At 47.8% G+C, this 115,343-nt stretch carries 100 protein-coding genes, 3 rRNA genes, 1 pseudogene, 3 riboswitches and 1 other annotated feature (2 of these 108 running past the window's edge); of the genes and pseudogenes, 76 read left to right on the top strand and 28 right to left on the bottom strand.

Going from position 1 to position 115,343, the window contains the following annotated elements:
* The 3 genes from RS891_RS03300 to RS891_RS03310 form a co-directional block, all read left to right on the top strand.
* Positions 1–8: the 3' portion of a universal stress protein gene (locus RS891_RS03300; protein WP_315794415.1), read on the top strand. Its footprint begins 415 nt before the window's first position; only the last 8 of its 423 coding nucleotides appear in the window; its start codon lies beyond the left edge, outside the window; it ends in the stop codon at positions 6–8.
* A gap of 91 nt (positions 9–99) precedes the next feature.
* On the top strand, positions 100–1,524 hold the full coding sequence (locus tag RS891_RS03305) for an aldehyde dehydrogenase family protein (RefSeq protein WP_315794416.1): 1,425 nt from the start codon (positions 100–102) through the stop codon (positions 1,522–1,524).
* A 369-nt stretch (positions 1,525–1,893) separates the two neighbouring features.
* The gene (locus tag RS891_RS03310; protein WP_315794417.1) at positions 1,894–2,709 is read left to right on the top strand and encodes a MerR family transcriptional regulator; all 816 of its coding nucleotides are present in this window, start codon (positions 1,894–1,896) and stop codon (positions 2,707–2,709) included.
* Between the two features lie 151 nt (positions 2,710–2,860).
* Here the strand turns inward: RS891_RS03310 and RS891_RS03315 are convergent, their stop codons facing one another.
* Positions 2,861–3,349 carry a GAF domain-containing protein gene (locus RS891_RS03315; protein WP_315794418.1) on the bottom strand — a complete coding sequence of 163 codons (489 nt, stop codon included), beginning with the start codon at positions 3,347–3,349 and terminating at the stop codon, positions 2,861–2,863.
* Positions 3,350–3,535: 186 nt separating this feature from the next.
* Here RS891_RS03315 and RS891_RS03320 point away from each other — a divergent pair, with 186 nt between their 5' ends.
* From RS891_RS03320 to RS891_RS03340, 5 genes are all read left to right on the top strand, one after another.
* Positions 3,536–3,832: a hypothetical protein gene (locus tag RS891_RS03320; protein WP_063567811.1), complete on the top strand. Its 297-nt coding sequence runs from the start codon at positions 3,536–3,538 to the stop codon at positions 3,830–3,832.
* A 196-nt stretch (positions 3,833–4,028) separates the two neighbouring features.
* The gene (locus tag RS891_RS03325) at positions 4,029–4,601 is read left to right on the top strand and encodes a GNAT family N-acetyltransferase (RefSeq protein ID WP_315794419.1); all 573 of its coding nucleotides are present in this window, start codon (positions 4,029–4,031) and stop codon (positions 4,599–4,601) included.
* A 129-nt stretch (positions 4,602–4,730) separates the two neighbouring features.
* Positions 4,731–6,239, top strand: a complete 1,509-nt coding sequence (locus tag RS891_RS03330) for an MDR family MFS transporter (RefSeq protein WP_315796149.1) — start codon at positions 4,731–4,733, stop codon at positions 6,237–6,239.
* Between the two features lie 118 nt (positions 6,240–6,357).
* Positions 6,358–6,621 carry a hypothetical protein gene (locus tag RS891_RS03335; protein WP_113055013.1) on the top strand — a complete coding sequence of 88 codons (264 nt, stop codon included), beginning with the start codon at positions 6,358–6,360 and terminating at the stop codon, positions 6,619–6,621.
* 68 nt (positions 6,622–6,689) lie between these two features.
* Positions 6,690–6,875: a hypothetical protein gene (locus RS891_RS03340; RefSeq protein WP_315794420.1), complete on the top strand. Its 186-nt coding sequence runs from the start codon at positions 6,690–6,692 to the stop codon at positions 6,873–6,875.
* A 90-nt stretch (positions 6,876–6,965) separates the two neighbouring features.
* Here RS891_RS03340 and RS891_RS03345 read toward each other — a convergent pair whose 3' ends face one another.
* Positions 6,966–7,427 carry a MarR family winged helix-turn-helix transcriptional regulator gene (locus RS891_RS03345; protein ID WP_062326256.1) on the bottom strand — a complete coding sequence of 154 codons (462 nt, stop codon included), beginning with the start codon at positions 7,425–7,427 and terminating at the stop codon, positions 6,966–6,968.
* Between the two features lie 367 nt (positions 7,428–7,794).
* On the opposite strand from RS891_RS03345, the gene RS891_RS03350 reads away from it, so the two are divergent.
* The 6 genes from RS891_RS03350 (at position 7,795) to RS891_RS03375 (ending at position 14,848) form a co-directional block, all read left to right on the top strand.
* The gene (locus RS891_RS03350) at positions 7,795–9,126 is read left to right on the top strand and encodes an MFS transporter (RefSeq protein WP_315794421.1); all 1,332 of its coding nucleotides are present in this window, start codon (positions 7,795–7,797) and stop codon (positions 9,124–9,126) included.
* A 216-nt stretch (positions 9,127–9,342) separates the two neighbouring features.
* Complete coding sequence (locus RS891_RS03355; protein WP_315794422.1) at positions 9,343–10,692, top strand: hypothetical protein; 1,350 nt, start codon at positions 9,343–9,345, stop codon at positions 10,690–10,692.
* Positions 10,693–10,726: 34 nt separating this feature from the next.
* Positions 10,727–12,052, top strand: a complete 1,326-nt coding sequence (locus tag RS891_RS03360) for a hypothetical protein (RefSeq protein WP_315794423.1) — start codon at positions 10,727–10,729, stop codon at positions 12,050–12,052.
* Positions 12,053–12,355: 303 nt separating this feature from the next.
* Entirely contained in the window at positions 12,356–13,081 is a 726-nt protein-coding gene (locus RS891_RS03365; protein WP_113052182.1) for an ABC transporter ATP-binding protein, read from the top strand.
* Between the two features lie 18 nt (positions 13,082–13,099).
* On the top strand, positions 13,100–14,350 hold the full coding sequence (locus RS891_RS03370; RefSeq protein WP_315794424.1) for an ABC transporter permease: 1,251 nt from the start codon (positions 13,100–13,102) through the stop codon (positions 14,348–14,350).
* A 114-nt stretch (positions 14,351–14,464) separates the two neighbouring features.
* Complete coding sequence (locus RS891_RS03375) at positions 14,465–14,848, top strand: hypothetical protein (protein WP_113052184.1); 384 nt, start codon at positions 14,465–14,467, stop codon at positions 14,846–14,848.
* 175 nt (positions 14,849–15,023) lie between these two features.
* On the opposite strand, the gene RS891_RS03380 is transcribed toward RS891_RS03375, so the two are convergent.
* Positions 15,024–16,292: a BaiN/RdsA family NAD(P)/FAD-dependent oxidoreductase gene (locus RS891_RS03380; protein WP_113052185.1), complete on the bottom strand. Its 1,269-nt coding sequence runs from the start codon at positions 16,290–16,292 to the stop codon at positions 15,024–15,026.
* 197 nt (positions 16,293–16,489) lie between these two features.
* On the opposite strand from RS891_RS03380, the gene RS891_RS03385 reads away from it, so the two are divergent.
* The 3 genes from RS891_RS03385 to nadE all read left to right on the top strand — a co-directional run bounded on the left by RS891_RS03385 (position 16,490) and on the right by nadE (position 19,734).
* Positions 16,490–18,184 carry a two-component system sensor histidine kinase NtrB gene (locus tag RS891_RS03385; protein WP_181586489.1) on the top strand — a complete coding sequence of 565 codons (1,695 nt, stop codon included), beginning with the start codon at positions 16,490–16,492 and terminating at the stop codon, positions 18,182–18,184.
* Positions 18,185–18,352: 168 nt separating this feature from the next.
* Complete coding sequence (locus tag RS891_RS03390) at positions 18,353–18,787, top strand: BrxA/BrxB family bacilliredoxin (RefSeq protein WP_053779648.1); 435 nt, start codon at positions 18,353–18,355, stop codon at positions 18,785–18,787.
* Between the two features lie 137 nt (positions 18,788–18,924).
* On the top strand, positions 18,925–19,734 hold the full coding sequence (gene nadE, locus RS891_RS03395) for an ammonia-dependent NAD(+) synthetase (RefSeq protein WP_315794425.1): 810 nt from the start codon (positions 18,925–18,927) through the stop codon (positions 19,732–19,734).
* A gap of 143 nt (positions 19,735–19,877) precedes the next feature.
* Here nadE and RS891_RS03400 read toward each other — a convergent pair whose 3' ends face one another.
* Complete coding sequence (locus tag RS891_RS03400) at positions 19,878–20,693, bottom strand: alpha/beta hydrolase family protein (protein ID WP_315794426.1); 816 nt, start codon at positions 20,691–20,693, stop codon at positions 19,878–19,880.
* A 186-nt stretch (positions 20,694–20,879) separates the two neighbouring features.
* Here RS891_RS03400 and acpS point away from each other — a divergent pair, with 186 nt between their 5' ends.
* Complete coding sequence (gene acpS / locus RS891_RS03405; RefSeq protein ID WP_113052188.1) at positions 20,880–21,296, top strand: holo-ACP synthase; 417 nt, start codon at positions 20,880–20,882, stop codon at positions 21,294–21,296.
* Between the two features lie 58 nt (positions 21,297–21,354).
* Positions 21,355–22,713, top strand: a complete 1,359-nt coding sequence (gene mutY / locus RS891_RS03410) for an A/G-specific adenine glycosylase (RefSeq protein WP_315796151.1) — start codon at positions 21,355–21,357, stop codon at positions 22,711–22,713.
* 116 nt (positions 22,714–22,829) lie between these two features.
* On the opposite strand, the gene RS891_RS03415 is transcribed toward mutY, so the two are convergent.
* The gene (locus RS891_RS03415) at positions 22,830–23,441 is read right to left on the bottom strand and encodes a superoxide dismutase (protein WP_024632995.1); all 612 of its coding nucleotides are present in this window, start codon (positions 23,439–23,441) and stop codon (positions 22,830–22,832) included.
* Between the two features lie 538 nt (positions 23,442–23,979).
* Between RS891_RS03415 and RS891_RS03420 the strand changes: the two genes are divergently transcribed.
* The 8 genes from RS891_RS03420 (at position 23,980) to RS891_RS03455 (ending at position 31,037) form a co-directional block, all read left to right on the top strand.
* The gene (locus RS891_RS03420; protein ID WP_024632996.1) at positions 23,980–24,405 is read left to right on the top strand and encodes a GNAT family N-acetyltransferase; all 426 of its coding nucleotides are present in this window, start codon (positions 23,980–23,982) and stop codon (positions 24,403–24,405) included.
* A 422-nt stretch (positions 24,406–24,827) separates the two neighbouring features.
* A complete protein-coding gene (lepB, locus tag RS891_RS03425) occupies positions 24,828–25,433 on the top strand; it encodes a signal peptidase I (protein WP_315794427.1) in 606 nt (201 codons plus the stop codon).
* Positions 25,434–25,610: 177 nt separating this feature from the next.
* A complete protein-coding gene (queG, locus tag RS891_RS03430) occupies positions 25,611–27,452 on the top strand; it encodes a tRNA epoxyqueuosine(34) reductase QueG (RefSeq protein ID WP_315794428.1) in 1,842 nt (613 codons plus the stop codon).
* Positions 27,453–27,467: 15 nt separating this feature from the next.
* Positions 27,468–28,499, top strand: a complete 1,032-nt coding sequence (locus RS891_RS03435; protein ID WP_113052192.1) for an HD-GYP domain-containing protein — start codon at positions 27,468–27,470, stop codon at positions 28,497–28,499.
* A 222-nt stretch (positions 28,500–28,721) separates the two neighbouring features.
* Positions 28,722–28,985 carry a YneF family protein gene (locus RS891_RS03440; protein WP_113052193.1) on the top strand — a complete coding sequence of 88 codons (264 nt, stop codon included), beginning with the start codon at positions 28,722–28,724 and terminating at the stop codon, positions 28,983–28,985.
* Positions 28,986–29,064: 79 nt separating this feature from the next.
* Positions 29,065–29,658, top strand: coding sequence for a GTP cyclohydrolase I FolE (gene folE, locus RS891_RS03445; protein ID WP_079695742.1), 594 nt, complete (start codon positions 29,065–29,067; stop codon positions 29,656–29,658).
* Between the two features lie 229 nt (positions 29,659–29,887).
* Entirely contained in the window at positions 29,888–30,742 is an 855-nt protein-coding gene (locus tag RS891_RS03450; RefSeq protein ID WP_315794429.1) for a lipoate--protein ligase family protein, read from the top strand.
* Between the two features lie 70 nt (positions 30,743–30,812).
* Complete coding sequence (locus RS891_RS03455; RefSeq protein WP_053779639.1) at positions 30,813–31,037, top strand: hypothetical protein; 225 nt, start codon at positions 30,813–30,815, stop codon at positions 31,035–31,037.
* A gap of 137 nt (positions 31,038–31,174) precedes the next feature.
* Here the strand turns inward: RS891_RS03455 and RS891_RS03460 are convergent, their stop codons facing one another.
* Together RS891_RS03460 and RS891_RS03465 are read right to left on the bottom strand one after the other, a co-directional pair.
* Complete coding sequence (locus RS891_RS03460; protein WP_315794430.1) at positions 31,175–32,494, bottom strand: Fe-Mn family superoxide dismutase; 1,320 nt, start codon at positions 32,492–32,494, stop codon at positions 31,175–31,177.
* A 200-nt stretch (positions 32,495–32,694) separates the two neighbouring features.
* Positions 32,695–33,723 carry an alpha/beta hydrolase gene (locus RS891_RS03465; protein WP_113052196.1) on the bottom strand — a complete coding sequence of 343 codons (1,029 nt, stop codon included), beginning with the start codon at positions 33,721–33,723 and terminating at the stop codon, positions 32,695–32,697.
* A gap of 358 nt (positions 33,724–34,081) precedes the next feature.
* Here RS891_RS03465 and RS891_RS03470 point away from each other — a divergent pair, with 358 nt between their 5' ends.
* Both RS891_RS03470 and thiC read left to right on the top strand, forming a co-directional pair.
* Positions 34,082–34,825 carry an IclR family transcriptional regulator gene (locus RS891_RS03470; protein WP_063568040.1) on the top strand — a complete coding sequence of 248 codons (744 nt, stop codon included), beginning with the start codon at positions 34,082–34,084 and terminating at the stop codon, positions 34,823–34,825.
* A gap of 119 nt (positions 34,826–34,944) precedes the next feature.
* Positions 34,945–35,058: riboswitch (TPP riboswitch) on the top strand.
* Between the two features lie 374 nt (positions 35,059–35,432).
* Positions 35,433–37,217 carry a phosphomethylpyrimidine synthase ThiC gene (gene thiC, locus RS891_RS03475; RefSeq protein WP_315796153.1) on the top strand — a complete coding sequence of 595 codons (1,785 nt, stop codon included), beginning with the start codon at positions 35,433–35,435 and terminating at the stop codon, positions 37,215–37,217.
* 119 nt (positions 37,218–37,336) lie between these two features.
* Here thiC and RS891_RS03480 read toward each other — a convergent pair whose 3' ends face one another.
* The 5 genes from RS891_RS03480 to RS891_RS03500 all read right to left on the bottom strand — a co-directional run bounded on the left by RS891_RS03480 (position 37,337) and on the right by RS891_RS03500 (position 41,014).
* On the bottom strand, positions 37,337–37,504 hold the full coding sequence (locus tag RS891_RS03480) for a hypothetical protein (protein WP_181586490.1): 168 nt from the start codon (positions 37,502–37,504) through the stop codon (positions 37,337–37,339).
* Between the two features lie 64 nt (positions 37,505–37,568).
* Positions 37,569–38,261: an aspartate/glutamate racemase family protein gene (locus RS891_RS03485; RefSeq protein ID WP_315794431.1), complete on the bottom strand. Its 693-nt coding sequence runs from the start codon at positions 38,259–38,261 to the stop codon at positions 37,569–37,571.
* Positions 38,262–38,463: 202 nt separating this feature from the next.
* Complete coding sequence (locus tag RS891_RS03490; protein WP_161490662.1) at positions 38,464–38,631, bottom strand: hypothetical protein; 168 nt, start codon at positions 38,629–38,631, stop codon at positions 38,464–38,466.
* Between the two features lie 541 nt (positions 38,632–39,172).
* The gene (locus tag RS891_RS03495; protein ID WP_113052198.1) at positions 39,173–39,994 is read right to left on the bottom strand and encodes a zinc ribbon domain-containing protein; all 822 of its coding nucleotides are present in this window, start codon (positions 39,992–39,994) and stop codon (positions 39,173–39,175) included.
* A 69-nt stretch (positions 39,995–40,063) separates the two neighbouring features.
* Entirely contained in the window at positions 40,064–41,014 is a 951-nt protein-coding gene (locus tag RS891_RS03500) for a helix-turn-helix transcriptional regulator (RefSeq protein ID WP_315794432.1), read from the bottom strand.
* An 83-nt stretch (positions 41,015–41,097) separates the two neighbouring features.
* Here RS891_RS03500 and RS891_RS03505 point away from each other — a divergent pair, with 83 nt between their 5' ends.
* From RS891_RS03505 to RS891_RS03530, 6 genes and pseudogenes are all read left to right on the top strand, one after another.
* Positions 41,098–41,793, top strand: a complete 696-nt coding sequence (locus RS891_RS03505; RefSeq protein ID WP_113052200.1) for a response regulator transcription factor — start codon at positions 41,098–41,100, stop codon at positions 41,791–41,793.
* Positions 41,786–42,874: a HAMP domain-containing sensor histidine kinase gene (locus tag RS891_RS03510; protein WP_315794433.1), complete on the top strand. Its 1,089-nt coding sequence runs from the start codon at positions 41,786–41,788 to the stop codon at positions 42,872–42,874. Before RS891_RS03505 ends, RS891_RS03510 begins: the two co-directional genes overlap by 8 nt.
* A gap of 431 nt (positions 42,875–43,305) precedes the next feature.
* Positions 43,306–43,633 (top strand): annotated as a pseudogene (locus RS891_RS31625) (M15 family metallopeptidase); the annotation flags it as partial.
* Between the two features lie 231 nt (positions 43,634–43,864).
* Complete coding sequence (locus RS891_RS03520) at positions 43,865–44,416, top strand: VanZ family protein (RefSeq protein WP_315794435.1); 552 nt, start codon at positions 43,865–43,867, stop codon at positions 44,414–44,416.
* Positions 44,417–44,684: 268 nt separating this feature from the next.
* Positions 44,685–45,083 carry a hypothetical protein gene (locus RS891_RS03525; RefSeq protein WP_315794436.1) on the top strand — a complete coding sequence of 133 codons (399 nt, stop codon included), beginning with the start codon at positions 44,685–44,687 and terminating at the stop codon, positions 45,081–45,083.
* A 34-nt stretch (positions 45,084–45,117) separates the two neighbouring features.
* Complete coding sequence (locus RS891_RS03530; RefSeq protein ID WP_113052205.1) at positions 45,118–45,432, top strand: hypothetical protein; 315 nt, start codon at positions 45,118–45,120, stop codon at positions 45,430–45,432.
* Between the two features lie 112 nt (positions 45,433–45,544).
* On the opposite strand, the gene acnA is transcribed toward RS891_RS03530, so the two are convergent.
* On the bottom strand, positions 45,545–48,259 hold the full coding sequence (acnA, locus tag RS891_RS03535; RefSeq protein ID WP_113052206.1) for an aconitate hydratase AcnA: 2,715 nt from the start codon (positions 48,257–48,259) through the stop codon (positions 45,545–45,547).
* Positions 48,260–48,619: 360 nt separating this feature from the next.
* On the opposite strand from acnA, the gene RS891_RS03540 reads away from it, so the two are divergent.
* The 15 genes from RS891_RS03540 (at position 48,620) to RS891_RS03610 (ending at position 64,576) form a co-directional block, all read left to right on the top strand.
* A complete protein-coding gene (locus RS891_RS03540) occupies positions 48,620–49,639 on the top strand; it encodes an amidase domain-containing protein (protein WP_315794437.1) in 1,020 nt (339 codons plus the stop codon).
* A gap of 133 nt (positions 49,640–49,772) precedes the next feature.
* The gene (locus RS891_RS03545) at positions 49,773–50,873 is read left to right on the top strand and encodes a D-alanine--D-alanine ligase (protein WP_315794438.1); all 1,101 of its coding nucleotides are present in this window, start codon (positions 49,773–49,775) and stop codon (positions 50,871–50,873) included.
* 31 nt (positions 50,874–50,904) lie between these two features.
* Positions 50,905–51,228, top strand: a complete 324-nt coding sequence (locus RS891_RS03550; RefSeq protein ID WP_053779624.1) for a hypothetical protein — start codon at positions 50,905–50,907, stop codon at positions 51,226–51,228.
* Between the two features lie 158 nt (positions 51,229–51,386).
* Positions 51,387–52,388, top strand: a complete 1,002-nt coding sequence (uvsE, locus tag RS891_RS03555) for a UV DNA damage repair endonuclease UvsE (RefSeq protein WP_113052209.1) — start codon at positions 51,387–51,389, stop codon at positions 52,386–52,388.
* Between the two features lie 107 nt (positions 52,389–52,495).
* Positions 52,496–53,359: an inositol monophosphatase family protein gene (locus RS891_RS03560; protein ID WP_397386887.1), complete on the top strand. Its 864-nt coding sequence runs from the start codon at positions 52,496–52,498 to the stop codon at positions 53,357–53,359.
* Between the two features lie 25 nt (positions 53,360–53,384).
* Positions 53,385–53,675, top strand: coding sequence for a hypothetical protein (locus tag RS891_RS03565; protein WP_315794440.1), 291 nt, complete (start codon positions 53,385–53,387; stop codon positions 53,673–53,675).
* A gap of 206 nt (positions 53,676–53,881) precedes the next feature.
* Complete coding sequence (locus RS891_RS03570; protein WP_315794441.1) at positions 53,882–55,198, top strand: SGNH/GDSL hydrolase family protein; 1,317 nt, start codon at positions 53,882–53,884, stop codon at positions 55,196–55,198.
* A gap of 255 nt (positions 55,199–55,453) precedes the next feature.
* Complete coding sequence (locus RS891_RS03575) at positions 55,454–57,241, top strand: sensor histidine kinase (RefSeq protein ID WP_315794442.1); 1,788 nt, start codon at positions 55,454–55,456, stop codon at positions 57,239–57,241.
* A complete protein-coding gene (locus RS891_RS03580) occupies positions 57,216–58,769 on the top strand; it encodes a response regulator transcription factor (protein ID WP_113052214.1) in 1,554 nt (517 codons plus the stop codon). The genes RS891_RS03575 and RS891_RS03580 overlap by 26 nt, the downstream gene beginning before the upstream one ends.
* Before the next feature lie 221 nt (positions 58,770–58,990).
* Entirely contained in the window at positions 58,991–60,271 is a 1,281-nt protein-coding gene (locus RS891_RS03585) for an ABC transporter substrate-binding protein (protein WP_315794443.1), read from the top strand.
* Between the two features lie 141 nt (positions 60,272–60,412).
* Positions 60,413–61,315, top strand: coding sequence for a carbohydrate ABC transporter permease (locus tag RS891_RS03590; RefSeq protein ID WP_024633027.1), 903 nt, complete (start codon positions 60,413–60,415; stop codon positions 61,313–61,315).
* A 2-nt stretch (positions 61,316–61,317) separates the two neighbouring features.
* Positions 61,318–62,157: a carbohydrate ABC transporter permease gene (locus RS891_RS03595; RefSeq protein ID WP_113052216.1), complete on the top strand. Its 840-nt coding sequence runs from the start codon at positions 61,318–61,320 to the stop codon at positions 62,155–62,157.
* Between the two features lie 185 nt (positions 62,158–62,342).
* On the top strand, positions 62,343–63,455 hold the full coding sequence (locus tag RS891_RS03600) for a rhamnogalacturonan acetylesterase (protein WP_397386932.1): 1,113 nt from the start codon (positions 62,343–62,345) through the stop codon (positions 63,453–63,455).
* 78 nt (positions 63,456–63,533) lie between these two features.
* Positions 63,534–63,899 carry a hypothetical protein gene (locus tag RS891_RS03605; RefSeq protein ID WP_315794445.1) on the top strand — a complete coding sequence of 122 codons (366 nt, stop codon included), beginning with the start codon at positions 63,534–63,536 and terminating at the stop codon, positions 63,897–63,899.
* 266 nt (positions 63,900–64,165) lie between these two features.
* Positions 64,166–64,576 carry a sensory rhodopsin transducer gene (locus RS891_RS03610; protein ID WP_113055330.1) on the top strand — a complete coding sequence of 137 codons (411 nt, stop codon included), beginning with the start codon at positions 64,166–64,168 and terminating at the stop codon, positions 64,574–64,576.
* Positions 64,577–64,649: 73 nt separating this feature from the next.
* On the opposite strand, the gene RS891_RS03615 is transcribed toward RS891_RS03610, so the two are convergent.
* The 5 genes from RS891_RS03615 to RS891_RS03635 form a co-directional block, all read right to left on the bottom strand.
* Entirely contained in the window at positions 64,650–65,807 is a 1,158-nt protein-coding gene (locus RS891_RS03615) for a Ger(x)C family spore germination protein (protein WP_181586715.1), read from the bottom strand.
* Complete coding sequence (locus tag RS891_RS03620) at positions 65,804–67,273, bottom strand: spore germination protein (protein ID WP_315794446.1); 1,470 nt, start codon at positions 67,271–67,273, stop codon at positions 65,804–65,806. The genes RS891_RS03615 and RS891_RS03620 overlap by 4 nt, the downstream gene beginning before the upstream one ends.
* Positions 67,254–68,360: a GerAB/ArcD/ProY family transporter gene (locus RS891_RS03625; RefSeq protein ID WP_113055333.1), complete on the bottom strand. Its 1,107-nt coding sequence runs from the start codon at positions 68,358–68,360 to the stop codon at positions 67,254–67,256. The genes RS891_RS03620 and RS891_RS03625 overlap by 20 nt, the downstream gene beginning before the upstream one ends.
* A 69-nt stretch (positions 68,361–68,429) precedes the next feature.
* Positions 68,430–69,422 carry a tryptophan--tRNA ligase gene (trpS, locus tag RS891_RS03630; protein WP_315794447.1) on the bottom strand — a complete coding sequence of 331 codons (993 nt, stop codon included), beginning with the start codon at positions 69,420–69,422 and terminating at the stop codon, positions 68,430–68,432.
* Between the two features lie 163 nt (positions 69,423–69,585).
* Positions 69,586–69,891: a binding site (T-box leader), on the bottom strand.
* A gap of 27 nt (positions 69,892–69,918) precedes the next feature.
* Positions 69,919–70,854 carry a DMT family transporter gene (locus RS891_RS03635; protein ID WP_315794448.1) on the bottom strand — a complete coding sequence of 312 codons (936 nt, stop codon included), beginning with the start codon at positions 70,852–70,854 and terminating at the stop codon, positions 69,919–69,921.
* 176 nt (positions 70,855–71,030) lie between these two features.
* On the opposite strand from RS891_RS03635, the gene RS891_RS03640 reads away from it, so the two are divergent.
* Positions 71,031–72,425 (top strand): aminotransferase-like domain-containing protein, encoded by a 1,395-nt coding sequence (locus tag RS891_RS03640; protein ID WP_315794449.1) that lies wholly within the window; start codon positions 71,031–71,033, stop codon positions 72,423–72,425.
* An 82-nt stretch (positions 72,426–72,507) separates the two neighbouring features.
* On the opposite strand, the gene RS891_RS03645 is transcribed toward RS891_RS03640, so the two are convergent.
* Both RS891_RS03645 and RS891_RS03650 read right to left on the bottom strand, forming a co-directional pair.
* Entirely contained in the window at positions 72,508–73,827 is a 1,320-nt protein-coding gene (locus tag RS891_RS03645) for a glutamate-1-semialdehyde 2,1-aminomutase (protein WP_315794450.1), read from the bottom strand.
* A gap of 80 nt (positions 73,828–73,907) precedes the next feature.
* Complete coding sequence (locus RS891_RS03650) at positions 73,908–74,951, bottom strand: LCP family protein (protein ID WP_315794451.1); 1,044 nt, start codon at positions 74,949–74,951, stop codon at positions 73,908–73,910.
* Between the two features lie 205 nt (positions 74,952–75,156).
* Here RS891_RS03650 and RS891_RS03655 point away from each other — a divergent pair, with 205 nt between their 5' ends.
* The 4 genes from RS891_RS03655 to bcp are packed head-to-tail and all read left to right on the top strand — an operon-like array spanning position 75,157 to position 78,302.
* Positions 75,157–76,203 carry an ABC transporter ATP-binding protein gene (locus tag RS891_RS03655; protein WP_063568167.1) on the top strand — a complete coding sequence of 349 codons (1,047 nt, stop codon included), beginning with the start codon at positions 75,157–75,159 and terminating at the stop codon, positions 76,201–76,203.
* Position 76,204: 1 nt separating this feature from the next.
* Positions 76,205–76,999: an ABC transporter permease gene (locus RS891_RS03660; protein ID WP_053779604.1), complete on the top strand. Its 795-nt coding sequence runs from the start codon at positions 76,205–76,207 to the stop codon at positions 76,997–76,999.
* 13 nt (positions 77,000–77,012) lie between these two features.
* Entirely contained in the window at positions 77,013–77,789 is a 777-nt protein-coding gene (locus RS891_RS03665; RefSeq protein WP_181586716.1) for an ABC transporter permease, read from the top strand.
* A 48-nt stretch (positions 77,790–77,837) separates the two neighbouring features.
* A complete protein-coding gene (gene bcp, locus RS891_RS03670) occupies positions 77,838–78,302 on the top strand; it encodes a thioredoxin-dependent thiol peroxidase (protein ID WP_315794452.1) in 465 nt (154 codons plus the stop codon).
* 94 nt (positions 78,303–78,396) lie between these two features.
* Here bcp and RS891_RS03675 read toward each other — a convergent pair whose 3' ends face one another.
* From RS891_RS03675 to RS891_RS03695, 5 genes are read right to left on the bottom strand one after another with little or no spacing between them, the layout of a single operon-like run.
* Positions 78,397–79,524 (bottom strand): GerAB/ArcD/ProY family transporter, encoded by a 1,128-nt coding sequence (locus RS891_RS03675; RefSeq protein WP_315794453.1) that lies wholly within the window; start codon positions 79,522–79,524, stop codon positions 78,397–78,399.
* Positions 79,525–79,568: 44 nt separating this feature from the next.
* Entirely contained in the window at positions 79,569–80,675 is a 1,107-nt protein-coding gene (locus RS891_RS03680; protein ID WP_315794454.1) for a GerAB/ArcD/ProY family transporter, read from the bottom strand.
* Positions 80,676–80,694: 19 nt separating this feature from the next.
* Entirely contained in the window at positions 80,695–80,931 is a 237-nt protein-coding gene (locus tag RS891_RS03685; RefSeq protein ID WP_315794455.1) for a hypothetical protein, read from the bottom strand.
* A 6-nt stretch (positions 80,932–80,937) separates the two neighbouring features.
* Positions 80,938–82,140 (bottom strand): Ger(x)C family spore germination protein, encoded by a 1,203-nt coding sequence (locus RS891_RS03690; RefSeq protein ID WP_315794456.1) that lies wholly within the window; start codon positions 82,138–82,140, stop codon positions 80,938–80,940.
* Positions 82,141–82,159: 19 nt separating this feature from the next.
* Entirely contained in the window at positions 82,160–83,671 is a 1,512-nt protein-coding gene (locus RS891_RS03695) for a spore germination protein (protein WP_315794457.1), read from the bottom strand.
* Positions 83,672–83,852: 181 nt separating this feature from the next.
* Between RS891_RS03695 and RS891_RS03700 the strand changes: the two genes are divergently transcribed.
* Positions 83,853–85,166: an MFS transporter gene (locus tag RS891_RS03700; protein WP_315794458.1), complete on the top strand. Its 1,314-nt coding sequence runs from the start codon at positions 83,853–83,855 to the stop codon at positions 85,164–85,166.
* Positions 85,167–85,315: 149 nt separating this feature from the next.
* Here RS891_RS03700 and RS891_RS03705 read toward each other — a convergent pair whose 3' ends face one another.
* Entirely contained in the window at positions 85,316–85,960 is a 645-nt protein-coding gene (locus tag RS891_RS03705; protein WP_315794459.1) for a DedA family protein, read from the bottom strand.
* A 245-nt stretch (positions 85,961–86,205) separates the two neighbouring features.
* Here RS891_RS03705 and RS891_RS03710 point away from each other — a divergent pair, with 245 nt between their 5' ends.
* The 12 genes from RS891_RS03710 (at position 86,206) to rrf (ending at position 103,936) form a co-directional block, all read left to right on the top strand.
* Positions 86,206–87,474: a polysaccharide deacetylase family protein gene (locus tag RS891_RS03710; RefSeq protein ID WP_315794460.1), complete on the top strand. Its 1,269-nt coding sequence runs from the start codon at positions 86,206–86,208 to the stop codon at positions 87,472–87,474.
* Positions 87,475–87,576: 102 nt separating this feature from the next.
* Complete coding sequence (locus tag RS891_RS03715) at positions 87,577–88,566, top strand: AAA family ATPase (RefSeq protein ID WP_113055351.1); 990 nt, start codon at positions 87,577–87,579, stop codon at positions 88,564–88,566.
* On the top strand, positions 88,563–89,789 hold the full coding sequence (locus RS891_RS03720) for a DUF58 domain-containing protein (RefSeq protein ID WP_315794461.1): 1,227 nt from the start codon (positions 88,563–88,565) through the stop codon (positions 89,787–89,789). Before RS891_RS03715 ends, RS891_RS03720 begins: the two co-directional genes overlap by 4 nt.
* Entirely contained in the window at positions 89,776–92,139 is a 2,364-nt protein-coding gene (locus tag RS891_RS03725) for a DUF4129 domain-containing transglutaminase family protein (RefSeq protein ID WP_315794462.1), read from the top strand. The genes RS891_RS03720 and RS891_RS03725 overlap by 14 nt, the downstream gene beginning before the upstream one ends.
* Positions 92,140–92,455: 316 nt before the next feature.
* A complete protein-coding gene (guaA, locus tag RS891_RS03730; RefSeq protein ID WP_113055354.1) occupies positions 92,456–93,994 on the top strand; it encodes a glutamine-hydrolyzing GMP synthase in 1,539 nt (512 codons plus the stop codon).
* 180 nt (positions 93,995–94,174) lie between these two features.
* Positions 94,175–95,215, top strand: coding sequence for a leucine-rich repeat domain-containing protein (locus tag RS891_RS03735; protein ID WP_315794463.1), 1,041 nt, complete (start codon positions 94,175–94,177; stop codon positions 95,213–95,215).
* Between the two features lie 96 nt (positions 95,216–95,311).
* Positions 95,312–95,563: a hypothetical protein gene (locus tag RS891_RS03740; protein ID WP_113055356.1), complete on the top strand. Its 252-nt coding sequence runs from the start codon at positions 95,312–95,314 to the stop codon at positions 95,561–95,563.
* Positions 95,564–95,941: 378 nt separating this feature from the next.
* A riboswitch (purine riboswitch) is annotated at positions 95,942–96,042 on the top strand.
* A 190-nt stretch (positions 96,043–96,232) separates the two neighbouring features.
* Positions 96,233–97,609, top strand: coding sequence for an NCS2 family permease (locus RS891_RS03745; RefSeq protein WP_113055357.1), 1,377 nt, complete (start codon positions 96,233–96,235; stop codon positions 97,607–97,609).
* Positions 97,610–97,844: 235 nt separating this feature from the next.
* Positions 97,845–98,234 carry a hypothetical protein gene (locus RS891_RS03750; RefSeq protein ID WP_315794464.1) on the top strand — a complete coding sequence of 130 codons (390 nt, stop codon included), beginning with the start codon at positions 97,845–97,847 and terminating at the stop codon, positions 98,232–98,234.
* Positions 98,235–98,890: 656 nt separating this feature from the next.
* A 16S ribosomal RNA gene (locus tag RS891_RS03755) occupies positions 98,891–100,442 on the top strand.
* 308 nt (positions 100,443–100,750) lie between these two features.
* Positions 100,751–103,676 (top strand): 23S ribosomal RNA (locus tag RS891_RS03760).
* Positions 103,677–103,819: 143 nt separating this feature from the next.
* A 5S ribosomal RNA gene (gene rrf / locus RS891_RS03765) occupies positions 103,820–103,936 on the top strand.
* The 16S, 23S and 5S rRNA genes sit together here, the layout of an rRNA operon.
* A 197-nt stretch (positions 103,937–104,133) precedes the next feature.
* Here rrf and RS891_RS03770 read toward each other — a convergent pair.
* On the bottom strand, positions 104,134–104,688 hold the full coding sequence (locus RS891_RS03770) for an NADPH-dependent FMN reductase (protein ID WP_113055569.1): 555 nt from the start codon (positions 104,686–104,688) through the stop codon (positions 104,134–104,136).
* A gap of 301 nt (positions 104,689–104,989) precedes the next feature.
* Between RS891_RS03770 and RS891_RS03775 the strand changes: the two genes are divergently transcribed.
* Entirely contained in the window at positions 104,990–105,985 is a 996-nt protein-coding gene (locus RS891_RS03775; RefSeq protein ID WP_315794465.1) for a ketoacyl-ACP synthase III, read from the top strand.
* Between the two features lie 248 nt (positions 105,986–106,233).
* On the opposite strand, the gene RS891_RS03780 is transcribed toward RS891_RS03775, so the two are convergent.
* Complete coding sequence (locus RS891_RS03780) at positions 106,234–108,168, bottom strand: amidase family protein (protein WP_315794466.1); 1,935 nt, start codon at positions 108,166–108,168, stop codon at positions 106,234–106,236.
* A 385-nt stretch (positions 108,169–108,553) separates the two neighbouring features.
* Here RS891_RS03780 and RS891_RS03785 point away from each other — a divergent pair, with 385 nt between their 5' ends.
* The 7 genes from RS891_RS03785 to purB form a co-directional block, all read left to right on the top strand.
* The gene (locus RS891_RS03785; protein ID WP_315794467.1) at positions 108,554–110,683 is read left to right on the top strand and encodes a DNA topoisomerase III; all 2,130 of its coding nucleotides are present in this window, start codon (positions 108,554–108,556) and stop codon (positions 110,681–110,683) included.
* Positions 110,684–110,741: 58 nt separating this feature from the next.
* On the top strand, positions 110,742–110,879 hold the full coding sequence (locus RS891_RS03790; RefSeq protein WP_181586730.1) for a hypothetical protein: 138 nt from the start codon (positions 110,742–110,744) through the stop codon (positions 110,877–110,879).
* A 129-nt stretch (positions 110,880–111,008) separates the two neighbouring features.
* The gene (locus RS891_RS03795; protein ID WP_315794468.1) at positions 111,009–111,272 is read left to right on the top strand and encodes a DUF1294 domain-containing protein; all 264 of its coding nucleotides are present in this window, start codon (positions 111,009–111,011) and stop codon (positions 111,270–111,272) included.
* Positions 111,273–111,459: 187 nt separating this feature from the next.
* Positions 111,460–111,894, top strand: coding sequence for a universal stress protein (locus RS891_RS03800; RefSeq protein ID WP_024633549.1), 435 nt, complete (start codon positions 111,460–111,462; stop codon positions 111,892–111,894).
* A gap of 270 nt (positions 111,895–112,164) precedes the next feature.
* Positions 112,165–112,266: riboswitch (purine riboswitch) on the top strand.
* A gap of 187 nt (positions 112,267–112,453) precedes the next feature.
* A complete protein-coding gene (gene purE / locus RS891_RS03805) occupies positions 112,454–112,939 on the top strand; it encodes a 5-(carboxyamino)imidazole ribonucleotide mutase (protein WP_315796156.1) in 486 nt (161 codons plus the stop codon).
* The gene (gene purK / locus RS891_RS03810) at positions 112,936–114,138 is read left to right on the top strand and encodes a 5-(carboxyamino)imidazole ribonucleotide synthase (RefSeq protein ID WP_315794469.1); all 1,203 of its coding nucleotides are present in this window, start codon (positions 112,936–112,938) and stop codon (positions 114,136–114,138) included. Before purE ends, purK begins: the two co-directional genes overlap by 4 nt.
* A protein-coding gene (gene purB, locus RS891_RS03815) for an adenylosuccinate lyase (RefSeq protein ID WP_113055575.1) crosses the window boundary here: on the top strand, positions 114,135–115,343 show its 5' portion. 90 nt of this gene lie beyond the right edge of the window; only the first 1,209 of its 1,299 coding nucleotides appear in the window; it begins with the start codon at positions 114,135–114,137; the stop codon falls past the right edge of the window. Before purK ends, purB begins: the two co-directional genes overlap by 4 nt.

Genomic DNA, 115,343 nt, shown 5'->3' on the forward strand with positions numbered 1-115,343 from the left:
TCAAATAGCGGTATGACTTTCATGTGTTGATGATGCTAAAGTGGTGTATAAATAGGTATGGGATAACGCTGCGTTAAAAAATGAATGGAGGATACAACAATGAAAAAACAACATCTGTTCATCGGGGGCAAGCCTACCGAATCAGTAGACTATATAGCACTTCAGGCACCGTACTCCAAAGAAACACTCGCAGACGTATCCTCGGCGTCAGCTGAGGAAGTCGAAGCAGCGATTGCCGCCGCAGTTCAGGCGGGCAAAGAGATGCGCAGAATGCCTGCCCATCAGCGTGCAGACATCCTTTACAAGCTCTCCGCCCTGCTGGAAGAACGGAAAGAAGAAGCAGCACGAATAATTGCGCTGGAGGCAGCGAAGCCGATCACCGCAGCGCTCGCGGAGGTTGACCGTACAGTGGAAACGTATCGTTTCGCCGCAGAGGAAGCCAAACGGCTTACCGGAGAGACGGTTCCCATGGATGCAGCCAAAGGCGGCGAAGGACGCGTAGGCTACACCATGCGCCAGCCTTTGGGCGTTATTGGAGCGATTACACCGTTTAATTTTCCGATGAACCTGGTGGCTCACAAAGTAGGACCGGCATTGGCAGCAGGCAATACGATTGTGTTGAAACCTGCGGAGCAGACACCGTTGTCTTCGTATTATATTGCCAATTTGCTACAGGAAGCGGGATTACCGGATGGCGCATTGAATGTGGTGAGCGGTGACGGCAAAACGATTGGTGATGTGCTTGTAGAGCATCCGGACGTGGCCCATATTACGTTTACAGGCAGCCCTGCTGTAGGTACCAGCATTCGCAGCAAAGCCGGACTGAAACGCGTAACATTGGAGCTGGGGTCCAATGCAGCCGTCATTATAGACGCAGATGCCAATTTGGACAAGGTTGTACCAAGATGTGTGACAGGAGCTTTTACTTACCAAGGTCAGGTATGTATCTCTCTGCAGCGGATCTATGTGCATAGCACGATCGCGGATGAGTTTGTTCGTCGTTTTGCTGAAGCAGCCCAAAAAGTCGTGGTTGGAGACCCGTTGAATCCGGACACCGTTGTCTCTGCGCTCATCACATCCAAAGATGTACAGCGTACGCTGGATTGGATCGAGGAAGCGAAGCAGGCAGGCGCTGAGGTGGCAACAGGCGGCGAAGCCGTGGAAGGCGCATTGCGTCCAACCGTGCTTGTTAACGTTCCGCGGGATGCCAAGGTGTCTTGCCAAGAGGTCTTTGCGCCCATCGTTGTCATTAATACGGTGGATTCGGTTGAAGAAGGCATTGAGCATGTAAATGATTCCATCTATGGGCTTCAGGCGGGTGTATTTACCAATGATATTCATACAGCATTGCATGCAGCGGACCACATCGAAGCAGGCGGCGTGATGATTAACGATATTCCCACTTTCCGTGTGGATCATATGCCTTATGGTGGTGTGAAGCAGAGCGGGATGGGACGTGAAGGTGTTAAATATGCCGTAGAGGAAATGACAGAATTGAAGTTTGTCATGTTTAACAAGAACTAATTATTCACTCCTAAGACGAGCGGATATTCGAGATAAAATAGAACAAGATGATCCTGTGCCCAAGTAAGGGAGTACAGGATTTTTTTCTTTTTTACATTCAGCCCTTACCGTAAAAAAATACATGGCCTTTCTTTATTAACCCCGGGTTCACATCTGATGAGAAGGGTATAAATACTTATCATACCGCAAATCTACCAATTAGATGCCGTTCATATCACCGAAGCATTGTGTATCCATCCAGAGAAATGAACGGATAATTGGGGTACAGAATTGATGGAAGTCTTATAATATCTCACTTAAATTTAAATAAAATGCAGTATGAACAAGCCTGAACCTTGGAGTTACAGGCCAGACAGGAGGTGTATTCAAATGGCATATTCCATGGTTGATGTATCCGGGATGTCCGGTGTAAGTCTGAGTGAATTGGGACAGTACGCAGAGACAGGTCTGCTGAATCCAGCCTTCGTAGGTCAAGATGAGGATATCTACTACGAGAAGCCAGAGCTGCTGAGACTACAACAGATTCTGTTCTGTAAAGAAGTAGGCATGGAGGAGGAAGAGATCGGCCCCATGCTCAGGGATACTCCCCGGGACATGATTCGTATTATGCAGCAGCATCGGATCGAGATGCTGGAGAAGGCACTTCATCTGCACGGAATGATTCAGACACTGGACAAAACCATCTCCTACTTACGTGGTGAGCAGGAACTGGATGAGTATGAACTTTACGCCGGGTTTTCCAATAAGGGGCTTCACCAGCTTCTGAATGAACCGACTTCTGACCATGTGTCAAAGAATGACTATTCTGAACAGCTGAAGACAGAGGACAGTCAGAAGTACAACGCCAATTCACCGGAGCAATCTACAATGCCTGACGGCCAGGCGATGAAGTCAAAGGAAGATTTTCTTGATTCACAGGCGAAGATTGACCGGATTCACTTGGACTTGCAGGGCGCTATTGAGGAAGGGTTAGAACCAGGCAGCTCGGAAGTACAGCAGATTATTGGCAGACATCTCGATTGGATCAAGGATTATTACACTCCAACGGCAGAGATTTACCGGGATTTGGGCAATCTGTACGTCGAGCACAAAAATTTTCGCCAGATGTATGATGGCTACCACCCCAAGCTGGCCGAGTTTTTGCGAGACGGGATGATGATTAAGGCGGAACAGGATTTATCCTAGATGCATAAAGTATCTTGGGCGAGCAGAACATGGGTGTGAAGAAAAATAATCATAACAAAGAGCGCAGATCCTCTAGGAGGAGTGCGCTCTTTGTTATTGCATATCATTGTAAGACCGATGAACTCTGCATCGGCTTAAGACCTTCAGGCAGTTAGGATAATTCCAGCTGCTCTGTAATCAGATGTACCGCTTTTTCCAGGAAAATGCGGTCTTCATCGTCAAAACGGTTTTTGAGCGGGCTATCGATGTCGAGAACCCCGTACAATTCGCCGTTTTTGATAATAGGGACAACGATTTCACTGTTCGATGCGGCATCACAGGCGATATGGCCTGGAAAGGCATGAACATCTTCAACGACCATCGTACGTCGTTCCGCAGCAGAAGTGCCGCATACACCGCGTCCAAGTGGAATACGGATGCAGGCAGGCAGTCCCTGGAATGGGCCGAGTACAAGTTCTTTTCCATCATACAGATAGAATCCGACCCAATTGGTGTCGGTCATAAATACATTGAGCAACGCCGCAGCGTTTGCCAGATTGGCAATAGCGCTAGGTTCATCGCGGATCAGAGCACTTAACTGTCCCAGGACGGCGGTTTGCTGCTCGCTTCGTGTTCCTTCATAAGAAACAGCTTGAAACATGATGAATCACCCTCCCGAGCAAAAATGGTACTTATTTTCAAGATAGTGCAGAGCATGCGGTTAGTCAAGCGGAGGATTTCGGAAAGGGCAGGTCAGGCATGAATATTCCTCCTGTTTCTCATCTTCCTGCGTGGGGTAATTACTTAGCAACCACGGCGGGCTACAACCCGGGAAGGAGCTTGGCTTATGCATGCAGAGGTACAGAACCTTTTTGTACGAATTCATCTTCTATATTTGGCCCAAAATCAGGATTTAACCGTTAGCGACGCATTGCCTCTATTGGAAGAACGGGGGTATCGCGTTGGAGAACGGGAGATTAAGCAGGAGCTTGAGCATCTGACACAGGAAAACTTTCTGACCGCCCATGGAGATCAATGGAGCCTTACCGGGACTGGCATTGAGGAATTCAAGGAAATCATAGCCGTATTTGGCCGGGTTAGTGAGGAATTGCTGGGGACGGGTAAAAAGACGTCTACGGCCTAAACTTAAAGTGGATAAGGTATCCCAAAATAGGATGCAAACTTGAGTTGATTCATATGTACAACAAGACCGGGAGCGGAAGTGGCCCGGTTTTTTGACGTGATAATGATGACTGAACAGTTGCCATTCGGTGCAGGTTATGGTTAGATGGCTATTGAATATGAGGTCTGTGGGATAGATCGGATCGGAGTGTCTTTTCATGTATAAATGCAAAGGGAGAATTCCCGAACTAGAGACAGGGCGGTTGCGTCTGCGCAAATTGCGCCGCCGGGATGCGGCCCAGATGTTCGATTGCTGGTCTGACCGGGAAGTGACCCGTTATATGAATTTGGCGCCCATGATCGGGACAAGTGAGGCCGCGGATATGATTGGGCTGCTGAACCATATGGCAGGAGAAGAGGAGGCGATTCGCTGGGGTATTGAACTTAAGGAAACGGGCCGGCTCATCGGAAGTTGCGGTTATAATACTTGGCAGCTTGAAGGCGCATTCCGTGGGGAGATCGGTTATGAACTGGGGCGCGACTACTGGCGTCACGGTTATATGACGGAAGCATTTTCGGTTATGCTGCCGTTTGGGTATGAGACGATGGGTCTCAATCGGATTGAGGCGCTGGTTGATCCGCGTAATCTCGCTTCGGGTGAGTTTCTGACGAACCGCGGCTTCACGCGGGAAGGCCTGCTGCGTCAGGTACAACATACGTCTACCGGGTACAAGGATATGGTGATGTATTCCCTGTTGTACGATGAGTTTTTGCGTCAGAGAGATAAATAAAAGATGAAAAAAATCCGGGGATAACAGCGATAGAAAGATTGTTCTGGTTCGTAGCGGGCTGGGTAAATCAATGTTCCAAATATATAGAGAATTGAAGAGAGAAGGGTTTGTGTGAATACAACCGGAGGTTTGAACCGCAGTTTCATTCTGGCGGGATTGCTGCTCGCGACTTTTTTATCTGCAATTGAAGGTACAGTCATTGGTCCAGCAGGGCCAACCATTGTCAGTGAGCTGGGAAGTGTGCAGCTGTTGAGCTGGATTTTCACTGCGTATCTGTTAACGATGGCTGTGAGCACGCCGATTTTTGGCAAAATCAGTGATATATACGGACGAAAACCTGTATTCCTGATTGGCTGTGCCTTATTCTTATTAGGCTCGCTTCTGTGCTGCCTTTCGCAGAATATGGAGCAACTGATTATTTTTCGTGCGATTCAAGGGATTGGCGCAGGTGCGGTTGTACCTGTTACGTTTACGATTATTGGTGACATCTACCGCCTTGAAGAACGGGGCAAAATACAGGGCTGGATCAGCTCCGTGTGGGGCATTTCATCTCTGGCAGGACCGCTGCTTGGCGGGTATTTCGTAGACAATCTGGGCTGGCAGTGGATCTTTGGGTTCAATTTGCCGTTCGGATTGCTGGCGATGTGGTTTGTGTTCCGTTATTTGAAGGAAGAAATGTCTCCGCGTACCGCGAAAATTGACTATATGGGTGCGTTGACTTTTACCGTCGGTATCACAGCATTGCTCTTTGTATTGTCCGCGGGTGGACAGTATTATGCCTGGAGTTCTCCTATTATTGTGGGACTGAGTATCGTGGCTATTTTGTTTATGATTTTATTTTTTGTGGTGGAAAAAAGAGCCCAGGCCCCGATGGTACCTCTTCATCTATTCCGTATCCGGGACATCCGGGTGGCGAATATCGCCGGACTACTGACCAGTACCCTGATGATTGGCCTAACCAGTTATTTGCCACTATGGGTACAGGGGGTTCGAGGCGGTAACGCGACCGAATCAGGGTTGCTGCTTGCACCGATGTCTGTTGGCTGGCTGATCGGTAGTGTACTTGCAGGGCGTCTGCTAATGAAAGTTGGATCACGCTTAACAGCGGTGATTGGCTTAACCGGGATTGCCATTGGATCGGGTGGACTCTTCTTGGTTGGTGGAACATCACCTCAAGCCGTACTGTTTATTTTGACCTTTATTTACGGACTCGGCTTCGGATTTGCTTTTACAATCTTCACGATTATTTCACAGTCGTCTGTTGGGTATAAAGAACGTGGATCTTCCACGGCGCTACATACCTTTATGCGTACGCTCGGACAAACCATAGGTGCAGCAGCCTTCGGCACATGGTTAAATTACCGGATATCAACATTGTCGAGCGAACAGCATCTGGCAGAGGCGGGGATCTCGGATGGGGACCTGAATCAACTGCTTGCTCCGCATACGGAAGCTGCTCTGTCGGATGACAAATGGGCGCTACTGCGGAATGTGCTGGAAGGAAGTCTGCATTCCTTGTTTGTCATCATGTTTGTCATTGCCATTATCTCATGGGTGACGACACTGGCCTTGCGCAAACGGCTAATCGTTCCCGAAGATGCAGATGCTCCGCCGCAAGCACAAGCTTCAGGGAATTAAACGAAGTGAAAAGAATACTCATTGGATGAAGGCAGCTGTTTCTCGGCTGCTTTTTTGTTTATTATTTTCTAGAAGGGATTTTCTGTGACTTATATAATAGAATGGGAGGTGAGTTAAGATGAGCAAGCAATCGCTGCAAGCGTTCAAGTTTGTATACGTTCCAATCAAGTTGCTGGCAGTACTTGCGACCTGCATTTCGTTTTCCATCGTTGTCGGACTCATGAAATATGTTCCCTTGGCAGAACGAGCAGAACATACATATTACTTTCCCTTCTGGTATACATTGATCATAAGCATTCTTATAAACTTGGCTCTTCTTCTGTTTCTGGTCTTGCCTTTGTTTTTTACTGTGGCAATCAGGTCTGGGATGGATCTTAAATAAATTCCGTAAGCAGAAGCAACAGACCCGCGCAGGATAATATAGATATCTCATTTGGAGTAGGGGTGAGGATGATGTTTCCCAATAATCTGAATTCGTCCAAGGAAGATGAAGCCAAAAGAAAGTACGAAGAGACTCAGAGGGAGATCGAGGGTCACAGCCGCTCAGGTCTGTCCAGTTACATTGTCGATTTGCTGATTGCAGGTGGACTGGTTGTTGCTGTCCTCACGGTGTTGATGTGGATTCTGTACTTTTGACTAGATTAATAAAGAAATACGAATAACCGGTACCGCCTATTTAGGCGAACCGGTTATTTTTAATTTGGATCAGGTGATACGGGAATGGCCTTAACCGTTTGCGGATAAACGATCCGCACCGAGTGCAAGCCTTTCCAACAGCTCAGAGAGCAACGTCTTATCATCTTCGCTCAGACCGCTGACAGCACGATCTATTTTGTGAGCGTAGCCTGGATAGATGTCATCCATCGTACGCTGGCCTTCCTCGGTTAATTCCACGAAAATGATGCGTCTGTCTTGCGGACAGTGTTTTCGATGTAAAAGTCCCTTTTGCTCCAGCTTGTCAATGACATAAGTGACATTTCCGCTTTGCAGCAGAAGCTGTGCACCGACTTGTTGAATAGGCTGTGCTCCTTTCATATATAGCACTTCGAGCACCCCGTAAGCGGTGGGGTTGAAGCCATGCACTTTGCTTCCGGATACAGCGTGTTCATTCACGCTCTTAAATGTCTGGGCCAAGGTGCGGTACAGATGAAGAGAACGTTCGGTTCCGATTTCCTGTAATTCCAGCATACTGATCCCGCCTTTTCAGATTTATTGGAGTTGATGAATTTACATTTGACGATTCAAAGGTTCGCCATATTTATATTGTAAGCATCTGTTTGCACGAAAAACATGCGATATGTCACAAGATTTGCATTTTTAGCAATTAAAATTTAATCATTTTTCGTCTATATAAATTTTCAGAAAGCTTTTAGCTCCACTTCTTCAGGTTATTTCTGTCCTCTCCGTTCTCGTGTAAATGTTGAGTTCAATATGTGCTGGAAAAATCATCCTGAAGGCTTCGCGTCTTCTCCGTCTCTGGCAGGAGGTGGGGGCACAGCCTGCTCTCTATAATAAATTCATATCATGAATGGGTTGAGGGCGGAGGAGAAGAAGGATGACAAGTGGAGTAACGATGCAGGAACGAAGACCCTTGAAGCATAATCGATCTTTTATCACTTTGATGGCTGCGCAGGCTATCTCCAATTTGGGAGACTGGCTGCACCTGCTGGCGATTCTTACGCTGGTGGGCATTCGCTGGAATGCTACGCCGTGGGAGATTACGTTCACCACACTGTGTGCAGCATTGCCTGTATTGCTTACTGGGCCATTTGCAGGGGCACTGGCGGACCGGGTCAATCGGAAGTGGCTGATGATCGGTGCAGACGGTGCGCGAATTGTGATCGTTGGAGGGCTTATTTTTGCGGATCAAATGTGGCATGTATATGTATTGCTTATTCTCAAGTCGTTATTCGATGTGGTGTTCTCACCGGCCAAGAACGGCAAGCTTAAGGAGATTGTGCCGCAGGAGCAATTGGGGCAGGCGGTGTCCATCAGTTCGGTGATTGAACAGATGTCCAAAATCATCGGTCCGGCCCTCGGCGGGCTGTTGGTGGCTGCTTTTGGAATCACCTGGTGTTTCGTGTTGGATTCAGCGTCTTTTTTGATTTCCGGCATTATTTTGCTATGGATTCCTGGAGATCGGGTGATCCAATCTGCGAATCAGCACGTAGAACAAGTAAGGGAAGAGACAGCAGGTGTTGCTCATTCAGGTGAAAAAACTACGTTTTTGAAAGATACCATGGAGGGCGTCCGCATGCTTGCATCTCTTCCTCATGTGGGTACTTCTCTAATCCTGCTTGCGTCGGCCCTCCTGTTTCTGCAATTTGCGGATTCACAGACCGTAGTCCTGTTCAGGCAGCTTCCCGGTATTTCAAGTGATCTGCTCGGATGGTGCGTCGCGGCTAGCGGTGTTGGAACGTTAATTGCAGCGATGAGTGTTCAGAAGTGGAAAAGGGCAGGTCATGTGATCAAGATGGGGCTTGGAACATCATTAATGGGTCTTGTCATTGGTGGTGTAGGAATGATCGTAGGAGTATGGCCTCATGCCGGGCTTGGCGCCAATTTGCTGCTGATATCGTTATTTGCTCTGGCGGGTGTGGGGGTTGGCTTTGCCATTGTTCCGTTCCAAATCCTACTGCAGGAACAAACACCTGAATCCATGACGGGGCGTGTGTTTGGAACGGTTGGCAGCATCATGACAGCCAGTAACATCATGGGTCCGGTGGTAGGTGGATTTTTGGTAACCTCATTCGGAGTTATTCCGGCCTTTATCAGTTCAGGCATTTTGCTAACGCTGCTTGGTGTGATTTATGTAGTGATTCGCAGGCAAAAAAAGAACGATATGGACCAGAGTTTTCCCGCTAAATCCGTGATTACAGGTAAGTGAAACGATTGTGCAAATGATCTGGTTTCAGAGGTGGAAATAGGGAAATTTTTAGTATGATTTTCATTAAAATTTTAACTTTTTAAATGAAAAGCGTTTGAGTAAACGCCTTCACGTTTAATGAGGAACAGGCAGAAATCCCTGTATTCTAATTATTCCTAGGGGAAAACTCATATGTCTTGTCCCACCAACGCAGTAGCGGAAAGGGGGTGAAGCAACTTGAATGTAAAGTTACCAAAATCGATTGTTCGACTTGGCAGCATACCACTGGCTTTACTTGCATGGACGCTGATTTTTGGACTGGGATCGTCGCATGTATATGCGGATAATGCTCAGACATCTTCAGCTAACAAGTCCAGTGGCTTATCGCTGAATTTGTTTTCACAAGATTCGGATGGCGGGTTGAACCTGACTCCGTCAGTATCTGTATCCACACCATTGCTGGATGTTGAAGTTCCGTCGATCAAAGCGAATGAATCGACAGGCAAGCTGAGTGTATCGGAACTAAAGGTAGATACGCCGCTTGGATCGGCAGGAACATCAGAGATCGGTATTGATGCGAAGCAAGGGAGCGTTGAACTTCCGTCTGTAAAGGCGGATACACCGATTTTAAAAGCGGATGTATCGAGCAGCGAGGTAAACCTGAACGAAGGGACAGCTTCCTTGCCTGGTGTTACCGCAGAGGTACCCGAGGTCATCAAGGCAGAGACATCTGCTGTGAATACAAATCTTCGGCAAGGTAAGGTTGAATTACCTTCCGTTAAGGTGGATGTACCTGAAGTTACTTCGATCAATGTCTCCTCATCAAGTGTGGATCTGACTGAAGGTGAAGTTCAGCTTCCTTCGGTGGAAGCGAATATTCCTGTAGTGAATGTTTCCGCAGGTATTACTCCGGAAAAGGGAACGGTAGAAATACCTAGTGTGAATCCCGAACAGCCTTCGGTCGTTAAAACACCGAGTGCTGAAAAGCCTGAAATCGGCGAAACGGAGCCAGTAGATCAGGTTTCACCGCAGGATAATGAAGACGGACAACATGCTGTACAGGTTACGGGTGAAGTGATTGACGTCTCTCCAGAATCTGCAGTACGTCCACAACAACCTGCTACTTCGCAGGCAGTGCCTGTAGAAGAATCGAATCAGGAGAAGGATTCTGATTCAGATGCAGTATTGGCAGTTGAGAAGCAATTCCTGTTGGATGAGCCAACTGTTGAACCTTCTGTTACCAATCAAGAGCAGAATAACGAAGATGTTAATTTGCAAAAGGATGATTCCCATAATGCGTTACCATTGCAGCCGCGTACAGAACGATCTCATGATTGGCCTGTCATGGCAACATCTTCAGGGGCAGCCAATGCTGCCGCAGTTGGAAGCTCTGGTACTTCCGGTGTATCGGGTGGGGGAGCAACCGCTCCCGCTGTTGCCCTTTCAGGAACAACAACCGGACTGGTGACGCCAGATTACGATTATGCTTTCAGGATGGAACGATTGGATGGTTTCAGTCAATGGTCTCAAGCGCCGCCAGGGCGGCCGCCGCAATATACCTCTTTCTCTCAAACACAATGGAGTTAATTCAAACCAAAATGGAGAAGGAGTGTATATTATCATGAAAAAAGTGAATCGTTGGGTGAAATTGTCGGTATTGTCGGGTACGTTGGTCGCTGGATTGTTGGGAGCTTCGCAAGCAACTTACGCGGATAGCTACAGCAATAACAGCAGCGGAAATCTGGATCTGAATGCAGGTTTGCGACTGGAGCTGGGATCTCTTCTGTCAGGACACCGTGACGCAGATTACGGCAGCAATGGCAGCTACGGAAGCTCGTCCAGTGCATCTGGAGCATTGAATCTGGATGTTGGTTTGAATGCCGGCCTATCCTCTGAGAATACGAACAAAAACCGTTACAATGATCGTTCTTCCGATTATACTGCTGAACACAGCAGTTCTGGTAACCTGGGCCTTGGGCTCAATGCCAATGTATCGGGAGAAGGTACAACGATGAGCGACTATTCACGAAGCGGTGAGCATCGTAACAACAGCAGCAACTATGCGAGCGAAAGCCGCGGCGCGCTGGATCTGGGCCTGAATGTTAAAGCCGAAGGTGAGAGTGCAACAATGGCTCAAACTGAACGCAACAACAGCGTGAAAGGTGATCGTGATCGTAACAACAGCAGCAGCTATGCGAGCGAAAGCCGCGGCGCGCTGGATCTGGGCCTGAACGCTAAAGCGGAAGGTGAGAGTGCTGCAATGGCTCAAACCGAACGCAACAACAGCGTGAAGGGTGATCGTGATCGTACCGAGAGCAGCAGCTATGCAAGTGAAAGCCGTGGCGCGCTGGACCTGAGTCTGAACGCGAAGGCCGAAGGTGAGAGCGCCACATGGGCTCAAACTGAACGCAACAATAGCGTGAAAGGTGATCGTGATCGAAACGAAAACAGCAGCTATGCAAGTGAAAGCCGCGGCGCGCTTGACCTGGGCCTGAATGCTAAAGCCGAAGGTGAGAGTGCAACAATGGCTCAAACTGAACGCAACAACAGCGTGAAGGGTGATCGTAATCGTACCGAGAGCAGCAGCTATGCGAGCGAAAGCCGCGGCGCGCTGGATCTGGGTCTGAACGCGAAAGCGGAAGGTGAGAGTGCAACAATGGCTCAAACTGAACGCAACAACAGCGTGAAGGGCGATCGTGATCGAACCGATAGCAGCAGCTATGGGAGCGAAAGCCGTGGCGCGCTGGTTCTGGGTCTGAACGCGAAAGCGGAAGGTGAGAGTGCGACAATGGCTCAAACTGAACGCAACAATAGCATGAAAGGTGATCGTGATCGTACCGAAAGCAGCAGCTATGCGAGCGAAAGCCGCGGGGCACTGGATCTGGGTCTGAATGTAAATGCAGATGCAGAAAGCGAAACTTCAACTGTGGTGGAGTCAAATCGGTAGTATGAGATTTTCACTGTAACATAAAGAAGCAGGGGTTCCGGAACCCCTGCTTTTTTCATTTTACTGGAACAAGCAACATAAATTTTTCAAATTTCGAATTTATGTAGAGAGGATAAAGTGTTAGTATAGCTATGCCTTTATCCTTGGATTTTCTTCTTTGAAAAAGAGAATGAAAAAAATCTGGAGATAACAGCAATCGGAAGATTGTTCTGGCATTAAAATGATCAAACAATTCCTCACGAACTCGATTACAATATCATTAAAGATCCGAACAAGCACCTGACAGGACAGGGAGTGAATGATATGGAAAACGAAGATACATCCGCACAGGAGTCCATATTGGACGTACATATTACGGAAGCAGGATATGAGGCGGGGCAATCCACGATTAGGAACATCCGATTACAGGTGGCGCCGGGGGAACTGGTGGGTATTATCGGACCGAATGGTGCTGGCAAAAGCACTACTATCAAAACATTACTTGGTCTGCTTGAACATGCAAAGTATGAAGTAACCATTGGGGGAGACGGACGTTATGCCTATATCCCGGAACAACCTGTTTTTTACGAATATATGACCCTGTGGGAACATCTCGATCTGGCAGCTGCCGCCTATGAAATGGAGGAAGAGGTCTTTGTTGCCAGGGCGGAGGAGATGTTGGTTCGTTTCGGCATGGACCACGTTCGTAATGATCTTCCGGCCAGTTTCTCCAAGGGAATGCGGCAGAAAATGATGCTGATGATCGGCTTCCTGTCCTCGCCGGATGTATATATTGTGGACGAGCCTTTCATCGGGCTGGACCCGAGAGCAACCAAGGATTTTCTAAAGTTGCTGGACGATGAGCGCCGCCGTGGTGCGGGTGTTCTTATGTCAACGCATGTACTGGATACCGCTGAGCGAATCTGTGATCGGTTTATACTCATCCATTCCGGGCGCTCAGCTGCTGAAGGAACACTGGACGAAATACGAGCAGCCGCAGATTTGCCGGATGCCTCGTTGTTTGATTGTTTTGACACTCTGACATCCTAATCGGGAAGGGGGGGAAAGATGGAGACCTCTCGAGCATCCAAGCCACTTGGTTTATATAGACGCAGACGCAAGGAGCACTTCAATGAACAATTGAAAAACCTGAAACTGGTAGTAGACTGGACGGTATGGGTATATCTCCTTATTCCGGGTGTGCTGTATTTCAGCGGATGGTACGTGACTTTATGGTCCAAACCACTGCCAACATGGGCGACCGGATTAACGCTGCCTACACTGACAGGACTGATCGACATCATTATGCTTACAGGTGGAATTCTTATATTTGTAGAGGAAGCGGATGTGCTGTTCCTGAAATCAAGGTCGCTGTGGATGCGTACATTGATGAGACAGGGGATCTACCGGGCTTGCTTGATGCATCTGGGCAAAATGATTGCAATTACGGCGTTGACCTCACCACTATGGTCTCGTGTGTATGACATGTCGTTTATCCATATCGCACTAATAGCGATTTGGTTTGGCGCAGTAGCTTCATTCCAGGTCATTATTCTACATATGACGAAAGTACGTTATACCGGATGGAGACGCTGGATTCGCATGATCCCTTTAGCAGTTGTAATGGGCACTATCACGATTGGGGTAACATCATGGATGCATGAACACATCTGGACACTGCTTGCAGGTATTGTGGCCGCAATCCTTCTTCTAATTACGGTTGGCCGAATGAGGCTGGAGATGAAGGGAACCTTTGAGGGTGATGTACGTGAAGATTTACGAGAAAGGCTCAAGTTCACAGCCCTTTTACTGAGTCGATCTGTGAACAAGCCGAAAGCGCCGCGCACCCGGACGGTCATATTCCGCAAGCAGCGCAAGTTGCTGCGTCATCGAACCATCTCTAATCGGACAGCTGAGACGGCATTCAAAGCATTCTTTCGTAACTCCTCGACCATGAAATTGTACTTGCAGCTTGGCGGCCTTTCGATCGTTGCCGTTGCTTTACCACCTTTCCCGGTCAATGTAATCGTGTGTGGCTTGTTGGTCATCATGTTGAGTGTACTTTTTTATCGCTCCTGGGAGGTATTTGCAACCTCGGAGTACGTTCAGCTCGTATCCTATGATTCGGAGGCGTTAAATCGTGCAGGTCTGACCATGGTACGGATGTTGTTTGTTCCGTTGGGGATTTTAATGGGGTTTTCACTGGGAGCAGCTTGGCTAGGCTGGCTGGAAGGTATCGTCACGGCTGCGGCTGTCGTGGCATTCGGACTGTTCGTCCTGTCAATAACGGGCTGGATTCGGTACTTCCGATCCGCTTAGTTGATATTCTTCCTTGTACAGTAGCATATCAGATGAAGTAACTGACCATGCTATAGGAGACGGATCTTATGATTTTGAAGGTAAGGGATCAGCTCTCGCAAGGAGGAAAAAATCATGATGGACGATAGTGAACTTCAGGTGCACTTCGCAGACAATGCAGCACTGCTGGCGGCGCAGGCAACACTGGAGGAACTGGGGTATAAGCCATACCAGTCAGGACCGCTTGAATTGTACATTCCTACAGATCGCCAGGATACGCAATCTGCTGTGGAAATCGTACAGTCACACGGAGGAAGTGCGGTATTTCTCTCCGAAACAGATGGATTGGATCAGTTTCAGAATATATCCATTCCGGCTCATCTCGTAAATGAAGATTGGAATGAAGGTTATGCGAGCGGAATTCAGGAGAGCAATCCTGAACAGGAGATGTCTAACCGGGATGAAGATCCGACATTTGATGATTCAGTGGATGGTTTCTCGGGCAGTGTGAAGGCGTAAATACAACAGGGGCAACGATGCTGCTTGCCTAGTTGGTGACATTGATTCTGTATTGCATACATCTCAAAAAAACCTCGACACCCCCGCTATAGCGGGATGTCGAGGTTTTTTCATGCTTTTAATAACCTTACGTGATACTGAACGTGAATTGATCCATGAACAACCTATGTTCAAGTCATGAGCGAGCGTTTTTATACTCTGCTGCATGCATGCCAGCCGTGTACCCTGTAGAGAAGGCAGCGGTAATATTATAGCCTCCCGTGTAGCCGTGAATATCCAACACTTCACCGCAAAAGAATAGTCCTGGCAGCAGCTTGGATTCCATTGTTTTGGGGTATATTTCCTTTAAGTGGATTCCCCCGCCAGTAACAAAAGCTTCTTTGAGAGAACGAGTTCCATCTACGCGGAAGGTAAAGTCCTTCATTAACCCCACTAATGTATTTAACATACCTTTGGGGAAATGGTGGAAAGTGAGATCTTCGCTGATCTCTGCACGCTTCATCATCAATGGAATCATACGCTCAGGAACCCATGTTTTGAGTATGTTTTTGACAGCCTTTCGGGATTCTTGCTCCAGCACCTGCTGTACCTGGGCTTCCAAAGCACCGGGGGACAGATCAGGAAACAGATCAATACTCATCGTGACCTGAGGGTTCCCAGATTTCATTTGCACCTTGCGAATGAACTGGCTGCAACGAAGCGCGATCGGTCCTGATACACCGAAATGGGTGAAGATCATATCTCCACGATGGGAGATAACCGTTTTGCCTTTGGCATCTAGCACAGATAACCCGACATCCCGCAAGGACAAGCCTTGCAGTTCTTTGGATTGAATCCAGCTCTCACCAGACACAATGGGCACTTCCGTCGGATATAGCTCTGTAATCGTATGTCCAGCCGCTTCAGCCCAAGGGTAGCCATCTCCGGTTGATCCGGTTTGAGGGACTGACTTGCCCCCGGTGGCGATAATAACAGAGCGTGCAAGTACTGTTGTGCCAGAAGCTAACTTCACACCCTGCACGTGTTGACCGTTCTGAATTAATTCTTTAACCGGCTGTTTGGTGCGAATCTCTACCCCAAGGGAAACAATTTTGCCTACCAACGCATCAACGACCGTTTTGGCTTTATCGGTTACCGGGAACATTCTCCCGTTATCCTCCTCTTTCAGGGCAATACCGAGATTTTCAAAAAAACGCATAATTCCCTGATTGTCCAGATTCTGAAATGAACTATATAAAAAGCGTCCATTGCCCGGGATATGCCGGATTAGTTCATCCGTCTCCTTGGCATTGGTCACATTGCAGCGACCGCCGCCAGAGATCCCGAGTTTACGGCCGAGTTGGTCTCCTTTATCCAGCAGAAGCACTGAGGCTCCATGCTCGGCAGCGGCAACACAGGCCATGAGGCCCGCAGACCCACCACCAATTACAATGACATCATACATGCGTTATTACCCTCTTTTTTCATTGATTTTGTCTGTTTTCCGAAAACCCTGTCTACTCCTGCCTGTTTATGAAACAATACAAATGTATTAGCAGTTCTATTATGCTGTCTTAAGGGATATATTGTAATATACTGTCGCCTATGTTTTAATCAGAAATACATGAGGGAATGTGCAGGGCAGAGGAGGGAGATGGCATTGTGGTTGCTTTAAAGGACATTCTTTTACAAATACTGCTTGCAGGAGCTGCGGTATTTCTGATTCCATTATTGCATTTGGGGCTCTCCAGGCAAGCAGTCGCCAAGGCAGGATATCATAGGATGGTACAGACCAGTTTTGCCGCGACCAGTGTGGCGAGCATGTTGTTATGTCTGCTTTTTGCCCACTATGGGAACCCGGTATCAGTCCCTATCTCCTTGGGCATTGTGCCCCTGACGCTCGTCATATTGTATTGCAGGCCTCGCATAGGCCTAACGCTGTCTCTTCTCCAGATACTCTTCTATTTTCTCTTTGCGCATCCCTATAATCTGTACGAATTTCTACTTCAAACGGGCATCCTTCTCTATCCTATTGTATGGTTGTCAGCCAAACGATTCAAGCATTATACACGTTCACGCAAAATGGGAACAGTTACCGCCTTAATAACGGCCGAGCTGGTTGTGTCCAATGTATTGTATATTCCATTGATGGAAAGCCAACCAACATTCTCAATAGTAGAGTGGGTATTACTAGCGCTGGGATATACAATCGGTGCAGTTCTTGCTGGAAGTCTTAGTATGCTCTGGATTGAACAGATACAACATCACCGGGGGCTTGAGCAACATTTGTCAGAAGTTCATCACAGATACATAGCCGAAACGGAAAAGCTTAACCAAATTCTGAATGCTGTTCCTTTATCCATCGCAACCGTAGATAAAGAGGGGACCGTGCAGTTCGTCAACGATACGATGGAGCAAACGGCGCGGGATCAACTGCCTTGCACTACAACACCGGATTTGATTGGGCAACCTGCGAGTCAGTTTGTCGAACAAGCTCAGGCAGACAAGATGGAGAGCAGTATACGTAAAGCCATTGTTCATGGAGAAGTAAGTGGACTAACGGTGCGTTACGGTTCAAACGTATTTCAATCCAGGACCGTTCCCATCTACGCGTACTCAGCAGAACTGCCAAGAGAAGCTATCGGAGCCATGTTAATCATTCAGGATATTACTGAGCTTGAACTGCTGCGAAGTGAGCTCGATAATGTGGATCGCCTTAGTCTTGTAGGGCAAATGGCCGCAAGTATTACCCATGAGGTCAGAAACCCGATGGCGGTTGTGCGTGGTTTTCTTCAATTAATGCAGGAAAAGAGTCCGGAGTCCCTGGATCACTATTACCGGATCGTTCTGGAGGAGCTTGATCGGGCGAACAGCATTATTAATGATTTTCTGTCATTGGCTCAGAATCGAATTGCCGAGAAGGAAGAATCCCAGCTGCATGATATCATCCATGAACTAAGTCCTTTGTTATGGGCTGATGCCAATCTGCGAGGTCAGAGTATTGAATTTATGCTGGCTCACAATGTGCCGAAGCTTCATCTGAATTCAAAGGAAATTAAACAAGTGGTACTTAATCTGGCTCGTAATGGGATGGAAGCCATGAATGAAAAAGGGGTACTTACACTTGAGACTCGGTTGGTGGATGACACTGTAGAGCTGTGTGTGCGAGATACAGGCCCGGGAATACCTAGAGTGAAGCAGGAGAAGCTGTTCGAACCTTTTTTTACGACCAAGGCCAAAGGAACCGGACTGGGGTTATCCATGTGTCTGAGCATTGTCGAACGGCATAACGGAACTATTACCATCGAATCAGAGGAAGGGCAGGGTACAACTTTCAAGGTTGCATTTCAACGGTGAACTTCAAGCATGTTTTGCCAAGGAATGAGACATAATATTGAAGGAGAAGCCTTTCCGCAGGCGGTGTTTGAACCTTGCTTTCATTGATTAGGGATGTATAATAGGAATAGCACAAAAGCATTTAATTTTTTAAATAATAGAACTCACATGTTTAAGGAGTGAAACCGAATGTCTATGTCATTTGATCAATACATGAAAGATATGGTTCAACCGATGCGGGATGATCTGACTCGTTTGGGAATTCAGGAGTTGCGTACTCCAGAAGAAGTTGAAGCAAGTTTGCCGGATGCCAAAGGTACCGCTCTGGTTGTTATTAACTCGGTCTGCGGATGTGCCGCAGGTCAATGCCGCCCAGGTGTATCCCAAGCACTTCAGCATGATATTACACCAGACCACCTGTACACGGTATTTGCTGGTCAGGACAAAGAAGCTACAGCAAAAGCACGTGAATACTTTGCACCGTATCCACCATCTTCACCTTCCATCGCTCTGATGAAAGACGGAGAACTCGTTCACTTTATTGAGCGTCATCAAGTGGAAGATCGTTCTGCGGAGGAAATTGCGGCTGAGCTCACAAGTGTGTTTGACCGTTACTGCCGTTAATTAGCTCAAGCAACGCCCCGCCTTTCGGATGACCGATGCCGGGGCGTTTCATTTTGAGCAAATAGGGTTATTGAACCATTCGGACCTTTCAAAATGGACATCAAATTTCATTAATTTAGAAACGGGGTGTGTGAACGATGAGTTTGCAACAACAGATCATCGCTGAATTGAAGGTTAAACCAAGCATTAATGAAGAAGAGGAAGTGCGCAAGCGCGTAGACTTTCTCAAAACCTATGTGAAAAATGCCAATTCCAAAGGATTGCTAATCGCAATCAGTGGCGGAATTGACAGTGCTGTAGCTACGGCGCTTTGCAAAAAAGCAACGGACGAGCTTACAGTTGAAGAGAATAAGGAATACAAAACGCTGGGCGTATTCCAACCTTACGGTGAGCAATCGGACATCGACCATAGCTATGCTGTGGCCAAAGCCTATGACCTGAAGCATGTTGTGGAAACCAACATCGAAGATGCAGTTAACGAGATTGCACTGGAAGTGGAGCAAGGTTTCAAATCCATGGGCAGCCCGCGTCATATGACTCACCAAGGCAAAGGGAACGTAAAAGCGAGAACCCGTATGGTGATGCAATACGCTCTTTCCTTTGAGGAGAACCTGTTGGTTGTCGGAACAGACCATGCTTCTGAAGCCATCACGGGCTTTTACACTAAGTGGGGCGACGGCGCCGTGGACATTACACCACTGAGCAGCCTGAACAAACGTCAAGTGCGTCAGCTGGCTGCGTATTTGAACGTGCCACAGGCCATTTTGGACAAGGCTCCATCTGCAGGACTCTGGGAAGGTCAGACCGATGAAGATGAGCTGGGCATTTCGTATGAAGCGAACAGTGACTATTTGGAAGGCAAACAGATTGATCCGGCTGCACAGGAACGCCTTGAAGCATTCTACACGCGTACCCATCACAAACGTAATGCCATTCCTGGCATCTAATATGGATCGCAAGCATGCCATGATATGGACAATGCAAGCATCTGAACAGCAAAGAGTCACTGCATCAGGCAGCGACTCTTTTTGTTATGCTGATTATTTTATTTGTAGTAAGAACAAGAGAGCTAGTCGAGAAGAAGACGGGACTAGATATTCCAAATATCGATCTGGCGCAGTGTTTCGGTAATCGCCTGCTCGAGCTGCGGCGTCGATTCCTTGAATGGATGCACAGTATTAAAGGTATGATTTCCTCCAGGAATCTGGTGCCAGGGGATATCCGGGCGAACCTGAACCAGTGCGGCCGAGCCGTCCCGCAGCCGTGTGCCGTCCTCTGTTCCCTGAATAATTGCCACACGCAGAGGGGAAGAAGCCAAGCGATCAATGATGGCGTAACGATCCTTATGCTTGTCCAGGTCTTCCAGAATGGAAACGTCCAGAGGCATCTGCTGGCCGGTTCGCCCGTTCGTGACATGGCTGCGGCCATGTGTACGCATTTCTTCTTTTTGCTCAGAGGTAAAGAGATCCAAGTTGGTTACGCCGTTCCAGGAGAGTACGCCTGCAATCTGTTCGGGATGATCCAGTGCGTACACGAGGCTTACGCCTGCACCGCGGCTATGTCCAAGTAGGAATACCGGCAGTTGGTTAAGTTCTGGCTGTATGGACACATAATCAAACAACGTTGCCAAGTCGGCAAGCTCCCGGCTGTACGTATTGACTGCAAACTTTTCAAGTTCAGAAAATTGCTCCAGATCTTCTCCAACTCCGTTGTGAGAGAAATTGAAGGTCAGGACGTGATAGTTCTCGCTTAGCTGGGATGCAGCGTAGGGGAACATGCCCCAGTCTTTGAAGCCTTTGTAACCGTGAGCCAGGATAATGATTCCTTGAGCGGGTTGCCGTGCAGTAAATATATTTCCGCGAATGACGGCATCTTCGCTTGCAGGCAGTTCAAATGCTGTGGACATATCTTATTCCTCCTAAAGTTTCATCTATTGCTGATTCATATTTTAACATAATTGGTAATGAGGACGATGGTACTCGCATCCGTGCGCGCCTCCTGCTACAATAGAATACGTGTTCGGATAAGTTACGGATCAGTTGACCGAATGGAGATCGTTTACAGCATAAAAGGTTAAGCGGGTGAAGCGTTGATGATATATGGCATTGGAAACGACGTACTGGAGATTGGGCGTATGCGCAGGCTGTTGTCAGGTCAACACGCCGAAGCGTTTATGAAGCGGATTTTAACGCATGCAGAGCGAGAGATTGCGGATCATCGGGGAAAACGGATGGTCGAGTTTGTATCCGGCCGATTCGCAGCGAAGGAAGCGGTGTCCAAGGCGTTTGGCTGCGGCATTGGAAGCATGATGAGTTTTACCGACATTGAAGTGCTGCCTGATGCGAAAGGACGCCCCGTTGCCACACTTTCTGATGAAGCATGGGAACGACTGCAACTGCCATATGGCAAACAGTATGATATTCATTTGAGCATTACGCACCAGACGGAGCTGGCTGCGGCCTTTGCTATTGTAGAGCAGATGGGGAAGGCATTGCCTGAATCTGAATAGTAACAATGTGGGAGAACGTGTGAAGAACGTAAGCTTGGCAATAGGAGAGGACGGAAATATGGGTTTAATGGAACAGAAACGACATTTCAGCGTGAATTTGCTGGATTGGTATATGATCAACCGACGGGATTTGCCGTGGCGTCGCCATAACAATCCTTATTTCACATGGGTATCGGAAATTATGCTGCAACAGACTCGGGTGGATACGGTGATTCCGTATTTCAACCGTTTTATCGGGAATTTTCCGACTGTACAGGCTCTGGCTGAAGCACCGGAAGAAGAGGTCTTGAAAAATTGGGAGGGACTCGGATATTATTCGCGTGCCCGCAATCTTCAGGCAGCTGCCAGACAAGTCATGGAGCTGCACGGTGGGGAGATGCCGCAGGACAAGCAGGCAGTCTTTGCGTTAAAAGGGGTGGGCCCGTATACAGCCGGGGCCATTCTCAGCATTGCCTTCAACCAGCCGCAGCCAGCGGTGGATGGCAATGTGATGCGGGTCCTGTCCCGATACTTCCTCATTGATGAGGACATTATGAAGGGCAGCACCCGGGTGTTGATGGAAGAGCTCGCGGGAGAGCTCATTCCGGAAGGGCGTGCGCGTGATTTCAATCAGGCGCTGATGGAACTTGGCGCGCTGGTATGCACACCCAAAGCGCCGCACTGCCTGACTTGCCCGGTCATGGAGCAATGTTCCGGCCGCATCGCCGGACGGGAGCTCACACTGCCGGTCAAGACCAAGGCGAAGCCGCCGCGCCCTGAGCAGCGGCTGGTCGCCATTGTGGAGGGCCGCGGTGCTCATCGCGGCCGTGTGCTTGTGCGGCAGCGCCCAGCTACGGGCCTGTTGGCCCGCATGTGGGAGCTGCCGCATGTGCTGGCGGCGCCCGCCACAGCCGGCAAGAAGGCGGGGCCGCTGGCAGATGAGCCAGCCATGGCTTTGCTGGCCGGCAGTCTGTGGGCGGAAGGCTTCGCTGCCCGCCCGGAAGGGCTGGCTACCCATGCGGAGCATGTGTTCAGCCACATTGTCTGGAGCCTGCAGGTGTACAAGTGCACCGAGCAGGACCAGAGTAACGAGCTTCCGCTGATCGCTGCGGAAGCCAGAGCCGCCTACGATGCACAGGCGGCTGCCAAGGAAACCCCTGCGCCAGCCGCATCCGGTTCTCCCGCGGCACAAACACAAGCATCGGAGCCAGGCATCACCGATGCAGCCAATATCTCAGGCTCGCTTGAAGAGCAGGCCGAGCCGTTGTCAGCATTTGCCGCAAGTAACCCGGCGCATGATGTAATGAGTGGCAAAGGCGATGGCCTGATCTATCGCTGGATTGGTCCAGAAGATATGGACACCATGGCATTTCCGAATATATTCCTGAAGCTCATCAGCAGTTATTTTGCAGGGGTATATGACGATGTTAGTGAGTAATGGGCCCTTGCCATACCAATATTAAATCAACCAACGTGCAGCAAGCAAAAGCACACTAAAAAGAGCCTGATCCGGTCGCGTTGACCGAATCAGGCTCTTCAATTATGCTGGCAGTCTTATTTCGCTGCAGCGTAACGTTTGTTTACTTCGTCCCAGTTGATTACATTCCAGAAAGCACCGATGTAGTCAGGGCGTTTGTTTTGATATTTCAGGTAGTAAGCGTGCTCCCATACATCCAGACCCAGAACCGGAGTCAGACCTTCGAAGAGAGGGCTGTCTTGGTTAGGTGTGCTAGTGATGGACAATTTGCCATCTTTACCAACGACGAGCCAAGCCCAACCGGAACCGAAACGAGTTGTAGCTGCTTTTGCAAAATCTTCTTTGAATTTGTCAAAGCCACCCAGTTCGCTATCGATTGCTGCTGCGATGTCACCAGTAGGAGCGCCGCCGCCGTTAGGTCCGATGATTTCCCAGAACAGGCTGTGGTTAGCGTGTCCGCCGCCATTGTTGCGAACCGCTGTGCGGATACCTTCAGGTACGCTGTCAAGGTTAGCAATCAGATCTTCCAAGCTTTTACCTTGCAGTTCAGGAGCGCTTTCCAGAGCTGCGTTCAAGTTCGTTACGTAAGTATTGTGATGGCGATCGTGGTGGATTTCCATCGTTTGCGCATCAATATGTGGTTCCAGTGCGTCGTTAGCGTAAGGAAGTGCTGGTAATTGAAAAGTCATAGTGAAATACCTCCTGAGATTTTTGAATTTTTGTTAAGGTCAGCATTTTGCATAATTCATTTCGAATCGCTTCCGGGACAAGTTCTAGACGAATAGGTTCACTTCGATCTATATCTTGCTGAGTGAAAGACGCTCACAGGATTTATGCAAATTGCCCAGGTACCTATGTAATAATACCCTTGTCACTAATATTAAACCGCATTCGGGCTAATTAAGCAACATTTTTGTTTATTAAGTCCCCCCCAGACGTTAATCCATTCATGGGTCAGAGATAACAAACATATTTTACCCATTATGAAACTATTTATGTGATTTTAAGTGTTTAAATAGAGGAAAAGTTTAATATTCGGATGTAAACGGTTACAATTAAGCGCTTTCAAAAGAAAATGCGTGTTTTATGGCGTAAAGTATGGTTTAATTGACGAAGAAGCGGTATTTTCTCGTTTTTTGTCATTATATGAACATTGGGTTTTTGGTAAAAAGGGGAGCCCCTTTTTGTAAAACCTCATCTAAGCTAACGAAAAGGGAGATTTAAGACATGCACGTTCGTTCCTTTCAGTTGAGTGATGCAAGCCAGATGACAGAGCTTCTTCAGGTTGCACTATCGGAAGAGTGTTATGAGAACACGATGGGCCCGTTTGCCCGTCAATTGTCATGGGATTCTGACCTGATCATGGTTGCGGAAGAAGAGGGAGACCTCGTCGGCGCTTTGATCGGTACGATTGACCACAACCAGGGATGCATCTATCGTATTGCGGTCCATCCAGACTATCGTCGCCGCGGAGTCGGCAAAAAACTTGTCGAGGCCATGGAACAAAGGTTCCAGCAGCGTAAAGTCAGTCAAATATGGGTGGCGGGTGATGAGCACAACAAAGTAGCCATGCCTCTATATGAAGCAATGGGTTACGGTGCCAATCAGATTATGAGCGCTTTCCAGAAACTCAGTATCTTGTCCAAAGCTTAGTTTGTATGGTTAAAAAAGAAATATAACAGATTTTCATTTCATATTAGGCGTATCTTTCAGCGTGTAACAACGTGATGGATACGCCTTTCTATTTATATGGGTGTCATTCACCAATTATTCCCCTTTTTTCGCCACTTCTGAACCCCATTATATTTAACTAAATCCCTATTTTGACTGTTTTAATCTCGTTGTTATTCACCCTTTTAGTTGTGCTGGTGCTCATAACCAATTGTTTCACCTTTGCAAATGAAGTAGAATTAAAAGGATTATGATCATTCGATATTGGTAATATCAGAACATATAAACGTAGAACGCCAGCTTCCTGATATTTTAAGAAAAACGGTCACTATACGCGTTCTGTCTTCCTTGAAAGTACGTCGATTTACGTTTTTCTTCACAAAATGGATAAATGAGGTGTCTCTTTGAACTCCAATAATCTTTCAACGGAGCATGTGGCTTCCAAGGAACGAAATGGTCCGGGAGTGCCTGATCAACCGGGGAAATCCTGGGGTGCAGAGCTTTGGGACTGGGTGAAAACGATAGTGATTGCATTTGTAATCATGATGCTGTTGAACCTGTTTGTATTTAATCTTTCAATGGTCAAAGGTCAATCGATGCAGCCTACGCTGGTTGAGCGAGATCGTCTGTTTGTAAATAAAATTGTATATGATTTTGGAACGCCATCCCGATCAGATGTTATTGTGCTTCGTGATCCAAGCGAAGGTGTTGAGAAAAAAGATTTTCTGGTCAAACGGATTGTTGGGCTTCCCGGTGATACGGTTGAGGTACGTGATCATCATCTGTTCGTGAATGGGGAGCAGCAAGCGGAAACGTACACGGATACGGAGGTTCAGGACCCTGATTTTGGACCAATTACGCTGGAAGCGGATCATTACTTTGTGATGGGAGATAACCGTCATGAAGGCAAAAGCAAGGATAGCCGTGTGTTTGGCAGCGTTACATCCAGTGAAATTGTAGGTAGAGCGGAGTTTATTTTTTGGCCGTTCTCAGAAATTAAAAAACTGTAAAATGTTAGCAGGACAAGGACAACAACTTCACGCTGCATTTTGCGTTAAACGATATAGACTCGGTTTCTTTTTGCTCCGGTATGTCCGACTTGTATATCGAAATCAGCGCCTGTCCTCCCACCTGAGGCGGGCGTTCACTATTTGCGGAATTAGCGTGGAAGAAAAGAGGGAATAGATATGACGAGTGTACAGACCGGAGCAGCAAAGGCAGCAGCTGTATGGGAGAAGTTAAAACAAGAGATTAAGGCAGCTGCTCCCGAGATGGGTATTGATGATATAGGATTTGCTTCGGCAGAACCATTCGTGACATTGAAATCCATTCTGGAGCAGCATCGGGCGAAAGGGTTCGAATCCGGATTTGAGGAGCCTGATATTGAGAAAAGGATACGTCCAGAGTTGAAAGATGGCGAGCCTGCTTCGCTCATTGCCATTGCCGTGGCTTATCCATCGAAGATGGTCAATCCGCCGAAGTCGGAGCCTGGTGCATACCGTGGTATTCTGGCTCGTTCCGCCTGGGGGCAGGATTATCACCAGGTCCTGCGTGCAGCAATGGACAAGCTGGTTCATTTTATACGTGAGCGCGTACCTGAAGCCATGATCGAAAGTATGGTAGATACGGGGGCATTGGTGGACCGTGCTGTTTCCCAGCGAGCGGGGATTGGATTCAGTGCCAAGAACTGTGCCATTATATCGCCCAAATTCGGTTCATGGATCTTTCTCGGCGAATTGGTCACGAATATCCCGTTTCAGCCAGATAACCCGGTGACCGAGGATTGTGGTGAATGTACGAAGTGTATTGATGCCTGTCCAACAGGAGCACTGGTCGGGCCGGGACAACTGAATGCACAGCGCTGCATTTCGTTTGTGACCCAGACGAAAGGCTTCGTGGATGAAGAGTTTATGCTGAAAATCGGCAATCGTCTGTACGGTTGTGATACCTGTCAAATTGTCTGTCCGAAGAATCGGGGTAAAAACTGGGACCACCATCCCGAGTTTCATCCTGATCCGGAGATTGTAAAACCTTTGCTGATACCGCTGCTTGACATCGGTAACCGTGAATTCAAAGAGCGCTTTGGCCAAAGCTCTGCCGCTTGGCGGGGCAAAAAGCCAATCCAGCGCAACGCCGTAATTGCCCTCGGCAATTTCAAAGACAAAACCGCTGTACCGAAACTAACGGAGGTACTGAAGCGTGATCCGCGTCCCGAACTGCGGGGAACTGCAGCTTGGGCGCTGAGCAGAATTGGAGGAGAAGACGCAATGAGAGCCATTGGGGAAGCTGCCGCTAACGAACAAGATGGGAACGTGCTAAGCATGCTGCAGAAGGCCAAGGAACGACTGAGTTCGTCCCAGACCTTACCCGATAAGCCTCAGGCAGAGCCGAATAGCAACAATAAGCCTGAGGAACAGAAGGAACTGAATATGACATCCGAACAGGAAAATGGGCAGAAGACAGAGCCAACCAAGCCGGAAGCTGCAGCATGGAAACCGTCAGCCGTAACAGGCCTGAGTGGTACACCGGTATATTACGATGAGGTGCTGACACCGATCGGTACACTTACGCTCTGTGCCACGGATAAGGGCTTGTGTCACATTGATTTTGGTGCATTCCATGTGCGCGAGGCGCATCTGCAACAATGGGCCCGTACATGGATCGGCGAATATCGATATGAGAAAAATGAAGAGAAGCTGAGCGAAGCTGCACAGCAGATAAAGCAGTATTTTGCGGGAGAACGAAAAGCGTTTGAACTGAAGCTTGATTTGTTTGGAACACCATTCCAGCTACAAGTATGGCAAGTCCTGTCCGATATATCTTATGGAGAGGCCTCAACACACCAACAGGTTGCGGAAATCATCGGCAGGCCCAAAGCTGTTCGAGCAGTTCTGGATGCCATTAGTAAAAATCCGATTCCGATTATTATTCCCTGTCACCGCATCAGCGGTAAAGACGGAACCCTGGTGGGTTATGTAGGCGGGCTGCAAACCAAAGAGCAATTACTCACATTGGAGCAGCAATCGTAAGAGCGGGGGACGTTCATGAAGTATGTTAACGTGGAGAGCGTGGAGGCGGGGGAGCTTCTGGGTAAAACCATATATTCCGGCAACGGCACGGTATTGTTGTCTGCCGGAGTCCAGCTCACCGTATTTATGGTTAATACGCTCAAGCGTATTGGTGTGACCATGCTGTACATCCAGGATGAAGCTTATAAAGATGTGGATACAGAAGACATTCTGGATGAAGCCACGAAAAAGGCAGTCATTAATGAAATGAGTGTTACACTCGATTCTATCCGTTCCGGGAAAGACTGGAGCCCGAAGAAGGTTGCCATCAGCATAGATAAATTGTTGAACGATGTTCTGAACGGGCGTGAACTGCTTGTCCAGCTCACAGATATTCGGACCAAAGATAACGCACAGTATGTTCATGCCATGAATGTATGTTTGCTGTCTTCTGTCATTGGTCTGAATCTGGGGCTTAACTATGTACAGCTCAAGGATCTGGCCGTCGGAGCTCTATTGCATGACATCGGCAAAGTGGGGGAGCCACCGGGGAGCGGTTCAGCAGCAAACTCTTCCTTGCATCACACGTGGAGAGGGTTCGAGTTGATCAAGTCCAAACGAGAGTTCAATCTGCTTGTGGCGCATACGGCTCTACAGCATCATGAGCATGTGGATGGTACGGGACTGCCGAGGGGCATCAAGGGAAAAGACATTCATCTGTTCGCTAAAATCGTCAGTGCAGCTAACACGTATGATAATCTGATTAATGGCCTTTCTGGTAGAATTATGCTGCCACACGAAGCCTGTGAAGAGATGATGGCGATGTCTGGCACGAAGCTGGATCGTGACATTCTGATCGAATTCAACCGAAGTGTGTCCGTGTATCCAAATGGAACAGCAGTTCGTTTGTCTACCAAAGAGACCGGAGTCATTGTACGTCAGCATCGGGGTTTGCCCGGCAGGCCTGTCATTCGGGTGGCGCGTGGCAGTACACGTTATGATCTGGATGTGATTGAAGTGGATCTGGCTCAACATACAACCGTTTTCATAGAGGCGGTATTGATGTAACGTATACGAAGTTCCTGAGAGATTTATTGAATGTTTTCGATCTGTTTTCTGGATGTTAAATTCAGCGTATAGCTGGAAAATCCGTTTGCTCAAGGCGTGCGGAAATGCTATGATAACTTTCAGGAAATCCGGTGCGTGTCATGTTTGCATTGTGAACGTATAACATCATGTGCTGACACGGATCATCAGGCTTTTTAGATTGCATACAGAGGTGTCTAAGAGATGGCAATAGCAATACCGATTATTACATTGATTGTTGGTCTGGTCGGAGGATTTTTCATTGGGGTATACTACTTGCGGAAACAGCTTGAGAAAATGCAAAGCGATCCCGACATGCTCCAGAAGATGGCGAAGCAAATGGGTTATAACCTGAACGGTAAGCAAATGCAGCGCGCCCAGCAGATGATGAAGAACCAGCAGCCAGGCGCGAAGATGCCTCAGCCGCAACAACATCCTGCGCGTAAAAACTCGGGCCGCCGAAAATAATAGCTGTGAGCGAGCATTATGCATAATGCTGAAGTGAATAGCTGCTTACAGTATGTGGTTCGAAAGGAGGCGTTCGGCAGTGGCTGGCGTTAAAGATTATTTGAATTCAAAAGTATCCGACAATCGGGAGAAGATCGAGTATCACATTGAACAGATCTTGCAATTGATCGGTGAGGATAGTACGCGGGAAGGGCTGCTAGAAACGCCTGCACGCGTAACCCGGATGTATGAAGAGATTTTTGGCGGGTATGAAGTGGACCCGCGCGATGTACTTGGTGTGACGTTTGACGAGAATCATGAAGAACTGGTCATTGTGAAGGACATTGTCTATTACAGCCAATGTGAACACCATATGGCGCCTTTCTTCGGTAAGGTGCACATTGGATATGTACCGAGTGGCAAAATTGTGGGATTGAGCAAAATGGCCCGTCTGGTGGAGGCAGTTACCCGCCGCCTGCAGGTTCAGGAGCGCATTACCTCACAGATTGCCGATATTCTGACTGAAGCGGTAGAGCCCAACGGTGTCATGGTTGTCGTGGAAGGCGAGCACTTGTGCATGTGTTCCCGCGGCGTGAAGAAGCCAGGCAGCAAGACGGTAACGTCTGCTGTGCGTGGTTCTTTCCGTGAAAATCCGGCACAGCGTGCCGAGTTCCTATCGCTCATGAAAGATTAAGATCGGCTCATTCCACTCGTTGGACAAGCCAGAAGCGTTGAATCCTGTGGCACTATCATGTTGTTTCCATATCAGTCGGCAATTTGCTAGTCTGAAATGGCAGTATAGATGCTTGTGCCTATGGAAGCTTTCATAAATAAGCCGTGTTCCCTGGGGAACCGGCTTATTTACATATTACTTTTGCATTCACACAATTCATCCAGATTAGTTTAGTCGGAGGCTATCTTATATGAGTGTACCGTCCAATTCAGATCAACCCGGATCGCCGGGAGCAAAGCAGCAGATGCAGCTTGATCATTCATTGCCTCTGCAAATTTGGGAGACACCGCTGCTGCGCCACGGGAGCAGTGTACTTGAAGCATTTGCTTGGGAAGAAATCATGTGCCGCCAGGTGGGAGAAGGTCACTTGCCCGTTGCTCATATTTGGCGGCATCCAGATGCCTTTGTGGCGGGACTGAGGGACCGGAGGCTGCCTCAGGCGGTAGAAGCGATGGAACGCATGAGAAGCCGGGGAACGGCGGTCTGTGTTCGTCCATCCGGTGGTGCGGCAGTTCCCCTGAATCCAGGGGTGGTTAACGTATCTTTAATTTTACCCAACCCTGGACGTGCCATCAATATTCACGATGATTTTCGGGAGATGTCCTCACTGATTGCTGATTCGCTAACACCGTGGTCGAGTCAGGCACGTACGGGGGAGATCGAAGGCGCCTTCTGTCCTGGCGATTATGATGTCAGTGTGGGTGGACTGAAATTCTGTGGTATTGCCCAGCGCAGACAGGCCAAGGCTTATATCATTACGGCCTTTATCATCGTGGAAGGACAAGGGGACCAATTGGCAGCAGACGTGCGTGAGTTCTATCAGGATGCAGCAGACGGTTCCAGCGAAGGATACCCGGATGTTCGGCCCGGAACGATGGCAAGTTTGTATGAACTGGCAGGTGTCCCTTCTGCTGCGGCGTATACAGCCTCGTTGGTACGCACACTGCGTCAACGTTTTCCCTTGGCGGAGACAAGCCGTGTGTTGAGCGTGGATCGGGAAGCCGTTAGGCGGACGGCTGAGCAGATGAAACTGCGTTACGATTAGGTTCGGAAGCTTGGACTTGGAATTGGGTAATAGAGATGATATGATGTGATTTCGGAAGGAGAGTGTCTACATGGAAACTTTAAGATATACGTACTTATATGAGGTCATTTCCACAGGCGAAAAGTCTGAATTCAGCCAAATGGCTACAAGCAAGGAAGAAGCAGCTGCCCTGATCGTTGCACGTATCGCTGATCTTGAATTTACAGGTGAAGAAGATATCAAGCTGGGCGATCTGATCGCGATTAGCAAACAGGTTGGCGACAATTATGTTGCCTGTGAGGGTTGCGCCTCTTAAAGGCTTGGGGTCCATAGATTATCCTATTACAAGCAAGTCTTCTTGAATCAGGAGGCTTGCTTTTTTTTGCGAAAAAGAGAGATCTTTCAGTCTATAAGCTGGTGATATCTCTTTTTCGCATAACTCCAACCCTAATTTCAATAAGGCGGCCATAACAGCTTGCGCGCAGTTTCGTAACGTTCCGCCACAGCTGGCCAGTAAACAACCTTCCACCAATCCTCGATATATTTTTTGCGTTCATTCTGGTGTTTCAGATAGTAGGCGTGTTCCCATACATCAAGCGGCAGGAGAGGCACAATGTCGGACTGAGATAAGTTCTGGTGTTTCTCCGCCTGCAAAATTTCCAATCTATGCGCCCGCGGGCTCCATACCAGCATGGCCCAACCGCTGCCTTCCACTTTGTTGGCGGCTTCGGTGAATTGATTCTTGAACGCTTCATAGCTGCCAAAATCCCGCTTGATCTGCTCTGCGAGCATACCGGAAGGCTTGCCTCCACCTTTGGGGTTCATGATCGTCCAGAAGATCGTATGCAGGTAATGACCTGCACCATTAAACGCGAGTTCACGTTCCCAATGTTTGACGAGTTCAAAATTATTCTTTTTCCGCGATTCTGCCAGCTTTTTCTCCGCGGTGTTCAGTCCGTCCACGTAGGACTGATGGTGTTTGTCATGGTGTATACGCATCGTCATCTCGTCAATATGCGGTTCCAGCGCATTGTAGGCATAGGGCAGGGGTGGCAGTGTGTGTCCACCAATAGGTACAGGTTTTTCTTTGACTGGCGCTGCTGAAGAGTCGGTTGTGCCCTCTGCGCTTGCATTTGGAGAATGGACAGCCGCTGAAGATTGTGCCTGTACCGATGGAGTGGGGTTGTTGACTTTTCCTGCGGTATTGGACGATTCTTCTACAGCTTCACGATAGGGTTGTTCAGACACGGGCGTTGAAGCAACTTGTACGTTGGGATCAGTCGGTTGTCCCGAGGTTTGAAGAATAGGTTTCAGTGAAAAAGAGGGATCAGACACCAAATCTCGCAAAGATCCAGATTGTTTCAGCGTTTCAAGTACCCCCAGGAAATACTCGGATTCACGAATGAAATGCAGGATAACTATTTTGGCAATCGGCACATGCTGAACAGCATTACTTTCCAGCAAGACGTACAACTGTCTAATGAACTCTCGCGATTGTGTGCAGGCAGCCGCTACGAGCTGTTCAATGCAGCGGATGATGTAGGGAGCAGGCGGCTGGGTTCCCGGCAGTATTTGCTTCAACAGCTGATTCGCGACTCGTTCACTATTCTCAAAGATTGCTTCCCACTCCGCAAGCCAATTGACATAAGAGGGTTCAAGATCAGGAACCAATGCACGAATGACAATCGTATGTTCCTTCTCTTGCTCTTTCCAGAAACGGACTTCTTCGAGTACCCGCAGAGGCAGCAGATGCCCATATCCATACCAATTCATAAGCGGTAAACCTCCGTTCAGATGAATTCAAATTCACATCCAGCAGCAGTTATAAAATTTAATCTCCCCGTTCGCTCAATTTTGTAATGTACAAGCTAGAGAGCTGTCTTTAATTACGTCCCAAAAGTATATTCTCCAAGCATGTTGTCCTATGTATAAACAAAAAAGAGCCCCATAGGGGCTCTTGAAATACCGAATCTTCACGATTCTCCGGTATTGGTATTTTCCACATCATCGCTGCTCGTCTTCGTCACATGACTCAGGAATGTGGAGACACGGCGCAGATATTCCTTCGGATGCTCCCGGAAGATCAGCTCATGGTGCGCACCATCCACAATCCATTCATCGGATTTTGGATTGGTTTGGTTGCTGGCAAGCAGCTCTGCAATGGGGTAAGGAGCTTTCTCATCCTCTGTACCATGGATGAAGAAAATCGGGAAAGGATAATCTTCTTTTTTCACTTCCTGATACGGAATTTGCTGTAATCCGGTTCCGTTCAGAATCGGGAACAGCAGGTTCATAATCTCCAGTGTAGGCTGCCGCGGAAGATCAATCTGATTATGGATGTTGTGATACAGCGTATCCGGCTCAAGCAGGAAGGTGCTGTCCAGAATCATAGCATCCACATCCTTGGTAATCAGCCCAGTCTGCAGGGCTGTACCTGCACCCATGGAGAATCCCCATACGACAAGCTCCTGAGCTCCGCGCTGCTTCGCAAACTGGATAGCACCAAGCAGCTGCTGGGACTCGGCTTTGCCGCCTGTGGCGACAGCTTTGTTCACCTGTGAAGCGAAACCGTAATCGAACATCACCACATTGAAGCCGAGTTGGTGAGCATAATGGGCCAAGTCATACATCGGTACCCAGGTCTCTTCACGATTCGCACCATATCCATGGCTGAATATGATGGTTTTGTTTGCATTATCATCAGCCGGAATATACCAACCCTGCATCGTTCGACTGCCGTCTGCTGCCGGGAACGTAATGTCTTGATACTTCATGTTCTTCGCCTGCATGGGATTGGAGAATACAGGCGCTACAGTTGGATTGGATAATACCCAAGCAATATAACCGTGTAGTGCAATGAAACAAAAGAGCAGAAAAAATACAACGGAGAGCAACAACGCCACGACAATATGTTTGAACCGGATCAGCCTCGGTGATAACGAAGAAGGCAGATCTGATACTTTCGTTTGCAGCGGGGCTTCGCTCTGGGATGTCGGATACATGATTGCCCCTCCTTTAAAAATCAAATGAAGATAACAACGAGACGAACAGAGCGGATAAATGATTTTTCTGACTACTTATGAAGCAAAATCTTAATTTAATATATCTTTATCGTATGTTCCAATATAGTCAAAGTCAATTGATTGAGGCCATTTGTTACGCAATTGTTATATAGTTCTGAAGATATATGGGTAACATTTCCTTAGGGTGCAAAATGCAGGGGATTCTAATTTATAAAAAGAAAATATTTACAAATATCCCTATTCCAAATGGCGCTTTTTGGTTTACAGATGAGACCGTTTCTCATATAATTTATGTAACCAAGTTTCATGTGATGAAACATGAGGAGGGCAACTTGCCATGGAAGACCGAAAGTTAACCGTCCGGGCTGTAGAACGGGCGCTGGATATATTATTGTGTTTTACAACCCGCAGTGATCTGGGACTCACGGAAATTGCCAGCCAGATCGGTCTGCACAAGAGTACAGTCCATCGTCTGATGGCTACTTTGGAGGACAAAGGGTTCGTGATCCGGGATGCTGCAACTGAGAAGTATCGGCTTGGCATACGCATCTGGGAACTGTCTGCCCATATGTCTCGCAGCGATGATCCTGCCATTTTGCTCCTTCCTGCGATGGAGCGGCTCAGAGATCGACTGGGCGAAACCGTGAGTTTATATCTTCGTGATGGCAGTGAGCGGATTCGCATTCAGGCCGTGCAGAGTGATCAGGCGATTCGTCGTGTAGCTCCGGTGGGCGTCAGACTTCCGTTATCTGTGGGAGCATCCAGCAAAGTGCTGATGGCTTTTGCCACCGAAGAGGACCGCGAAGATCTGATGAATGGACCGGAATGGCCGGTATTTATCGATCCCAAAGTATATTTGGCACAGATGAAAGACATTCTTGAATATGGCTACGCAACAAGTTATGAGGAACGTGAACCGGGAGCCGCCGCAGTATCTGTACCCATTATGGATCGGAAAGGAAACATCGCTGCTGCTTTGTCAGTATCCGGGCCTGTTAGTCGCCTCTCACAGGAGACGTTGCATGAATACGCACCTGTGCTGAAGGAAGCTGCGACACAGATGGGACTTATGTTATCCTGATTATATTTTCTGGAATTTAAAGGTTGTTTTTATGATTCGGTTGCGCTACTCTGTAATGGACGGCCCAACGGGGTCAGTATAATTAAATATGTATTTGCGGCTTAGATGCAGCAACTTGTTAACGTTACTGGGGGAGTCCGAATTGTCCGGACTGAGACGGAATCGCATGAGATTCCGGACCCTTTGCACCTGATCTGGATCATACCAGCGTAGGGAAGTAATCGGCGATACGACCACGAACACCATATCATGTGGCCTATGGACGGACTCCCTTATGGAGCCTGAATGAGGTGCGTTATTGGTGATGGACATAAGCCGGTTCCCTCGGGAACCGGCTTTTTTATACAGTAAATAGGCGGAAGCCAGTGTCAGAGCTACTTTTAGATATTGAGCTGGGAGCCATTGGCGAGCATGGGGTTCCAATAGCCTTTGCCCCGAATTCTGTATTACTTGAACTGTATGTCTCTATTTTGTGTTGTAGGTTCGCTCTTTCCTTTTCTATGTGTTGGATGGTTTGGATCCGTATGCAAGCATTTCAATCCAGGCAATCACCAATAAGGAGGAGACAAGAGCGATGAGTACAGGAAACCAAACGGGACAAGAAGCGATGGGACAGGACAAGCAGGATCAGCAGTTGGCAAAGGAAAAAGGTACGGCAGGACGGGTTCAGCCCTTCCCGGGCAGCCGCAAAGTGTACATTCAGGGCTCACGACCGGACATTGCTGTACCGGAGCGTGAAATTGCCCTTCATGACACCAATACTCCTCAAGGAGTGGAGCATAACGAACCACTGCGTGTCTACGATACGAGCGGACCGATGACCGACCCCGGATTTCATGCCGATATCCGGGCAGGGTTGCCGGCGCTGCGTACCCGCTGGATTACGGAGCGTGAAGATGTTGAAGCCTACCAGGGACGAACGGTAAAACCGGAGGATAACGGATTGAAACCGGGAGGAAAGCGAGCAGGAGCCGAGGAGTATCCGGGCTTGCGTGGCAAACCATTGCGGGCACAGGCAGGGCGCAGCGTGACCCAGATGCATTATGCACGACAGGGGATGATCACACCGGAGATGGAGTTCGCCGCCATTCGTGAGGGGGTGGAACCGGAGTTTGTGCGGCAGGAGCTGGCGAGTGGCAGGGCCATCCTACCATCAAACATCAATCACCCGGAGAGTGAGCCGATGCTGATCGGGCGTCATTTTCATGTGAAGATCAATGCGAACATCGGCAACTCTGCGGTATCCTCCTCCATCGAAGAAGAGGTGGAGAAGATGACCTGGGCGGTACGCTGGGGATCGGATACCGTGATGGATCTGTCCACAGGCAAAGACATTCATACGACCCGGGAATGGATCATCCGCAATTCACCTGTGCCGATTGGAACAGTACCGCTCTATCAGGCGCTGGAGAAGGCCAATGGAGAAGCTGAAGCACTGACCTGGGAGTTGTATCGTGATACGCTCATTGAGCAGGCAGAGCAGGGTGTGGACTATTTTACAATCCATGCAGGTGTGCTGCTGCGTTATATTCCGATGACCGCCAAACGTATGACGGGTATTGTGTCACGGGGCGGGTCCATCATGGCAGCATGGTGCCTTGCGCATCATCAGGAAAATTTTCTATACACCCATTTTGAAGAAATCTGCGAAATTATGAAAAGGTATGACGTGGCGTTCTCGCTCGGAGACGGACTGCGCCCAGGAAGTATCTACGATGCAAATGATGAAGCCCAGATGGCGGAACTGGCTACGCTTGGTGAACTAACACAAATCGCCTGGAAGCATGATGTGCAGGTGATGATTGAAGGTCCGGGACATGTGCCGATGCACAAGATTAAGGAGAATGTCGATCTGCAAATGGAGATTTGCAAGGAGGCGCCTTTCTATACGCTGGGTCCGCTGACGACCGATATTGCACCGGGATATGACCATATTACCTCGGCAATTGGAGCAGCGATGATCGGCTGGTTTGGTACGTCCATGCTCTGTTATGTTACGCCAAAAGAACATCTGGGCCTGCCCAATAAGGATGATGTGCGGGAAGGCGTTATTGCCTACAAGATCGCTGCTCATGCCGCTGATCTGGCGAAAGGTCACCCGCGTGCCCAGCGGCGGGACGATGCGCTGTCCAAAGCACGCTTTGAATTCCGCTGGAGGGATCAGTTCAACCTATCGCTGGATCCGGAACGTGCGCTATCCTACCACGATGAGACGTTGCCGGCGGAAGGGGCCAAAGAAGCCCATTTCTGCTCCATGTGTGGGCCGAAATTTTGCAGCATGCGCATTACGCAGGATATTCGTGCTTTTGCCGCAGACAAAGGTTTGTCCGAAAATGAGGCCGTGGCAGCGGGCATGTTGGAAAAGGCTGAGGAATACCGGACACGCTCTTAGGCGCTGTTATAGCGCAATCTGAGCAGCCTGACATGGTAAAAAGCCGTTCCTCTCCGTGATCGCGGAGAAGAGCGGCCCTTTTTCTGAGTTCTTGTATGTGTACATCATCTGAAAAACGTTCAGTTCTCATCAGGATGAGTTTCTTGATTTTTCTTGTTCCACATTTTATATAAAATCCCCGCAATAACAAATAAGAGTGCATCACTCAATCTGGGAGAACCGCCATATATAAACGCCGAACAGGCAAATCCAACTACAAATAATATAACAACATAAAGAAAACGCACGCTTATTCCTCCCGTCAATTGTAGACGTAGATGGTTTGAATGGCTTACGTCTCGGATTCAAAGTCTAACGCCGCTTCAAGCTCAACTTCTTCTCCAAATACGCTGCTAGCGAAACCAAAGGGCTATAGATTGCCATGCCTGTAACTGCTGTGACCCGTGCTGCTGCAGGAGCCATGGACAATTGAGCGGCTACGACTGTGTTATCTGGATACTGCTCAGCAAGTTGCTGTAACCCGGTGCTCACTGCTGCAAGATAACCTTCCTTATCGCCTCGCATAATTAACTCGAATATGCCCGGGATCAGTACTGCTTCAGTCTTTATGGTCACGGCCTCGTGTCGCTGCTCATCTTCAACATCTTGCTGCAAAGCCTGATTCACCCGCGCCATCGTTCCTTCAATCGTTGCAGGGTTGGTAAACGCTAGAATGTACTCGCCAGAATTCTGCTGCATTTCCTGAAGTAAGGGATCATCAATACCAATCACGGGCACGGGTACTTGCTGTGCCTCCTGCTCAAGTACGGCTGCAAACAGGGTACAGGTAACGAGGATGGCATCTGCATGGCAGTGGGCGATCCATTGCAGCGTTTGTGATACTTTCTCATGCGTAACTGCCTCGGTAAAATCGGAATCATGTTTGAGGCGATCCAGGCCCGGATCGACATAATGTACAAGTTCAACCTCATAAGGAGCGAGAGCTTCTTCAATCAGTGCAATATTGGAATAGTGAGCGTGAAAACAGCCAATGGTCATCATCATACTTGCCTCCTGAAATGGATTATGTCTCATATAAGTTCCGCAGATATTTAACCCATTATAGGGATGAGGCAATAGACTGTACATATTTAAAATACTGAGTTCACAACATTTATCGTGAAAACGCGAATAACCGTTCATCCACAACTTCGCAGAGGAACGGTGCAAACCACGTAAGCGATTCTCGATTTGCTTGTCATTTCATTTATCGCATAGAAGGGGCAGCATTCTTTTTAGCCATTTTTTGTTGCAAAATTTCATGAAAGGATAGACCTTGAGTGTTCTCATTCTCCTTTTTGGGAGCAGTGGTCGCCGTGTTGCGCGGATATTGATGGTGGTACGGGATCATTTGCTGAATAGGCATGCGGATCATCTTGGTTCCTCCTTTAATGCATTTTCGAATATGCATATGTGATTATTGATAGATTATGTATTCTGACGGGTTATCGTCTCTGTTACGCAAATAGGTATTTGTGACTTGTTAGACGAAACAGGTAACTTAAGGTGTAATTCCAATTGGATTGTAGTGATTTTACCCCGTATTCAGGGGATGTAAACGTTTTTAAGTAAATTCAGGAGAAAAGGACCGCATATGTGAGGTTTCGTATGGGAGGATAGAAGCGGTTGTTAAGTGAATAGACCCAGTTTTGGGAATGCCAATGGTGTCGAAATTAAGACATATTGTCTGGTTGTATAGGTACGACGCAAGCTAGCTAACTTGGTACCATGGTCGGTTGTCGGGTGCATACTAGGGCATTTTTTTGGTGGATAGATAAAGGGAACAAGGCAAAAAGCCGTCAGGAAAACCTGACAGCCTAACAGCATTTTGCATAAATCCGTGAGCGGTATGCTATTTTGAGATATAGATCGCAATGGTCCAATTCGAATTAAGGAATGACCATAATCACTTTTTCTTATTTTTCTTGGCGAACAGCGATATACAAGTCCACTTGTACGTTCTCAGGATCGAGACTGCGCTCATCATACAATTCGAAATCTCCGGTAAACGTGCGATCCCCTTGATTGTTCCAGGCCCACACCGCACCCCAGGCCTCACCTACGACCTCGGCCATCGGGCCCTTTCTGGAGGTGAACACCGCATATGTTGCAGGCGGTAGGTTAACGGAACTCACTCCCTCAGGCAACGCTTCATCCAGACCCACCTCATGACCCACCAGTATGGTGTATTCTCCATTTATGCCATCTGTATAATTAGCGTAACAGCCATAGCGGTTGGCTTCAGGGGCAGGCTGATGATCTGAGGCGAAGTAGCTGTTCCAGAGTCCCTGAATACAGCCTTTGCCACTCATCTCAATGGCATTGGTTGTTCTGGCGGACACACCTGCAAGGCGCTTTCCTGGCAGTGTGACGTACCGAATGGGCTCTGTGGAAAGCCGATTGTCGCGAGTTCCTTGATTAAATTCAACGGAATCATCCGAATTTTCTGCCCCAAATGTCACGTTCCGTTCTGAGCCGGAGGCATTCCATCTTTTCAAAAAAGGAAGCTGGTTACGCAGCATCGCCCTTGCAGATTCCTCGTCCATACCTTCCTGGTCCAGTATGGCGGTGCACATTTCAATCATGCCCTCCAGCGTAATATCGGGTTGCTCGAACTTGCCTTCTTTATAACAATAGATACAGTATTCGCGGGTTGTATTGCCATCTATATCTGTTCCGAATTGAGCAGGGGTAGTAAGTGGCATTCCGCAGCTTTGGCATACTGTGACGTTCATCATCAATTCCTCCTTGTTATGTACAGCTTGAATATAATAGAAGTATAACGGTAGGAACTGGACACCTGTCTGTCAGGTTAAGGGTGGGGTTTTATAATTTTGTACAATTTGTTCAGCAATTCTACGAATCTCCTCCCGAATATGCAGAGGCTCCAGCACTTCGACATCCGCGCCAAATCCAAGAATGAACCCATATAACCAGTTGTCCTCCGGGAATGCGACTTGGCTGATATAATACCCCTCACCATCCGAAACGACGTTCTCTATGCCAAACCATTCCTCTGCGATGTGACGGATACAAGCATGGAATCTCAGGCTCAGGGCCACTTTATTATCCGGAGTTGCCCATTCTTGCTGCCAGGGCCTGTCCTGCAGGTTGATCGGCCTTCGTTCGAAGTTTCCTTGGGCAAGGGCGACATCTCGCATACGGACCAGCTTGAACATGCGGAAATCGTTGCGTTCGTGACAGAATGCATAGAGATACCAGGAATGTTTTTTGAGCACAAGGGTATGCGGATCGGTCGTTCTATGAGTTTGAGTACCTTCTGCACTACAATAGGTAAATGTAATGGGCCGCAGTTGATCCATGCCCTGTTCAATGAGTTGAAGTTTCATTTCCAGCGCTTCGGGATGCGTCCACATCGAATAATCCACAATGAAGCGGCTGGTATTGGCTTGGAAATCCTCATTTTTGGCTTCAGGCACGATGCTGCTGAGTTTCTCCATTAATAGATCCCGTGCAACATTCGTATGGGAGGTGGAGACACTGCGCAGCGCAGTGACAATGGAGGCGAGATCCTTGTCGGTCAATACATTTCGATCAAGCCGGTAGCCCTCTGCCAGGCCAATACCACCGCTTGCACCCTGATAGGTGACGACAGGAATACCGGCCTGACCCAGCGTGTCTATATCCCTGTAGATGGTGCGGATGGATACTTCAAACGTATCGGCCAGATCCTTGGCCTGCACCCGGCCACGATTGATTAACAGCACAACAATGGCTAATAAACGGTCGAGTTTCATATATTGGATTCCCTTCAATCATTTATAAGTTGGATTCAGATATGTTATATTGTTGAGCATCACATATAGGAGTGGAATAAGCAATGAAGCGTATTACGATTTTGATCGCAGATGATGAAGTTGAGATCGCTGATCTGGTTGCATTGCACTTGCAAAAAGAAGGATATCACATCATCAAGGCATTTGATGGGAAAGCGGCGGTTCAAGCCATTCAGACACAAGCAATAGATTTGGCCATTTTGGATATTATGATGCCGGGTATGGACGGATATGAGGTGACCCGCAAAATTCGGGAGCAGTATCACCTGCCTATCATTTTTCTGAGCGCCAAAACTTCAGATATGGATAAGATCACCGGACTCGTGATGGGCGCAGACGATTACATGACGAAACCATTTAACCCGATGGAACTGGTTGCGCGGGTCAACTCCCAGCTGCGCCGTTCACTTCAATTCAGCCAGTCTGTACCAATTCAGCGCTCCATTCTGGAGAAGGGCGGGCTCATTATCTCGCCAGATCAACATAGCGTAACCTTATACGGCAAGCCAGTAGAGTTAACACCGAAGGAGTTTGACATCCTGTATCTGCTAGCGAGTCATCCCAAACAGGTGTTCAGTGCGGAGAGCATCTTTGAGCAAGTGTGGGGAGAGGCTTATTATGAGAGCGGCAATACCGTAATGGTTCATATTCGGACCCTGCGCAAGAAGCTTGGCGAAGATGTGGGCAAGAACAAGTTTATCAAAACGATCTGGGGTGTGGGGTATACGTTTAATGAATAAACGCAGAAGTTTTCGAACGACCATGATTCTGTTGCTTGGTTTAAGCATGTTGGCATCTGGAGCGATTACCTTTGGGGTATATAAAGTGATGCAATACTATTACACCGGTGTGCGTGCGGAAGATCAGTTAGCGGAATATCGTCACTTTATGAGAAGTATAGGGGATATTTACTTTTTCCTCATCTTGTTCATACCGCTTGCCATCCTTTTTTTCTTCTGGTTTACCAAGCCGTATGTTACCTACTTCAAAAATATCTCCACAGGTATCCGGCAGCTCGCAAGTGGTGATTTCCAGCACCGTGTGCAAATTTCGACGAAGGACGAGCTGGGCGCGATTGCTGAGGATATCAATCTGGCAAGTCTGAAACTGAGAGAAGCGGTAGAACGGGGAGATTTTGCGGAGAGCAGCAAGGACCAGCTGGTTGTAAACCTGGCGCATGATTTGCGTACCCCGCTAACATCAGTATTGGGTTATCTGGATCTGTTGATGAAGGATGATCAGCTGACGGAGGAGCAGGTTAGGCACTTTACAGCGATTGCTTTTACCAAGTCTCAACGTCTCGAGAAACTGATCGATGATTTGTTCGAGATTACACGGATGAATTATGGTATGTTGTCGATTGAGAAGAAGAGACTTGATCTTAGTGAACTGCTACGGCAGATGAACGAAGAGCTGTACCCTGTTTTTGAAAAGAACCACCTGGTCACCCGACTGCATATCGATTCCGAGTTAACCATCTCCGGCGATGGTGAGGTGCTTGCACGCGTGTTTGAGAACCTGTTGATCAATGCAGCACGTCATGGTACAGATGGTCTCTACGTGGATATCCATGGGCATCGTGATGCAGGACAGGTGATCATTCAGATCATGAACTATGGGGGACATATTCATCCGGATGATCTGCCTCATATTTTCGATATGTACTATACCGGAGATCGTGCGCGGACACCTCAGGAAGGTGGAACAGGCCTGGGCCTGTTTATTGCCAAAAATATTGTGGAGCAGCATGATGGGTCCATTTCGGCTCAAAGTGATATCGTACGGACCGTGTTTGAAGTGCGGTTGCCCGCATTAGAATGAAGTAAAAGGCTGAATTTAAGAAAAACTTTAGAATTGCCCTGCTTTTTTTTAACTAGTTTTCTCTATCCTTGAATTACGAGGTAAAGGAGGAGCATGGAATGAAAAAGTGGGGATTTTTGATATGTATCATTGTACTGGGATATATCTTTTCCAAGTCACCCGCACTGTTTGAGCAGAAGGAAGAGGCGAATCTGGAAGTTCAGGATACGGGTGAAATTCGTGCAGGTTATACCAAAACAATTCACGTGGATATGCAGAATCAAGTACATAAGGGGAATTTATTGCTCGTCAATTCGGAGTATCCCGTTCATGCGGAAGGTGTTAGAACCGACATTGTCAATCTGGCTGAACAACATGAATTGGTCCGGGGATACGGATTGATGGATCAGAAAATTATGTTGTCAAAGTACGTAGCGCAAGCGTTCCAGAAGATGGTTGAAGCTGCTGGGAAAGATGACGTGCGATATTTTATTATTAGCAGTGGCTATAGGGACTTTACGAAGCAGGAGCAGCTTTATGAGGAAAAGGGATCGGACTATGCGCTCCCCGCGGGACATAGTGAACATAACCTGGGCTTGTCCATGGATATCGGCTCTACGCTGGCTGCTATGAGTGAAGCACCAGAAGGAGCCTGGCTGGAAAAGAATGCATGGAAATTCGGATTCATCTTGCGTTACCCGAAGGATAAAGTCGACATCACCGGCATCCAATTTGAACCATGGCATTTCCGGTATGTGGGATTGCCGCACAGCGCCATCATGTATCATAATCATCTGGTGCTGGAGCAATATTTGGAGCTGCTGCAGCAGAAAAAGAGCATTTCTGCCGAAGTCGGGGGAGAGCACTATTTTATACGCTATTACGATGCATCCAAAGATGAGACCATTCATATCCCTGAGCACGGTCAATATGAGATATCGGGAGACAACATGAAGGGAGTTGTCGTGACGGTGGAGGAATAAACAACTAGAAATACATGGAGGTTCGTTTATGAAACCTAAGGAGTTCAACATGAAGATGATATGGGTCGCGGCATTGATCGTCTATCTGTATCTGCTAACCAAGCTTATATTATTCAAGGGTCATGCGGTGGATTGGGGCATCGTGAGGGTTCAACTTATGGCGATCGCGCAGCAACCGGATCTGATTCATACGCGAACCGTTAACCTGACGCCATTTCAGGAAATCTCAAGAGACTGGCATAGCCTGTCGTTACATCGTCCGGGTACCGCAATTCATCTGCTGGGCAACGTCATGGCCTTTATCCCACTGGGTATTTTCATTCCAGTACTGATGGGGAACAAGCTTTTGTCAGGGGCAAAGGTACTCGTACTTTCCTTACTCTTAAGTTTTGCCTTTGAAGCGACACAGCTATTGACGGGCATGGGCATATTCGACGTGGATGATCTTATGTTGAACACTGTTGGTGGGATGGTTGGTTATGTTCTATATACCATGCTTATCGGTCTGAAACGTATGATTGTGGGAGGAACAGCAAGCACTGCGAAAAAAGAGTATAGTTCCAATCAGAGTCGGGTGTAAGGAGGGGAATGCACATGCAATCTCTGGATAAAGCATCAGATTACATTGGACATTAAAAGGAAGTGTAGATGCGTTACACAGCCTTTGTCATATTAATATGAGAAGCTCCCCATAACGTGCTGAGTACGTTATGGGGAGCTTTTATATCTGCCAGATAAGGTGGAGTAATTGTAAACAGATAATGACTTCGTTTGCGAGCTGAATCGCTAATGAGGTAGAGTAGAGATGATACATTTATCAACCCACATCCTTACAAGGAGGATATATATTGTATTCATTGGCTAAACAACTCGCAGGAAGAATGAAAGCGATCATGGAGATTGAAAGTGAAATTGCTGAAGCTGAGCGTAATCAGCAAGGTGAAGAATTTGTACGTGATTTAGAACAGAAAAGATCAGACTTGATAAAAACCTTTACACGTGATGAGTTACTGGTCATAACAACCGTGATGGAGGTAGGGCAATCGGAGAGAGGTTATCGACACTATTTTGACTCAAGTGACGTTGAGCTTATTTACCTACCCATTGAGTTGAATGAGCATGAACTGATGAAGAAATACTCTCACTTTCTGGTACATAAAACAAAACAAGAACTAGCAGATGGAATTGAATATCATACACTCGTCTCGTCATTTCTAAAAGAAGGTATGGAAATCTTAAAACTCTAAACTGCTATTAAATTGGATCTAGGAGGTCTGCTAGATGATAATGAAGATTTCATACTATACGCCAGATGGTTTCTATTATTATGTCCCCGATCAATATGCAGAGCAGATAAATGAGTGGAGAGGGGAGTTTTCTGATTTTTTGCAGAGTATAGAAGGGAAACATCCTTTCACCCAATATACCGAATATATTGATCATGAGGGTAAGAAAGAATATGGTGTTTTTGTGCGTTGCTATGGTGGGGATGATTTTGCAGACTGGATTAACGTGGAGAAATTAAACTGCAGAGGTGTATATCGCATTCCTTCGCCACCTGATGATTCGGAAGTTGGATTGAGGATAGATTTTTAAACGTATATCGATTATTAAAAGCAAAATCAAAAAAAAGCTCCCCGTCACCGTGCAGAGCGCACGTGACGGGGAGCTTTTCTGTATAACTTAACTGCATTAAATATAAATGCGATTAAGATTTTTTCATCATTTGACGCAATACGGTTTGCAGGATACCACCGTTATGGTAGTAGTCCACGTCAACCATGCTGTCCAGACGAGCGATAACAGGGAAGTCGAACTTGGTGCCGTCCTCACGAGTTACGGTAACCGTCAGTTCTTGTCCTGGTTTCACATCATTGCTCAGACCTGTGATGTCATACGTTTCACGACCGTTCAGACCGAGGCTGGACCAGCCATGACCTTCCTGGAATTGCAATGGCATTACGCCCATGCCCACCAGGTTACTGCGGTGAATACGCTCGAAGCTTTCTGCGATAACGGCTTTGACGCCAAGCAGGAATGTTCCTTTGGCCGCCCAGTCACGCGAGCTTCCTGTACCATACTCTTTACCAGCGATAACGATCAGGTTCTGTCCTTCATCCTGATACTTCATGGAAGCATCGTAGATGGACATCTCTTCGTCCGTTGGCAGGTATTTCGTAATACCACCCTCAGTTCCTGGAGCCACTTGGTTACGAATACGAATGTTGGCAAACGTACCACGCATCATAACTTCATGGTTACCACGACGGGAGCCGTAAGAGTTGAAGTCTTTGCGTTCTACGCCATGTTCTTTCAGGTACAGTCCAGCCGGACTGGATGGTGCGATATTACCCGCTGGCGAGATGTGATCCGTTGTTACGGAGTCAGCAAGCAATGCCATAACACGTGCGGAACGAATATCTGCGATATCAGTCAACTTGTCGCCAAGCTCCTGGAAGAATGGTGGATTCTGAATGTATGTGGAGTTTGGATCCCACTCATACAATTCGCCTTCCGGTACTGGAATCGTATTCCAACGTTCGTTAGCTGTAAATACGTTCTCGTATTTGTTGCGGAACATCTGTGCATTCAGCGAGCTAGCGATGGTATCCTTGATTTCCTCGGAGCTAGGCCAGAGGTCTTTCAGGAATACAGGTTCATTGTTGGTATCATAACCGATTGGATCGGTTGCAAAATCAATATTAACGGTACCCGCGAGAGCGTACGCCACAACGAGTGGCGGTGAAGCCAGATAGTTGGCTTTGACCTGCGCGTGCACACGACCTTCAAAGTTACGGTTACCGGACAATACAGCCGCTACCGTCATATCGTTCTCGGCGATTGCTTCGCTTACTTCGTCTGGCAGTGGGCCAGAGTTACCGATGCAAGTTGCGCAACCATAGCCGGCAACGTTGAATCCGAGTTTGTCGAGGTATTCAATCAGACCTGCTTTTTCCAGATACTCGGTAACAACGAGGGAACCTGGAGTCAAGCTGCTTTTCACGTAGCCAGGCTTAGTCAGACCACGTTCAACAGCTTTTTTGGCAAGCAGACCCGCTCCGACCATAACGCTAGGGTTGGATGTGTTGGTGCAGCTTGTGATTGCCGCGATAACGACAGCACCAGCAGTCAGTTCGCTAGTGGAACCGTCAGGGTGTTTCACAGGCACTTTCTCAGCGATTTTCTCGTCGCTCAGTCCATATCCGCCTTTGTCGATTGGCGTGCGAATAATGCTGTTGAAGCCTTCTTTCATTTGAGTCAACTCGATGCGATCCTGTGGACGTTTTGGTCCGGCGAGACTTGGAACAACGGATGCCAGATCCAGTTCGATCACGTCGGTAAACTCAGGATCAACCGTATCAGCAGTACGGAACATGTTTTGAGCTTTGTAATAAGCCTCAACCAGATCCACTTGCTCGTCGGTACGGCCGGTATTACGCATATAGTTCAGTGTTTCGCTGTCTACAGGGAAGAAACCAATTGTTGCGCCGTACTCTGGTGCCATGTTGGCTACTGTTGCACGGTCAGCCAGGCTGATGTTGCCAAGACCCGGTCCGTAGAACTCGACAAATTTACCGACAACGCCTTTTTTACGCAGCATTTGGGTAACTGTGAGTGCCAGATCCGTTGCTGTTGCGCCTTCACTCAGGCTGCCTGTCAATTTGAAACCGATAACGTCCGGTGTAACAAAATAAAGCGGTTGGCCGAGCATACCTGCTTCAGCCTCGATTCCGCCAACACCCCAACCAACAACGCCGAGTCCGTTGATCATGGTGGTGTGGGAGTCCGTTCCTACGAGGGAATCCGGGAATACAACCGTTTCACCGTCAATGGTTTTGGTTGCAGCCACAGAAGCCAGGTATTCCAAGTTAACTTGGTGAACAATCCCTGTGGATGGTGGAACTGCACGGAAGTTGTTGAATGCCGTTTGCGCCCAGCGCAAGAAACGATAACGCTCTTCGTTACGCTCGAACTCAACCTTGATGTTGTAGTCGAGTGCATCGTTCGTTCCGAATGCATCAACCATAACGGAGTGGTCGATAACGAGATCAACGGGTACGAGAGGGTTGATCTGTTTCGGATCGCCGCCTGCTTTTTTCACGGTATCGCGCATTGCTGCAAGGTCAACGACAACGGGTACACCAGTGAAATCCTGCAGAACGATACGTGCAGGGATAAATGGAATTTCTTTGTTATTGTCACGGCCTTCTGCCCAGCCGGTCAGTTGTTTTACATGTTCTTCGGTAATAGCACGTCCGTCGAATTGACGAATAGCTGCTTCGAGCAGCACTTTAATGGAGAAAGGAAGCTTGGAAAGGTCGCCGTAGCCGCCTTCCTGAAGAGCATCTAAACTGTAGTAGCGATAAGACTTGCCTCCGACCTCAAGACTGCGGGCCGCGGAGAAATGATTCTTGGCTGACATACATGTACCTCCTTAAAATGTGTCGGTGAGATGAAGAAAACGTTCATTTAGGTGAAGAACAGGCCTTCATCGTTCCGTGTCCTTGTTCGTTAGTTTCATTAGGTGAAACGTAATTTCATAATCGTAACTTTAGTTTTAAGTATACCGTTTTCAGCTCCGTACGTAAAGGGCTTTTTACCTGTCCAGCCAAGCCATTGAGAGATTGAATGCGTTCTCAAGTGAAGGAGATGGACGCGCTCTCTTCCGTACGCATTATCCCCCATAATAAGGCTTCAAAACAGAACCAGACACATACAACCGAAATTCCCTCATATAAATAAAAAAGAGTTTTCATGCAATGGATCATTCCGGACAGAACTCATGCCAAAGGGGGACACAGGCTTGGAACGCGAATGGAAAAGTGCCTTATATACCTACGTGAACCAGTATAATCGCTGTGAGATCGACTACCGTCCACAGACAAGCGAACGGATTGTCACCGATCCGGAATTTGTGCTGGAGCGGGGGGAGCGGATGGCCAGACTGGACCAATGGTACCGCAAGCGGCGGGCCGTGCCTCTTCGCAGTGAGACTAGCGCCAAGCTTGTGCGGACACTTATGGATGGGGCAGATGAATCGGTGGTGGATGTGCAATTGTACAGCAGGCTGTTCTATGAGAAGAATGGTTTGACCCATCGGGAAGACCGGATTGAGCGGGAACGCCTGACCTTTCTTAGGCAAGGTGGAGTTTGGACCATTGCACGTGTAGAACGTGAAGTGCCGGAGCGTCGCCCGGTAGGAGAGGGCCGTCCTTTTCAACAAGCCGATTTTGTACAGGCGATGAATAGGCCGCTGCTTAACCGAGAAGTGCTGGGACAGGGTAGAAGATCGAGGCAGCAGTTGTATCGCAGGGATCTGGCTGTCGCTTATGCGGATCGGTGGTGGAATGCGGGAAACCCGGCATTTGAGGAATTCGAAGTAGATTGCACCAATTACGTGTCCCAATGTCTCTTTGCAGGGGGAGCGCCCATCCACTATACTGGTAAAAGAGAAGCAGGATGGTGGTACAAAGGCTATGTAAATGGGTCTGAAATGTGGAGTTACAGCTGGGCCGTGTCTAACAGTCTGGAGCGTTATTTATCCGGCAGCAGTTGGGGATTGTCAGCGACCGAAGTGGAGCGCCCGGAGCAGTTAATGCTCGGAGACGTAATTCTTTACGACTGGGACGGGGACGGAAGGTTTCAGCATAGTACCGTCGTGACCGCTTTCGATGCGGGGGGCATGCCGCTTGTGAACGCACATACGGTCAGCAGTCGCCACCGTTTTTGGGATTACCGGGATTCTTACGCTTGGAACGAGCGGACGGTGTACCGGCTTTTTCACATTGCAGATGAGTTTTGAGGGTCAAAGATTTTACGGGATTCGGTGACGTAGACATCCGGTTCCGTGTAAAATAAGTCTAGATAACAGAATAAAAGTGGTGCTGAACATGCAGACATAGCAGCATCATTGCACAGATAATCGGAGGTTACGCATGAGTATGGATAAATTAACAGTAGGCGTCGTTTACGGCGGAAAGTCAGGCGAGCATGAGGTGTCGCTGCAAACGGCGTTTGCTGTAACGAACGCATTTAATTATGAGAAGTATGAACTGGTTCCTTTTTATATCTCCAAGCAGGGTACGTGGAAAAAAGGATCTGTCATGCACGCGCCATTTGCGCAGATTGAAGATTTGAAGCTGGAGCAGGCGGCGGGCGGAACTCAGGAAGCGCTGAACGCGCTGTTCGGCCGTTTATATGGCGGAGAAGAGGCGATGGACGTCATGTTCCCGCTGCTGCACGGTACGTTTGGTGAGGATGGCACGATTCAAGGGATGTTCGAGATGGCGGATATGCCTTATGTTGGTGCAGGTGTACTCGCTTCGGCTGGTGGCATGGACAAAGTGGTCATGAAGAAACTGTTCGCGCAGGCCGGAATCGACCAATGTGCCTTTACGTATTTTAACGCATCCCAATGGAAGCAGACTGAACATGAAATGATCTTGCAGGTGGAAGATCAACTTGGATATCCGTGCTTCATTAAGCCGGCCAATCTCGGTTCCAGTGTAGGAATCTCGAAGGCGCGTAACCGGGATGAACTGAAGAAAGCCGTGGAGTTCGCTCTCCGTTACGATACAAAGGTAGTCATTGAGGAGTTTGTAGAGGCGCGAGAAGTTGAAGTCAGTGTGCTTGGTAATGACGAACCGATGGCTTCCGTACCAGGAGAAATCGTATCTTCCGGTGAATATTATGACTATGCAGCCAAATACATCGATGGACAGTCTCAGATGCTGATCCCTGCTCCGCTAGACCCGGAAGCCGCAGATCGTATCCGTGAGGCCGCATTGCAGGCATTCCGTGCGATTGAAGGCAATGGCATTTCCCGTGCAGACTTCTTCATTCGCAAATCGGATGGGGCATTGCTTATTAATGAAGTAAACACCATGCCTGGTTTCACACCATACAGCATGTACCCGCTCTTGTGGCGTGAGACGGGCGTATCGTATGCCGAACTGCTGGATCGCATGATTGAGCTGGCTTTGGAACGCTACAACCGCAAGCAGGCGTTGAACTACGAGAATGGCGTACAGGCGTAGCCTAAGGACGACATTATAAGGAGGGGTATGAATGGGATTTCAGACCGAATTCAATTCCGTGTGCAAGTTCAAGAATGAACAAGAGCTGTTTGAATTGCTTGAATACGGCCGTGGCAAAATGGTCAAACAAGGTTTTCGCGTATTTCCTACCGGACAGAAAGTCATTGCTTACACACCGGATAACGTGGCCGTAGCCATCGTAAAAATCGTAGTCTCCATTGCTGAGATTAACTTCCAGGGTCAAGAAGTGACCGAAGTGGAGATGCAATTGATCCGTAAACTGAACGAGGAAGAATCACGTATTCAGACGGCTCTCGCGGACGAGATGTTCTTTGGTGAACAGGCACAGGGGTAGTTTGCTACATGTGGACCGGAAGCGCATGGACGGATTTGTCCAAACACGATTATGGTCACTCTTTTAGGGTAAAACTTGGTTATATAAAGTGAAGGGAAGACTGCCGGCTTCAATATATGCCGGGAAGGAATCCTGCCCTAATAGAGAGGAAGAAATTCATGCTCGTACGTTTTGGCTATGTGGCGATGTCCGTGCTTGTGGAGAATGCTTCACCTTCGCGGACGATGACCATGTCCAGCTTTAAGAAAATTGATGATAGGGAAGCGGCAATTCGCAAGCTTGAACGGATTGCGGCCGAGAATTTGCATAATACATTACGTTTGCTCAGACACAACAAAGGAAGTCATATTCATGTATATCGTTTCTCTTCCAAACTAATTCCGCTAGCAACGCATGAAGATCTCAGTGATTGGGATCCGTTTCCCGCACTTAAGCAGGATTTTGCCGCGATTGGCGATTTTGTGAAGGAGAACGAGATGCGTGTATCTTTCCACCCGGATCATTTTACGGTACTCAGCACGCCTCGGGAGGAAGTGCTGCGCAACTCCATGCGCGACCTTCGTCATCATGTGCGCATGCTGGATGCCATGGGGCTGAATGCTACTGCCAAGAACAATATACATATTGGTGGTGCATACGGAGACAAGCCTAGTGCAGCGCTGCGTTTTGAAGAAAATTTTCTGAAGCTGGATCGGGATATTCAGGAACGGATGACGCTTGAAAATGATGATAAAACGTTCAATGCTCCCGAGACCCTCTCGGTATGTCAGCGAATGGGACTGCCCATGGTGCTGGATATCCACCATCAATGGGTGAACAATGAAGGCGAACAGCCGTGGGATCTCTGGCCGGATATATTGAAAACGTGGGAGTCCCCGCTTGCTCAGGCGGATTCACCGGCAGACAAGCCTTTGCCGCCCAAAATTCATGTCTCCAGTCCAAAGAGTGAGAAGGACCTGCGAGGACATGCGGATGGTGTTGAGGTGGAACCATTGCTCGCCTTTTTACGTCATATTGCAGCAGATACGCCCGCTCTTGATGTGATGATTGAGGCCAAACGCAAGGATGAAGCTCTGGTGCAGTTGATGCAGAAACTAGCATTCTATCACGAAGAGGGTGTGGAGTGGGTGGACGAGTCGACGGTTATCATTCATCCGTAGCGCCAAAAGGGGCCTGGGCAACGAGAAACTTTACGACCCTCGGGGCGTATACTTTTAACAAGTATTTTAATTTTTCGTAGATTGATATAGAAAGTAGAGTGAACGCTTTGAATGAGAAGGAAAAAACACCTTATGTCGTGACAAGCAAAAGCTATACTGCCGTCGCCATTAATGCAGCTTCCAAAGCTGGAGAGTGGATCAAGAGCCGTCTCGGAACTGTGGGGGAGCCCGGAACCAAGTATTCCCCGCAGGATCTCGTTACTGAAGTCGATAAAGGTGCGGAACAGATGATCCGCCGCCTGATTCTGACGCATTTTCCCCATCATGCCATTCTGGGTGAAGAAGGCGTGGAACCGGGGCCGGAAGCATCAGCGAAGGCACTGAAAGAAGCAGAGGAAGAAGAGTTTCTCTGGATTGTGGACCCGGTGGACGGAACGACGAACTTTGTACACGGATTTCCGTTCTATTCGGTATCGATTGCTTTGGCCCATAACGGTGAGGTGATTGTAGGAGTAATCTACGATCCTTCCCGTGACGAGATGTTTGTTGCGGAAAAAGGAAAAGGAGCTTACGTGCACGGAAACCGGATGCTTGTATCGGATGAACAGGAACTGGCTCAGAGCCTGATCGCAGTTGGCTTCCCCGCGGATACAACCTACGCGTTGCCGATCAATATGGCCGCTGTTCAGGCTCTTGCACCGCAAGTACGCAGTCTGCGGGCAGGTGGTTCTGCCGCCCTGCACTTGGCATATGTTGCAGCAGGTCGTCTGAGCGCTTATACCGAAGTCGGACTGAAGCCTTGGGATATCGCCGCAGGTGCACTGCTGGTTGAGGAATCCGGCGGTAAGGTTACTGATACCGTGGGAACGCCTTACCAGCTGTCCGTGAGTCATGTGGTTGCCAGCAATGGCAAGATTCATGATGCACTGACGGGTGTGCTGAAGGAAGCAAATGCAACTGGTTTAGAGTGAAAATTTACTGAAGGAGCGAACAATAATGGATGAATCCAAAGAACTGGAACGACGTTTGAGTGATATGCTGACTGAAGGGGACATGGAGGAGTCCGGCGATGCTGACAAACGTGAACGTCAGCTGATTCCTCCCAAGTACGAGGTTCGCATTCAGACAGAACGGGACCCGATTGTCGAAGAAACGTTGAAGTACCGGGACATGGCACGTGAGGTGGACGATCGCTACGATCGATACCTAGAGCGTTCTGCCGGGAACAAGCCGGATACCGACCCGAATGGTTCTGATTCTGGAGACACGAATAAATCAAAGTCTTAACGAGTGGACATCTTGCTTATACTCAACGGATAACAGACTTACCTAATTAGGGGAGTCTGTTTTTCGTGTGGATATGGAGTGCAGACGACAGCACCCCTTTAATAATGTTAGAATAGAGTTACACGAACTTCTGTCATTGGAGTGAACAGTGTAATATGTAATTATATTTTATTTTATAGATACGAGAAAAAAGGAGTGTTCTAAGAATGAAGCGTAAACGCATATGGAGAAGTACCGCCGCGGGATTAACGGCAAGTATGCTGGCAGGGATGCTGATTTTGGCATCATCCGCACAGTCTGCTCATGCTGCGGATAGCAATACGTTACCAGCTGGAAGCGTAACATCATCATTGCCTGTACAGAAAGATGCGGTAGCGGTAACCAAGGAATTCCGCCTCGTCACATTGGGGGATTCCATCACCGTAGGGTATGAGCCGAACCTCAAAGAACTGCCATATGGTTATGTAGAACGGTTGCAGGAACAAGGTCTGCTTCACGGACGTACTCAGGTGGACAACTATGGTATTGCCGGATTGAAGAGCAGTGGTTTGAAAAACTTTGCAGATGCGATTAAAGAAGGGAAAGCGCTCACTTCCGAAGCTATTCAACCGAACCTTCCTGATCCAAGAGCGGCACAAGTTGGAGCCAATATTGCTGCCATCCGGGAGAGTGTAGCAGGAGCCAATCTCGTTGCCGTCACAATTGGAGGGAACGATGTATCCGAGTTGCTTGGTTCAGCAGATAAGCTGAGTGACGCGGAACTGGAAGCCAAAGTGAAGGAATTGCTAACTTCTTATACAGTCAATGTTAGTGCAGTTATCAATGATATTCATGAGATTAATCCGAATGCCAAAATTGTAATCGCTGACCAGTACCAACCCATGCCTGAAGTAGCTGGCAAAGCACTCTATGCGAAACTGATGGAAGCTTCCCAGGGGTTTACTGCGACCATTGATGGAATTGCGACTGAATTTTCCGCTAAAGGGATTGATGTAAAAGTGGCTCATGTCGCCAAGGAGTTTGTTGGCGGTGAAGGCACGATGACTCACATGATTAAGGACCGCGATTTCCACCCGAATCAGTTCGGATATGAAGCGATTGCCAAAGTATTCGCAGAAACAATCTGGGGCGATTACACCAAGCTGACGGCTCCTGCTGCAGGCCAACCGATGAATATCATCGTCAGTGGTAAAACGCTGGATACGCCGTACAAACCAATTAACCGCAATGGTAAAAACTTTGTGGCGATCCAGGATATCGTAAACGCCGTTGGCGCAACCACGGTATGGGATAACAAAACCTCAACCGCAACGATTACATATGGAGATCGGAAGGTTGCCGTGAAGATTGGTGCAACGGCTGTTCAGGTGAATGGTGCATCCGTAGCCGTGGATACACCTGCATTCCTGAGCAAAGTGGGTACAGAATCCAAAACGTATGTACCTCTCGCCATGGTAGCCGAGGGTCTTGGCTTTGATGTACAATATATAGCTAAGTTAAAAACCGTTTTTGTGAATCCGTAACGTAATAAGTAACACTCTAATACACTTTCGCATGATGTCGAGCAGCCAGATTCCTTGATCCTTTCAGGGAATCTGGCTGTTTTTGCGTCTATTTTCATGCAAGCACAAAGAGACAGACCTTCGGAAATGACCTAAAATGTTGCATAAATATGACTTGTCATCTGACCATGGATGTGTAAATATGAAAATAACTTACAGTAGATCGAAAACAGTTTCGAATGACAGCACCCTTCGCGAGCCAAAGGAGCGCTTTGGATGAGTAGAATTAAAAACGCTTTCACGAAATTACCAATTCATCATAAAACCATTCTCCTCATTGGATTACTGATGATGATCAGCTTCACGTTCTATGTATCTGTCTTGGGGTATGTGTTCGGCATTTATGACCGACAGATCTATGAGAAATCTTCGCAGGTGCTTAATATGTCTTCGGTGGGCATCGAGAACCAACTGCGCGAGATCTCCAATCTATCCTTCAAGGTCATGTCTGACGAGCCTCTTCAGCAATATCTACTTCAGTTGGATAAGGCTAATTCAGGATATGAGAAAAATGGCCTGCGTAAAAAAATTACCAATAGACTGGTGGCATATGCAGGTTCAGAGAAATACGTCTATTCCATGATCTTTATCGATAATGATAATAATGTTATGGCGGCTGGAAACCGGGAGGGGATCTCGGAGAAGAAGCAAAGCGAATTGGTTGCTTTGGGACAACAATATTCTGGCTCCAATGCCTGGTACACGGGCGGCGATCAACAAGCGAGACTGCTGTCGGTTAGACAGGTAAAGTCTTTTACCGGTGGAGCGTTCACGCTGGAGAAGTTGGGCACTCTCGTTATTCGTGTACGATTGGATCGAATAGTTCAGGACCAGATGCAGCACCCGGCAGAGGATTCACAACTATTAATTACAGATGGTCGCGAAGTAATCTACCCAACAGAGTCGACTGTCAGTAAATCTGAAATCGAGTCTGAACTGAAGCGCACTCAGCCTTATGGGATAGCCATGTTTGAGCAGGGAAGGAATTTCGTCGCCCGTGCGAATTCTCCTTATACCAATTGGGTGTATCTGTACATGACGCCCTTTGACCAAATGTTTAAGCAGATCCAGTTTGTCAAACAGCTGGTGACCGTCATTTTTATCATGATATTCCTGGCGGCGCTTATATTCGGAGCCAAGTTTTCCCGCAGCATTACACAGCCCATCGCCCAGTTGATCAAGAAAATGCGCAATATCGAAAAGGGCGACTTGGATAAGTTGGAGGAAGCAGCGCTAGGCAATGTCCCGGCATCTTCACAGAACGAGGTGGGATTGTTGCATCGCACGTTCAAGATGATGGTACAGCGTATACGCGAACTCATTGACGAGAATTATGCGAAGCAACTCGTGATCCGAGAGACTGAATTGAAAGCGCTTCAGGCTCAGATTAATCCACATTTTCTATATAACACACTGGAATCCATCAACTGGCTTGCCAAAGTACAGAAGCAGCATCAAATCTCCGAAATGGTTGAGGCTCTTGGATTCCTGCTACGAAGCTCGGTGAACATGTCCGAGAAGTGGATCACTTTGGAAAGGGAACTGGAGATTGTTCGCAGTTATGTGACGATCCAGCACACGCGATTCGAGGAAAGACTTGATTTTGACATGGACATTGCGCCTGAAGTGGGAACTGCACGTATTCCAAAGCTGACATTGCAACCATTGGTGGAGAACGCCATTCATTATGCATTGGAGCCAAGCATAGAACCTTGCCGTATTCGGATTAGAGCGAGAGCAGATGGAGACAACGTTGTAATTGAGGTGGAGGACGATGGTCCGGGCATGACTCCCGAATTTCTGGAGCAATTGCAAGAGGGACGGGTACAGACGAGGGGACAGGGGATCGGACTGTCGAACATCAAAGAGCGGATCAGATTGACCTTCGGCGAAGAGGGCGAGATGATCATGAGCAGCAATCCCGGATCAGGGACCGTAGTATCGATCAGAATACCTTGGATTAGAGAGGACGATGACGATGTACAAAGTGATGCTCGTAGATGATGAACGTGTCATTCTGGAGGGGATTTCGCAAGTCGTGGATTGGGCTGCAGCGGGAACGGAACTGGTGGATACCGCGAGAAACGGAATTGAAGCGCTGGATAAAATCGGTCATTCCAGACCGGATATTATCATTACGGATATTTCAATGCCGGGCCTGGATGGTCTTGGACTCATTGAAAAAGCTTCCGAAGCTTACCCTGGACTTCGCTTTATCATGTTGTCTGGCTACAAAGAGTTCGAATACGCTCGACGGGCCATGCAGTATGGAGTGAAACATTATCTGCTTAAACCGTGTAACGAGAACCAGATTCACGATGCTTTGTCCGAGTTGCTTCAGGAACACCAGGATGCCCAGGTAAAGGAACATGTCGCCGGAGAGATGAAACAGCGGCTGCAGCGGGTCCTGCCACATGTGAAGGAGCAGTTCCTGCTGGAGTTTATGACGAACCAAACCTATGGTCCGGTCGATTTGGAGTATTATCAGGAGCTGTTTGATCTGGAACTGGAGGATAACGCAGTTCGACTGCTGCTGTTCCGGATTGCAGATGAACATGATTATAGTCATTTATTTGCGATCAAAAATATTGCCAGTGATCTGCTGCCCCATGTTCTGCTAAGCACAACCATTGAAGGCAAACTGTTAATATTACTGGGAGACTCTGCGGATCCGGTTGGTCTGAAGGAAAGCATTGAGGAAGTGCGGGCTGCTTTCACCAGATTATATAAATTGGAAGTTACGGCTGCCTTAAGTGAAGCAGATCGGATGATCCAGTCCCGACGTCTGTTCCGTGAGGCACTGCAATGCCTGAATCACCGCTTCTTTATCGGTGAAGGCAAGCTGATTACCAATAGTGATCTGGAGCTGGCCGGGGAATGTGATGGTGTACATGTTGAACAAGATGCCGAGCAGTTGTGCCAGTTGATTAAGTCAGGCAATACCGAAGAAGCAGCAGCTGAAGTGGATCGCCTGTTCGACCTTTTGTCTGGTCAGCAGCTTGAAATCGGGATTACTCGTTCGTATGTGGTGCAGTTGTACTCAGCAATGATTCATGTCTGTCCTCCTGAGGAGGCGACGGAATTTACCCAGCAGATGGCAGAGCTTCCCCATATCGACACATTGTCTGGCTTAAAATCTTTTGTTGCCAGCAGCGCAGCCCGGCTAACCTCCGGTTATTACAAAAATCATATTAGTCGTCAATCTTCTGCCGTAGAGAAGATGATGGATATTGTGGATCGCCATTATGGAGAAGCTGATCTATCACTTAACGGGGTCGCCCATCAGATGTTATATATGAATCCGGATTATCTCGGCAAAATTTTCAAAAAAGTGACGGGAGAAAACTTCTCCAATTATGTGAATCGGTTGCGCATTGAGCGTGCCTGCGACCATATTCGCAGAGGTGGGGATGTGAAGGTTTTTGAGCTTGCCGAATTGTTTGGCTTTGGGGGGAACTCACAATATTTCAGTCAGGTGTTCAAGAAGTGGACCGGCATGACACCTACCGAATTCCGCAGAACTGGCTTATAACAATTGACTGACGATCATGTATTCGATATATGAGGGGGACTAACAGTGCCGATAGAGGTGCAGTTGTCCTCCTCTGTTTTTTGAACCAAGAAGACGGTTTTGTGTATTCAACTATGGTCCGACATTTGCGAAAATGACAATATAAAGTTTGTGAAAGCGTTATCAGAAAGTAGAAGATAACTCGTTCACACAACCATTTCAACATAAAAGGGGAGATTGGCATGGTGAAAAAGGCGATATTCCTGATGATGGCGGCATTGCTGGTATTAACAACGGCATGCAGCAGCGGAGGATCGGGCGAATCATCTGGGGATGGTTCAGTAACCCTTCGTATCGCATGGTGGGGATCGGATGCACGTCACGAATATACACAGAAGGTCATTGACTTGTACAAAGAGAAAAACCCGAACGTCAAAATTGACGTGGAATATGCTTCGTTCGATGACTACTGGAAAAAGCTCGCTCCACAAGCTGCAGCGAATCAACTGCCGGACATTGTTCAGATGGATATTTCCTACATCAGCCAATATGCACAGAATGGACAGCTCGAAGATCTGTCCCCGTACATTGGAAACCAGATTAAAGTGGACGATGTATCCGAGAACGTAATCAGCACAGGCGTTATCAACAGCAAACAATATGGAGTACCTGCTGGTGTTAACGTACTGGGTTTCCAGTATGATCCGGCTCTGCTCAAAAAAGCGGGTGTGGATGCCATTCCCGAAAATATGACTTGGGAATCGTATGAAGAGCTTGGCAAACAAACGGCTGCCAAAGGACTCTTCCTGGACGGGGGCGTAGCGCCGGATATCTTCTTCCACTATTTCTTGCGTACCAAAGGATTGTCCCTCTACAACGCTGAAGGAACGGGTCTTGGCTATGATGACGACAAACTATTCGTTGAGTTCTTTGGACTCATGCGCCGGATGATCGAGCAGGGTGCAGCGCCTTCCCCGGATCTGGCTAACCAAACCAAAGGCATCATCGAGGAATCCGATTTGGTCAAGGAAAAAGGAATTGGCGTATGGCAATGGTCCAACCAGTTTGTGGCCTTGCAGCAAGTTGCCAATCGTCCGTTAGAGATTGCACCAATGCCTGGACCTGACATGGAAAAAGGACTTTATATGCAGCCAAGTATGTACTGGGCCGTAACATCGAACTCAAAAGTGAAGGAAGAAGCGGCCAAATTCATTGACTTCTGGGTTAATGATGTGGAAGCTAACAAACTGATCAAAGGCGAGCGCGGTGTGCCGATCTCGGGCAAAATCAAGGAAGCTATCGCTCCTGAGCTGAGTGATGCAACGAAGCAGGTATTTGAATTCGTAGCGGCCATGGAGCCTAAGGCTTCACCAATGAGTCCGCCACCACCAGTAGGTTCACCTGAAGTTATCGCATCTCTTGCGGATGTCGTAGAGGAACTGAACTTTGGTAAGGTTACACCGGAACAAGCAGCAGCGACATTCCGCAAAAATGCCGAGGCGGTTCTTGCCAACAATAAATAACAGTTGAATGATTGCTTGTTCATCCCATTAACGGGATGGACGGGAACAGGGCTACTCGCATAACGCGAGGGCCTTTCCCCGTCCAGTAACCCGAAGTAAGGCTGTGGGAAGCAAGCAGATCAATAAAGGAGGTTCGTTCCGTTGAGGCAATATTCGTCGTTGCGCAGAAACCTAACCGGGTATGCTTTTATTAGTCCTTTTATCATTGGATTTCTGGGCTTTACGCTTATTCCGATGTTTGTATCCCTCTACATGTCGTTTACGAGTTATAACCTGTTTACCTCCCCACGGTGGATCGGGATGGACAACTATACCAAAATGTTCTTTGATGATCCGAAGTACTGGAATTCGGTTAAAGTAACGTTCCTGTATGTGTTCATTGGTGTCCCTCTAAGGCTGGTCTTCGCGCTTTTTGTAGCCATGATTCTGAATACGGGTTCCCGTATGGTTGGAACGTATCGTACCTTGTACTACCTGCCGTCCATTATCGGTGGTAGTGTGGCCGTATCCATTATGTGGCGTAACCTTTTCAGTAATGAGGGTGTCATCAACAGTGCATTAACGGCAATCGGCATCGGGCCAATCAGCTGGTTTGGTGATCCGAACGCGTCTCTCGTTATGTTGATTTCGCTATCCGTTTGGCAGTTTGGATCTTCCATGCTCATTTTCCTCGCCGGTCTGAAAAATATCTCTCCCGAGATGTACGAAGCAGCAGGTGTGGATGGGGCGAACCCAGTACGCAAATTCTTTGGTATCACATTGCCACTGCTCAGTCCAATCATACTCTTCAACCTGATTATGCAAACGATCGGTGCATTTATGACCTTCGTACCTGCATATATCATCTCTAAAGGCGAGGGCGGTCCAATGGACGGTACGATGCTTTACTCGCTGTATCTGTTCCGCCAGGCGTTTATGTTTAACAACATGGGTTATGCTTCGGCCATGGCCTGGATCATGCTTATTATGATCGGGATACTCACAGTCGCAGTGTTCCTGACATCCAAGTTCTGGGTGTTTTATGAATCCGAAGGAGGGAAGTAACGATGGTTTGGAGAAATGTGAAATGGCCCATCTATCACCTGCTCGTTGCAGCTTTGGCCCTCCTGATGCTCTATCCAGTGTTATGGATGCTTTTCAGCTCATTCAAAGAAAGTCGTACCATTTTCGTAACTGCCGAGTCCTTGTTCCCTACGGAATGGATCTGGAGTAATTACGCGGATGGCTGGAAAGGCGCAGGCGGAAGACCATTTATGGATTACATCACCAACTCGCTCGTTATTGTAGTCATCTCTACGATTGGTGCTGTGTTATCCTCATCGCTGATCGCCTTTGGTTTTGCCAGACTCAACTTCAAAGGACGTAACTTTTGGTTCTCTCTGATGATGTTGACCCTGATGTTGCCGCATGACGTTGTACTCGTACCGCAATATATTATCTTCACAAAGCTTGGTTGGTTAAATACCATTCTACCGATTGTTGTACCTACGTTCTTCGGGATGCCGTTCTTTATCTTCCTGATGGTTCAGTTCATTCGTACGATTCCGAAAGAACTGGATGAGGCGGCTACCATTGATGGATGTAACAAGTTCAGATTGTATGTGCAGATTATTATGCCGCTTATCAAGTCATCACTCGCAACGGCTGCGATCTTCTCCTTCTACTGGAGATGGGAGGATCTGCTCGGTCCAGTACTGTACCTGAATTCGCCGGATAAATATACTGTCTCGATGGCACTGAAAATGTTCCTGGACAGTGAGTCTGCATCCAACTGGGGAGCGATGTTCGCGATGTCCATTGTGAGTCTTGTACCCGTTGTAGCCGTGTTCTTTATTTTCCAGAAACAAATTGTACAGGGCATGAGCACCAGTGGTCTGAAAGGATAAACGATACTCACTGAATCAAACCTGGATTAGCATATTGAACAAGGAGGGTGTTCTTATTGAATAAGGCCGAGGGTAGTCAAGCCGTTGCCAAGGAGGTAACGGTAGAGGGCGGTAAAGAGGCCGTTACCCACTGGAAGTTCAATTTTGGACCGGACACTAGCAGTGCAGGTGAGCTTGAGGGTTATTTGAAAGTGTCTGCCAGCACCTCATATGAAGAACAGGGAGAATACGGTTTTGAATCTGGTTCCCTTGTGTATGAGAAGCAACGGATATCTGAAGACGAATTATCGGATATCAGTAGAGCAAACAGTGGCAAACAAGGGCAGGCCACTGTGTCTGCCCGATTGCGTTCAAGCTTCTGTATTCCCCTCAAGGCATCTTTCATCGTTAATGTACCTGATGGAACCTATCAAGTCTTGTTGATTGCAGGGGATGAATTGGCAGAGACGGTCACCCGTATCAAAGCCGGAGAGGGCAGACTGATGCTGCCAACCATTCGTACACTTCCTGGGCAATGTGCAGAGGTTCGATTCTCGGTTGTGGTTCGTGGCGGGAAGCTCCGACTATCCTTCTCCGGTCCCGCGCCACGGATGAATGCATTGGAGATCACGCTTGCCAATCAGACGATGACAGTATTTCTCGCTGGTGATTCTACCGTGACAGATCAGCCGGAAAGTGGATATCCATACTGTGGCTGGGGCCAGCTGTTACCCGCACAATTCAAGCATGATGTTGCTGTCGATAACCATGCCCAGTCTGGGCGCAGTTCCCGGAGCTTTATCAATGAAGGCAGATTGGATGCTATTCTGGAGAGGATTAAGCCCGAAGATTTTCTGTTTATTCAATTTGGACATAACGATGAGAAGCCGGACCCTGACCGGGGAACGGAGCCTTTCACAACATATAAGGAATATCTGAAAAAGTATATCGATGCCGCCCGCGAAGTTAAGGCTCGTCCGGTGCTCGTGACACCGGTGCATCGGCGCTATTTCGCTGATGACGGAACATTGACCGACACCCATGGCGATTATATCGTGGCCGTGCGTGAGCTGGCGGAAGAGGAAAGTGTGCCGCTGATCGATCTGGCTGAGCGAAGCCGTATCCTGTTCGAGCAAGCCGGCATTGAAGGCAGCAAGGAGGATTTCATGTGGGTGCTGCCGGGTGAGTATGTGAACTTCCCAGCAGGCGTGGAGGATAACACCCACTTTCAGGAACGCGGTGCTCGTCGCCTCGCCATGCAGGTGGCGGAAGCCATCCGCGAGCTGCGACTGCAGCCACTGCAGATGTATTTGAGGTAAGGGAGCAAGAAGGGCGGAATCGGAGCAGAGGGAGCGGAGCGTCCGCCTTTGGCGCGGGATTTCCCCTGCTGAGGGGGAATGAAAAAGAAATCCCGAGCCAACAGCGGCCCGCAGCCCGATCCGCCCGCCGAAGCGCCTGCCCCGCGAGTTAGCCTTGCTTTTATTAAGCAAGTTAACGAAGTAACGAGCAAGGTTGCTTTTAAGCTGCCCAGCGAGCATAGCGAAGGCAATAAGCCTTTAAAAAGCCAAGGCGAGCGTTGCAGCGAAGAAGGGCGGAATCGGAGCAGAGGGAGCGGAGCGTCCGCCTTTGGCGCGGGATTTCCCCTGCTGAGGGGGAATGAAAAAGAAATCCCGAGCCAACCTAGCGGCCCACAGCCCGATCCGCCATCGAAGCGCCTGCCCCGCGAGTTAGCCTTGCTTTTATTAAGCGAGTTAACGAAGTAACGAGCATCCCAAAAGTTGCCCAGCGAGCATAGCGAAGGCAATAAGCCTTTAAAAAGCCAAGGCGAGCGTTGCAGCGAAGAAGGGCGGAATCGGAGCAGAGGGAGCGGAGCGTCCGCCTTTGGCGCGGGATTTCCCCTGCTGAGGGGGAATGAAAAAGAAATCCCGAGCCAACAGCGGCCCGCAGCCCGATCCGCCCGCCGAAGCGCCTGCCCCGCAAGCCTCCCGCGCGTTTAACTAATTATTGCATTAGCAAAGGAGGAGTATTAATGGCACAGGATCAGACGAACAATTCAGCACATAAAACATCTTCCACTACGACAGGTCGCACCGACTGGGTAATTCCCGATGGTTATATTCCACCAGTCAGCTCGGGCTCACTGGAGAGTCATGAGAGCATCTGTGTATTAAATACAAGTACAGTGGATGCACTGCTGCAAATAACGATTTATTTTGAAGATAGGGAACCGCTCGAAGACATCGTGGCTGAGGTACCTGCGCGGAGAACAAAGCATATTCGGACAGCTTCGTTGAGATCGGGTGAACAACTTATCCCTCCGGGAGTACCCTATGCCATTACCGTCTCCAGCAACGTTCCCGTTATCGTACAGTACAGCCGTCTGGATACTACTCAGCCTGAACTGGCACTCATGAGTGTTATGGCGTTTCCACTGGGATGAGGTGTTTGATTATGAAATGAAAAGACGACCCGTAACCTTGCATGCTCTGCAGGCTGCTGATCGTCTTTTTACGTTACTTATCGTATTTATACGTACTGGCATTGAGTATTTTCACATGAACCTCCACCTTTCCGAGTTTAAACCGCTCAAGTGGATTAGCCCGTTTATATACCTCCTGTTTCCAGAGGGGGAGATCATGGCGATAGAGATGTTCCACCAAACCGTAGGAATCAATCTTGCGTGATTTGGTTTTCTCGAACGTATCACGGATTTGGGACTCCATCTGTTTTTCCGCGTTCTTTTCCATGATATGGGGAGAACGGTGAGAGCCATGATCCTCGATGATGGCGCTTTTAACTGAAGTAACCAGGTCAAAGGTAACACCATTTCCTTCTTTCCTGGCTTTGATCGTGGTTTTGGGATTATTAAGCCTAAGCGTCAGATCCGGAGTGTTGCCCCCATTTCTGTATACATATAACGGATATTGATATACGCGATCATAATTTACATATCGTGTCCCATCAGCATCTTTGCCTGTAATCCTGCCTTGACTTTTACCGTTTGAAATGACATAAAACCCATCCATTCTAATAAGTGGGGGTGCTTCATCCCCGTTATACCAGGTCTCGTTCTGATTGGTAATGGAAGGCAAAAGAATGACTGAAGCAGGCTCCCGAAATCCGTCAAGGAGCTGGTGAAGTCGGATCGGTTCATAACCGGAATGTTGCTTATAAAGCTTCATCGGTTCGAACAGCTCGATGGTCTGGGCGGATTGGTTCAGCAGGGCAGAGGGAGAGAGTACATCTGTAATGTTTTGCTCTGTACCGTAGAGCCAGGGGGTATATCTCAGTTGGCCTGAATGCAGCAAGGTATTAAAGACATCCTCCAGCCGCCCATTCAATATATTTTTTGATAAGACTATCGCTTTTACATGGGTCCACAGCGTTTGTTGCTGAGAGGTTTGATATAGGTCATCAATAGCCATACTCAGCGTAGAACCCTTCCCTCGTCCGATCCAGATATCACTTGCTTCCCTTGAAGTTGGGCCTTCCTGCTTGGCAATACTGGAGAAATCAATGAGTTGAGCGTAAGCAATGTATTGGTTGTCTACATAGTCTATCCCTACAGCGGTGATAAAGTTAATGCTCTGAACTTCTTTGGAATCCCAGCACCCAGTCAGCAAAATGAAGCAGCATATCAACAAGCTAACCTTAGCCGTCCATCTTGTCACGAGCCTTTCCTCCGGCGAGTGGAATCCTGTGTGTGGAGTGCTGCAGGACGCTTGGTCCGTTTCATGGAAGGTGGCATGGATACAGCTTGGGTGAAGTCGTCGGGAATGTAAGGGGAGACGGGTGACAGATACGAGACGCCGTAACACTCCAACGAAACGAGGTGAACCAGGAGACCAAATAGTCCAATCATGAAACCGAATAATCCAAGGATGGAAGAAATGATAAGCATTCCAATCCGGACTTGAGCAGTAGCCCCACTGAGCACGGTATTCACCAGAATATAGCTGGAGATCACCGAGATAGCGACCGTGACAATGATCGTGGGAGAAGTAATTCCTGCTCGAATAGCGGCATCTCCGATAATAAGTCCACCTACCACGCTGACGGTCTGTCCCAATGCACGAGGGAGTCGGCGGCCAGCTTCGTTAAATAGCTCGAACATAAATATCATTAAAAATGCTTCCAGCGTTACTGGCATGGGTAGACCCATCCGGGTACCTGAAATGGTTGCGAGCAGAGGCAAGGGAATCTGCTCCACATTGAAACTGGTTAGGCCGATATAGAAAGCAGGAAAGAAACAGGCAATTAGTAGTCCGGAAATGCGCAAAATACGCTCAAAAGTAACAATGAAGAAAGGGGTACTCTCGTCTTCCGGCGATTTTAACTGATTAAACAGAGTGGTTGGAGCGATAATGGCTACAGGTGAACCTTCAATGAGAACCACAAATCGCCCATTTAAAAGGGAGTCCACGACATAATCGGGCCGCTCCGTATTATCCGTGAGTGGGAAGATACTGCGAATCCCCCCCATAATGGCACGTTCCATAATAGAGGTACCGAGAATGCCGTCGATTTCAATTTGGTCGAGATTATGGCGTGCTTCTTTCAGAATTTCCGGGTTAATAATGTCTTTGACATACAACAGACCAATAGTTGTCTGGGTACGACCACCTTTAACATATTTTTCATAACACATGGAAGAGGTTTTCATTCTTTTACGAACGAGGCCGATATTCACGGATAGCTCTTCAGTGAACCCATCCCGAGGCCCTTTAATCGAGGACTCGATCGCTGATTCCTCAGGGTTTCTTCCTGGTATATTCGCGATATCTAGACTGCAGGACTGATCACCATTTCCGAAAATGAGCAGTAATTGTCCACTAAAAATCAACAAATTTAAATTCTCTGTATCTGTAAGATCTTCTATCGGATTCAAGGTTAATCCCAATTCTTTGGGGTGTGCTTCTTCTATGAAGAGGGAATGCTGTTCCAGCCGTGGGATAATAAACTGGTTGATTTGTTTGCCGTCGACCAAACCGTCGCAATAGAGCATAATCACCGACATATCGGTTTCATCTTTGGCTGGAAAGGTCTGAATAACAACATCTGCGCAGGGATTGAACTGCTCCTCAAAAGAGGCAAGCAGTGTTTCATGGGACGTGGTGTCAATCGTTTGGTGCTCCATGATTTTTCCTCCTCTGATGGCGTGAACTGATGTATGCAACGGCTGTTGCAACTACTGCTAGTCCGCTCAGATACATGAGATTGAACGGGAATATGTACTGGACAAGCAGTTTTTCGAATGTCATATCATCCAGAGGATACAGCATGGAAAGAATAAATAAGACGCCGAGAGTGGCACAACATATGATCCTTCTGGAGGCGCTCTTAATATTCCAAATTTCTACTACAATATACATGGCCAGACTAATCCGGGTGAAAGAACCGGCGAGCCATTGATAAATGGAAAAGAAATCAGTCTGGGCAATATATTTGCCCAAGGAGGCAATTCGCCATTCTTCAAAGGCGGGATATCGCATTTTGGCAGCTTCAAAAGGATCGAATTCCACGATTGCACCAATGAGTGGGCCAAGTGTTAGCCCCAGAATAATGAACGCAAGCATCAGGTATTGCCATACACGTATGCGTTTGGAGAGATGGGGCTGCAAGTACCAGATGAACAGCAGCTCAAACATGCCTGAAAGGCTGTACACCGTGCCATGAAACACGGGATTCCAGCCATGTTCAAGCACAGGCAGCAGACGACTATAATCCTTGTATTGTGTATTAACGATAGCGACATAGAAGCCAAGCAGCACAACTAAGGGCAGGATCAATCCTGCTGTAAATGCCAGAGAGCGTACTCCTTTATAGGCCGCATAGGCACAGAGAGACATCAGGGCAATGCTTGTAACCAATATTGGCGTCTCCGTCAGATAATTGGTTTTGGCCCAAGTGGTGGTGTCGTGCAGAGTAAAGTAGATCACGGACAGAAAAAAGAGGCTGTTTCCCACCCGAAACAGTATGCCAAGAGGCTTGCCAAGATGGGAAGTCAGCCATTCATGCAGGGTTTGATGCTGGAGAAAACGAGAGACATACGCGAGCATTAGAGTGAATAAAAGATAAGGCCCTGCAGACAACAGAACGGATATCCATGCATCCCTTTTGGCCGAAGACAAAAGGGCAGGGATGATCAGGACGTGGCTGATCAGGCCGACAGATAACATCATTAACATCATGGCTTGCAAAAAAGAAGGCTGTGTTGGTTTCATGCTGAGGGGACCTCTTTTCCCAATATACTGTTCTCAGCAGTGTTAACGTGATCAGGCCTTCTCATACCGTCAGTCGAAATAACGTATCCCCATCGCTTCACGAACCTCAAGCATCGTCTCACGTGCAGCCTGACGGGCCTGATATGTGCCCTCCACGAGGATTTCTTTCACTTCATGCCCACGTTGTTCATAGTAATTTCGCCGTTCACGGAAAGGGGAGAGCAGTTCGTTAATTGCAGTGCCTGCAATCTTCTTGCAATCCTTGCAACCAATGGTGCCATTACTACAGTTCGCATGAATTTCAGCTGCCTCGTCCTTTCGAAAAAGCTGGTGGTAGGCAAACACCGGACAAATATCCGGATGTCCCGGGTCAGAACGATGAATGCGTGCGGGGTCGGTTTTTGCCTTGGACAGCTTGGCATACACATCATCAGGATGGGCATTCAACGAGATGGCGTTGCCCATACTTTTGCTCATTTTGCCCACGCCATCCAGTCCGCCCAGCCGTTCTCCGGTCAGAATACGTGGTTCAGGCAGAACAGGCGCATATAATTCGTTGAACCGCCGCACCAGTTTCCGCGCTGTTTCAATATGTGGAATCTGGTCTTCTCCCGCTGGAACAAGAGTTGCTTTGCAGAACGCAATATCCGCAGCTTGGCTGACGGGATATCCAAGAAATCCGTAATAGAGATCCTTATAACCACGGTCACGTGCTTCGTTTTTAATCGTGGGATTATGCCGAAGACTGTTCACCGTGATAAACATGGAGAATATGACAGTTAGCTCGGCAATTTCCGGGATCATTGACTGGATGAACAGAGTGGCTTTATTGGGATCGATACCTACGGAAAGATAATCAAGTGTCACTTGATGCACGCTGTCTGCAATCAGCCCCGGTTGATCATAGTGGGTCGTGAGCGCCTGTACATCAGCCAGTAAAATATACGTTTTGTACTCATCCTGCAATTGCACCCGACTGCGCAGGCTGCCTACGTAATGGCCGAGATGAAGCTGTCCGGTTGTCCGGTCTCCGGTTAAAATAATGTCTTTGTTCTTGTTCATGGTTCATTCTCCTTTGATGTTGTGATTTGTCGATCTTTAATTGCTGACGCCACCAACCGTCTTCCACGACCATCACCTCCTTTCAGCCTGCAACAGTTTTTGGGTATATCCATAAATCAAAAAAAGCCTCGTCCTTCATCCTGTTTCCCAGACGGGAACAGAATAGAAGGACGAAGCTTATACTTCGCGGTGCCACCTTAATTGGCCGCTGGTTTGCGGCCCACTTGAGGGATACGGATGGATTATATGCAAGAAGCCCGCATATTGCCTTATCGATATCCTGTCCATGGATAACGGCTGAACTTGCCGCCTTGCCTACTGACGATCCGCGCTCCTGAGTTAGGTGGCAGAACGTGTTCAACTCGGAACTCCGAAGCCCATTTCCACATGACCGATACACCTGCTCACACCATCCGCCGGCTCTCTGAGGTATCTAATCCTGTATACTTCTCTTCATCATTGTTGATAACGTCCATTTACAATTTTTCACATTGTATCATGCTTGATCTGGTTTGACCAGCTCACGTTTTCTTCCGCTCATATTGGTGCCAAGTACACCAGCGATGATCAGCAGAGCTCCAACAAAGTGGTAGCCATGAACAGGTTCATGCAAGATCCAGGCTCCGCCAGCAATCGAAATAAGCGTGGATAAATTACTGAATACACTCATTTTGGAAGCTTCCAGATGAGTCAGGGCATAACTCGCCAGCAGCGTGGAGAACATGGTGGAGAGGATGGCCAGATAGGCCAGTGCTCCTAGGTAAGATGCATCTCCCAGTGGCTTCACATAATCCATCATGGTTCCGCTCGACGCGTGACGAATCAGGGAAGCTGCGTTGAAGACGATAAATCCAACCATCAGGGTCACCCAGGTCAATTCCATCGGTTTATATTTCTGCGCCAAGGGTCTTGCCAATACACCATAACCTGCAAAACAAACCGTGGAGAGCAGCAATAAAGCAATACCTTTAAAATTGCCTGCCGACATCCCGCTCCCTTTCATCAAGAAAATAAAGATAACACCGGCCACGGACAACAGCAGGAACAGTTTTTGCAAAAGGGATGTACGTTCTTTTAGAAAGATAGAGGCCAACACAAGTGTGAATACGGGGGCCATCGCCTGGATAATCCCTGCTTCCGATGAGTTGGACGAGACTAGCCCGAATGCCTGAAAGGCAAAGAACAAAACAGGAGAGAGCAGCCCTAGCGGAATGATACGCCACAGATCACGAAGGGTTAGCTTGATTTTGATCCATCCAAAAATAACAGGGATGCTGACTACAAGTAACGACAAGGCAAAACGATGTGCCAATACATCAATTGGATGTGCGACACTCACCGTCATTTTGACGAATAAAAAGGATAAACCAATAATGGCTGCATATAAAACAGCTGCTACATATGCATATGTTCTAGTCTGTCTATTGTTCATGGGTTTCCTCCAATAATACGGTTTTTCTTTTCTAATTCAACGGAGCATAAGTTGCTGCGTACGCTGTCTGACCTTATTCAATATACTGCCAGACCAATAGTGGTACAATAGACAAAAACGTTTACTGTACCGGTACACTTGAAGTAATGCTGAAGTCGGAGGAGGGGCAGAATCCAATGAGAAAATACGAAATCATCGCCGAATCACTTAAGCAATGGATCCAGGATCAATTGCGCCAGCAGAACAGTGGACAATGGCAGGATAAAGGCATCAAACTGCCGGCTGTGCGTGTTCTGGCTGAGCAATATCAATGTAGCGTAAGTACAGCCATACGCGCTTACGAGTGGCTGGAAGAGCGGCATCTGGTCTACGCGGTGCCTCAGTCCGGATATTATGCGGTACAGAATGGGGCTGAAGTGGAGGATGGAGAGTGGCAGGGGCCAATGGATTTTGCCTCCGCAGCTCCTGATCCGCGAGTATTCCCTTATTCCGATTTTCGCCATTGTGTGGATCAGGCAATGGAGAAGAAACAGGCAGAGCTCTTCTTGTACGGAACCGAAAGAGGCTTGCCTTCCTTGATTGAACTATTGCAGAAGCAATTCGCTGATTATCAGGTGTTTGCCCGGAAGGAGCAGTTCTTTATTACTTCAGGTGTGCAGCAGGCTCTAGCTGTTCTGGCGTTAATGCCTTTTCCGAATGGGAATAAGCAGGTGATGCTGGAACTGCCGGGTTATCATAATATGCCTTCGCTTCTACAAGGGCTGAATGTACCGATTGCTGGTGTGAGGCGTTCTCTGAATGGCCTGGATTGGGACGCGATCGAACGGCAGTTCCGCGAAGGAGATATCAAATTCTTTTATGTTATGCCGCGTTTTCATAACCCGATTGGAACTTCCCTGACAACAGCTGAGAAGAAAAGATTAATCCGGTTGGCGCAGCGTTATGATGTCTATCTGGTAGAGGATGATTTCTTGGCTGATCTGGAAGAGAACACGAAGCAGGACCCGTTATGGTCGTATGATACGGAGGGGCGAGTGATTTATCTGAAAAGTTACTCCAAAATCCTGTTTCCTGGCCTGCGGATTGGTGTGGCTATTCTGCCTGCAAGTCTTACTGCATCGTTTAGTAAATACAAAAAAATGCTCGACATAGACACCGCGGTACTATCCCAGGCAGCACTTGAGGTCTACATCCGTAACGGGATGTTTGCCCATCATGGCAAAGTCATCCGCAGCCGCTATGCTGCCCGGATGAACAAATTGTATCAGCAACTTAATTCCTTCCCAGACTTCGGTCCATTTGCGAATGCACCGCGTACAGGTGGGGAGCATACGGTTCTGCCACTACCTAAGGATATGCCTCTCAGGGTCTTGCTGTCCCGGTTGGATCAACGGGGAGTCATTGCCGATACAACAGAACGATATTATCCAGAAGGTGCACAGGAGATATATCAGGATAAAATGCTGCGGTTAAACATATCCAATGTACCGAAGCAGCGGATCAAGGAAGGGTTGCGGATTATTCGTGAAGAAATAGCGAAACTGCAAAAGGCGTCCACACAAGCGGATTAATTGCTTGTGGGACGCCTTATTTCATGCGATAAATTTCAGTGATGTTTGCTATGACACAATGTGTGAATTGTTAGATAACGGTTTACGCCTGAGCCATAGCTTTAAAGGAAGCTTCTGCGGCTTCAAGTGTTTCCGCAACATCCTTGTCCGTATGTGCAGTGGTCAGGAACCAGGCTTCATATTTGGAAGGAGCCAGATTAATGCCACGATTCAGCATATGACGGAAGAAGGAAGCGAACTGTTCACCATCGGTATCCTGAGCTTGATCGTAATTCGTAACCGGGTGATCACAGAAGTGAGTGGAGAAGGCGCCACGAATTCGGTTAATGGTTAACGCAATGCCATGACGATCCGCAGAAGCCTGAAGGCCTGTTGTCAGATCAATCGCAAGACGTTCCATCTCCGCATATACACCTTCGCCTTGCAGAACTTCCAGACAAGCGATACCCGCAGAGATAGACGCAGGGTTACCTGCCATCGTTCCGGCTTGATAGGCCGGGCCGAGTGGAGCAACCTGCTCCATAACCTGTTTACGACCGCCGTAAGCACCGATGGGCAGACCACCGCCGATGATTTTGCCAAGTGCAGTCAGATCCGGTTCGATCTCCGAATGATTGTCCAGTCCCGCGTAAGTCTGTGTAGAGCCATAGTGGAAACGGAAGGCTGTAATGACCTCATCGTAAATGACGAGCGAGCCGTTGTCCCGAGTCATGGCACAGAGTCCTTCCAGGAAGCCAGGTTCCGGCATAACCATACCGAAGTTGCCGACAATCGGTTCAACCATGACTGCGGCGACATCATCGCCCCAACGCTCCAGAGCCGCTTTTAGGCTGTCCAGATCGTTAAAAGGTACCGTGATGACTTCGTGCGCAATGCTCGTTGGAATACCTGCACTATCAGGAATACCCAGCGTGGAAGGCCCAGAACCTGCTGCCACAAGAACCAAGTCGGAGTGACCGTGATAACATCCAGCGAATTTCACAATTTTATTACGTTTGGTGTAGGCACGGGCAACCCGGATGGTGGTCATGACTGCTTCTGTACCGGAGTTTACAAAGCGAACCTTATCCATTGAAGGAATGGCTTCCTTCAGCATTTTGGCGAGTTTGATCTCAAGTTCCGTAGGCGTACCATACAGCACACCATTTGCTGCTGCCTCGGTAATCGCTTGGGTAATATGAGGGTGGGCATGTCCTGTAACAATCGGGCCGTAGGCCGCGAGATAATCGATATAACGGTTGTCGTCGACATCCCAGAAGTGCGCACCTTGCGCTTTTTTCATAAAGACAGGCGCTCCGCCACCCACCGCTTTGAAAGAGCGGGAGGGACTGTTCACACCTCCTACAATATGTTGAAGTGCTTCTTCGTATAAAAGCTCGGAACGGGAACGTGATGGATTCATAAAATAACTTCCTTTCGTATTAGATAAACAAAACACAGCGAGAGGGCAGCATATGGGCTGCCCTCTTCGTGTGCACTTCATTACTGTGCAGGTTGCTTGGAGTCTTGTTCGTCACCACTTGCCGTTTTGTCTTCGGCTCCGGTAGTACTGCCTTCTTCTTGAACAGGAGGATGAATGATATCTTGAATATATTGCTTGAGTTTTTCCTCATTGGTTACCGTCAGCACCTCAGCACCGCCTGGTGTCCGCTCTTCCTTGAGCATTTTCATTGGCGGGATTTGCTCGCTGCCGTTCATGCTGCTCTGATATCCGAGTCCGCCCAGCTTCCACATGTCGGATAGGGTCAGATTGGTATCTACATAAGGATTTACTTCTTCCAGAATGGAAGGCAGCTTGGCTATCGTTGTTGTTGACTGCATTTTCGCTGCTACAGCTTTCAGGAATTCGCGCTGCCGTTCGGAACGGGCATAATCCGACATGGCATCATGACGGAAGCGAACGTACATGAGAGCCGTGTCGCCATCCAAATGCTGGTAGCCTTTTTTCAAATCAATATCGTATTCATTATTGTCCGCTTTACTTGTATAGTGCATGTCCTTCTCTACGTCAAAATCCACACCGCCAACGGCGTCCACCAATTTGATGAATCCTTGGAAATCGGTATACACATAATACTGGACAGGGATACCCAGCAGGTCTCCGGCAGCTTTCATTGCCACGTTGGGACCATGGGTAATCGCAGTATTGATGCGTTCCTTGCCATAGCCGTCAATATTGACGTATGTGTCGCGCAGAATGGAGAATAAATTAATTTTTTTGGTGAGTGGGTCAAGCGACACGACCATCATGCTGTCAGAACGAGGGACTTCCCCTTTCTCCAGCCCGCGGGCATCAACACCCATAACGAGAATATTTACCGTTTCGGTGCCTTCCCATTTCGGAGGATCCGGTGTACTTACTTTTTCAACATTTTCGATACCGGCAAACGGCGATTCATCGCCTTCCTTTTGCAAGCCATTCAACTGATTGAGAATAGAACCGAAATAAAATGCCGCAGCGCCTCCAACAATCAGCACGAAGGCGGCAAGAGAAATCCATATGGTTCTCTTCGTCTTTCTGGTCATGCTAGCTCTCCTTTGTATTCAAAATAAATGATGATGAGTCCAATTTGATCTAGCCTGGGCTTTCCGTACACGACATATCTGTGAGATGCAACAGAGGACGCGGCCTAAGACTATTTTTTTAAAGCTTGCTGAATTTTGACTGATACTATTATAATTTCTTTTTGGGCTACAAGCAATTTCAACAAAATCCAAGTGAGGTATAATCATGCTGGCGATTGATGTCAAAGATTTACGCAAGTCGTTTAGCGTCCAGAAAAGTCGAGGAGGACTTAAGGGCGCATTCCAGGATCTGTTTGCACGTCAATACCAGGAGGTATTGGCTGTAAATGATATTTCATTTCAGATTCCGCAGGGCGAAATATGCGGATATATTGGGGAGAACGGTGCCGGTAAATCAACAACGATCAAGATGTTGACCGGCATTTTGGTGCCTACTTCAGGGCAAATATCGGTTGGTGGATATGTTCCGTATCAGGAACGTGAGAAGTTTGTACAGAATATTGGTGTCGTTTTTGGTCAACGCAGCCAACTCTGGTGGGATATTGGTGTCATTGAGTCTTTCCATCTGCTGCGCAAAGTGTATCGAGTAGGAGAGGTCGATTTTCGCAAACGTCTGGATGAATTGGTTGAGCGGTTACAGCTTCAGGATCTGCTGAACCGTCCGGTTCGTAAGCTCAGTCTTGGACAGCGTATGCGCTGTGAGCTGGTTGCTGCGCTGTTGCATAATCCGGATATTGTGTTTCTGGATGAACCAACCATTGGTCTGGATATTGTCGTCAAGTCGGAAATCCGTGAATTCCTGAAAGACATGAACAAGGAACACGGAACAACCATTTTGCTGACAACCCACGATCTGCAGGACATCGAAGCTTTATGTTCAAGAGTTATTATGCTCGATGCGGGCAATATCATCTATGATGGCGGGTTGGATCATCTCAAATCCCAGTGGGGCAAAGAACGGGAAATCCGGTTCAAGTTTGGTACGGCTCACCCCATGGAACAAATGCTGGAATGGACAGCGGCGCTTCCTGTTCGCTGGACGGTGGAGAATGAGCTGTCCGCATCGGTCTGGATTCCACTTGAACTCAACGTGTCGGATGTGCTGGGACGTGTCGTTGGACAGGCAGATATTACCGATATTCAGATTATTGAGATTAACACGGATGAAATCGTGCGCAGTATTTACCAATCCGGTTCAGCCGAGCGTCCCGAGATTGTGGGCGCAAAGAACGAAGCGGTGGGTGTATCCTAACATGAATAGTGCTTTTTTCGATTTTATGCGCATTCGGTTCCTGACAATGCTTGCATACCGGGTGAATTATTATTCCGGCATTTTGATATATACGCTGAATATCGGCGTGTATTACTTTACGTGGCAAGCCATTTACGGCAGTAGTGGTGAACTGGGCGGTTTTACGGCAGCTCAGATGACGACATATGTGGCTGTATCGTGGATGGCGCGTGCGTTTTATTTTAACAATCTGGACCGTGAAATAGCCGCAGACATTCGGGATGGCTCCATCGCCATTCAATTCATAAGACCGATCAACTATGTCATGGTCAAAATGATGCAAGGACTAGGCGAAGGTATTTTCCGTTTCCTGCTGCTCATGATTCCTGGAATGCTCATTGCCATTCTGTTGTTCCCGGTTGAATTGCCTACGGCGCCGTCCGCGTGGATTGGCTTTTTGGTTATGCTGTTCTTCAGTTTCCTCATTAACTCCCAGATTAATGTCATTACGGGACTGGCCGCATTTTTTGTGGAAAACAATGAAGGTATGATGCGCATGAAGCGCGTTGTGGTTGATCTGTTTTCGGGTCTGATCATTCCAATCAGCCTCTATCCGGGCTGGATGTCCGCAGTGATGAAAGTATTGCCTTTTCAGGCCATTACGTATCTACCCGGTTCGGTTTTCACTGGAAGAGTGGAAGGCACAGGCATCTGGAGCGTACTCGGCATTCAGGTGTTCTGGTTTGTCATACTGCTCATTCCGATGATGCTGATCTGGCGTCAGGCGCGCAAGCGTCTGTTCGTGCAAGGAGGATAACAGAGTGTACTATATGGGTCTGATCTGGGAATATTTAAAAAATTATATGAAAACACGTCTCACGTACCGTGCCGACTTTTGGGTTGAGATCCTTTCGGATTTGCTGTTCCAGGCAACCAATCTGATCTTTATCTTTGTGGTTTTCCGACATACGGATAATTTGGGCGGCTGGAGTGAGAGTGAAGTCCTTTTTGTTTATGGATATTTTATGGTGCCGTATGGCATCTTCAGTTGTTTTATCAATCTGTGGGGGTTCAGTGAACGGTATATTGTCAAAGGCGAGATGGATCGCATATTAACACGACCTGCGCATAACCTGTTCCAGATTTTACTCGAAAATGTGGACCCGCCTGCACTTGTAGGTTCTTTTATCGGTCTGATCATTATGGTTATCAGTGGTGCAGAGATGGGACTTATGCTGGAGTGGTGGCATATTCCGGCCCTTATTATTCTTACTCTTAGCTCAGTGTTAATCTATGCAGGAATCTATATCACTTTGACGTCGTTGTCTTTTTATTCGGACGCGCCTACAGGCATCCTGCCATTAATGTACAACATTCAGGGATATGGACGTTATCCGGTAACCATCTATAACCGCGCGATTCAGGTCCTGTTAACGTGGGTCATTCCATTTGCCTTCGTGGGTATTTATCCGGCAGCCCTGTTCCTGGAACGATCCGAAATGCATCGAATGGCGATGCTAACACCTGTGATGGGATTGGTGTTTGGCTCCATCGGTCTTCTTCTGTGGAATTATGGTGTGAAGAAGTATCGCGGAGCAGGATCATAAAACAGAAGTCCTTTGTGAAAGGAAAGAAGAGATAAAGGAGGGTATGTTTTGACATTAACTGAAGGCAAGCTCGCACCAGACTTTGAACTTCCGTCTAGTACGGGAGAGACGGTGAAGCTCTCGGATTATCGCGGACAGCGGGTGCTGATTTATTTTTACCCGAAGGATATGACTTCTTCCTGCACACAGCAGGCATGCGATTTCCGTGATCGTCATGAGGAGTTCAAGGGGTTAAATACAGTTATTCTGGGGATTAGTATTGATCCGATGAAGCAGCACGACAAATTCATAGCCAAATACGGCTTGCCATTCATCTTGTTATCCGACGAAGAACATAAGGTTGCCGAGCAATACGGCGTATGGCAGCTCAAAAAGATGTATGGCAAGGAATACATGGGGATGGTACGCTCCACGTTTCTCATTGATGAAGAGGGTGTACTTCTGAAGTCGTGGTTGAAAGTGCGGGTTAAAGGCCATATTGAAGCAGCACTTGAGGCTGTACAGCAACTTTAGGAAGTTAACTCGTCTGTTCTCTACACATCGAAAAAATGTTTACTTCATAATAAAGGCTGTGTTCGCGGTATATATACCGTGAAGCACAGCCTTTTTATGTGGGCAAGCGTTCTGGATGGGGCTGATTTTTTCTGTTCTTGCCAAAGCGAATGCGATGAACAAGTAAAAGCAGCAGAGGAATAATAAAACTGCAAGTAATGTCCCAATCCACCCATGCAGGCATAATGGTTTCGATATAAAAAATGACATTGGGGGAGATCAGGATGGCCAATGCAAACATGAGCAAGGATGAAGGAAGAATGAGCGGTTTGTAGGTTTTTAACTGAAACAGCTGAGCTAGTCCGATAACAAAAGCGAACATGTACAGCAGGCTTTTGAAATAGGTCGCAATTAACCAGGCAGTAGCCATGAAAGCTTCAATACGCTCAAAGAAGTTACCGATATTAATTTTTTGAGACAGGGTATACGAAATAAAAATGTTATGTTGGGTTAGGAAAGGACCCACAACCATAAGGGAAAACAATAACAGTACACACAGGAGCAGACCTCCGCAGAAAGTGGCAAGCAACAGGTCTCGTTTAAGGTGCGGCCCTGACACTACATAAGGAAGAATCATCGTAAGCACGAGCAACTCCCCGAAGGATGTAAATGCTCCACGTACAACGGTTTCAATCAAATGAACCCGACTGATGTTAAAGATAGGCTGCAGATGTGAAACTTTTATGTTGGGCAGCAACCCCACGAACAGGAGTGCCATGAAGACAACAACAATAGGGGTCAATAGTTCACTGGTTGCTCCCATGGTTTGCAATCCTTTCATTAGGCCCCAGATCAGTGAACACATGAGTATAATCAAAATGATACGGATGGGGGTCTCGAGGTAGATTTGAGTCGTCATAAAGTCTCCAACTTCGCGGATACAAATGGCAGCGCCTATTGCAAAATAGAATAGGTAACCAATAGACAAGACCGATCCAATCCATGTACCAAGCAATTTCTTGCAAATTTCTATTAAAGATAGTTCAGGGGAGGTTTGTTGTAGTTTGTACAAAATCCAAATGATAAATAGACCGATGGGCTGACTGAGGAATGAGCATATCCATGCATCCTGTTTACCCAAGGTAGTGACCAACGATGGATAGATCAAAATCATATCCCCAACCATGACAAGAAAGGTAAGCAGGGCAAATTGCCGAATGGTTATTTTTTCTCTGATTGGCATGGTTTCTGTACTCCTTCCTGACATAGTAGAACTCCAGCTTTACCTTATCCCGAAGGCTTGTTTTTCCAACCCTTTTTGAACATATGCACCAACAGTAACAGTCCCGGCAAAATAATGCTCAATGTGGTGTCCCAATCAACCCAATATGGGACGACGGTAATGACGATGAAGGTCAAATTGGGCGAAACCAGATTGGCAAGGCCAAATATAAGCAATGATGCTGGCAGGATGAGTATCCGATACTGCTTGAGCTTAAATAGTTCGGCGCATCCGACGATAAATGCGTACATATACACCATCGCTTTAATATACGTGGAGATCAACCAGGAAGAGGCCATAATGGCTTCAATACGCTCAAAGAAACCACCGATGTTAATTTTCTGAGATAAAACAAAGGAAGCATAGATGTTGTGCTGTGTAAGGAAAGCACCTAGAACAAGCAGAGAGATCAAAACCAATACAGCAAGCAGCAAGTTGCCAAGTCCTGCCGCCATAAGAACATCCCGAGTTCGATGAGCCTGTTTTAGCGTGTAGGGAATAATCATCATAATGGGGATCAGCTCACCTATGGGATATATAATACTTATGAGAATACCCTGCAGGATGGAAACAACGCCGGAATCCGTTACAGGCTTCAGATTACTGGGATCAACCTGAGGTAATAAACAGAATGCAAGCACGAGAATAAACACGATAAGGATAGGCATCAGCAATTCGCTGCTTCGTCCCATTGTTTCCAGACCATGGTATAGCCCCCACCCAACCGTAATGACAAACATCAGAATGATGACCCTAATCGGGGTGTACTGAAAGATTTGGGAGGTAAGGAAATCTCCTACCTCTCGGGTGTGTGTGGAGGCACCTACTACAAAAAAGAAAAGATAGAATACGGATACGAGACTGCCCGGCCAAAATCCCAGAATACTTCGTAAAATCTGTATCAGATTTTCTTCAGGATACAGACTGCACAGCTTCAAAAACATGAGTATGAGTCCCATTCCCAACGGAACCCCGATAAGAGCACATATCCAGGCATCTTGTTTGGCATAGGATGTGATGACCGAGGGATAGATGAGCATCATATCCCCGACTACCATCATAAAAATGAGGATGGACAATTGTCTTGTTCCGATGCGGCCCTTCTCAAGCATAATGTCCCCTCCTTTTTTCCTAAGTTCCCGTCAAGTGTGCCAGAAATTGATTTACAGGTTCATAAATCCATATGATGAGATAGAGTGGACTGGGTATCTCCCACAGGTTGGCCGCGAAGATGCTTAGAACAGTGGCTAGAATCAGCAAGACACTGTAAACAGCTGTTTCTTTCCATTCCTTGCGACGTACAAGCCCAGGCAGATCGAACCAACCAATGATCCCTGCGACTACAATGACACTAAGTGTAAGTAACACTCTGACTCACTCCCTAATTTGATCTTTGAACGAATCATCCAGTGTGCCTACACGTTTAATTTGAACATTGACATCGTAATGGACATCCAGATCTTCCAAATAACGATCCCAATCTTTTTCCACCTTTTTAAAGAACTTGGGATCAGCATGATAGACCTCTTGTCCGAATCCGAAAATATCAACATGAAACTTGCGCTGTACCGATTTAATGGATTTTTGCATGAGTTCTACAAGCCGTTCCTCACTATCCCGTTCCAATTCCTTGAGTACTTTCATTGAACCGATTTTGATTTCGCACTCTACTGCGGCTACAGACGATACATTTTTGATGTTGATGTCGATTACAGGTCGTCCTGCAACAACCTTCGCTTTCCGTTTGGTCGTTGTGCGGAGTGCTTTAAACGTCACATATCCATTTTTGCGGCAAGGCAAATGGCTTATGGTGGATACCACATTGTTTCGAATGTAGTTATATCCCTTGGATTCGTCCTCCGTTAGCCAGCCAATTAGCTTGTCTCCCTTAAATACGGATAGCCCGGTTGAATTAAGCCTGGCAGGAGACTTTATAGTAGCAATATTGGCCTGGCTTCCGCTGTTCTCCGGTGGACCGACAACCTCTACCCCCGTAATGACAGGCTGTATTCCAGGTGCCAATAAATATTCCATTAATTGATCCCCGGTTACGGTTGTTGTGGGTGACCAGGTCTTGGTAGAGACGTCCAATGAATTGAACATCTTCTCCGCAGGCAAGTTTTCAAGAGGCGTCAGCACGTCGAGCACTTTGGAAGCCGTTGTATTTCTAGCAACCATGACGTAATAGTCAGGGCGAACCGTAGGCTCGCGCATTAATGCTTCTGTGATATCATAAATGCCCACTTTGCGAGCGTACTCCTCGCCTATGACCATTACGCGGATATGTGCCATGAATATACGACGGGGGCTTGATTCCGTTAATTTTTGAATGGCTTCAAACAAGGTTGGCGCAGAAGCTTGATACTGAGTCACGGGCGTTCCTTTACCTCCACCTGACTTGGAAGATACCTCATTGGGAACGACAACCTGGGCACTCACCTTAATCATGTCTCCATCCTTGTCCACACCAAGACCCAGCATGATGCCAAGTTCGTTGAGTTCCTGCCGATCCCAGCATCCGGTAAGGAGAGGGAGCAGAACGGCAAAAGATAGAATCATTTGTATGCATTTGTTCATACACGGTTCTCCTTACCGATTATCGCTTCATTTTTTTGTTTACCTGTCTGGTTTCATTCGGAGTTCCGGTAGAGATCGGACGGGTTTTCATCCGGGTCCAAGGCACGCGGAAAATGGTATCTTTGAGATCTTTCCCGATGTAAGGTGCAAACGGGGACATGTAAGACACGCCGAAAGATCTTAAACTGCATAGATGAGTTACCGTAATCAGCAGAACCATCAGAATCCCGTAGAAGCCAAAGGCGGCAGCCAGAATCATCAGCACAAATCGCAGTATTCGCACAGAGATGGACAGACCATTTTCCGGAATGACATAACTGGATATCGCAGTAATGGACACGATGATAACCATGGCAGCCGACACAACGCCCGCATCTACTGCGGCTTGACCAATAACAAGGGTACCCACAATGGAAACGGCCTGACCGACGGTTTTCGGAATCCGAATGCCGGCCTCGCGCAAAATTTCATAGGTTAGCTCCATTAAGATGGCTTCAATGAATGCCGGGAATGGAACACCTTCACGCTGAGCTGCCAGACTAATAAGCAGGTTGGTAGGCAGCATTTCCTGATGGAAGGTAGTAATGGCAATGTAAAAGGATGGAGCGAGCAACGCAATAAAGAAGGCCAGATAACGGATCAGTCGAATCAACGAACTGATATCGGCACGTTGGTAGTAATCTTCGGGAGACTGAAAGAAATGAACAAACAGGGCTGGGACAAGCAATACGAAAGGAGTGCCATCTATAATGATCGCTACCCGGCCTTCAAGCAGTGCAGCACATACGGTATCTGGCCGCTCACTGTTATAAACCGTGGGGAAGATCGTGCCTGTTTTGTCCTGTACGAGTTCCTCGATATATCCGCTTTCCAGAATAGCGTCAATATCAATCTCATCAAGTCTGCGCCGCAGTTCTTGTACAACCTCTTGATCAACGATATGCTCCAGATATAACACGGCAACTCTGGTATTAGAGACTCGCCCAATCTCCCTTTCTTCAATCCAAAGATGAGGGTCTCGAATTCGTTTGCGTATTAACCCTGTATTCGTACGCAAGTTTTCATTAAAGCCCTCCATGGGACCGCGAACAACCGTCTGGGAGATCGGTTCACCCACAGGACGGTCTTCCCAGCCTGCTGCTGCAATTTTCAGGCCTTGATTGGAACCCTCCAGGAGCACAACGGCAAAGCCTGCCAGAATGGCATCAAGAACGTCTTTCATCTCATCGATTAAGATTACGTTCCCAGATGTCAGCACGTCATTCTGGAGATAGATCAGATGTTCATTATCCTCCGAAAACTCAGGTATATCACGGGTTTGTAACAAGGATTCCAGGATGGAATGATTAATGATCTGCACATCTACCATTCCATCGATGTACAACAGGACAGAAGGCCACTTGTGCAAACACTGCAGAGGACGAATCATCAAGTCTTTGCTGTTCCCCATTACCTTCTTGCAATAATCCGTATTTTCCGTAAGATTCGGAGATATTCTCTGATCTTGGCTGCTCTGCGTCGCTGTACTCATTCCTTCACCCCTTATACACCCTATATTTGCAAATTAGTATGACCTGGATGAGTCAGGATTATCACAAAAGTGTTATTGAATATCCCTCAAAATAAAAAAAGAACATTGTCAATCTTTTTAAATTAGAATATCATCTAATTAGATTTATATCTAATTTATTTATTTGAAAAGAGGATTCGTGATGTTGTTTAGATCTTCCGTTCTGACCCTGCTACAAAAAGAATCGGAGTACCGCAAGTTCTTTGTTGCGGGATTAGTGAACGGCATAGGTGACCGTTTCTGTCAGGTCGCCATGCTTTCGATAATACTCAGCACAACAGGATCTGGACTTGCTGTAGGACTTGCCCTTGGTCTGCGTGTGCTTCCATTTCTGTTGCTTGCCCCGGCAGGCGGTATGTTAACCATGCGTTTCTCACGGCGAAAGATTATGCTGCTTACCAATTTGATAAGGGTTCCTCTTGCTCTGAGCTATTTATTCGTAAACAGTGCAAATGATTTGTGGATTCTATTTACAGCGAGTACTTTACTAGCCTGTGCTGAGGCTCTCTATGCACCGGTCCGCAAATCAGGCATACCACTGCTTGTACAGCCGGAACATTTGCTCCAAATTAACGGACTTGAACAGGTGATGAACGGTACGGTGCTGATCGTAGGTGCCTTTCTTGGGGGAATCGCCTCATCAGTAATGGGCCCGCAGGCTACGTTTATAACTAATGCACTGTGCTTTTTGATGGCTGCTGTTTTGATCCGGAAAGTCTCGTTTCCATCCGGAATGGGTACGGAATCAAACGAGATATCACTTGAAAGTATGGAGAGATCAGCCGCTGCAGCTTCTGGTAAACCTTCAGTGATTTCTTGTGCCAATGGTGCAGTTCATGTTCCTTCGGTGATATGGAGGCTGATTCGATCCTCTGTAGCATTACAGATCATCATCCTGTTCGAGTTATGGGTACCGGTGATAAGCGGGATCGATAATGTATTAATCAGCGTTTATGCAATTGAAGTGTTTTCCCTTGGGGATTGGGGTGTAGGTCTGTTCTATGCGGCGCTTGGGACAGGGCTGGTATTAAGCAACTGGTGTTCTCGTTATTTTCAGCATTGGCTGCTCCCTGGAGTAGTTCTGTGTCTACTCGTGGAAGGGGGATTGCTTATGCTGCTTAGTGTGGTGACTCTGCCAGTAATCGCAGTGCTGATCTATATTCTGCTGGCCCTTATGTCAGGAGTAGGCAATGCTTGTCTGGATACATTGCTGATGCGCGAAACACCTGAGAAATATCGAGGACTCATCTATGGCTTGGTGACGGCTTGCAGTAGTACCATGTTGGGGTTATCCATGTTTGGTGCGGGTTTGTTATTAGAAGTGATGGAGCCACAGAAACTTGGTTTCGCAGGCGGATTGGGTTTTGCGGCCATTGCCGTTTTGCTTACAACCTATGGATGGCTAAGGGCGCGTGAGGCGTTTAAGATTAGGCGTACTATCAAAAGAAGAACATAAAAAAGGAGCCGCGATATGCAGCTCCTTGCTATTAACAGAAAATAACCTGCGGTTCCACATCTAGATATACGGCACTAAAACCTCTGCGCTAAATGTGTCTGAGTTCAACCCTTGATATCATCGATAGATAAATATGTGAGTACTATCGTTTATTTTTGTCTTTGCCGAATAGCGGCAGGCTTGCGTAACGATCGAGCAGCCCAAGCTTTTCGATAACGGTACAGTACGGCTGCAATCAGCAGCAGTCCGATCCCCGCCACGATGTAGGGTGCATATTGATGAACGAGATGGAATACTGCGTTCCATTGAGGTCCAAATATTTTACCGATGCCCAGGAACAGCATGACCCAGAACAGTGCGCCTGAATAGGCATAGAGGGCGAATTTACGAAAGGGAACAGCGGCTATACCCGCGAAATATCCGGTGAAATGTCTCACTCCCGGAATGAAATAACCGATGAAGATCAGGGCATTGCCGTACTTGGCAAACCATTTTTGCGTTTTATCCAGCTTGTCCTGTTTCATCAGAAACCATTTTCCATATCGTGTAATGAACGGCAGACCTGCTTTGGCCCCAATAAAATAAGTAATCGTCATGCCAATCGTTGTCCCCAGAAAAGCAAGGATGGCAAGTATTCCAAAATCCAGATGACCCTTGTAGGACAGAAATCCTGCATAAGCCATAGTTGTTTCTCCCGGGAAGGGAAGGGCGATGAACTCCAGCAATAAACCAAAAAACAAAACGCTGTATCCGTAGGATCCAAACAGATGCTGGACCTTCTCAAGCAATTCCAATAGACTTCACTCTCCTGCAGACAGGGTGGGAGGAGATGCTTACTCTCCAAGGAGTTTTGTTCACGATCCTACCTGTCCATTATGCTACCTAATCCGAAGACAAGAATCAATCATGAGCCATCCCAAATTGTGAAAAATTATAAAACAAAATCGCGTCTTTTTTCAGTGTGTCCTCCATATAATTCTAACAAATCTGCTGAAGTCTATCAGCAAATTCACTAGAGACGTTGGAGGTCGATTCGTACATGGTAACGCCAATACATACACTTTTATCTGGAAAATGGCCTGTGCTTTTACTTCGCATTGTGGTACTGCTGTGTGTATTCACTGCATCGGCAGGCACAACTTACGCTTCCTCTGTATCGGGGTCTGATGCACCGGCCTCCATAGATGAGAATCCTCAAGATAAGGTTGTCTATTTGAGTTTTGACGATGGACCGGGTAACCATACCCGTGAAGTATTGGATATTTTGCGCAAGGAACAGGCTTTGGCTACATTTTTTGTGCTTGGTGAGCAGGCAGAACGTTATCCTGAGATGATCCGTGCGGTTGTGGAAGATGGACATGCTTTGGGCAATCATACGTTTAATCATAATTATGAACAGTTGTACAGTGATTTCAAAGTGTTCTGGAAGCAGATCAAACAGACAGAGGCAGTCGTAGAGCGGATTACCGGATTTCGGCCGAATCTGGTCCGGGCACCGGGCGGTACCTACGGACATTTTGATAAGAGTTATTTTGATCTGCTGAAATTGGGCGGGTACACCGTTATGGACTGGAACGTAGACAGTGGTGATTCCAAACGGAAGGCAGTTCCAGCAAAAGAAATTTTACGCAATGCGACCAAGGTGCCTGCCGGGGCACGTTCGGTCATTGTACTGATGCATGATGGAGGCGCTCATGCCGAGACGGTAAAAGCACTACCTGGCATTATCAAGTATTACCGCGACCAGGGTTTTCGTTTTGACACGATGAAGGCCTCGGATCAGCCTGTTCAATTCAGAATCGATTCCAATGGTAAATACAAGTCTCGCCAAGCCCCGGGTAAGGAATGGATCGCAGAAAATGTACAGGAGAACAGCAACCTGTGGTTGGCTGGCAAGGAACTGAAGGTGGAAATTGGTTGGGCAGCAGCCACATTGAAGCAAGGAGAATTTCGCGTGGAAGATCAGCGGATCATGGTGCCTTTGCGGACCTTTATGAAAAAGTTCGGTGGCAGCGCTCGCTGGAATGCAGAGACCCGAACAGCTACAGCCGTATGGAAAGACCGAACCATCTATGCAGACAGTATCAGCGGAGACCTGACAACGAAACGTGCAGACCAAATGAATGACAGGACGACAGAGGGAGTCGTACAGAGCCAGGGAGGAACGATATGGGTTCCGCTACGGGAATTAATGGAGCATATGGGAGCAAGCGTTGATTCGCTAAAGGTGAATGAAAAGGAATGGATGGTTAAAGCCAGCGTTCCTCTGGCGGCAGCTAACAGCATGTATTTGGATAAATTGATCTGAATAAAGTCGTTCGTACAGGACTAATCTCTCTACTTCCGGGCAACACTGAATCATAGATTAGTATGTTTCAGGAATGCCGATGGATGGAAGGAGATTAGAAAAATGTCTTATATCCGAATGGAACATGAACATGCCGTAGAATTGCTGAATAGAGTTATGAAGCGAGTAGAAAGTGTGATCATTGGCAAAAAACAAGAGATTCGTTATGTGTTAACTGCAATGCTTAGTGGAGGTCATGTACTTCTGGAAGATGTACCGGGTACAGGCAAAACGATGCTGGTTCGCGCAGTCTCTTCTGCACTGGATTGCTCCATGGGAAGAATTCAGTTCACGTCGGATGTGATGCCGGCAGATGTGACGGGCACGTCGATGTATCATCCGCATACGGGAGAATTTAAGTTTCGACCAGGACCCGTCCTGTCCAATATTGTGCTGGCCGATGAAATCAATCGCGCTTCCCCCCGTACCCAGTCGGCACTTCTGGAAGCGATGGAGGAACGGCGCGTTACGGTGGATGGCACAACTTATGCTTTGCCGCGCCCATTCTTTTTGCTGGCGACGCAGAATCCGTTGCAGTTTGAGGGCACCTATCGTTTGCCTGAAGCGCAGCTGGATCGTTTTATCATGAAGATTGGACTGGGGTACCCTGATCCGGAGCAGGAAGTTGAACTGTTAACCCGGATGCAAAGCAGAGAACTGCTCGATGAACTTCGCCCTGTCATGCTTGCTGAAGAAGTCGTAGCCATGCAGCGTGAAGTAAAACATGTACATGTGGACTCTGTTGTCAAACAGTATCTGGTTGCTGTTGCCGTTGCCTCCAGAAGTCACCCGGCGGTAAGACTGGGAATCAGCCCGCGCGGAACATTGGCCTGGATGGCTGCAGCACAATCGTTTGCTTACCTCCAAGGACGCAGCTATGTCATCCCTGACGATGTGAAAGAGATGGCTGTACCCGTCCTTTCTCATCGCATTCAATTAAAAGCCCAGAACAGAGCGGAAATCTGGGCACAGGAGCAGGTGATTCAGGAAGCTCTGTCATCAGTCCCGGTACCTGTACAGATGACGGCACAGGGAAGGGGACGGCGTCAATGACTGCGCTGGGTCAACGGATGTTGGGTGCTGTCCTGGTCGTGGCATTTGCCTCTCTATATGTATGGCATGGCGGCAAAGCCGCGCTTTTTCTGTCCATTGTGGCCGCCTTGATGCTCGCAAGCGCGCTGATTATCCATTTCTTTGGTCCGCGCAATATTAACATTCGGCGGCAAATGCAAGCGAAGCGGGTTGTAGCAGGCGAAATAACACGGGTATCGGTGGAACTGAAATTCGACTGCCCGATTCCACTGCTATGGGTCATTCTGTGTGAGAATACACCTGCTGGCGTACATCGTAAATTACTATTTCCAGGGACCCGTCGCCAGTTTACGTATCAATATGAATTATCGGGTTTGCGAAGAGGTGTGTACAGATGGGAGTCAGGCAGATTGTACTGGGGCGATGTTTTCGGGTGGAATACAGTCTCCGCAGAGACGGTGAATCGTACCGCGCTAATTGTTGTTCCTCAAGCAGCGGAATGGGACGAGAATGATCACGGAGAATACTCGGCCATGGGTGAAGATGCGCTGTCTGAGCGAAGAAGCAGTCAGGGGAATCGCAGTCCTGAGTTCCGGGAATATCAGCAAGGAGACCCGCTGGGGCGTGTTCATTGGAAAAGCACGGCCAAAACGGGTAAGCTTCAGACTTTTTTGCCTGAAACCTCCGATTCTGTCTCGCTGGGTATACTGATGTATGAAGGTGCATCCGGTTATGAAGTACGCCAGCCAGAGAAGAGAGATACGTCTGCCTTTGAACGTGCGGTCCGTGCAGCTGCCCGTTGGATTCATACCGCTGAACGTGACAATATTCCGTATCAACTGTGGACGGAAGGCGGTGGGTCAGGATCTGCTCAGCAGGAGAAATGGAAACAAGAACTCCTGAACTCTCCTGAAAACCATGCGTTGGACAAGCTGGCACAGGCACGAATTGCTACGGCTCAAGTTGTATCTCCATCGCTTCGCACAGAGATGTTGGATAGATTGGCGCTGGGGTCACGCATTGTGATTCTCACTGGCAAAATGGATGACGCTTTGATGGAGTGGGTAATGTGTGCAATCGGGTTGGGATACAGGGTAGAAGTTCAGTTAACCGATCAAACCATTCGTGACATGGATAATGAAAGTTTGGAACAGCTTCGTCAAAGTGGAGTACAGATCCATTGGATTACTGACGGCTCTTTACCTTCAATGAGAAAGGCGGAGGTAACGGATGTGGGAGCATAATGGAAATCCTCAAGCGAATTCCACTGTGGCTGACAGGGGGCACATCACCAGTTTCGGATCAGAGTCTGTGCATTCCATATATAAAGCGGAAACTAGAACATCTGGAGTTGAGTTGAAGAGTCCCGGCTACAGTTCAGAGCCTCTCCTTTACAGAATCGGTCTTTCTGCCATTTTGCTTATTTTGTCCCTGGAGTGGATATATCCTGTTACGACAACGGGTCAGCAAGGTAGTGAACGATTCTTGTCCGTGATGGCAGGGTTAACGGGAGCTTTACTGCTCGCTGGGTTGATTCGTACTGGGTGGGTCTCTGGAATACTGATCAGGCTCTGCATTGCTCTAGCCGCATTATGTTGCATGTATGGAGGCAATGATCCTGCTGGATGGGCTGCTACCTATCCAACGACTCTTTCTGCAGATATGGGGACTTTTACGAACACCTGGCGTTTTAACTCGATTAGTGTGGAGACAAGAGGGCTGCTCATGATGTGCGGCTGGAGCATGCTAATGGCTTCTGTGCAATCGCTTGTATTACTACGAAGAAGTGTAATGCTGTTTGGAAGTGCAACATTGGTCTATTTGCTGCTGCTTGAATCCTTTGCCGGGCTGGATGTGTATGCTTCGGTGATACGTTCTGTGCTATGGATTCTACTCATGCAGGCCATGCTGCAGTTGCTTCGTCTTAATGGAGGGGTCACAACACCGATCTTCAAGCAGAGTCCTTATGGTCGTTGGTGTACGGTAACGCTTGGGGTATCGGCAGGCATGGTACTTTTCTCAGCGATCCCTGGTCAGCTTGCTTCCATTCCTCCACCGGAACGTATTTCACTTGAGCAGATGGGTGAACGTTTGGCCCGCTGGGCAGGCTACACACAGCACGGAAGTATTCCTGCAACAACTGCCGTCACAGGATATAGTACAGCGGATGCACCAATGGGCGCACCTTTGGTGCAGGGAGACACGATTTTTTTTACGGCAAAAAGTCCGGAAGCTACGTATTGGCGGGGTGAGACCCGTTCATATTATAACGGAAGCACCTGGAGTGATCCTGTGCAGAGCTTTGAGACGGCAAGTCCATCAGGGTTGGTGCGAACCGATGGTTGGGAGTACCCTGCCTATTGGCAGCGTATTCGTCAAACGGTAACGATGAAGCGAGAATGGAGAGGGCCCAATCCCCTCTTTACAGGTGGAATACCACTCAATCTTTCGTTTCAGGATAAGAATAGTGATAATCAGAAAAATAAACGTTTACTGCTATCAAATGAAGATTCGGCAACGTTATGGCTCGCGGCTACTTATGATGATCAACCGGTCAAAAGTTATACGGCAGACATCATGATTCCCGTGGCAACACCTGAACAACTACGACTTCTGGGGAAGAGGTCCAACATGAAAGATCCGTCCGCAATTCGCAGAACGTATCTGCAGCTACCCACTACGCTTCCCGGACGTGTGCAGGCTCTTGCCAAGGAAATCATTCAGGGAAGTGAGACCCGTTATGATGCCGTGCAGGCTGTAAAAACTTACCTTGCCGACCACGCCGAATATACGATGGATACCCGTATGCCACCGCGAGGAACTGATTTTGTGGACGATTTTCTATTCGTTACACGGCAGGGGTATTGCAATCATTTTTCCACAGCCATGATTGTGCTACTGCGTGCAGAGGGTATTCCGGCACGTTGGGTTAAGGGGTTCGGACCCGGGGAAGTGGATGCGGGCGTTTCCGGGCAATACATTGTGACCCAGGGAGATGCACACTCCTGGGTAGAGGTGTATTTTCCAGGCGCGGGCTGGATGCCGTTCGAGGCTACGCCAGGCTTCACCATGACGCAGGGTGAAGGCCAAGACGCCGCTGCGCTCAGCGGGCAGCAGCCCGTTGCCGTAACCCCGCCCCAGACGGACGGCGGGGCGGCTCACGCGGGCGCATGGCTGCTCGCCCGCGCGCAGTCCATTGCCGCGCACCCATGGATCGCGGCAGCCCTTGCGGCAGCGGCGCTGCTGTGCGCCGCTGTGGCCATCCGCATGCGGCGGCTTCGCCCCGCGCTGCGGCTAAGGCTGCTGCTGGCGTGGCCGCGCAGCAGCTTTCCGGACCGCGAGCGGCTGCTCAGCGCCGCCGCTCCGGTCTGGACCGCGCTCGCGCGCCGCTACGGACCGCGGCCGCCGGGAATGACGCTGCGTGAATATGCAGCGTCACCCGCCGTGGCCGCAGGCACGGACGGCGCGGACATCGCGCGGTTCGCAGCCGACTGGGAACGGCTGCTGTACGGGCCGGACCGTCCGCTGCGCGCGGACAGTCTGGACTTCCTGCGCCGGGCACTTCAACTGGCCCGGCGCATGCAGGCGCTGTAACACGAAGTACAGCGCAGCGCTAAACATAGGACGCCTTTCTCGCCCCTAAAGCGAACGAGGCGTCTTTCCGCGACCATACACTATTAGCTTCCATGCGGGAGATCTCTTGTATGATGAAAATAGTGCATAACCCTTTTCTTATATTTCCGATCGGGAAATATATAGATGCAGGCGAGAATATTCGATCAAATTACCATAATCTCAGGCGTTGAAAATGCCATGTTTTGAGATGTCGAAAAAAGGAGTTTCGCCTTTCCTTGACGGTATGTTTTGTCGTTGCGTATAATTAGTTTCATTAATTGAGGGAGGCTCGGTAATGAATAAGCAAAATGAAATAGTGGTTGTCCTTGACTTTGGGGGCCAATACAACCAGTTAATCGCCAGAAGAATCCGGGATCTGGGCGTATACAGCGAGCTTTTGCCGTATAACACACCGGCGGAGAAAATCGCAGAATTAGCACCAAAGGGAATCGTGTTCTCGGGTGGACCATCTAGCGTTTATGCAGAAAATGCACCACACGTAGATCCGGCCGTTTATGATCTGGGATTGCCAATCTTCGGAATTTGTTATGGTATGCAGCTCATGGCGCAACAGCTGGATGGTAAAGTGGAGCGTTCTGAGAAGCGTGAGTATGGTAAAGCGGATATTGAGTTTGCACCAGGTGCAGCTCTCGCACAAGGTATTGAGGGTGAACATACGGTATGGATGAGTCATGGTGATCATGTGGTTGCTCTTCCTGCTGGATTCAAACTGGATGCAGGCACGGAAAGTGCGCCAATCGCAGCGATGAGCAACGATGAGCGCAAATTGTATGCTGTTCAGTTCCATCCAGAAGTACGCCACTCTGTTCGCGGTAATGAAATGATCAAAAACTTCCTGTACGAAATCTGTGGTTGTGAAGGCAACTGGAGCATGGAGACGTTTATCGAAGATACGATCAAGGATATTCGTGAAAAAGTGGGCGACGGTAAAGTATTGTGCGCACTTAGCGGCGGTGTAGATTCCTCCGTTGTTGCTGCATTGCTTCACAAAGCCATCGGTGACCAACTGACATGTATGTTTATCGACCATGGTCTGCTGCGCAAAGGCGAAGCGGAGAGCGTAATGGAGACGTTCGTCGGCAAATTCGACATGAAAGTTGTCAAAATCGATGCACAAGAGCGTTTCCTGTCCAAACTGGCAGGCGTGGATGATCCGGAACAAAAACGTAAAATTATCGGTAACGAGTTTATTTACGTATTTGACGAAGAGTCCAAGCAGTTTGATGATTTTGCATTCCTGGCGCAAGGTACACTGTACACGGATATCGTGGAAAGTGGCACAGCGACAGCTCAAACCATCAAATCCCACCACAATGTGGGCGGATTGCCTGAAGACATGAACTTCAAGCTGATCGAACCACTGAGTGCCTTGTTCAAAGACGAAGTGCGTAAAGTCGGCGAAGAGTGCGGTCTGCCAGAAGCAATCGTATGGCGTCAGCCGTTCCCAGGTCCGGGTCTTGCCATCCGTGTACTGGGCGAAGTTACAGAGGACAAGCTCAAAATCGTTCGTGATTCGGACTACATCCTGCGTGAGGAAATTGCCAAAGCGGGCCTTGATCGCGAGATCTGGCAATACTTCACAGCCCTGCCTAACATGAAGAGTGTTGGGGTTATGGGTGACGCACGTACGTATTCCTACACTGTAGGTATCCGTGCCGTAACGTCCATCGACGGTATGACAGCTGACTGGGCACGTATCCCTTGGGACGTATTGGAGAAAATCTCTGTGCGGATCGTTAACGAAGTGGATAACGTAAACCGTATCGTGTATGACGTAACTTCCAAACCACCAGCAACGATCGAGTGGGAATAGAAGTTATCTATCCAGATTTAATAACAAGAGATCGGAGTTTCCGTCAAAGGAGCTTCGGTCTCTTTTTTCTTTTCATTTTGTGTTTGCACCAGACGTTATTTATACTTTGATTTATGATAAAGATGGACCAGCAAATAGATATTACGAGGAAGAATACTGTGCAAGGAGGAACTACGACGGATGAAGCAAAGAATCGAACTCAACCCCGGTTGGACTCGTGAGGAGGTTACCGCACTTACGGCTCATCCTGAGCTAAAGATTGTTCAATACAGCGAGCACAATATCCCGGATGTGAACCTGATTCAGACATTGAATGAGGAGCTGTTTGCCAACAGACCCGATGTTACTTTTCGTATATATGGCTTTCATTCGCAATCTGGCGACTTGTCTTTTCTAAGATATATGAACCATGTAGAAAAGCTTGTGATTGATTGCACTAGACACATTCATGGGATTGAGAGCTTAGTTGAATTGCTAAGGCTAAAAGAGTTTGCTTTTGACGTATTCGAAGCGGAATCTCTTGATGTATTAACAGTTGTACCTAACTCTTTAGAGCAGCTCCGCATCGGCAAAACCAAAACGAAGAAAACGGATTTGTCCATACTTAACCGCTTTACTGAACTTAAAACGCTGAGTGTGAATGGTCATACAACTAACATCGAAACGATCGGAACGTTATCATCACTTCGGTCCCTATATATTTCGGGAATGCCATTAAAGGAATTGGGATACTTGAAAAAATTAACGGATTTGCACGAACTTCATCTCAGTTTTGGTGGAGCAGAGAATCTGGATAGCCTTGCGGGCATGGAATCCTTGCAATTGTTGAAGCTCCTAAGAGTGAAAGGTTTATCTGACCTATCCGTATTGAATGAACTGAAGGGATTACGCTTATTAGGGATAGAGGACCAGCCACATCTAACGAGTCTGCCGTCTCTTGAAAATTTGACTGAATTACAGCGTGTTTTCCTGAACAATGTGAAGGTAGAGAGTATCGATTGGGCAAAGACTTCCAAAAGCCTGAAAGAGCTCGCTCTTCTGCAAATGAAACATATTACGGCCGAAGATATCGAATCCCTGATTCATCATAAATCTTTGGAAAGAATGATCGTTCATTTGAAAAGTGCCAAACAGCAAAAAGTAGCGAAGCAGGCGATAATGTCAGCAGGCATGTGGGATGAGAGCGGATGGTGGTATAACGATGAATCTTTGAATATTTAATTCCTTTTTTAGGTTCGTTTCAGATTATTTTCATGTGGGGCTTGTACACTGAGTGCAGAATACGGCTATATGGCAACTGAAAGGAGAATTGAATGTATGCGTAAAACCGACAATATGAGCAAATGGAAGATGGGCATTGGAAGTGCGTTTCTGATGGTGATGCTGGCAGGATGCGGCTCGGGTATGCAGGACTTGGCTCTTGGTGCAGGGGATTCTTCATTTGTTAATTTAGAGGCAGCAGATTCGTCTTCCGATCAAGCCCAGAATCAGGAGTTATATGAAAGGTCAACGGCTAACACCAATCAAGAACAACAGCAGGTAAGGGATGGACTTCAGACAGAAATTTAAGGACGTAGGACTTATCGTGTAAAAAATGATCTGGTGATCGTCGCCGCTTGCTCCGTTACCTAAGCTAATGGATATTAAGAAACGTTATTCTCACCACATAACCATCTTCTAGAAGACCGATCAAGCTACCATAATCAAAGGGCATGCGCTTTGATTATGGTAGCTTTTTTATTGTTGTAGATGAAGAGAAAACTTGTGGCAAGATCGACATATACACATGAAAACTTAATGTAAACCCAATTTTAATTTGGGTTGTAAACCGCTGAACTGGTTCATTTTGTTAAATAATACGAACGATTTATAAGCTGAGCGAGGGTAATATTCGTTTTTATCATTGACAAACTAGAGGCATCCCTCCTAAAATAGTGATGGGAAACACACAAAAAACGCATACTACTTCGTATAATCCCGGGGATTTGGCCTGGGAGTCTCTACGAGATCACCCTAATGATCTGGCTACGAAGAGGATAAGGCTGAGCACATGAATTCTACATGATTGCGTCGGGCATGACATCTCGCACATTAGAATTTTTTTTGTTCTCCGTAATTGGCACAGTGCCACTCCTCGTCAGCTAAAACCCTGGGTGATATATTTCATCTTCAGGGGTATTTGTCGTTTTGTCGGTTTTCAATATGGCTTCAACATCTCTAAGGGGGAGTTAGTGAATTATGGATCGTTTCTTTAAACTAAAAGAAAATGGAACGAACGTTAGAACGGAGATTGTTGCGGGTCTTACTACCTTTATGACAATGGCGTACATTCTTTTCGTAAACACGTTGTTCTTGGGATCAGCCGGAGCCGGTATGTCGGACAATGCAGTATTTTTTGCAACAGCCGTAGGTGCTGGTTTGATGACCATCATTATGGGATTGTTCGTTAATATTCCGATTGCCCTTGCACCGGGTATGGGTTTGAACGCATACTTCATGACCGTAGTTCTGAGCTCCAACGGTGCGATAACCTGGCAGGCAGCTCTGGGAGCTGTGTTCCTCTCAGGTATTGTATTCATTATTCTGACTGTAACCAAAATCCGTCAAATGCTGCTCGTTGCAGTTCCGGACTCATTAAAGATGGCAATTACGGTTGGTATTGGTCTCTTTATTACCATTGTGGGTTTCAAACTGGCTAATCTGGTGGCTGTAACAGTCAATGTTGCGCCTGATGCGGATCTGAGCCAACCGATTCCAGGGAGCGGTTTTAACCTGTCTTTAGGTAATTTTATCACGCATCATGATGCATTACTGGCTCTGATTGGACTGTTCATTATCGCTATACTGATGGTTATGCGCGTCAAAGGCGCACTGCTGATCGGTATCATTGCCACAACGTTGATTGGTATCCCAATGGGCGTTACGAATCTCAGCGGCTTGTCCGGTGCAAGCTGGATGCCTAACTTTAGTGATCTGGCAGTTGGACAACTGGATTTGAAAGGTGCCATTAGTCTTGGATTGTTCGAAATCATCTTCATCTTCACCTTTGTAGAGCTGTTTGACACATTCGGAACGATGGTAGGTACAGCAACACGAATGGGGATTATGAAGGACAAGAAAAAAGGTGAGAAAACAGTTGGTAAAGCAATGCTTGTCGATGCAGTAGGTGTAAGTGCAGGGGCTGCACTGGGTACAAGTACAATTACCGCTTTTGTCGAAAGTGCCTCTGGCGTCGAAGCTGGTGGACGTACAGGTCTGACCTCTGTAACGACAGGTATTCTGTTCATCCTGGCTTTGTTTATAGCTCCGCTGGCATTGGTTGTTCCGTCCGCAGCAACAGCTCCAGCATTGATTATCGTGGGTGTTTTGATGATGAGTCAGGTTCGCAGCATTGAGTGGGATGATTTCCTGCAAGCTTTCCCGGCGTTCCTTACCATTGTACTGATGCCTTTCACTGGAGGAATTGCAAACGGGATCTCCGCAGGGATTATATCCTATGTAATCTTGGCCGTATTCGGTAATCTGGTTACCGAGCGCAAAGTGAAGATCCACTGGCTTATGTGGATATTGGCTATCATTGTTATATGCCGGTATGTATTTATCGGTGGAGAATAAAGGTTTGACTGAATGAATTGGGTCAGATACTAATAATGTATTGCTTATTTATGCAATTGAAAGAAGCGGAAGCCTTGGACTTTAACGGGGCTTTCGCTCTTTTTGTTTCTTATATATGTAGCGTTAGCTCTAAAAGAAGGGACAGGAGACTCTTTGAAATGTTCTACGTAGGGGATATTCTTGATCTGTGGGAGATTGAAATTGACTTTCTTCTATATATAAAGGGGGAACATACATGAGTTATGATTTGATGGTTTTTGATCCAGCCAAAGCTCCAGTTGATAAAGCGTCGTTTATGAGATGGTATGGTGAGCAGACAAAGTGGGCGGAGGACCATTCCTATTCAGACATTAAGGTGAGCTCAGAGCAGCTGCAATGTTTTTACGAAGAGCTTATTCTGACATTTCCTTCTATGAATGTAGACGACGATGTGTTTGAAGCAATGGAGGAAGCGGGAACAGATAATCGATTAACAGAATACTCACTAGGAAAAGAAGTGATTTATGCTGCATTCGCGTGGTCTGTTGCGGAAGAAGCCTATAAAATGATGCGTGAGTTGGCTAGGAAACATAAGGTTGGTTTCTTTGATGTAAGTGGCTCGGATGGTGAGATCATCAGACCCTGATCTTTATACTCAAATAAAAACATCTATAACTCAGGAAAGCGGGAGCGGAAACAGCCGATCCTGTTTTTTTAGTTTTATAAATGATTATGAATTGGACAGGTCGGTATATCTGATTGAGATGAGTTAACAGCAAGACGGATACAACCAGTTTGAAAGGTACTCTACTATATATAATAGAAACTGGTGCAATGAGAGAACTGCTATTCTCCCAAGTTTGGAAAGGTAGTTGCTGCTGCGAGATGAGTATCGTGTAAAGTATAATCGGAGTAGTGAGGAAGAAGAGAACCGCTCACAGATAAATTAAAAATAAAGCTTGCATTCCAAAACTGTACATGGTATATTCTAATTCCGGCCAAGAAAACACGAGAAACACGATGGGGCAAGCGAACGAAATAAGCTTCGAAAGAAACTTAAAAAAAGAGCTTGCAAAGTTGGTTCGGATGTGATAAGATATAAAAGTTGCTGAGGTGAACAACACACGGCAATGAAACAAGTTTGATCTTTGAAAACTGAACAACGAGTGAGTAACGATCTTGCTTGCAAGATCGACGCTGAGAAATCGGTACAAGTCTTCGGGCTGTATGATTTCGAAGCAAAATAAATGAGATTTTTAATCTCGTCAGTTTCAAAATGAGCTTATCGCTCTTTTCAATACTTTATTGGAGAGTTTGATCCTGGCTCAGGACGAACGCTGGCGGCATGCCTAATACATGCAAGTCGAGCGGACTTGAAGAGAAGCTTGCTTCTCTGATGGTTAGCGGCGGACGGGTGAGTAACACGTAGGCAACCTGCCCTCAAGCTTGGGACAACTACCGGAAACGGTAGCTAATACCGAATAGTTGTTTTCTTCTCCTGAAGAGAACTGGAAAGACGGAGCAATCTGTCACTTGGGGATGGGCCTGCGGCGCATTAGCTAGTTGGTGGGGTAACGGCTCACCAAGGCGACGATGCGTAGCCGACCTGAGAGGGTGATCGGCCACACTGGGACTGAGACACGGCCCAGACTCCTACGGGAGGCAGCAGTAGGGAATCTTCCGCAATGGGCGAAAGCCTGACGGAGCAATGCCGCGTGAGTGATGAAGGTTTTCGGATCGTAAAGCTCTGTTGCCAGGGAAGAACGCTTGGGAGAGTAACTGCTCTCAAGGTGACGGTACCTGAGAAGAAAGCCCCGGCTAACTACGTGCCAGCAGCCGCGGTAATACGTAGGGGGCAAGCGTTGTCCGGAATTATTGGGCGTAAAGCGCGCGCAGGCGGTCATTTAAGTCTGGTGTTTAATCCCGGGGCTCAACCCCGGATCGCACTGGAAACTGGGTGACTTGAGTGCAGAAGAGGAGAGTGGAATTCCACGTGTAGCGGTGAAATGCGTAGATATGTGGAGGAACACCAGTGGCGAAGGCGACTCTCTGGGCTGTAACTGACGCTGAGGCGCGAAAGCGTGGGGAGCAAACAGGATTAGATACCCTGGTAGTCCACGCCGTAAACGATGAGTGCTAGGTGTTAGGGGTTTCGATACCCTTGGTGCCGAAGTTAACACATTAAGCACTCCGCCTGGGGAGTACGGTCGCAAGACTGAAACTCAAAGGAATTGACGGGGACCCGCACAAGCAGTGGAGTATGTGGTTTAATTCGAAGCAACGCGAAGAACCTTACCAGGTCTTGACATCCCTCTGATCGGTACAGAGATGTACCTTTCCTTCGGGACAGAGGAGACAGGTGGTGCATGGTTGTCGTCAGCTCGTGTCGTGAGATGTTGGGTTAAGTCCCGCAACGAGCGCAACCCTTGATCTTAGTTGCCAGCACTTCGGGTGGGCACTCTAAGGTGACTGCCGGTGACAAACCGGAGGAAGGTGGGGATGACGTCAAATCATCATGCCCCTTATGACCTGGGCTACACACGTACTACAATGGCCGGTACAACGGGCTGTGAAGCCGCGAGGTGGAACGAATCCTAAAAAGCCGGTCTCAGTTCGGATTGCAGGCTGCAACTCGCCTGCATGAAGTCGGAATTGCTAGTAATCGCGGATCAGCATGCCGCGGTGAATACGTTCCCGGGTCTTGTACACACCGCCCGTCACACCACGAGAGTTTATAACACCCGAAGTCGGTGGGGTAACCGCAAGGAGCCAGCCGCCGAAGGTGGGATAGATGATTGGGGTGAAGTCGTAACAAGGTAGCCGTATCGGAAGGTGCGGCTGGATCACCTCCTTTCTATGGAGAATCGTTTCCCGAGTGGAAACATTCAAATACGCAGCTAAGCTGCAAAACTTACTCACTCGTTGCTCAGTTTTGAGAGCTCAAACTCTCAAACAGCTTGCTTTTGCATGGAGCTTGTTCTTTGAAAACTAGATATCGAAACGAAAATTGCGATTTAGAACATTCCTTTAAGCTGATCTTGTGTAAACAAGTGAAATGTTTATAAGGTAGACTGCTATTGCGATGGTATCGAATGGGAAGCGACTTTTGGCTTTGGACGTAGTCCAAAACAAGCGGAGCGCGCCATCGAAACCGGAGCAACTGGTTAAGCTACTAAGAGCACACGGAGGATGCCTAGGCGCTAGGAGCCGATGAAGGACGTGGCGAACAACGAAACTGCCTCGGGGAGCTGTAAGCAAGCTTTGATCCGGGGGTGTCCGAATGGGGAAACCCAGCTGGGGTAATTTCCAGTTACTCATAACTGAATACATAGGTTGTGTAGAGGCATACCAGGGGAACTGAAACATCTAAGTACCCTGAGGAAGAGAAAACAATAGTGATTCCGTCAGTAGCGGCGAGCGAACGCGGAGAAGCCCAAACCAGAGAGCTTGCTCTTTGGGGTTGTGGGACATCTCACATGGAGTTACAAAGGAACCGGTTAAACGAAGAGGTCTGGAAAGGCCCGCCAAAGAAGGTAAAAGCCCTGTAGTTGAAAGTCTGTTCTCTCCGAGATGTATCCCGAGTAGTGCGGGGCACGTGAAACCCCGTATGAATCCGGCAGGACCATCTGCCAAGGCTAAATACTTCCTAGCGACCGATAGTGAAGCAGTACCGTGAGGGAAAGGTGAAAAGCACCCCGGAAGGGGAGTGAAATAGAACCTGAAACCGTGTGCTTACAAAAAGTCAGAGCCCGTTTTAGGGGTGATGGCGTGCCTTTTGTAGAATGAACCGGCGAGTTACGTTCCCGTGCAAGGTTAAGGTGAAGAGCCGGAGCCGCAGCGAAAGCGAGTCTGAATAGGGCGACATAGTACGTGGACGTAGACCCGAAACCGGGTGATCTACCCCTGTCCAGGGTGAAGGTGCGGTAACACGCACTGGAGGCCCGAACCCACGCACGTTGAAAAGTGCGGGGATGAGGTGGGGGTAGCGGAGAAATTCCAATCGAACTCGGAGATAGCTGGTTCTCCCCGAAATAGCTTTAGGGCTAGCCTCGGAAAACAGAGTCGTGGAGGTAGAGCACTGATTGGGTGCGGGGCCCGCAAGGGTTACCAAGCTCAGTCAAACTCCGAATGCCATAGACTTACTTCCGGGAGTCAGACAGTGAGTGCTAAGATCCATTGTCAAAAGGGAAACAGCCCAGACCATCAGCTAAGGTCCCCAAGTGTGTGTTAAGTGGGAAAGGATGTGGAGTTGCACAGACAACCAGGATGTTGGCTTAGAAGCAGCCACCATTGAAAGAGTGCGTAATAGCTCACTGGTCGAGTGACTCTGCGCCGAAAATGTAACGGGGCTAAACACACCACCGAAGCTATGGCTTGATGCTTTGCATCAGGGGTAGGGGAGCGTTGTATAAGGGTTGAAGGTGTACCGTAAGGAGCGCTGGACATTATACAAGTGAGAATGCCGGTATGAGTAACGAAAAGATCAGTGAGAATCTGATCCGCCGAAAGCCTAAGGGTTCCTGAGGAAGGCTCGTCCGCTCAGGGTAAGTCGGGACCTAAGGCGAGGCCGAAAGGCGTAGTCGAAGGACAACAGGTCGAAATTCCTGTACCACCGTAAGCCGTTATGAGCAATGGGGGGACGCAGCAGGGTAGTGACGCGGACTGATGGATGTCCGTCTAAGCAGTGAGGCTGATGTGTAGGCAAATCCGCACATCGTAAGGCTGGGCTGTAATGGGGAGCGAAAATTATAGTAGCGAAGGTCATGATCTCACACTGCCAAGAAAAGCCTCTAGCCAGGTGATGGTGCCCGTACCGCAAACCGACACAGGTAGGCGAGAAGAGAATTCTAAGGCGCGCGGAAGAACTCTCGTTAAGGAACTCGGCAAAATGACCCCGTAACTTCGGGAGAAGGGGTGCCCCGGTAGTGTGAATAGCACGAGGGGGCCGCAGTGAAAAGGCCCAAGCGACTGTTTAGCAAAAACACAGGTCTGTGCGAAGCCGTAAGGCGAAGTATACGGGCTGACGCCTGCCCGGTGCTGGAAGGTTAAGGGGAGCGGTTAGGAGCAATCCGAAGCTGTGAACCGAAGCCCCAGTAAACGGCGGCCGTAACTATAACGGTCCTAAGGTAGCGAAATTCCTTGTCAGGTAAATTCTGACCCGCACGAATGGCGTAACGACTTGGGCGCTGTCTCAACGAGAGATCCGGTGAAATTTTAATACCTGTGAAGATGCAGGTTACCCGCGACAAGACGGAAAGACCCCATGGAGCTTTACTGCAGCTTGATATTGAATTTGGGTACGATCTGTACAGGATAGGTGGGAGCCTTTGAAGCAGGAGCGCAAGCTTCTGTGGAGGCACCGTTGGGATACCACCCTGATCGTATCTAGGTTCTAACCTGGTACCGTAATCCGGTGCGGGGACAGTGTCAGGTGGGCAGTTTGACTGGGGCGGTCGCCTCCTAAAGAGTAACGGAGGCGCCCAAAGGTTCCCTCAGAATGGTTGGAAATCATTCGAAGAGTGCAAAGGCATAAGGGAGCTTGACTGCGAGACCTACAAGTCGAGCAGGGACGAAAGTCGGGCTTAGTGATCCGGTGGTACCGCATGGAAGGGCCATCGCTCAACGGATAAAAGCTACCCTGGGGATAACAGGCTTATCTCCCCCAAGAGTCCACATCGACGGGGAGGTTTGGCACCTCGATGTCGGCTCATCGCATCCTGGGGCTGAAGTAGGTCCCAAGGGTTGGGCTGTTCGCCCATTAAAGCGGTACGCGAGCTGGGTTCAGAACGTCGTGAGACAGTTCGGTCCCTATCTGTCGTGGGCGTAGGAAATTTGAGAGGAGCTGTCCTTAGTACGAGAGGACCGGGATGGACGTACCGCTGGTGTACCAGTTGTTCCGCCAGGAGCACCGCTGGGTAGCTATGTACGGACGGGATAAGCGCTGAAAGCATCTAAGCGTGAAGCCCCCCTCAAGATGAGATTTCCCAGTATGTAAGACCCCTTGAAGACGACGAGGTAGATAGGCTGGGGGTGGAAGTGCAGCAATGCATGGAGCTGACCAGTACTAATCGGTCGAGGGCTTATCCAAATATGCAGGTTATGAATCGCAAATTCGTTTCGGATCTAGTTTTCAGAGAATAAACTCTGAAATGAAAATCGGTACATCACAGAATGTGTGTATGATTTTCAGTTCCACAATGATTTCAAGAAGCTATGCTTCGACAAATCGCGTTTGGTGGCGATGGCGGAGGGGTTCCACACGTACCCATCCCGAACACGACCGTTAAGCCCTCTAGCGCCGATGGTACTTGGACCGCAGGGTCCTGGGAGAGTAGGACGCCGCCAAGCAAAGAACCACTGCCGATGTTATTCGGTGGTGGTTTTTATTTGTTTAATATGAGGTTTCTCATACGAAATAACTAATATAGACCGTAACAGCCCGGAGCAAATCCAGGGCTGTTTTTTTATTTGATTTATGTGAATGTGTTAAGTCTTTTTGCCTGTTCATTTCTTTATAGTCAGTATAAATTGAGCAGACTCTCTGTCTATTTATCCATTTGGTTGCATGCATCCCCTAGGCACAAAAGGGTGTTTTCCAATGCATGCTGGATTTCTAAATCAATGATGACTCCTTGTTTATTTATCTTCATTGTAATATGAGGAATGGTTAGAGAGGCCTCATGTAAAACTTGGGCATTAATCATGTTTAACGTCAGCAATAGTGAAGCATGGGCTTTGTCACCTCCCATAGGGCTTGGAGAAGCAGCAATGGCAATAGTGGGTTTATTAATCCATTCTCCAGAAGATACAATCCAATCTAATGCGTTTTTTAATACTCCAGGAACTCCGTTCCCATACTCCGGCGTGCAGATCAGAACTCCGTCCGAATGTTTCAGTTGGGCTCTTAAATTCTGCACGGACTCAGGGGGTTCTTCTACATCAAGGTCAGGGTTAAAATGTGGTAGATCATTTAATCCACCATATACTTCAAACTTAAGGTAAGAAGGAGCTAGCTTAATCATGGCATGCATTAGTAACGTATTAGAGGACTGATTGCGCAGACTGCCGGAAATCGCAAGGATATTATATTCTTTTTTCATAGGTATACATCATCTCTATTCTTTAGTAATGTAGGCAATCTGTTTATTTTCCTACTGTTGGAATGGACTGTCTATAGAGAACACATTAAATTAAGGCATTCTTCATGTTACTCAGAGGATATCCACAATTCTTCATTAAAACTGCATGCGATAGCTTGCATGACTCCGGGTAATAGGATGAATAGAGTGCTTAATATAAACAACTGAGGTATGAAGCATAATAATAAATTTTTTAAAAATTAGTACCAAGTACTAATACTTAGTGCTATAATGGTAAAAAACAAACGAGGTGACTACCGGTATGAATCAATCAATGTCAACCATTACCGCAATGGGTACGTATGTACCGGATCGAATATTAAGTAATGCTGATTTGGAGAAGCTGGTCGACACGAGTGATGAATGGATTGTACAGCGTACAGGGATGAGAGAACGGCGCATAGCAGCTGATGATCAATTTGTATCTGACCTGGCCACCAAGGCTGTAGAGGATATGATGCGTCGTTATAATGTTAAGGTAGAAGATGTGGATATGATTTTGGTTGCTACCAGCACACCTGAATATTCATTCCCAAGCACAGCATCCAGAGTACAGGCGAATCTCAAGATTCCACATACGGGAGTGCTTGATTTGAATGCGGCATGTGCGGGGTTTACGTATGGATTACAGCTGGCGGACAGTTTGGTAACCAGTGGCATGTATCATAAAGTGTTGGTTATTGGAGCAGAGACGTTGTCCAAGATTACCGATTATACAGACCGTACGACATGTGTATTGTTCGGGGACGGGGCAGGAGCGTTTTTGGTAGAAAGGGCTGTTGGTAAAGGTGACTTTATGGCAGCCATCTCAGGTACGAGTGGAGAAGGAGGTATTCATCTCTATAAAACGGGTCTTTCTTCTGAGATGAATGGCGTACCTCTACAGGGTGAGGGATGTCTTGTCCAGAATGGCAGAGAGATCTATAAGTGGGCAGTACGCACGATTCCAGAACAATTGGGTGGGCTTATAGCCAAAGCAGAGATGAGTCCGGAGCAGATTGATTGGTTTGTACCCCATAGTGCGAATCTAAGAATGATTGAAGCGGTGTGTGAACGCGGTCCTATTCCGCTGGAACGCACTTTAACAAGTGTGGAGTACCGAGGGAATACCTCTGCCGCTTCCATTCCGCTTGCTTTACAGCTTGCAGTAGACGAAGGAAAATTAAAGAATGGGCATCAAGTGGCCCTCTTTGGTTTTGGGGGCGGCCTGACCTATGCAGGTCTCGTGCTTAGATGGAGCGTACCTGATACCCATTAAAGAAACAGATATAAGTCTTTTCATGCTTGAATGGAGATAATACACAAAAAAAGTACATCCTTTTCATGAACGCATGAAAGGGATGTACTTTTTTGTTTGTTTATTAGATTGATTGAAGGTTCTCTAACTCAATAATAACTCCATAACGATTAGCTTTGTATCTGATACCGCTCAATTCCTATGAAGCAGGCTATTACCATAAAAGTTTGCATTATTCTAATCGTAGTTTAATTAACCTGATGAACGATTTATGGCGTGAGCTTCGGTGCTTGGCGATGATGAGTCCCTTGCTCATAGCTGTAAGCCAGCTTGATCAAGGTTCCTTCATCAAAGGCGCGGCCCAGGAATTCCATACCTACCGGTAAACCTTCAGTTGTAAATCCAGCAGGTACGGTGATTGCCGGGAAGCCGGAGAATGGACTCAATCGGTTGTTACCGCCGGAGTTTTGTCCTTCGCCAATAACACCAGCGGCTTGCGTGGACGTAGGATAGATGATGGCATCCAGGTTGTTGTCCGCCATAACTTTCAGCAAGGACTCACGTGTGATTTGAGTACGTTTCAGGACGATGTCCTTGTATTCGGCAGTTTCCAACGTTTCCCGTGCATCACGAGTCTTCATTGACTGTTCTTGTGATTTGTCGAACTGTCCGGAAGCAATAATCTCAGACAAGCTGTGATAAGGGGCTTCGTCACCAAGAGAATCCAGATAGTCATTAAGTTGGAATTTGAACTCGTATCCACTCAAGCTTGGGTATTTGTTTATTTCAGCCAGGTTCGGAATGCTGATTGGGACTGCCGTAGCTCCCAGCGTTTTGAGTTCTTCTACAGCGTTGTTAATCACGTCAGCAACGGCTTTTTCCTCAGCTTTGGTGCTTGGGATGAGTTCGGTGGCCACACCGATCCGTGCACCTTTCAGACCGTTTACATCCAGGAAATCTGTATAACTGGAAGGGATTTTGCCTACAGCATAAGCTGTAGCGACATCATTTTTATCATAGCCAGCTGTAGCATCCAGCATGATTGCGGCATCACTCACGGTACGAGCCATAGGACCACCGACATCCTGTGTCAATGCGAGAGGGATGATTCCTTCACGGCTGGACAGTCCGATCGTTGGACGAATACCAACAAGGCTGTTGAAGCTGGAAGGGATACGGATTGATCCGCCCGTGTCAGTACCCATGCCTGCAGCTGCAAAGTTTGAGGCAATGGCGGCACCCGTACCACCACTTGATCCGCCTGGATAGTGATCCAGCGCATAAGGATTCAGTGTTTGTCCACCCAGCGAGCTGGACGTGGTAATGCCGAATGCGAATTCATGCAGATTGGTTTTGCCCAAAATAATGGCCCCGGCTGCTTTGAGTTTCTTCACTTGTTCAGCATCGTGAGCAGGAACAGAATCTTTCAAACAGATACATCCTGCGGTTGTAGGCATATCGTTGGTATCAAAGTTGTCTTTAACTAAAATCGGAATACCATGTAAAGGTCCGCGGGGGCCCTGAGCTGCACGTTCTTCATCTAACGTTTCAGCGATTTTGAGAGCATCCGGGTTCAACGTCAGAACTGCATTAATGCTCACACCCTGATCATCGTATTTTTCAATGCGATCCAGGTACTTCTGAACGAGTTCTTTGGATGTCAGCTTTCCTTGCGTCATGGCAGCCTGGAGATCCGTAATGGTGGCTTCCTCCAGAACAAATGGTTTTATGTAGTTATAAATGCGGTCTTTCAATATGGCGACATCATTTTGGGTAAGTACTGCATTAGGAAGGAAGAGGGCGTCGGTATATCCTTTCATCAACCCAGCGGTGTTCAACGCACCAACAGCACCGGCAAAGCTCGCCTGATCCGGGACATCCTTGAACGATTCTGGAGTGGACTCCAGATTCAGCCAGGTTTGCAAAGCTAAAGCAGCATCTTTACGCTGTACTGTTGTACCAGAAAGCTTGTCCATGGAAAAAGGAACACCTGCAAGTGTAGCCGCTTCTTCCATGGCTTGAACAAATGCTGTTCCAGTGACAGGAGCCTTACCAGCGGTTACGGCTGCAACCGTAGTTTTGCTAGAAGGCGTAGATATTGCAGCTGAAGCTGAGGGGACCGTTACTCCCCATGTTGTGGCAACAACTGCTCCGGCCAGTAACAAGGCCCCACTTTTTTTCAATACAGATCCATGATTAGTCATGCATCCACGCTCCCTTCCTGTGTATCAATGATGTGTGTTAGCGAATCTGATATAGTTGCTTTTGTCACATTCTAAATACATGTAAGGTATTCTTACAACACTGATATTTATCCAAAAAAACGTATACATACTATATTCACGCCATAGTTCCTACAAAATGCTCCTAATTTCATGCGCGGAAGAAAATTGTCGAACAATATTGTGTCAAATAACCTGACATTAATAACGTGAGATAGGTATCTCATTAGGGGAATCGCTCTTTTTGAAGCCAAAGCAAACCCATACCATGAAATGATATAATGAAAAGATAGAAGTGGAAGATTAATCTTAGTCATCGATGGGAGCAATAAAGTTATAGGTTTTATTAAAGAAAGGAAGAGATGGAGTGAAAACATTAGTACTCGCAGAAAAACCATCTGTGGCACGCGAAATAGCCAGAGTGATGGGGGCGCGTGATAAACATAAAAGTTATATGGAAGGCCCGAAATATATCGTGACCTGGGCGCTTGGACATCTGGTCGGGTTGGCTGAACCAGAGGACTATGACAAAAAGTATGCAACATGGAATCTGGAGGATTTGCCGATTCTGCCCGATCGTACCAAGCTGAAGGTACTCAAAGAAACTAACCATCAATACAAAGCGGTTCAGCAGCTGATGAAACGTCAGGATGTTGGTGAATTGGTCATTGCAACGGATGCAGCACGTGAGGGTGAATTGCTGGCTCGTTGGATTATGCAAATGGCGCAGTGGAAAAAGCCGTTCAAGCGGCTGTGGATATCTTCCCAGACGGACAAGGCAATCAAGGATGGATTTGCATCACTCAAGCCAGGCAGCCAGTTTGATCGTCTTTATGAATCGGCACGTTGCCGGGCAGAGGCGGATTGGATGATAGGTCTTAACGTGACGCGTGCATTGACGGTTCGATTTAATGCACAATTGTCAGCTGGACGGGTACAGACCCCTACACTTGGCATGATTATGGACAGGGAAAATGAGATCAACGGTTTCCGTTCGCAGGAGTATGAGACGTTAACGGCGGATTTGGGAGCTTTTCAGGCGGTATGGCGTGCTGCAGGTGGGGATTCACGCATCTTCAATCCGCAAGAGACACAAGAATTGAAGAAACGAATAGAGGGTCGCAAAGGTACGATTGCCCAAGTGAAAAAAAGCGAAAAGGTTGAGCCGCATCCGCTGGCTTATGACCTGACGGAATTACAACGGGATGCCAACCGGAAATACGGTTTCTCCGCCAAGCAAACATCGAATGTGCTGCAGCGTCTTTATGAACAGCACAAGCTGGTAACCTACCCACGTACAGACAGCCGTTACCTGACATCGGATATGACGGGAACTCTAAAAGAACGACTGGATAGTGTGGCGATTGGCCCTTATGCGTCTTTGGCTCGTCCGTTGTTGCGCAAAAATCTGAATATCACCAAACGTATCGTGGATGACAGCAAGGTAACCGATCACCACGCGATCATTCCAACAGAACAGACGGTTCTCCTCAATCAGCTGAATCCAGAGGAACGTAAGTTATACGATCTGATCGTACGCCGTTTTATCAGCTTGTTCTATCCGGCTGCGAGGTACGATTCTGTTGCGATCACTATTCAGGTGGGCCACGATTCCTTTCATGTGAAAGGAACAACGGTGAAAGAAAGCGGCTGGCGGGAAGTGTACGGCGGAGATTACAGCAATGAGGATGATGATCGTGCTGACGATTCTTCGGAACATGAGCGTGCGCTTTTACCAGACGTGCAGCAAGGTCAGTCCGTGACGGTTCAACGTTGTCATATCAAAAGTGGACGGACGATGCCGCCCAAACGGTATACGGAGGCAGCTTTGCTTTCCCAAATGGAGAAGTATGGACTGGGTACTCCGGCTACACGAGCGGATATTATTGAGAAGCTGGTAAGTTCCGACACTATCGATCGTCAAGGGAACAGCATGCATCCAACGGGAAAAGGAAAGCAGTTAATTGAATTGGCTGCTCCTCAGCTGCGTACACCTGATTTAACAGCCCGATGGGAAGCTGAACTGGAGCGAATTGCTCGTGGGCAAGGGAAGCCAGAGCCTTTCCTGGAAAGCATTCGTTCAATGGCGAAAGAGCTTGTATCTACGGTAAAAGGAAGCAAAGCGGAGTATAAGCCACATAATGTATCCAACAGTCACTGTCCGGATTGTAATGCGCGCTTGTTGGAGAAAAAGGGCAAACGCGGCAAGTTCCTCGTGTGTCCAACAGAGGATTGCGGATATCGTCGTTCGGCAGAAAAACGATTATCCAACCGTCGGTGTGCACAGTGTCACAAAAAGATGGAAATTAAAGAGGGTAAGGCTGGTTTGTACGTGCAATGCTTGCCTTGCGGCATAACGGAAACATTGGATAAAGACAAACAGCATGTGAACAAACGTGATCAGCAAAAGCTGGTCAAACAATATGCTAAACAAGAGTCGATCGGTTCCAATCTGGGAGAACTGTTGAAGGCAGCCATGGAGAAAAAGGGAGAGTAAGACTGTCGTATAAGATTCTCCTTTTTCAGGCAACGTAAGCCTAGGAGGTGATACGCAGATGCCACATAACAAACCAGAAAAGATTCATAATCAGCAGAACAAAGACAGTATCCGGGAAGAGAGTATCTCTGTACGTCCCGAAAAGGCAGCAAAAAGAGCACCAAACCTGAATGGTATTCCTAAGCAGGAGTCATAGGTTCGGTATTAGGGATTCATTGCTTCTAAATATCTTTGCGGTTCCCTTCTCGCGTTGATCATGTTCCTTCAGAGGACTATAATGGAGGTACAGGGAGATGTCCCGGGACAGGGGGACCGCTAGAATTATATGCAAACCGGATTGATACTGTGGTTTTTATTTATCAATGTCGTAGGTTACCTGGTCATGTCGGACGACAAGAAATGTGCGCAGCGCCGTCGAGATCGTACACCCGAACGAACGCTGTTCCTGCTGGCCTTTATTGGTGGGGCATTGGGAGTATGGATTGCAATGTATCGTAAACGTCACAAGACCAAGCATCCCAGTTTTACGATCGGCATTCCGTTGTTGTTATTCCTGAATGCGGTAATCTATGGGTATTTTCTGCAATAAGGTATGGATTGAATAGTTGGAATCTGCTGTACTCTAGGTGAATGGCTTGAATGATTATGTAAAATGTTTCTTATAAATGGTTCATTTTGACCTGGGGATGTTTAAGGAGTTACATGGTTCTTGTATTTTATGTCAGACCGAAGCTGGCTTCGAATGTTCTACATATAAAGGAAGGGACGGGATTTACATGTTATTCTCCAAAATACTAGTAGCATATGATGGTTCGAAAGCTTCAAATAAGGCACTTGATCGTGCGATTGAGTTAGCCAAAGTTTCTCCGGGTGCTGTCTTGGATGTTATCCATGCTTTTGACTTTCCACGTGTATTCATCGGGGAAGGGTTGGCACCTTTGCCACCTTCATTGAATAATGACTACTATAATCTGGCGGTGCAAACGACGGATGAAGCGAAAGAGCGGATTCAGGCTGCTGGCGTTACAGCGAACGTGGATCTGATTCAAGGAGCTGCTGCCGAGGTCCTTCTCGATTATGCCAAAGAGAACGGATCGGACATTATCATTATTGGTAGTCGTGGTCTTGGTGGAATTCGGGAATTTGTCTTGGGCAGCGTCAGTCACAACGTAGTTCAGCATGCTCAGGTTCCGGTACTTATCGTGAAATAATTATAGAATGTGTGTGTACACATGAAAGAGAAAAGCCGGCTGTCTTCGATAGGTTGAAGAGGGGTCGGCTTTCTTTTTTGGAATAAAAGGGATGCAGCACCTCTGAATGATCGGTTATTTCCGAACATTATATTTGTCAATATGTTAAATGTTCGTCTTTAAGTTGACATTAGCTGTAGGGGATTGTTAGAATGTTAGATGTGTCGATCAGTTATATATAAGGTCGAGTAGGTTCGAAAGATGTGGAATCTTCATTATTATTGAATTAATTTGTTGAAATAGATATTTGCTCGTATAACGCCGGGAATAGGGCCCGGAAGTATCTACCCGGGAACCGTAAATTTCCGGACTACGAGGAGATACGGCTGAGAGACGCATGAAATCAGATGCGGACAGCAAGCCTGCCTTTGGCATGCCCAAATGCGGGATACGTATTTCTTGGAGTCCGGTGTCCGGAGAAAATGTGATGTTTTCGCGGGTAGCGGATTTTTTCATTTCACAATTAAACGAGAAGCAACAGGATGAAACCAAAACGCTCAGACGGGAGTTGGATGTATTCATGTCAGTACAGGTGGCTGTGATTATGGGCAGTAAGTCGGATTGGGAAACGATGAAGTATGCTTGTGAGGTGCTGGACGAGCTGGAGATTGGGTATGAAAAAAAGGTCGTATCCGCGCATCGCACGCCAGATTTGATGTTTGAATACGCGGAGCAAGCGATTGGCCGTGGATTCAAGGTTATCATTGCAGGTGCGGGCGGGGCAGCACATCTGCCCGGTATGGTCGCTTCCAAGACGATGCTTCCGGTCATTGGAGTTCCGGTGCAATCCAAGGCGCTAAATGGTCTCGATTCCTTGCTGTCCATTGTTCAAATGCCTGGTGGCATTCCCGTCGCAACGGTAGCGATTGGCAAGGCAGGTGCAACGAATGCCGCATTGCTTGCGGCTCAGATCATCGGTGCTTTTGACCAGGATGTCCAACGCCGCAGCGAAGCCCGCAGAGAGCGAATCAAACAAGAAGTGCTCGAAAGCAGTGACGAAATATGACGAATACACAAATTCAACCCGGATCAGCAGGTAAAGCAGAACGTGTTCTGCTCCCAGGTAAAACAACCATCGGTGTTCTTGGAGGCGGGCAGCTTGGACGGATGCTGACACTTGCCGGAACAGCGATGGGGTATCGGTTCGTTACACTTGATCCGGCAGCTGATTCCCCTTGTGGACAAATTGCCGATCAGATTGAAGCGGGATATGACGATGAAAAGGCTGCAATCGAACTGGCTCGGCAGTGTGATGTAATCACCTATGAGTTCGAGAATGTAGATGCAGATGTTGCTTCTCTCCTGGAACGGGAATCCTATGTACCGCAAGGAAGTGCGTTATTGTACACAACCCAGCATCGTTTGCGTGAAAAACGAGCCATTGAGGCGGCTGGTGTGCGTGTAGCTCCTTACCGGGAAATTACAAGCAAGGACACCATGAAGGCAGCCGTGAGTGAACTTGGTGTTCCTTGTGTACTGAAGACGGTGACAGGCGGATATGACGGCAAGGGTCAACGGGTTATTCGCGAAGCAAATCAGGCGCTAGCTGCTTATGAAGAACTTGCAGCTACCGGTGCGGAACTGGTATTGGAGCAATTTATCAAGTTTGACTGCGAGATTTCAGTGGTTGTTGCACGCAGCACGAATGGAGAAATTAAGACGTTCCCGCCTGCGGAGAACATTCATGTGAACAACATTTTGCATGCTTCGATTGTACCCGCAAGAGTGGCGACCGAAATACAGATTGAAGCGCAGAAATTGGCGGCAGCAGTGGCTCAATCCATACAGGCCGTTGGATTGCTCGCAGTGGAATTGTTTGTTGCGGCAGATGGAAGACTGTATGTGAATGAGCTGGCCCCTAGGCCGCATAATTCCGGCCACTATACGATGGAAGCCTGCGCCACATCGCAATTCGAACAGCATATTCGTGCGATTTGCGGATTGCCGCTTGGAGATACCTCATTATTGAGTCCGGTTGTTATGGTCAATGTGCTTGGAGAACATCTGGAAGGTATAATTGCCAGAACGGGTCAGGCTGACGCGGAAGCGTTGGAACTCGGTGTAATTCCTAAGCTTCATATATATGGTAAAACCGAAGCAAAGACAGGACGAAAAATGGGGCATGTCAATCTGCTCTGTCAGGATGTCGAAGAAGGATTACAATGGATTGAACAAACTAATCTTTGGAGGAATACAAATTTATGATCGAACGTTATAGCAGACCCGAAATGAGAGCCATCTGGACGGAGGAGAACAAATTCAAGTCTTGGCTGGAAGTTGAAATTTGTGCATGTGAAGCTTGGGCGGAGCTTGGCGTCATTCCTAAGGAAGAAGCAGCATTGCTTCGTCAGAACGCTTCTTTTGACATCGACCGCATTTACGAGATTGAACAGGAAACACGTCATGACGTTATTGCTTTCACGCGTACGGTATCTGAAAGTCTGGGCGCTGAGCGGAAATGGGTGCACTACGGACTGACTTCCACGGATGTCGTTGATACGGCTCTTGGATATGTACTGCGTCAGGCAAACGAAATCCTGGAACGTGACATTGTGAACTTTATCGAAATTTTACGTGAAAAAGCGAAGACCTATCAGCACACGCCAATGATGGGACGTACACATGGGGTACATGCGGAGCCAACGACGTTTGGTCTGAAAATGGCACTCTGGCATGAAGAAATGAAACGGAATTTGGAGCGTTTCCGCCACGCGGCAGACAACGTACAATACGGTAAGATCTCTGGAGCAGTTGGTACTTACGCGAACATTGATCCGTTTGTTGAAGAGTTTGTCTGCGAGAAGTTGGGTACGAAGCCTGCACCAATCTCGACTCAAACGCTGCAACGTGACCGTCATGCAGAATACATGGCTACACTGGCATTGATCGCAACATCTCTGGACAAGTTTGCTACAGAAGTACGTGCGTTGCAAAAGAGTGAGTTCCGTGAAGTGGAAGAAGCATTTGCAAAAGGTCAAAAAGGATCTTCGGCAATGCCGCACAAACGTAACCCAATCGGCAGTGAAAATATTTCCGGTCTGTCCCGCGTTATTCGCGGACATATGGTATCGGCATACGAGAACGTGACGTTGTGGCACGAGCGCGATATCTCGCACTCTTCCGTAGAGCGTATCATTCTGCCGGATGCAACGATGCTGCTGAACTACATGCTGAACCGTTTCGGAAACATCGTGAAGAACCTGACGGTATTCCCTGAAAATATGAAACGCAATATGGAGCGCACCTTCGGTGTACCATTCTCCGGTCGCGTAATGACGAAGCTGATCGACAAAGGTTTCAGCCGTGAGCAGGCATACGATACGGTTCAGCCACGTGCGATGCAAGCATGGGAAGAACAACGCCAGTTCCAGGATATCGTGAAATCCACACCGGAAATTACGGAAGTGCTG

Source organism: Paenibacillus sp. BIC5C1, assembly GCF_032399705.1.
Taxonomy (GTDB): Bacteria; Bacillota; Bacilli; order Paenibacillales; family Paenibacillaceae; genus Paenibacillus; species Paenibacillus taichungensis_A.

Bases quoted from the DNA above. Each gene is read 5' to 3' on its own strand.
- thiC (WP_315796153.1), top strand. From the start codon at position 35,433: ATGGGACAGGACAAGCAGGATCAGCAGTTGGCAAAGGAAAAAGGTACG.
- RS891_RS03800 (WP_024633549.1), top strand. From the start codon at position 111,460: ATGTTATTCTCCAAAATACTAGTAGCATATGATGGTTCGAAAGCTTCA.
- RS891_RS03375 (WP_113052184.1), top strand. From the start codon at position 14,465: ATGATGGACGATAGTGAACTTCAGGTGCACTTCGCAGACAATGCAGCA.
- RS891_RS03575 (WP_315794442.1), top strand. From the start codon at position 55,454: ATGAGTAGAATTAAAAACGCTTTCACGAAATTACCAATTCATCATAAA.
- RS891_RS03635 (WP_315794448.1), bottom strand. From the start codon at position 70,854: ATGAACAATAGACAGACTAGAACATATGCATATGTAGCAGCTGTTTTA.
- RS891_RS03370 (WP_315794424.1), top strand. From the start codon at position 13,100: ATGGAGACCTCTCGAGCATCCAAGCCACTTGGTTTATATAGACGCAGA.
- RS891_RS03365 (WP_113052182.1), top strand. From the start codon at position 12,356: ATGGAAAACGAAGATACATCCGCACAGGAGTCCATATTGGACGTACAT.
- RS891_RS03775 (WP_315794465.1), top strand. From the start codon at position 104,990: ATGAATCAATCAATGTCAACCATTACCGCAATGGGTACGTATGTACCG.
- RS891_RS03545 (WP_315794438.1), top strand. From the start codon at position 49,773: ATGAGTATGGATAAATTAACAGTAGGCGTCGTTTACGGCGGAAAGTCA.
- acpS (WP_113052188.1), top strand. From the start codon at position 20,880: ATGATATATGGCATTGGAAACGACGTACTGGAGATTGGGCGTATGCGC.
- RS891_RS03585 (WP_315794443.1), top strand. From the start codon at position 58,991: ATGGTGAAAAAGGCGATATTCCTGATGATGGCGGCATTGCTGGTATTA.
- RS891_RS03455 (WP_053779639.1), top strand. From the start codon at position 30,813: ATGGAAACTTTAAGATATACGTACTTATATGAGGTCATTTCCACAGGC.
- RS891_RS03540 (WP_315794437.1), top strand. From the start codon at position 48,620: ATGCCAAAGGGGGACACAGGCTTGGAACGCGAATGGAAAAGTGCCTTA.
- RS891_RS03420 (WP_024632996.1), top strand. From the start codon at position 23,980: ATGCACGTTCGTTCCTTTCAGTTGAGTGATGCAAGCCAGATGACAGAG.
- RS891_RS03580 (WP_113052214.1), top strand. From the start codon at position 57,216: ATGTACAAAGTGATGCTCGTAGATGATGAACGTGTCATTCTGGAGGGG.
- RS891_RS03505 (WP_113052200.1), top strand. From the start codon at position 41,098: ATGAAGCGTATTACGATTTTGATCGCAGATGATGAAGTTGAGATCGCT.
- RS891_RS03510 (WP_315794433.1), top strand. From the start codon at position 41,786: ATGAATAAACGCAGAAGTTTTCGAACGACCATGATTCTGTTGCTTGGT.
- RS891_RS03460 (WP_315794430.1), bottom strand. From the start codon at position 32,494: ATGAATTGGTATGGATATGGGCATCTGCTGCCTCTGCGGGTACTCGAA.
- RS891_RS03490 (WP_161490662.1), bottom strand. From the start codon at position 38,631: ATGATCCGCATGCCTATTCAGCAAATGATCCCGTACCACCATCAATAT.
- RS891_RS03620 (WP_315794446.1), bottom strand. From the start codon at position 67,273: ATGGAGCACCAAACGATTGACACCACGTCCCATGAAACACTGCTTGCC.
- RS891_RS03725 (WP_315794462.1), top strand. From the start codon at position 89,776: ATGTGGGAGCATAATGGAAATCCTCAAGCGAATTCCACTGTGGCTGAC.
- RS891_RS03790 (WP_181586730.1), top strand. From the start codon at position 110,742: ATGCCACATAACAAACCAGAAAAGATTCATAATCAGCAGAACAAAGAC.
- purE (WP_315796156.1), top strand. From the start codon at position 112,454: ATGTCAGTACAGGTGGCTGTGATTATGGGCAGTAAGTCGGATTGGGAA.
- RS891_RS03740 (WP_113055356.1), top strand. From the start codon at position 95,312: ATGCGTAAAACCGACAATATGAGCAAATGGAAGATGGGCATTGGAAGT.
- RS891_RS03650 (WP_315794451.1), bottom strand. From the start codon at position 74,951: ATGACCAGAAAGACGAAGAGAACCATATGGATTTCTCTTGCCGCCTTC.
- RS891_RS03380 (WP_113052185.1), bottom strand. From the start codon at position 16,292: ATGTATGATGTCATTGTAATTGGTGGTGGGTCTGCGGGCCTCATGGCC.
- RS891_RS03305 (WP_315794416.1), top strand. From the start codon at position 100: ATGAAAAAACAACATCTGTTCATCGGGGGCAAGCCTACCGAATCAGTA.
- RS891_RS03450 (WP_315794429.1), top strand. From the start codon at position 29,888: ATGAGTGTACCGTCCAATTCAGATCAACCCGGATCGCCGGGAGCAAAG.
- RS891_RS03350 (WP_315794421.1), top strand. From the start codon at position 7,795: ATGACAAGTGGAGTAACGATGCAGGAACGAAGACCCTTGAAGCATAAT.
- RS891_RS03325 (WP_315794419.1), top strand. From the start codon at position 4,029: ATGTATAAATGCAAAGGGAGAATTCCCGAACTAGAGACAGGGCGGTTG.
- RS891_RS03780 (WP_315794466.1), bottom strand. From the start codon at position 108,168: ATGACTAATCATGGATCTGTATTGAAAAAAAGTGGGGCCTTGTTACTG.
- RS891_RS03750 (WP_315794464.1), top strand. From the start codon at position 97,845: ATGAGTTATGATTTGATGGTTTTTGATCCAGCCAAAGCTCCAGTTGAT.
- RS891_RS03415 (WP_024632995.1), bottom strand. From the start codon at position 23,441: ATGACTTTTCAATTACCAGCACTTCCTTACGCTAACGACGCACTGGAA.
- RS891_RS03340 (WP_315794420.1), top strand. From the start codon at position 6,690: ATGATGTTTCCCAATAATCTGAATTCGTCCAAGGAAGATGAAGCCAAA.
- RS891_RS03485 (WP_315794431.1), bottom strand. From the start codon at position 38,261: ATGATGATGACCATTGGCTGTTTTCACGCTCACTATTCCAATATTGCA.
- RS891_RS03625 (WP_113055333.1), bottom strand. From the start codon at position 68,360: ATGAAACCAACACAGCCTTCTTTTTTGCAAGCCATGATGTTAATGATG.
- RS891_RS03695 (WP_315794457.1), bottom strand. From the start codon at position 83,671: ATGAGTACAGCGACGCAGAGCAGCCAAGATCAGAGAATATCTCCGAAT.
- RS891_RS03700 (WP_315794458.1), top strand. From the start codon at position 83,853: ATGTTGTTTAGATCTTCCGTTCTGACCCTGCTACAAAAAGAATCGGAG.
- RS891_RS03345 (WP_062326256.1), bottom strand. From the start codon at position 7,427: ATGCTGGAATTACAGGAAATCGGAACCGAACGTTCTCTTCATCTGTAC.
- RS891_RS03795 (WP_315794468.1), top strand. From the start codon at position 111,009: ATGCAAACCGGATTGATACTGTGGTTTTTATTTATCAATGTCGTAGGT.
- RS891_RS03680 (WP_315794454.1), bottom strand. From the start codon at position 80,675: ATGCTTGAGAAGGGCCGCATCGGAACAAGACAATTGTCCATCCTCATT.
- RS891_RS03550 (WP_053779624.1), top strand. From the start codon at position 50,905: ATGGGATTTCAGACCGAATTCAATTCCGTGTGCAAGTTCAAGAATGAA.
- RS891_RS03520 (WP_315794435.1), top strand. From the start codon at position 43,865: ATGAAACCTAAGGAGTTCAACATGAAGATGATATGGGTCGCGGCATTG.
- RS891_RS03435 (WP_113052192.1), top strand. From the start codon at position 27,468: ATGAAGTATGTTAACGTGGAGAGCGTGGAGGCGGGGGAGCTTCTGGGT.
- RS891_RS03645 (WP_315794450.1), bottom strand. From the start codon at position 73,827: ATGAATCCATCACGTTCCCGTTCCGAGCTTTTATACGAAGAAGCACTT.
- RS891_RS03640 (WP_315794449.1), top strand. From the start codon at position 71,031: ATGAGAAAATACGAAATCATCGCCGAATCACTTAAGCAATGGATCCAG.
- queG (WP_315794428.1), top strand. From the start codon at position 25,611: ATGACGAGTGTACAGACCGGAGCAGCAAAGGCAGCAGCTGTATGGGAG.
- RS891_RS03735 (WP_315794463.1), top strand. From the start codon at position 94,175: ATGAAGCAAAGAATCGAACTCAACCCCGGTTGGACTCGTGAGGAGGTT.
- nadE (WP_315794425.1), top strand. From the start codon at position 18,925: ATGAGTTTGCAACAACAGATCATCGCTGAATTGAAGGTTAAACCAAGC.
- RS891_RS03605 (WP_315794445.1), top strand. From the start codon at position 63,534: ATGAAAAAGAAATCCCGAGCCAACAGCGGCCCGCAGCCCGATCCGCCC.
- RS891_RS03310 (WP_315794417.1), top strand. From the start codon at position 1,894: ATGGCATATTCCATGGTTGATGTATCCGGGATGTCCGGTGTAAGTCTG.
- mutY (WP_315796151.1), top strand. From the start codon at position 21,355: ATGGGTTTAATGGAACAGAAACGACATTTCAGCGTGAATTTGCTGGAT.
- RS891_RS03565 (WP_315794440.1), top strand. From the start codon at position 53,385: ATGGATGAATCCAAAGAACTGGAACGACGTTTGAGTGATATGCTGACT.
- RS891_RS03500 (WP_315794432.1), bottom strand. From the start codon at position 41,014: ATGAAACTCGACCGTTTATTAGCCATTGTTGTGCTGTTAATCAATCGT.
- purK (WP_315794469.1), top strand. From the start codon at position 112,936: ATGACGAATACACAAATTCAACCCGGATCAGCAGGTAAAGCAGAACGT.
- RS891_RS03715 (WP_113055351.1), top strand. From the start codon at position 87,577: ATGTCTTATATCCGAATGGAACATGAACATGCCGTAGAATTGCTGAAT.
- RS891_RS03360 (WP_315794423.1), top strand. From the start codon at position 10,727: ATGAAAAAAGTGAATCGTTGGGTGAAATTGTCGGTATTGTCGGGTACG.
- RS891_RS03440 (WP_113052193.1), top strand. From the start codon at position 28,722: ATGGCAATAGCAATACCGATTATTACATTGATTGTTGGTCTGGTCGGA.
- RS891_RS03610 (WP_113055330.1), top strand. From the start codon at position 64,166: ATGGCACAGGATCAGACGAACAATTCAGCACATAAAACATCTTCCACT.
- RS891_RS03595 (WP_113052216.1), top strand. From the start codon at position 61,318: ATGGTTTGGAGAAATGTGAAATGGCCCATCTATCACCTGCTCGTTGCA.
- acnA (WP_113052206.1), bottom strand. From the start codon at position 48,259: ATGTCAGCCAAGAATCATTTCTCCGCGGCCCGCAGTCTTGAGGTCGGA.
- RS891_RS03720 (WP_315794461.1), top strand. From the start codon at position 88,563: ATGACTGCGCTGGGTCAACGGATGTTGGGTGCTGTCCTGGTCGTGGCA.
- RS891_RS03690 (WP_315794456.1), bottom strand. From the start codon at position 82,140: ATGAACAAATGCATACAAATGATTCTATCTTTTGCCGTTCTGCTCCCT.
- RS891_RS03470 (WP_063568040.1), top strand. From the start codon at position 34,082: ATGGAAGACCGAAAGTTAACCGTCCGGGCTGTAGAACGGGCGCTGGAT.
- RS891_RS03710 (WP_315794460.1), top strand. From the start codon at position 86,206: ATGGTAACGCCAATACATACACTTTTATCTGGAAAATGGCCTGTGCTT.
- guaA (WP_113055354.1), top strand. From the start codon at position 92,456: ATGAATAAGCAAAATGAAATAGTGGTTGTCCTTGACTTTGGGGGCCAA.
- RS891_RS03530 (WP_113052205.1), top strand. From the start codon at position 45,118: ATGATAATGAAGATTTCATACTATACGCCAGATGGTTTCTATTATTAT.
- RS891_RS03655 (WP_063568167.1), top strand. From the start codon at position 75,157: ATGCTGGCGATTGATGTCAAAGATTTACGCAAGTCGTTTAGCGTCCAG.
- RS891_RS03495 (WP_113052198.1), bottom strand. From the start codon at position 39,994: ATGATGAACGTCACAGTATGCCAAAGCTGCGGAATGCCACTTACTACC.
- uvsE (WP_113052209.1), top strand. From the start codon at position 51,387: ATGCTCGTACGTTTTGGCTATGTGGCGATGTCCGTGCTTGTGGAGAAT.
- RS891_RS03660 (WP_053779604.1), top strand. From the start codon at position 76,205: ATGAATAGTGCTTTTTTCGATTTTATGCGCATTCGGTTCCTGACAATG.
- RS891_RS03400 (WP_315794426.1), bottom strand. From the start codon at position 20,693: ATGTCCACAGCATTTGAACTGCCTGCAAGCGAAGATGCCGTCATTCGC.
- RS891_RS03665 (WP_181586716.1), top strand. From the start codon at position 77,013: ATGGGTCTGATCTGGGAATATTTAAAAAATTATATGAAAACACGTCTC.
- RS891_RS03675 (WP_315794453.1), bottom strand. From the start codon at position 79,524: ATGCCAATCAGAGAAAAAATAACCATTCGGCAATTTGCCCTGCTTACC.
- RS891_RS03745 (WP_113055357.1), top strand. From the start codon at position 96,233: ATGGATCGTTTCTTTAAACTAAAAGAAAATGGAACGAACGTTAGAACG.
- RS891_RS03320 (WP_063567811.1), top strand. From the start codon at position 3,536: ATGCATGCAGAGGTACAGAACCTTTTTGTACGAATTCATCTTCTATAT.
- RS891_RS03315 (WP_315794418.1), bottom strand. From the start codon at position 3,349: ATGTTTCAAGCTGTTTCTTATGAAGGAACACGAAGCGAGCAGCAAACC.
- RS891_RS03390 (WP_053779648.1), top strand. From the start codon at position 18,353: ATGTCTATGTCATTTGATCAATACATGAAAGATATGGTTCAACCGATG.
- RS891_RS03465 (WP_113052196.1), bottom strand. From the start codon at position 33,723: ATGTATCCGACATCCCAGAGCGAAGCCCCGCTGCAAACGAAAGTATCA.
- RS891_RS03770 (WP_113055569.1), bottom strand. From the start codon at position 104,688: ATGAAAAAAGAATATAATATCCTTGCGATTTCCGGCAGTCTGCGCAAT.
- RS891_RS03570 (WP_315794441.1), top strand. From the start codon at position 53,882: ATGAAGCGTAAACGCATATGGAGAAGTACCGCCGCGGGATTAACGGCA.
- RS891_RS03335 (WP_113055013.1), top strand. From the start codon at position 6,358: ATGAGCAAGCAATCGCTGCAAGCGTTCAAGTTTGTATACGTTCCAATC.
- trpS (WP_315794447.1), bottom strand. From the start codon at position 69,422: ATGAACAAGAACAAAGACATTATTTTAACCGGAGACCGGACAACCGGA.